Annotated in this window: 104 protein-coding genes and 4 pseudogenes (2 of these 108 cut by a window edge); 49 read left to right on the top strand and 59 right to left on the bottom strand. The window is 69.4% G+C overall.

Going from position 1 to position 115,343, the window contains the following annotated elements:
• Together E1P53_RS14070 and E1P53_RS14065 are read right to left on the bottom strand one after the other, a co-directional pair.
• Positions 1–1,394 carry the 5' portion of a hypothetical protein gene (locus E1P53_RS14070; protein ID WP_131734682.1) on the bottom strand. It extends 64 nt beyond the left edge of the window, so the window shows 1,394 of its 1,458 coding nt (coding positions 1–1,394); the start codon lies at positions 1,392–1,394; its stop codon lies off the left edge, out of view.
• Positions 1,391–2,290 (bottom strand): hypothetical protein, encoded by a 900-nt coding sequence (locus E1P53_RS14065; RefSeq protein WP_247601398.1) that lies wholly within the window; start codon positions 2,288–2,290, stop codon positions 1,391–1,393. Before E1P53_RS14065 ends, E1P53_RS14070 begins: the two co-directional genes overlap by 4 nt.
• A gap of 180 nt (positions 2,291–2,470) precedes the next feature.
• On the opposite strand from E1P53_RS14065, the gene trmB reads away from it, so the two are divergent.
• From trmB to E1P53_RS14050, 3 genes are all read left to right on the top strand, one after another.
• Positions 2,471–3,259 (top strand): tRNA (guanosine(46)-N7)-methyltransferase TrmB, encoded by a 789-nt coding sequence (gene trmB / locus E1P53_RS14060; RefSeq protein WP_040526674.1) that lies wholly within the window; start codon positions 2,471–2,473, stop codon positions 3,257–3,259.
• On the top strand, positions 3,256–3,921 hold the full coding sequence (locus tag E1P53_RS14055; protein WP_006900205.1) for an NYN domain-containing protein: 666 nt from the start codon (positions 3,256–3,258) through the stop codon (positions 3,919–3,921). Before trmB ends, E1P53_RS14055 begins: the two co-directional genes overlap by 4 nt.
• Positions 3,922–4,160: 239 nt before the next feature.
• A complete protein-coding gene (locus E1P53_RS14050; RefSeq protein ID WP_131734681.1) occupies positions 4,161–7,445 on the top strand; it encodes an MMPL family transporter in 3,285 nt (1,094 codons plus the stop codon).
• 49 nt (positions 7,446–7,494) lie between these two features.
• Here E1P53_RS14050 and E1P53_RS14045 read toward each other — a convergent pair whose 3' ends face one another.
• From E1P53_RS14045 to E1P53_RS14035, 3 genes and pseudogenes are all read right to left on the bottom strand, one after another.
• Positions 7,495–8,181: a response regulator gene (locus E1P53_RS14045; protein WP_006902362.1), complete on the bottom strand. Its 687-nt coding sequence runs from the start codon at positions 8,179–8,181 to the stop codon at positions 7,495–7,497.
• A gap of 137 nt (positions 8,182–8,318) precedes the next feature.
• Positions 8,319–9,517 (bottom strand): annotated as a pseudogene (macS, locus tag E1P53_RS14040) (MacS family sensor histidine kinase).
• 62 nt (positions 9,518–9,579) lie between these two features.
• Positions 9,580–10,887, bottom strand: coding sequence for an AI-2E family transporter (locus tag E1P53_RS14035; protein WP_131734680.1), 1,308 nt, complete (start codon positions 10,885–10,887; stop codon positions 9,580–9,582).
• 127 nt (positions 10,888–11,014) lie between these two features.
• Between E1P53_RS14035 and E1P53_RS14030 the strand changes: the two genes are divergently transcribed.
• Positions 11,015–12,235 (top strand): lysylphosphatidylglycerol synthase transmembrane domain-containing protein, encoded by a 1,221-nt coding sequence (locus E1P53_RS14030; RefSeq protein ID WP_040527532.1) that lies wholly within the window; start codon positions 11,015–11,017, stop codon positions 12,233–12,235.
• Between the two features lie 6 nt (positions 12,236–12,241).
• Positions 12,242–12,688 carry a DUF3054 domain-containing protein gene (locus tag E1P53_RS14025; RefSeq protein ID WP_131734679.1) on the top strand — a complete coding sequence of 149 codons (447 nt, stop codon included), beginning with the start codon at positions 12,242–12,244 and terminating at the stop codon, positions 12,686–12,688.
• Between the two features lie 42 nt (positions 12,689–12,730).
• On the opposite strand, the gene E1P53_RS14020 is transcribed toward E1P53_RS14025, so the two are convergent.
• Positions 12,731–14,368, bottom strand: a complete 1,638-nt coding sequence (locus E1P53_RS14020; protein WP_131734678.1) for an NTF2-like N-terminal transpeptidase domain-containing protein — start codon at positions 14,366–14,368, stop codon at positions 12,731–12,733.
• A 235-nt stretch (positions 14,369–14,603) separates the two neighbouring features.
• Between E1P53_RS14020 and E1P53_RS14015 the strand changes: the two genes are divergently transcribed.
• Positions 14,604–15,362, top strand: a complete 759-nt coding sequence (locus E1P53_RS14015; protein WP_006902354.1) for a pirin family protein — start codon at positions 14,604–14,606, stop codon at positions 15,360–15,362.
• A gap of 7 nt (positions 15,363–15,369) precedes the next feature.
• On the opposite strand, the gene E1P53_RS14010 is transcribed toward E1P53_RS14015, so the two are convergent.
• The 3 genes from E1P53_RS14010 to E1P53_RS14000 all read right to left on the bottom strand — a co-directional run bounded on the left by E1P53_RS14010 (position 15,370) and on the right by E1P53_RS14000 (position 18,443).
• Positions 15,370–16,089: a sterol desaturase family protein gene (locus E1P53_RS14010; RefSeq protein ID WP_109239670.1), complete on the bottom strand. Its 720-nt coding sequence runs from the start codon at positions 16,087–16,089 to the stop codon at positions 15,370–15,372.
• A complete protein-coding gene (locus E1P53_RS14005; protein ID WP_131734677.1) occupies positions 16,089–16,892 on the bottom strand; it encodes a FadR/GntR family transcriptional regulator in 804 nt (267 codons plus the stop codon). Before E1P53_RS14005 ends, E1P53_RS14010 begins: the two co-directional genes overlap by 1 nt.
• 90 nt (positions 16,893–16,982) lie before the next feature.
• Positions 16,983–18,443: a dihydrolipoyl dehydrogenase family protein gene (locus E1P53_RS14000; RefSeq protein ID WP_006902351.1), complete on the bottom strand. Its 1,461-nt coding sequence runs from the start codon at positions 18,441–18,443 to the stop codon at positions 16,983–16,985.
• Positions 18,444–18,557: 114 nt separating this feature from the next.
• Between E1P53_RS14000 and E1P53_RS13995 the strand changes: the two genes are divergently transcribed.
• Together E1P53_RS13995 and E1P53_RS13990 are read left to right on the top strand one after the other, a co-directional pair.
• On the top strand, positions 18,558–20,657 hold the full coding sequence (locus E1P53_RS13995; protein WP_131734676.1) for a M13 family metallopeptidase: 2,100 nt from the start codon (positions 18,558–18,560) through the stop codon (positions 20,655–20,657).
• A gap of 194 nt (positions 20,658–20,851) precedes the next feature.
• Positions 20,852–21,334: pseudogene (locus E1P53_RS13990) on the top strand (ion channel).
• A 97-nt stretch (positions 21,335–21,431) separates the two neighbouring features.
• Here the strand turns inward: E1P53_RS13990 and E1P53_RS13985 are convergent.
• Entirely contained in the window at positions 21,432–22,559 is a 1,128-nt protein-coding gene (locus tag E1P53_RS13985) for an NDMA-dependent alcohol dehydrogenase (RefSeq protein WP_131734675.1), read from the bottom strand.
• A 232-nt stretch (positions 22,560–22,791) separates the two neighbouring features.
• Between E1P53_RS13985 and E1P53_RS13980 the strand changes: the two genes are divergently transcribed.
• Both E1P53_RS13980 and E1P53_RS13975 read left to right on the top strand, forming a co-directional pair.
• Positions 22,792–24,909, top strand: coding sequence for an MMPL family transporter (locus tag E1P53_RS13980; protein ID WP_006902346.1), 2,118 nt, complete (start codon positions 22,792–22,794; stop codon positions 24,907–24,909).
• Positions 24,910–25,041: 132 nt separating this feature from the next.
• Positions 25,042–25,998 (top strand): R2-like ligand-binding oxidase, encoded by a 957-nt coding sequence (locus E1P53_RS13975; protein WP_006902345.1) that lies wholly within the window; start codon positions 25,042–25,044, stop codon positions 25,996–25,998.
• 28 nt (positions 25,999–26,026) lie between these two features.
• On the opposite strand, the gene E1P53_RS13970 is transcribed toward E1P53_RS13975, so the two are convergent.
• From E1P53_RS13970 to E1P53_RS13950, 5 genes are read right to left on the bottom strand one after another with little or no spacing between them, the layout of a single operon-like run.
• On the bottom strand, positions 26,027–26,638 hold the full coding sequence (locus E1P53_RS13970; RefSeq protein WP_131734674.1) for an ATP-binding cassette domain-containing protein: 612 nt from the start codon (positions 26,636–26,638) through the stop codon (positions 26,027–26,029).
• Positions 26,635–27,399: an ATP-binding cassette domain-containing protein gene (locus tag E1P53_RS13965; RefSeq protein WP_040527539.1), complete on the bottom strand. Its 765-nt coding sequence runs from the start codon at positions 27,397–27,399 to the stop codon at positions 26,635–26,637. The genes E1P53_RS13970 and E1P53_RS13965 overlap by 4 nt, the downstream gene beginning before the upstream one ends.
• Positions 27,396–28,250: an ABC transporter permease gene (locus E1P53_RS13960; protein WP_131734673.1), complete on the bottom strand. Its 855-nt coding sequence runs from the start codon at positions 28,248–28,250 to the stop codon at positions 27,396–27,398. The genes E1P53_RS13965 and E1P53_RS13960 overlap by 4 nt, the downstream gene beginning before the upstream one ends.
• The gene (locus E1P53_RS13955) at positions 28,247–29,317 is read right to left on the bottom strand and encodes an ABC transporter permease (protein WP_006902340.1); all 1,071 of its coding nucleotides are present in this window, start codon (positions 29,315–29,317) and stop codon (positions 28,247–28,249) included. The genes E1P53_RS13960 and E1P53_RS13955 overlap by 4 nt, the downstream gene beginning before the upstream one ends.
• Before the next feature lies 1 nt (position 29,318).
• A complete protein-coding gene (locus E1P53_RS13950) occupies positions 29,319–30,950 on the bottom strand; it encodes an ABC transporter substrate-binding protein (protein ID WP_131734672.1) in 1,632 nt (543 codons plus the stop codon).
• Positions 30,951–31,027: 77 nt separating this feature from the next.
• On the opposite strand from E1P53_RS13950, the gene E1P53_RS13945 reads away from it, so the two are divergent.
• From E1P53_RS13945 to E1P53_RS13930, 4 genes and pseudogenes are all read left to right on the top strand, one after another.
• Complete coding sequence (locus E1P53_RS13945) at positions 31,028–31,372, top strand: ArsR/SmtB family transcription factor (RefSeq protein WP_006902338.1); 345 nt, start codon at positions 31,028–31,030, stop codon at positions 31,370–31,372.
• 32 nt (positions 31,373–31,404) lie between these two features.
• Positions 31,405–32,262, top strand: a complete 858-nt coding sequence (locus E1P53_RS13940; protein ID WP_006902337.1) for an alpha/beta fold hydrolase — start codon at positions 31,405–31,407, stop codon at positions 32,260–32,262.
• A 489-nt stretch (positions 32,263–32,751) separates the two neighbouring features.
• Positions 32,752–33,426: a slipin family protein gene (locus tag E1P53_RS13935; RefSeq protein ID WP_131734671.1), complete on the top strand. Its 675-nt coding sequence runs from the start codon at positions 32,752–32,754 to the stop codon at positions 33,424–33,426.
• Positions 33,427–33,626: 200 nt separating this feature from the next.
• Positions 33,627–33,883: pseudogene (locus E1P53_RS13930) on the top strand (helix-turn-helix domain-containing protein); the annotation flags it as partial.
• A 40-nt stretch (positions 33,884–33,923) separates the two neighbouring features.
• On the opposite strand, the pseudogene E1P53_RS13925 reads toward E1P53_RS13930, so the two are convergent.
• Positions 33,924–34,505: pseudogene (locus E1P53_RS13925) on the bottom strand (integrase core domain-containing protein); the annotation flags it as partial.
• Between the two features lie 138 nt (positions 34,506–34,643).
• Positions 34,644–35,198, bottom strand: coding sequence for a helix-turn-helix domain-containing protein (locus E1P53_RS13920; RefSeq protein WP_131734670.1), 555 nt, complete (start codon positions 35,196–35,198; stop codon positions 34,644–34,646).
• 97 nt (positions 35,199–35,295) lie between these two features.
• Here E1P53_RS13920 and E1P53_RS13915 point away from each other — a divergent pair, with 97 nt between their 5' ends.
• Entirely contained in the window at positions 35,296–36,216 is a 921-nt protein-coding gene (locus E1P53_RS13915; protein ID WP_244941191.1) for an NAD(P)/FAD-dependent oxidoreductase, read from the top strand.
• Positions 36,217–36,262: 46 nt separating this feature from the next.
• On the opposite strand, the gene map is transcribed toward E1P53_RS13915, so the two are convergent.
• Entirely contained in the window at positions 36,263–37,021 is a 759-nt protein-coding gene (gene map, locus E1P53_RS13910; protein ID WP_131734669.1) for a type I methionyl aminopeptidase, read from the bottom strand.
• A gap of 38 nt (positions 37,022–37,059) precedes the next feature.
• Between map and E1P53_RS13905 the strand changes: the two genes are divergently transcribed.
• Complete coding sequence (locus E1P53_RS13905) at positions 37,060–38,238, top strand: IS3 family transposase (RefSeq protein WP_131734668.1); 1,179 nt, start codon at positions 37,060–37,062, stop codon at positions 38,236–38,238.
• A gap of 134 nt (positions 38,239–38,372) precedes the next feature.
• Here E1P53_RS13905 and E1P53_RS13900 read toward each other — a convergent pair whose 3' ends face one another.
• Complete coding sequence (locus E1P53_RS13900) at positions 38,373–39,086, bottom strand: hypothetical protein (protein WP_131734667.1); 714 nt, start codon at positions 39,084–39,086, stop codon at positions 38,373–38,375.
• Between the two features lie 111 nt (positions 39,087–39,197).
• Positions 39,198–39,518 (bottom strand): MspA family porin, encoded by a 321-nt coding sequence (locus tag E1P53_RS13895; protein WP_244941232.1) that lies wholly within the window; start codon positions 39,516–39,518, stop codon positions 39,198–39,200.
• Between the two features lie 454 nt (positions 39,519–39,972).
• Here E1P53_RS13895 and E1P53_RS13890 point away from each other — a divergent pair, with 454 nt between their 5' ends.
• Positions 39,973–40,248: a type II toxin-antitoxin system Phd/YefM family antitoxin gene (locus E1P53_RS13890; RefSeq protein WP_006901078.1), complete on the top strand. Its 276-nt coding sequence runs from the start codon at positions 39,973–39,975 to the stop codon at positions 40,246–40,248.
• Positions 40,245–40,535 (top strand): type II toxin-antitoxin system RelE family toxin, encoded by a 291-nt coding sequence (locus E1P53_RS13885; protein ID WP_109239690.1) that lies wholly within the window; start codon positions 40,245–40,247, stop codon positions 40,533–40,535. Before E1P53_RS13890 ends, E1P53_RS13885 begins: the two co-directional genes overlap by 4 nt.
• Before the next feature lie 648 nt (positions 40,536–41,183).
• On the opposite strand, the gene E1P53_RS13880 is transcribed toward E1P53_RS13885, so the two are convergent.
• A complete protein-coding gene (locus E1P53_RS13880) occupies positions 41,184–43,385 on the bottom strand; it encodes a 3-hydroxyacyl-CoA dehydrogenase NAD-binding domain-containing protein (RefSeq protein WP_006901076.1) in 2,202 nt (733 codons plus the stop codon).
• Positions 43,386–43,413: 28 nt separating this feature from the next.
• Entirely contained in the window at positions 43,414–44,625 is a 1,212-nt protein-coding gene (locus E1P53_RS13875) for an acetyl-CoA C-acetyltransferase (RefSeq protein WP_006901075.1), read from the bottom strand.
• A gap of 129 nt (positions 44,626–44,754) precedes the next feature.
• Between E1P53_RS13875 and E1P53_RS13870 the strand changes: the two genes are divergently transcribed.
• The 3 genes from E1P53_RS13870 to E1P53_RS13860 all read left to right on the top strand — a co-directional run bounded on the left by E1P53_RS13870 (position 44,755) and on the right by E1P53_RS13860 (position 47,997).
• A complete protein-coding gene (locus E1P53_RS13870) occupies positions 44,755–45,924 on the top strand; it encodes a TetR/AcrR family transcriptional regulator (RefSeq protein WP_040527045.1) in 1,170 nt (389 codons plus the stop codon).
• Positions 45,925–46,084: 160 nt separating this feature from the next.
• Positions 46,085–47,314 (top strand): acyl-CoA dehydrogenase family protein, encoded by a 1,230-nt coding sequence (locus E1P53_RS13865; protein ID WP_131734666.1) that lies wholly within the window; start codon positions 46,085–46,087, stop codon positions 47,312–47,314.
• Between the two features lie 59 nt (positions 47,315–47,373).
• Positions 47,374–47,997, top strand: coding sequence for a TetR/AcrR family transcriptional regulator (locus E1P53_RS13860; RefSeq protein WP_006901072.1), 624 nt, complete (start codon positions 47,374–47,376; stop codon positions 47,995–47,997).
• Positions 47,998–48,187: 190 nt separating this feature from the next.
• On the opposite strand, the gene E1P53_RS13855 is transcribed toward E1P53_RS13860, so the two are convergent.
• From E1P53_RS13855 to E1P53_RS13805, 11 genes are all read right to left on the bottom strand, one after another.
• A complete protein-coding gene (locus E1P53_RS13855) occupies positions 48,188–48,976 on the bottom strand; it encodes an SDR family NAD(P)-dependent oxidoreductase (protein WP_131734665.1) in 789 nt (262 codons plus the stop codon).
• Positions 48,977–48,992: 16 nt separating this feature from the next.
• A complete protein-coding gene (locus E1P53_RS13850; protein WP_131734664.1) occupies positions 48,993–50,930 on the bottom strand; it encodes an oxidoreductase in 1,938 nt (645 codons plus the stop codon).
• A 36-nt stretch (positions 50,931–50,966) separates the two neighbouring features.
• On the bottom strand, positions 50,967–52,028 hold the full coding sequence (locus E1P53_RS13845) for an ABC transporter substrate-binding protein (RefSeq protein WP_006901069.1): 1,062 nt from the start codon (positions 52,026–52,028) through the stop codon (positions 50,967–50,969).
• On the bottom strand, positions 52,025–53,056 hold the full coding sequence (locus E1P53_RS13840) for an ABC transporter substrate-binding protein (protein WP_131734663.1): 1,032 nt from the start codon (positions 53,054–53,056) through the stop codon (positions 52,025–52,027). Before E1P53_RS13840 ends, E1P53_RS13845 begins: the two co-directional genes overlap by 4 nt.
• A gap of 34 nt (positions 53,057–53,090) precedes the next feature.
• Entirely contained in the window at positions 53,091–53,855 is a 765-nt protein-coding gene (locus E1P53_RS13835) for an SDR family NAD(P)-dependent oxidoreductase (protein ID WP_131734662.1), read from the bottom strand.
• Positions 53,856–53,877: 22 nt separating this feature from the next.
• Complete coding sequence (locus tag E1P53_RS13830) at positions 53,878–55,587, bottom strand: ABC transporter permease (protein ID WP_181954851.1); 1,710 nt, start codon at positions 55,585–55,587, stop codon at positions 53,878–53,880.
• Positions 55,584–56,759, bottom strand: a complete 1,176-nt coding sequence (locus E1P53_RS13825; RefSeq protein ID WP_131734661.1) for an ABC transporter ATP-binding protein — start codon at positions 56,757–56,759, stop codon at positions 55,584–55,586. Before E1P53_RS13825 ends, E1P53_RS13830 begins: the two co-directional genes overlap by 4 nt.
• Before the next feature lies 1 nt (position 56,760).
• Positions 56,761–57,567, bottom strand: coding sequence for an SDR family NAD(P)-dependent oxidoreductase (locus E1P53_RS13820; RefSeq protein WP_006901064.1), 807 nt, complete (start codon positions 57,565–57,567; stop codon positions 56,761–56,763).
• On the bottom strand, positions 57,564–58,595 hold the full coding sequence (locus E1P53_RS13815; protein WP_006901063.1) for an ABC transporter substrate-binding protein: 1,032 nt from the start codon (positions 58,593–58,595) through the stop codon (positions 57,564–57,566). Before E1P53_RS13815 ends, E1P53_RS13820 begins: the two co-directional genes overlap by 4 nt.
• A 319-nt stretch (positions 58,596–58,914) precedes the next feature.
• Entirely contained in the window at positions 58,915–59,292 is a 378-nt protein-coding gene (locus E1P53_RS13810) for a hypothetical protein (RefSeq protein ID WP_131734660.1), read from the bottom strand.
• Positions 59,289–59,654, bottom strand: coding sequence for a nuclear transport factor 2 family protein (locus E1P53_RS13805; protein WP_131734659.1), 366 nt, complete (start codon positions 59,652–59,654; stop codon positions 59,289–59,291). Before E1P53_RS13805 ends, E1P53_RS13810 begins: the two co-directional genes overlap by 4 nt.
• 112 nt (positions 59,655–59,766) lie before the next feature.
• Between E1P53_RS13805 and E1P53_RS13800 the strand changes: the two genes are divergently transcribed.
• The 12 genes from E1P53_RS13800 (at position 59,767) to E1P53_RS13745 (ending at position 71,386) form a co-directional block, all read left to right on the top strand.
• A complete protein-coding gene (locus tag E1P53_RS13800; RefSeq protein WP_006901060.1) occupies positions 59,767–60,555 on the top strand; it encodes an enoyl-CoA hydratase/isomerase family protein in 789 nt (262 codons plus the stop codon).
• A gap of 56 nt (positions 60,556–60,611) precedes the next feature.
• Complete coding sequence (locus tag E1P53_RS13795) at positions 60,612–61,022, top strand: Zn-ribbon domain-containing OB-fold protein (RefSeq protein WP_006901059.1); 411 nt, start codon at positions 60,612–60,614, stop codon at positions 61,020–61,022.
• Positions 61,019–62,170 carry a thiolase family protein gene (locus E1P53_RS13790; protein ID WP_131734658.1) on the top strand — a complete coding sequence of 384 codons (1,152 nt, stop codon included), beginning with the start codon at positions 61,019–61,021 and terminating at the stop codon, positions 62,168–62,170. The genes E1P53_RS13795 and E1P53_RS13790 overlap by 4 nt, the downstream gene beginning before the upstream one ends.
• A gap of 28 nt (positions 62,171–62,198) precedes the next feature.
• Positions 62,199–63,404, top strand: a complete 1,206-nt coding sequence (locus E1P53_RS13785) for an acyl-CoA dehydrogenase family protein (protein ID WP_006901057.1) — start codon at positions 62,199–62,201, stop codon at positions 63,402–63,404.
• Positions 63,401–64,390: a phosphotransferase family protein gene (locus E1P53_RS13780; RefSeq protein WP_006901056.1), complete on the top strand. Its 990-nt coding sequence runs from the start codon at positions 63,401–63,403 to the stop codon at positions 64,388–64,390. Before E1P53_RS13785 ends, E1P53_RS13780 begins: the two co-directional genes overlap by 4 nt.
• A gap of 41 nt (positions 64,391–64,431) precedes the next feature.
• Entirely contained in the window at positions 64,432–65,634 is a 1,203-nt protein-coding gene (locus tag E1P53_RS13775) for an acyl-CoA dehydrogenase family protein (RefSeq protein WP_131734657.1), read from the top strand.
• Positions 65,631–66,386: an SDR family NAD(P)-dependent oxidoreductase gene (locus E1P53_RS13770; protein ID WP_131734656.1), complete on the top strand. Its 756-nt coding sequence runs from the start codon at positions 65,631–65,633 to the stop codon at positions 66,384–66,386. The genes E1P53_RS13775 and E1P53_RS13770 overlap by 4 nt, the downstream gene beginning before the upstream one ends.
• Before the next feature lie 11 nt (positions 66,387–66,397).
• A complete protein-coding gene (locus E1P53_RS13765; RefSeq protein WP_006901053.1) occupies positions 66,398–67,207 on the top strand; it encodes an SDR family NAD(P)-dependent oxidoreductase in 810 nt (269 codons plus the stop codon).
• A gap of 49 nt (positions 67,208–67,256) precedes the next feature.
• Entirely contained in the window at positions 67,257–68,756 is a 1,500-nt protein-coding gene (locus E1P53_RS13760; RefSeq protein WP_131734655.1) for a class I adenylate-forming enzyme family protein, read from the top strand.
• A gap of 24 nt (positions 68,757–68,780) precedes the next feature.
• On the top strand, positions 68,781–69,116 hold the full coding sequence (locus tag E1P53_RS13755; RefSeq protein WP_006901051.1) for an EthD domain-containing protein: 336 nt from the start codon (positions 68,781–68,783) through the stop codon (positions 69,114–69,116).
• A gap of 11 nt (positions 69,117–69,127) precedes the next feature.
• Positions 69,128–70,180: an MBL fold metallo-hydrolase gene (locus tag E1P53_RS13750; protein ID WP_131734654.1), complete on the top strand. Its 1,053-nt coding sequence runs from the start codon at positions 69,128–69,130 to the stop codon at positions 70,178–70,180.
• A gap of 156 nt (positions 70,181–70,336) precedes the next feature.
• Positions 70,337–71,386, top strand: coding sequence for an NAD(P)-dependent alcohol dehydrogenase (locus E1P53_RS13745; RefSeq protein WP_006901049.1), 1,050 nt, complete (start codon positions 70,337–70,339; stop codon positions 71,384–71,386).
• A 105-nt stretch (positions 71,387–71,491) separates the two neighbouring features.
• Here E1P53_RS13745 and E1P53_RS13740 read toward each other — a convergent pair whose 3' ends face one another.
• Positions 71,492–72,838 (bottom strand): FAD-dependent oxidoreductase, encoded by a 1,347-nt coding sequence (locus E1P53_RS13740; protein WP_006901048.1) that lies wholly within the window; start codon positions 72,836–72,838, stop codon positions 71,492–71,494.
• A gap of 154 nt (positions 72,839–72,992) precedes the next feature.
• Between E1P53_RS13740 and E1P53_RS13735 the strand changes: the two genes are divergently transcribed.
• Positions 72,993–73,949, top strand: a complete 957-nt coding sequence (locus E1P53_RS13735) for an adenylate/guanylate cyclase domain-containing protein (protein ID WP_131734653.1) — start codon at positions 72,993–72,995, stop codon at positions 73,947–73,949.
• Positions 73,950–74,063: 114 nt separating this feature from the next.
• Here E1P53_RS13735 and E1P53_RS13730 read toward each other — a convergent pair whose 3' ends face one another.
• Genes E1P53_RS13730 through E1P53_RS13715 form a run of 4 tightly spaced genes read right to left on the bottom strand, consistent with a single transcriptional unit; the run spans position 74,064 to position 77,111 of the window.
• The gene (locus E1P53_RS13730; protein ID WP_131734652.1) at positions 74,064–75,155 is read right to left on the bottom strand and encodes a sulfate/molybdate ABC transporter ATP-binding protein; all 1,092 of its coding nucleotides are present in this window, start codon (positions 75,153–75,155) and stop codon (positions 74,064–74,066) included.
• On the bottom strand, positions 75,152–75,976 hold the full coding sequence (locus tag E1P53_RS13725) for an ABC transporter permease (RefSeq protein ID WP_131734651.1): 825 nt from the start codon (positions 75,974–75,976) through the stop codon (positions 75,152–75,154). Before E1P53_RS13725 ends, E1P53_RS13730 begins: the two co-directional genes overlap by 4 nt.
• Positions 75,973–76,713, bottom strand: coding sequence for a molybdate ABC transporter substrate-binding protein (modA, locus tag E1P53_RS13720; RefSeq protein ID WP_131734650.1), 741 nt, complete (start codon positions 76,711–76,713; stop codon positions 75,973–75,975). Before modA ends, E1P53_RS13725 begins: the two co-directional genes overlap by 4 nt.
• Positions 76,710–77,111 carry a TOBE domain-containing protein gene (locus E1P53_RS13715; RefSeq protein WP_006901043.1) on the bottom strand — a complete coding sequence of 134 codons (402 nt, stop codon included), beginning with the start codon at positions 77,109–77,111 and terminating at the stop codon, positions 76,710–76,712. Before E1P53_RS13715 ends, modA begins: the two co-directional genes overlap by 4 nt.
• A gap of 258 nt (positions 77,112–77,369) precedes the next feature.
• On the opposite strand from E1P53_RS13715, the gene E1P53_RS13710 reads away from it, so the two are divergent.
• Both E1P53_RS13710 and E1P53_RS13705 read left to right on the top strand, forming a co-directional pair.
• Positions 77,370–78,392: an efflux ABC transporter ATPase subunit, DrrA-related gene (locus E1P53_RS13710; protein WP_006901042.1), complete on the top strand. Its 1,023-nt coding sequence runs from the start codon at positions 77,370–77,372 to the stop codon at positions 78,390–78,392.
• On the top strand, positions 78,392–79,237 hold the full coding sequence (locus tag E1P53_RS13705; RefSeq protein WP_131734649.1) for an ABC transporter permease: 846 nt from the start codon (positions 78,392–78,394) through the stop codon (positions 79,235–79,237). The genes E1P53_RS13710 and E1P53_RS13705 overlap by 1 nt, the downstream gene beginning before the upstream one ends.
• A gap of 88 nt (positions 79,238–79,325) precedes the next feature.
• Here the strand turns inward: E1P53_RS13705 and E1P53_RS13700 are convergent, their stop codons facing one another.
• The gene (locus E1P53_RS13700) at positions 79,326–80,489 is read right to left on the bottom strand and encodes an ROK family transcriptional regulator (RefSeq protein ID WP_040527020.1); all 1,164 of its coding nucleotides are present in this window, start codon (positions 80,487–80,489) and stop codon (positions 79,326–79,328) included.
• 673 nt (positions 80,490–81,162) lie between these two features.
• On the opposite strand from E1P53_RS13700, the gene E1P53_RS13695 reads away from it, so the two are divergent.
• Positions 81,163–82,224, top strand: a complete 1,062-nt coding sequence (locus E1P53_RS13695; protein WP_040527037.1) for a sigma-70 family RNA polymerase sigma factor — start codon at positions 81,163–81,165, stop codon at positions 82,222–82,224.
• A gap of 19 nt (positions 82,225–82,243) precedes the next feature.
• Here the strand turns inward: E1P53_RS13695 and E1P53_RS13690 are convergent, their stop codons facing one another.
• Entirely contained in the window at positions 82,244–82,657 is a 414-nt protein-coding gene (locus E1P53_RS13690) for a VOC family protein (RefSeq protein ID WP_006901038.1), read from the bottom strand.
• 138 nt (positions 82,658–82,795) lie between these two features.
• Here E1P53_RS13690 and E1P53_RS13685 point away from each other — a divergent pair, with 138 nt between their 5' ends.
• Complete coding sequence (locus E1P53_RS13685) at positions 82,796–83,503, top strand: histidine phosphatase family protein (protein ID WP_131734648.1); 708 nt, start codon at positions 82,796–82,798, stop codon at positions 83,501–83,503.
• A gap of 83 nt (positions 83,504–83,586) precedes the next feature.
• On the opposite strand, the gene E1P53_RS13680 is transcribed toward E1P53_RS13685, so the two are convergent.
• From E1P53_RS13680 to E1P53_RS13660, 5 genes are all read right to left on the bottom strand, one after another.
• Complete coding sequence (locus tag E1P53_RS13680; protein ID WP_131734647.1) at positions 83,587–84,330, bottom strand: SDR family NAD(P)-dependent oxidoreductase; 744 nt, start codon at positions 84,328–84,330, stop codon at positions 83,587–83,589.
• Positions 84,331–84,384: 54 nt separating this feature from the next.
• Positions 84,385–85,401 (bottom strand): phosphotransferase family protein, encoded by a 1,017-nt coding sequence (locus E1P53_RS13675; RefSeq protein ID WP_006901035.1) that lies wholly within the window; start codon positions 85,399–85,401, stop codon positions 84,385–84,387.
• Entirely contained in the window at positions 85,398–86,612 is a 1,215-nt protein-coding gene (locus E1P53_RS13670; RefSeq protein WP_006901034.1) for an acyl-CoA dehydrogenase family protein, read from the bottom strand. The genes E1P53_RS13675 and E1P53_RS13670 overlap by 4 nt, the downstream gene beginning before the upstream one ends.
• A gap of 193 nt (positions 86,613–86,805) precedes the next feature.
• Positions 86,806–87,453, bottom strand: coding sequence for a TetR/AcrR family transcriptional regulator (locus tag E1P53_RS13665; RefSeq protein WP_006901033.1), 648 nt, complete (start codon positions 87,451–87,453; stop codon positions 86,806–86,808).
• Positions 87,454–87,481: 28 nt separating this feature from the next.
• A complete protein-coding gene (locus E1P53_RS13660) occupies positions 87,482–88,186 on the bottom strand; it encodes a TetR/AcrR family transcriptional regulator (RefSeq protein WP_006901032.1) in 705 nt (234 codons plus the stop codon).
• Positions 88,187–88,272: 86 nt separating this feature from the next.
• On the opposite strand from E1P53_RS13660, the gene E1P53_RS13655 reads away from it, so the two are divergent.
• Positions 88,273–89,229, top strand: coding sequence for an oxygenase MpaB family protein (locus tag E1P53_RS13655; RefSeq protein ID WP_040527019.1), 957 nt, complete (start codon positions 88,273–88,275; stop codon positions 89,227–89,229).
• Between the two features lie 177 nt (positions 89,230–89,406).
• Here the strand turns inward: E1P53_RS13655 and E1P53_RS13650 are convergent, their stop codons facing one another.
• A complete protein-coding gene (locus E1P53_RS13650) occupies positions 89,407–90,771 on the bottom strand; it encodes an alpha-hydroxy-acid oxidizing protein (RefSeq protein WP_006901030.1) in 1,365 nt (454 codons plus the stop codon).
• 53 nt (positions 90,772–90,824) lie between these two features.
• Complete coding sequence (locus E1P53_RS13645; RefSeq protein WP_006901029.1) at positions 90,825–91,118, bottom strand: hypothetical protein; 294 nt, start codon at positions 91,116–91,118, stop codon at positions 90,825–90,827.
• Positions 91,119–91,265: 147 nt separating this feature from the next.
• Here E1P53_RS13645 and E1P53_RS13640 point away from each other — a divergent pair, with 147 nt between their 5' ends.
• The 5 genes from E1P53_RS13640 to E1P53_RS13620 are packed head-to-tail and all read left to right on the top strand — an operon-like array spanning position 91,266 to position 96,714.
• Complete coding sequence (locus E1P53_RS13640) at positions 91,266–92,417, top strand: polyprenyl synthetase family protein (protein WP_006901028.1); 1,152 nt, start codon at positions 91,266–91,268, stop codon at positions 92,415–92,417.
• The gene (locus E1P53_RS13635) at positions 92,414–93,148 is read left to right on the top strand and encodes a hypothetical protein (RefSeq protein ID WP_006901027.1); all 735 of its coding nucleotides are present in this window, start codon (positions 92,414–92,416) and stop codon (positions 93,146–93,148) included. The genes E1P53_RS13640 and E1P53_RS13635 overlap by 4 nt, the downstream gene beginning before the upstream one ends.
• Positions 93,145–94,107 carry a carotenoid biosynthesis protein gene (locus E1P53_RS13630; protein WP_131734646.1) on the top strand — a complete coding sequence of 321 codons (963 nt, stop codon included), beginning with the start codon at positions 93,145–93,147 and terminating at the stop codon, positions 94,105–94,107. The genes E1P53_RS13635 and E1P53_RS13630 overlap by 4 nt, the downstream gene beginning before the upstream one ends.
• Positions 94,094–95,227, top strand: a complete 1,134-nt coding sequence (locus tag E1P53_RS13625; RefSeq protein WP_131734645.1) for a glycosyltransferase family 2 protein — start codon at positions 94,094–94,096, stop codon at positions 95,225–95,227. The genes E1P53_RS13630 and E1P53_RS13625 overlap by 14 nt, the downstream gene beginning before the upstream one ends.
• A complete protein-coding gene (locus E1P53_RS13620; protein ID WP_131734644.1) occupies positions 95,224–96,714 on the top strand; it encodes a phytoene desaturase family protein in 1,491 nt (496 codons plus the stop codon). The genes E1P53_RS13625 and E1P53_RS13620 overlap by 4 nt, the downstream gene beginning before the upstream one ends.
• Positions 96,715–96,848: 134 nt before the next feature.
• Here the strand turns inward: E1P53_RS13620 and crtI are convergent, their stop codons facing one another.
• The 4 genes from crtI to E1P53_RS13600 all read right to left on the bottom strand — a co-directional run bounded on the left by crtI (position 96,849) and on the right by E1P53_RS13600 (position 100,771).
• Entirely contained in the window at positions 96,849–98,438 is a 1,590-nt protein-coding gene (gene crtI, locus E1P53_RS13615) for a phytoene desaturase family protein (protein ID WP_006901023.1), read from the bottom strand.
• Positions 98,435–99,346 (bottom strand): phytoene/squalene synthase family protein, encoded by a 912-nt coding sequence (locus E1P53_RS13610; RefSeq protein ID WP_040527018.1) that lies wholly within the window; start codon positions 99,344–99,346, stop codon positions 98,435–98,437. Before E1P53_RS13610 ends, crtI begins: the two co-directional genes overlap by 4 nt.
• A 77-nt stretch (positions 99,347–99,423) precedes the next feature.
• Entirely contained in the window at positions 99,424–100,008 is a 585-nt protein-coding gene (idi, locus tag E1P53_RS13605) for an isopentenyl-diphosphate Delta-isomerase (protein WP_006901021.1), read from the bottom strand.
• A 148-nt stretch (positions 100,009–100,156) separates the two neighbouring features.
• On the bottom strand, positions 100,157–100,771 hold the full coding sequence (locus E1P53_RS13600) for a TetR/AcrR family transcriptional regulator (RefSeq protein WP_006901020.1): 615 nt from the start codon (positions 100,769–100,771) through the stop codon (positions 100,157–100,159).
• Positions 100,772–100,865: 94 nt separating this feature from the next.
• On the opposite strand from E1P53_RS13600, the gene E1P53_RS13595 reads away from it, so the two are divergent.
• Positions 100,866–101,906: an ABC transporter permease gene (locus E1P53_RS13595; RefSeq protein WP_131734643.1), complete on the top strand. Its 1,041-nt coding sequence runs from the start codon at positions 100,866–100,868 to the stop codon at positions 101,904–101,906.
• A 48-nt stretch (positions 101,907–101,954) separates the two neighbouring features.
• Here the strand turns inward: E1P53_RS13595 and E1P53_RS13590 are convergent, their stop codons facing one another.
• From E1P53_RS13590 to E1P53_RS13580, 3 genes are all read right to left on the bottom strand, one after another.
• Positions 101,955–102,647: a CDP-alcohol phosphatidyltransferase family protein gene (locus tag E1P53_RS13590; RefSeq protein ID WP_230825029.1), complete on the bottom strand. Its 693-nt coding sequence runs from the start codon at positions 102,645–102,647 to the stop codon at positions 101,955–101,957.
• Positions 102,637–103,500 carry a YhjD/YihY/BrkB family envelope integrity protein gene (locus E1P53_RS13585; RefSeq protein WP_165484453.1) on the bottom strand — a complete coding sequence of 288 codons (864 nt, stop codon included), beginning with the start codon at positions 103,498–103,500 and terminating at the stop codon, positions 102,637–102,639. The genes E1P53_RS13590 and E1P53_RS13585 overlap by 11 nt, the downstream gene beginning before the upstream one ends.
• Before the next feature lie 116 nt (positions 103,501–103,616).
• On the bottom strand, positions 103,617–104,237 hold the full coding sequence (locus E1P53_RS13580; RefSeq protein ID WP_131734642.1) for a LysE/ArgO family amino acid transporter: 621 nt from the start codon (positions 104,235–104,237) through the stop codon (positions 103,617–103,619).
• A gap of 85 nt (positions 104,238–104,322) precedes the next feature.
• Here E1P53_RS13580 and E1P53_RS13575 point away from each other — a divergent pair, with 85 nt between their 5' ends.
• Positions 104,323–105,231: a LysR family transcriptional regulator ArgP gene (locus tag E1P53_RS13575; protein ID WP_131734641.1), complete on the top strand. Its 909-nt coding sequence runs from the start codon at positions 104,323–104,325 to the stop codon at positions 105,229–105,231.
• A 31-nt stretch (positions 105,232–105,262) separates the two neighbouring features.
• Here E1P53_RS13575 and E1P53_RS13570 read toward each other — a convergent pair whose 3' ends face one another.
• Together E1P53_RS13570 and ku are read right to left on the bottom strand one after the other, a co-directional pair.
• Positions 105,263–106,597, bottom strand: coding sequence for an MFS transporter (locus E1P53_RS13570; protein WP_040527017.1), 1,335 nt, complete (start codon positions 106,595–106,597; stop codon positions 105,263–105,265).
• Between the two features lie 67 nt (positions 106,598–106,664).
• The gene (gene ku / locus E1P53_RS13565) at positions 106,665–107,681 is read right to left on the bottom strand and encodes a non-homologous end joining protein Ku (RefSeq protein WP_446667202.1); all 1,017 of its coding nucleotides are present in this window, start codon (positions 107,679–107,681) and stop codon (positions 106,665–106,667) included.
• 96 nt (positions 107,682–107,777) lie between these two features.
• Between ku and E1P53_RS13560 the strand changes: the two genes are divergently transcribed.
• The 3 genes from E1P53_RS13560 (at position 107,778) to E1P53_RS13550 (ending at position 112,036) form a co-directional block, all read left to right on the top strand.
• The gene (locus tag E1P53_RS13560) at positions 107,778–110,273 is read left to right on the top strand and encodes an ATP-dependent DNA ligase (RefSeq protein WP_131734640.1); all 2,496 of its coding nucleotides are present in this window, start codon (positions 107,778–107,780) and stop codon (positions 110,271–110,273) included.
• 57 nt (positions 110,274–110,330) lie between these two features.
• The gene (locus E1P53_RS13555; RefSeq protein WP_131734639.1) at positions 110,331–111,095 is read left to right on the top strand and encodes a dienelactone hydrolase family protein; all 765 of its coding nucleotides are present in this window, start codon (positions 110,331–110,333) and stop codon (positions 111,093–111,095) included.
• A 203-nt stretch (positions 111,096–111,298) separates the two neighbouring features.
• On the top strand, positions 111,299–112,036 hold the full coding sequence (locus E1P53_RS13550; protein WP_131734638.1) for a metallophosphoesterase family protein: 738 nt from the start codon (positions 111,299–111,301) through the stop codon (positions 112,034–112,036).
• 27 nt (positions 112,037–112,063) lie between these two features.
• On the opposite strand, the gene E1P53_RS13545 is transcribed toward E1P53_RS13550, so the two are convergent.
• From E1P53_RS13545 to E1P53_RS13535, 3 genes are all read right to left on the bottom strand, one after another.
• On the bottom strand, positions 112,064–113,062 hold the full coding sequence (locus E1P53_RS13545; RefSeq protein WP_131735324.1) for a YdcF family protein: 999 nt from the start codon (positions 113,060–113,062) through the stop codon (positions 112,064–112,066).
• A gap of 128 nt (positions 113,063–113,190) precedes the next feature.
• Positions 113,191–113,658: a DoxX family protein gene (locus E1P53_RS13540; RefSeq protein ID WP_230825024.1), complete on the bottom strand. Its 468-nt coding sequence runs from the start codon at positions 113,656–113,658 to the stop codon at positions 113,191–113,193.
• A 163-nt stretch (positions 113,659–113,821) separates the two neighbouring features.
• A protein-coding gene (locus E1P53_RS13535) for an NAD(P)(+) transhydrogenase (Re/Si-specific) subunit beta (RefSeq protein WP_006901008.1) crosses the window boundary here: on the bottom strand, positions 113,822–115,343 show its 3' portion. It continues 11 nt past the right edge of the window; the window shows 1,522 of its 1,533 coding nt (coding positions 12–1,533); its start codon lies beyond the right edge, outside the window; the stop codon is at positions 113,822–113,824.

Here is a 115,343-nt window from a genome sequence, read left to right as displayed (position 1 = left end):
ACGAGAGCGGTCAGGTCGCGATGCACCGCCCGGGCACGCTCGGCCCGTTGCCGCTCCCGCCCGGCAACGGCGCCGCCGCGCAACCGCCGCACGGACTCGTCGATCCTGGCCACCTGCTCGTCGACGCGTCGCGCGCGGCGCTCGTACGCCCGGCCGATCTGGCCGGCGATGGCGGTCTCGGCCGCCGCGGCCCGCAGGCCGAGCTGATGGTCGAGAGCAGCGCGCGCGGCCGCGAGTTGCTCGGCGTCGCGCGCCGCCCGCCCGGCCCGGTCGAGTGCGCCGCGTCGGACGCGGATGATCCAGGCCGCCACCGCCACCCCCAACAGCAATGTGAGCGGCATGCTGATCCACTGCAGGGTCTGCACCGACGCCATCGGGGCCACGACGAGGCGCCCCACGCCCAGGCCGGTCGACGCGCCGATGACGACCAGCAGCGCGTCCTCGGCACCGGTGCGACGGCGCCTCGCCGCCCCGTCGGCGGGCAGCGGGGTCTCGGTCCACGGCGGCCGCGCCGCCGGCTCGGGGTCGAGACCGACGAGCGTGGTCGCGGAGACCTCGTCGATCCTCTCGTCGGTGGCGCGTTGCAGGCGGGTGGACAGCTCCGACCAGCGCTGCTGCAGCCATTCCCGGTGCCGGGTGCCGGGCGCGGAGTCGGCGGCGAGCGCCGACAGTTCGCGGACCCCGGCGGTCAGGTCTGCCGCCGACTGGGCGCGGGCACGTGCCAGGCCGGCCCGCAGTGCGGCGAGCCGGTCCGGCCGTCCGCGGTCGCGTCCGGCAAGCAGCTCGCGACGCCGCGCGAGCAGGTCGTCGAGACCGTCTCCGTCCGCCGCCGCGGGGGCCTCCGGGCAGAGGAGGTGTTCGACGGCGCCGATGCCCGCGGACACTCGGGCGCGTGCGTCGCGCACGGTCGCCGGGGCGTCGAGCGCCTGCCGGATCCAGGAGATCAACTCGTCGACGCCCGATTCGTCGGCGGCGCCGCCGAGCGCCGCGGCCGCCGACACCCCGAAGACGGGCAGGGTGCCGAACGGGTCGAGGCTCTTGCGGTGGGCACGCACGACGCGCGGCCACTCCCAGAACGCGTCGATGCGGCTGCACACCAACGCGACGGTCCCGACGCGGGCTCGCGCACCGTCGAGCAGACGCTTCTCCTCCTCGCCCACCGACGACGACGGGTCGACGACGATCACGGCCACGCCCGGCGCCGGCCGATCGGCGGACTCCGCGGTGTCGCGGGCACGGAAATCGAGGTCGGCGGCGAGGGAACGACACGCCTCGACGAGGGTGCGGACCCCGACACCCTCGGTCCCCAGGACCAGCACCGCGTCGCCGGACCGTACCCGCCGTGCGTCGAACCCGGTGAGGTCACGGGCCGCGTCGAGGAGGTCGGCACTCATGCGACACCTCCCGTCGCGAGCAGCCGTTCCGCCCCGTCACGGTCCAGCCCCCGGGCCGCCGCGCGTTCGAGTTCGGCACGGATCTCGTCCTCGCGCCTGCGGCGCACCAGCGCCACCCGCTCACCGATGGGACCGGCCAGATCGTGCACGCCGCTCAACGCATGCAGCGTCCGGTTGAGAGAAGCAGCGTCGGCGGCGTCGGACCCCTCCGCCAGCAGCGACAACGCCGTGTCGACGCCGAACGCGTCGATCCGTCGCAGCAGGGCCTCGCGGACGGCCCGTTCGGCCGATCCCGGGCGTCCCACGAGGAACCGGCCGGCCATCGAGGGCATCTCGGCGCCCGCGGCCGCCAGTTCCGTCAGCGCGGTGAACATCCGGTCGTCGAGGTCGGCGCAGGCGAGCAGCTGCGAGACGACGTGGACTGGGGTGCCCAGCCGCGTCGACCAGCGCCGGGCCACGGCGACCGCGGTGTCCCAGTCCGGATGGGTGTCGGCCTTGCCCAGGACGACGAGGGTGCGGTCGGCGGGAGCCGACCGCAGCAGGTCGTGGTCGGCGTGACGCGGCGGGCCCGCCAGCACGAGGACCCACAGGTCGGCGTCGGCGTCGGCCCCCGCCCCGTCCGCGGGTCCGGTCGCCGTGAGGCGCAGGCGCTCGCGCAGCGCCCGCACCATCGTGTCGCGGCCGGTTCCGGGGCGTCCGATGACGTGTGCGTGCAGCGGGCGCAGGAAGCGGCACCCGGCGGCGTCGAGGATCGGGACCAGCGGTGACGCCGGATCGACGAGACGGGCGAGTTCTCCTCGTTCGGCGGCGCCGGACAGCGCGGACGACGCGCCCGCGTCCGGCCACCCCTCGGGTGCCGGGCCGGCCGGCCTCACCACGCTGCCCCCACGACTCATGCCCTTCCCGGGCTCTGTCACCCGGCCGTTGTGCTGTCCTCGCCTGCGTGTCCCGCGGCTGGCCCGAGATTAATCGTGTTTCGCCCCACCGGCCGGTCGTCGTCCACACCCCCTGCCGACCCCGGTCGGCGGACAGAACTTTGCGGACACGATCACCCGCGACTTCGTGTGACGCCGTCCATGCGCAACGATGGAGCTGTGAACAACAGCGCTGACAGGTCGCGGCTGTACCCCCGCGTGACGAGTTTCCGTTTCCGCCGGGGCACCCTGACTGCCGGACAGCAACGCAACTGGGACAACCTCTGGCCCGTGCTCGGCCGAGACCTCCAGACCGGCGCCGAACGCATTCCCGAGCCGCAACTCGACCTCGACGCCCACTTCGGACGCACCGCCCCGAAGGTCCTCGAGATCGGCTCCGGCACGGGTGTGTCGACCGCGGCGATGGCCGCCGAGGAACCCGACGTGGACGTCCTCGCCGTTGAGGTCTACAAGCCCGGCCTCGCGCAGCTCCTCGGCCTCATCGGCCGCAACGGCCTGACCAACGTCCGCCTCATCCGCGGCGACGCGACGGTGGTGTTGCGGGAGCTCATCCCGTCGTCGAGCCTGACCGGGATCCGGCTGTTCTTCCCGGACCCGTGGCCCAAGAAGCGTCATCACAAGCGGCGTTTCGTCCAGACGGGCACACTCGAGTTGATGGCCGACCGCCTCGTCCCCGGCGGGGTGCTCCACATCGCGACCGACCACGCGGACTACGCGGAGTGGATCGCCGAGAAGCTCGCGACCCAGAACCCCGATCGTCCGCACGTCGTCCAGCTGACCCGCGAGTCCCCGATTCTGCTGGAACGCCCGACGACGAAGTTCGAGGGTCGTGCGGAGCAGGAGGGCCGGCGCGTCAACGAGTTCGTCTACACGCGACCCATCCCGCCGGCGTCCCCCTCCGGCGACGACCCCGACGGGAGCCCGTCATGACCCAGCCCACCTCGTTCGCCGAGACCATCTCCGGGCAGTCCGGCTCACGCCGCATGCTGCTGGTGTGGGACGCGCCCAACATGGACATGGGACTCGGAGCGCTGCTCGGGGGTCGCCCGACGGCGGCTCACCGCCCCCGTTTCGACGCCCTGGGGCGCTGGCTGCTGCATCGCACCGCCGATGCGTCCGCAAACGCGCCCGAGCAGGGCCAGATCGAGCCCGAGGCGACCGTCTTCACCAACATCGCCCCCGGCAGCGCCGACGTCGTGCGCCCGTGGGTCGACGCCCTGCGCAACGTCGGTTTCGCGGTGTTCGCGAAGCCCAAGCTGACCGACGACAGCGATGTCGACTCCGACATGCTCGACCACATCGAGCTCCGCAGGCACACTGTGGGTCTGGCCGGTGTGATCGTGGCGTCCGCCGACGGCCAGGCATTCCGCGAGCCGCTCCTCGAGGTTGCGGCCGACGGCGTGCCGGTCACCGTCATCGGATTCCGCGAGCACGCCAGCTGGGCGCTCACCACCGAGGGACTCGAGTTCATCGACCTCGAGGACATCCCCGGCGTGTTCCGCGAGCCGCTCCCGCGCATCGGTCTGGACTCGCTGCCCGACGACGGCGCCTGGCTCCCGCCGTTCCGGCCGCTCAGCGCGTTGTTGCGTTGACTGCGCGGACGGCGTCCGGGGCCGTGGGTCTGGTCACATCAGGGCCCGGTCACCGGGTCGCGGACCCCGACACCTCAGGGATCACTCAGGCAACGCTGTCAATATCTCTGCGAGAACTGAGAGAATCGCGACCGGTGCCGTCGGCCATCCCGACACGGTGCCGCCCGAGCGCAACGACGGCCTGACACACCGGCGAACCCGTCAGGCGCCCGACACGTCGCACACGAAAGGACATCAGCGTGTTCCGAGTCATCGGCACATTCGTGTACCGAATGCGCTTCCTCGTCATCGCGGTGATGATCGCCCTGATGGCGGGACTCGGGCTGTACGGTCTCGACCTCGGCAAGCATCTGAGTCAGAGCGGATGGTTCGACCCCACGTCGGAGTCCGACCTCGGCGCCCGCTACGCCGACAAGGCCCTCGGCCGCGACCACACGTCCGATGTCATCCTCCTGGTCACCCCGCCCGAGGGGACCCGCGTCGACGACCCCGAGTTCGGCAAGAAGGTCGAGTCCTTCGTCGAGGACCTGATCGCGACCCATCCCGACATCGTCGGCCGCAGCGACCCCGGCATGTACGACCCGTTCCTCGACCAGCAGCCGCAGGCCAAGAAGGCGCTGCAGGAGCGACTGTTCACCGAGGACGGCCGGCACGCGTTCATCTCGATCGGCGTGGCCGGCGAGGACGACACGACGGTCCTCGAGAACTACAAGACGATCGAGCCGTTCTTCTCCGACATCCCGGAGAGATTCGATCTCCCGGGCACCACCTTCGAGCTCGCCGGCCTGCAACCGGTGGCGGGCAGCATGGCCGACGGCATGGACAAGGACATCCACCGTGCCGAGGTGATCGCGCTGCCGGTGGTGGCGATCATGCTGTTCTTCGTGTTCGGCGGCGTCGTCGCCGCCTGCCTCCCGGTGCTCATCGGCGGTCTCACGATCGCCGGCTCGCTGGGCATCATGAAGTTCCTGGCGACCACCACCGAGCTGAACATCTTCGCGCAGTCGGTGGTGACGCTGATCGGTCTCGGCATCGCCATCGACTACGGCCTGTTCATCGTGTCCCGCTTCCGCGAGGAGATGGCGGAGGGTTATTCGACGCAGGCCGCGGTGCGCAGAACCGTCATGACCGCGGGTCAGACGGTCGTGTTCTCGGCGACGATCATCGTCGCCGCCCTGGCGTGTCTGCTGATCATGCCGCAGGGCTTCCTGAAGTCGGTGGCCTACGGCGCCATCAGCTCGGTGTCGCTGGCCGCGATCCTGTCGATCACCGTGCTGCCGGCGATCCTGGGCATCCTCGGCCCGCGTGTGAACATGCTGTCGATCAACACGCTCATGAACTGGACCGTGGTGCCGCTGACCCGCCGCTTCGCCGGTGACGAGCGTGCCGACAAGATCGCCGACCGCTTCAGCGGGCGGATGAAGTCCAAGAAGGAGATCGAAGAGGGCTTCTGGGGACGCCTGGCCACGTGGGTGATGAAGAACCCGGTGAAGACCGCGGTGCCCACGGTCCTGCTGCTGTTGGCGCTGATCATCCCGTTCGGCAGCATCCAGTTCGGCGGCATCAGCGAGAAGTACCTGCCGCCGGACAACCCGAACCGCGCCGCGCAGGAGAAGTTCGACGAGTACTTCCCCACCGAGCGCACCGAGGGCATCAAGCTGGTCATCGTCTACGACCAGACCAGCCAGGACGACCAGAACAAGCTCGACGCGATCGCGAAGCGGGCCGACCAGGTCCCGGGCTTCACCAACAAGTTCAGCGATCCCGACAAGGCGCAGTTCGGCTCGTACGACGAGGAGAAGTACCCGAACATCGGCGTCTACCAGGTGTCGGCGGGCCTGCAGGACCGCAACACCGCGGCCGAGGCGATCAAGCAGTTGCGCGCGATCGACACCGAGGGCCTCACGATGTACGTGACCGGCACCCCGACGCTGACGCAGGACTCGATCGACGCACTGATGAACCGGTTGCCGCTGATGGCGGTGATGCTGGTCCTCGTCACCGGCCTGCTGATGTTCCTGCAGTTCGGCTCGGTGGTCCTGCCCATCAAGGCCGCGCTGATGTCCGCGTTGGGCCTGGGTTCGACGCTGGGCATCCTGACCTGGATCTTCGTCGACGGCCACGGCTCGGGCATCGCCAACTTCACGCCGGGCCCGCTGTTCGCGGCGATCCTGGTCCTGATCATCGCGATCGTGTTCGGCCTGTCCACCGACTACGAGGTGTTCCTGCTCTCCCGCATGGTCGAGGCCAGACAGCGGGGTGCGAGCACCACCGAGGCGATCCGCAGCGGCACCGCGCACACCGGCGGCATCATCACCGCGGCGGCGGCGATCCTCGTGGTCGTGACCGGCGCGTTCGGCCTGTCCGAGATCGTGATGATGAAGTACATCGCCTACGGCATGATCGCGGCCCTCATCCTCGACGCCACGGTCATCCGCATGCTGCTCGTCCCGTCGGTGATGAAGCTGTTGGGCGACGACTGCTGGTGGGCTCCGCGTTGGATGCAGACCCTGCAACGCAAGATCGGCCTCGGCGAGACCGTCCTCGACGACGAACCCGACGAACAGCGCGATGCACGCGCCCATCGCGCGGTGAGCGCGGGCACCGTGGTCGCCGAGGCCCCGACCTCGGTGATGAAGGCCGCCCGCCCGCGCACCGCGGGTGCCGTCCCGCCGCGTCGCGGACCCGGCGGTGACCGCCCGGGCGCACCGCGTCCCGGCGTGCCGCCGACGAGCCTGCCGAGCCGCAGCGGGCCCATGACCACTGCGTCGGCGCCCGGCGCCCAGAAGCCCGGTGCCCCGACGCCGGGTGCGCCGTCGACCCGGGCACCTCGTGCTGCCGCACCGTCGGCCGACGCCCGCCCCGGTGGCGTGCCGCCGCGTCCGGCAGGCCCGGTCCCGCCCGCGCGCGCCGTACCCGGCCGCGTCGGCCCGTCGGCGCCGCCCGCGGGTTCGTCGCCCGGCGTCCCCGGCACGGCACGGCCGGGCAGCCGGCCCGCCACGCCGTACGGGCGCCGCAGCCGCCCGAAGAGCGATCGTCCCGACACCGGCGGCTGGATTCTCGGCGAGGGCGGCATCCGCCTGGGCGACACCTCGACCGGCGACAAGGACAGGGCCCGTCCGACCGGCACCACTCCCCCGCCGGCCCCTCCTGCGCCCGAACCGCCGGCTCCCGCCCCGATCCCCGCTGCGCCGGGCGGATCGCCGCTGGACCGTCGGCCGGAGCTCGACAACGACCGCCTGCGTCCACTGGCCGCGTCGGTGACCCCGGAGAACTCGACCCCGACCACGCGCGGACGGCGATCGCACGGTCCCTCGCCGTTGGATCGCGGGCTGAGCCCGGACGCCACGCCGGCGGCCTCGCCCCGGCCGGGCACCCCGGCGCCGGACGGATCGCGTTCGGGTGACGACGGGTCGTCCCGCCGCCGCCCGCGCAGCACCGACCGGCACGCGCGTTCCGAGGACTCCGACGACGCGCAGATCAGCGTGCAGGAGTTGCTGAAGCGCAGTCGCTCCGAGCAGTGAGATCCGTTCGGGGCAGCAACGATCCGCGGTCCTGACGACGCGGCGGGGCTCAGTCCGCGTCGAGCCCGTTCTCGATGACGTAGCGGGTGAGTTCCACCCGGTTGCCGAGCTGCAGCTTCCGCAAGGTCGCCTGGACGTGGTTCTCGACGGTCCGATGACTGAGGGAGAGCCGCTTCGCGATCTGCTTGGCGCTCAGTCCTTTCGCGACCAGGCGCAGCACCTCGGTCTCCCGCTCGGTGAGTTTTGGCGCGGCGGGCGAGGATTCGGGCTCCTGCGACATCCGGCGGTACTCGCCGAGGACGAGTCCGGCGAGCCCGGGGGTGAACACCGCCTGCCCGGCCGCGGTGGCGCGCACCGCGGCGACCAGTTCGTCGCGCGACGCGGACTTCACGAGGTAGCCACTCGCCCCGGCCTTCACCGCGTCGAGGACGTCGTCACGCTCTCCGGAGGCGGACAGGACGAGGATGCGGGTCTGCGGGGACACCTCCAGCACCGCCGCGGTGGCCTCGGTTCCCGAGCCGTCGGGCAGTTGCATGTCCATGAGCACGACGTCGGGCGTGACCGCGGCCGCGCGACGCCCCGCGCTGCCGACCCCGTCGGCGGTGGCGACGACCTCGAATCCCTCGTCCTCGAGATCCCGGGCCACTGCGTCGCGCCAGATCGGGTGGTCGTCGACGACCATGACGCGCAGACGTGAGTCCCTGTCCCCCTTATCCCCCTTGCCCTTGTCCCCCATGCCCGTGTCGCCCATGGTCTTGTCCGGCGCCGAGTCTCCGTGCATGCTCCCCGCCCCTCCGTCCCCGTGTCCTCGCGTTCTGCGGTCCGTGCGTCTCTCGGTCCGTGCGTCTCTCGGTCGTCTATCGGTCGGGCGGCTCAACCCCGACGACCCCCGCGCGGGACCGTGAACTCCCACTCGGTCCCGCCCCCGGGTTCGGTGTCGAGCACCGCGGTCCCGCCCAACGATTCGATTCTGCCGACAATCGAGGCGGCCACCCCGAGACGCCCCTGCGCCGCGGCCTCCGCGAGGCGCCCCTCCGGGATGCCGGAGCCGTCGTCGCGCACACTGACCACGACGTCGTCGGCGAGGTCCTCCACCAGCACATACGCCCGCGCTCCGGGACCGGCGTGGTGCCGGGTGTTGTCGAGCGCGTTGACGACGGCGGCGCGGATCTCGGACGCGATGTGGGCGGACACCATCACCGGTCCGGCGGGCGAGCTCACCGAGACCCGGTCGGCGGCCAGCGCCCGCAGCACGGCGGCGAGGTCGGTCTCGGCGGCACCGTCTGCGTCGGGGGCAGGGGCATCCACGTCGCCGGTGTCGGAGATCATCCGACGCAACTGCAGTTCCTGTTCTGCTGCGAGTGCCGCGAGTTCGGCTGTGGGCCCGCCGATCTCACGTCCGCGCCGCGTGATGAGGGCGAGGACCTGCAGCACGCCGTCGTGCACCTCGCGCGCCAGCCGTTCGCGTTCCTCGGCCCGCGCGGCGATACGGGCCGCCGCTGCGAGCTTCTCGTGGTTCCGGCGGGCCTGCAGCGCGGCCAGTCCCACGGCCATGCCGGTCACGACGATCACGATGATCGTGGCGTTGCGCCCGAAGTTGAGGTTCAGGTGGCCTTCACGAAGGTGCTCGTCCCGCCCACGATCAGGCCCGCGATGATGCCGCCGACCGGACCGGAGAGGATCGCCACCGAGACGACGGCGTTCGTCGCCCAGAGGGTGGTGGGCCACGTCTGGTTGTTCCACGCCCAATCCCGGTCGGCGACAACGGAGGTCGACAACATCAGGGCACACACCAGGATCACCTCGGTGCCCACCCAGTACCAGTTGCGCGCGAACCCGACGAAGTATCCGACGCCGCTGACGAGGGTCCACAGGGTCAGCACCCCGAACAGGGTCCAGGCGGTCGCGCGGTGGTCCAGGTCGGGGTTCACCGCGATCTGAAATCCCAGCGAATACAGGTAGGACAGCAGGCGCAGGATCTGCGCGCCGCGCCACAGCGGGGTGACCGGGTCCGCGTCGACGTCGCGGGCGAGTCGCCCGGCCTCGGTGTCGCGCGTCTGGACCGACCGGATATCGGCACCCGCGGCCGAGACCCTCGGCCCGCGGAGCAGTCGCTCCCAGCGCGACGCCACGGTCATGGGCGTGGTCGCCCCTTTCGCTCGTCGGGACCGTCGTCGGCCTCACCGGGCGCGGTGTCGCCGCCGGTCTTCTCACCCGCTTCCTTCGCAGTGGCCAGCGCCTTGGCGGCGGCGTCCGGATCAGGGGCGTCCCAGACCGGCTCGGCCGGTTCGACCACCCCGACCCCGTCGACCGAGCCGAGGACCTTCCCTCCAGTCTCCTCGGGCGGGACCGCACCGCGCAAGTGGCGGACCGCGGTGTTGAGGAACGCGATGAGGGGCACCGCCAACAGGCCGCCGATGATGCCCGCCGAGACCATGCCCGCGGTGATGGCCAGGACCACCGCGACCGGATGCAGACGCACCGAGCGGCCCAGCAGGAACGGCTGCAGCACGTGGCTCTCCAGCTGCATCACGCCGACGACGATGGCCAGCGCGATGATCGCGGCGATCCAGCCCTTCGTGATCAGTGCGACGAACACGGCCAGCGTGCCGCTCAGGAGCGCACCGACGATCGGGATGAACGCGCCCAGGAACACCAGCGCGCCCAGCGGAAGCGCGAGCGGCACCTGCAGGATCGCGAGTCCGACGCCGATGCCGCAGGCGTCGACGAAGGCGACCACCACGGTGGCCCGCACGTAGCCGACCAGCGTGCCGAAGCCCGCGATGCCGGCGCTCCACACCCGATCCCGGCTTCCGGAGGGGATCACGCCGACCGTGAAACGCCAGATCTGCGCGCCGCCGTAGAGGAAGAAGATGACCAGGAAGACGGTCAGTAGGGCGCCGGTGATGATCTCGGTGGCGGTGGTGGCCGTGGCGAGCGCACCGCTGGTGACCTTGTCCTGGTTGTTCTGCAGGAACTTCAGCAGATCGCTGCCGACGTTCTGGACCTGCGACTGGTCGAAGTCGAGCGGACCCTCGACCAGCCACTGCTTGGTCTGCTCGATGGTCTGCTCCACCTCCTCGACCAGTTGCGGGAGACCGCGCATGAACTCGCGGACCACGAAGGCCAGGACGGCGGCGATGAGGCCCAGTCCCAGGACGATGTTGAGTAGGACGGCCAGCGAGCGGGGCACCCCGCGGCGGTCCATCGCGTCGACCACCGGCACCAGCATCGCCGAGATCAGGATGGCCAGGGCGACCGGCACGAGCACCTCGTCGAACCGCAGGAACAGCCTGCCTGCGACGTAGGCGGCGGCCAGGAGCAGCAGGATGCGCCACGCCCATTCCGCGGCGGCCCGCACCTGCGGGTGGACCTTGGACCGGTCGAAGGACGCGAGATCGAGGACTTGCTGCGGCCGACCGGCCGGTTCGGCTTCTCTCACGAGAGCAACAGTAGACAGTAGGGGACGACGTTGGCAGGCATCGACCGGCGCGATTACGTGCCGCGATTCGGTCCACTGAACGGGCGCTTTTTCGGCGGGGACAGGTGGCTGCCCTAGGGTGTCACCTATGTCGGAGGATGTCGGTTCGCCAGGGCAGAAGGCGGTACGCCCGGCCTCACGTCCCCGCTTCTGGTGGGTCCGATGGATTCTCCTGGCCGTCGTGCTGGTCATCCTCGGCGTCGAGGTGGTCCTGATCTGGCCCGAGCTGAAGAAGGCCTGGCTGCGGATCGGCGACATCAAATGGCACTGGGTGCTCGCCTGCACGGTCGCCGCGATGCTCTCGATGGACAGCTTCGCCCAGGTCCAGCGCGCCCTGCTGAGGTCCGCCGGCGTGCCGGTCACCCAGTGGAAGTCGCTGTCGGTGATCCTGGCCGCGAACTCCCTGAGCCAGACGATGCCGGGCGGCCAGGTGCTCGCACCCGCCTTCACCTACCGGGAGACGCGCAAGTGGGGCGCGACGCCGGTCGTCGCGTCGTGGCAGGTGGTGATGTCCGGCCTGCTCGCCGGCGTCGGGCTCGCGGTGCTCGGTTTCGGCGGCGCCATGCTCGCCGGCGCCAAGACCAGCCCGTTCTCGGTGGTCTTCTCGGTGACCGGCTTCATTGCGGTCGCGGTCGTGCTGCAGTACCTCGCAAGCCACCCCGAGTCGCTGAAGAGCACGGGCATCCGCGTGCTCGGCTGGATCAACCAGATCCGCAACAAGCCCGACGACCACGGCACCGACAAACTCTTCGAGACGCTCGAGCAGCTGCGCGCGGTGCAGCTGACCAAGCGCGACACCTCGATCGCCTTCGGGTGGAGCCTGTTCAACTGGGTCGCCGACGTCGCCTGCCTGATGTTCGCGTGCTGGGCGGTCGACGCCCACCCGAGCATCTCCGGCCTGATGGTCGCCTACGCCGCCGGCAAGGCTGTGGGTACCGCGGTGCCGCTGCTCCCGGGCGGCATCGGCGTCGTCGACGCCGTGCTGGTGCCGGCCCTGACCAGCGCGGGGATGCCCGCGGCCGACGCCATCACCGCCGTGCTGATCTATCGCATCATCAGCTACGTGTTCGTCGCGGCCGTGGGCTGGGTCGTCATCGCGTTCATGTTTCGCAACCGCATCCGGCGTGACGACACCTTCATCGACGAGGTGGAACACGACCTCGCCGAGTCCCAGGGCGCCGAGTCCCAAGGCGCCGAGGCCCGGAGCGTCGAGTCCTCAGACGCCGGGACCGGGCATCCGCCGGACCCGTCACCGGCCGAACACGGCCGAGGGCAGGACACGGATCCACCGCCCGACCCGGTACGGTAGACGACCATGCCGAGCACCAACCCGACCGAAGCGGGCACCTCGCCGGCACGGGGGATCGCCACCGGTCCGGTGGCCGCCCTGTTCGACGCGGTCGCCATCCTGATCTTCGTGGTGATCGGGCGGGCCAGCCACGAGGAGAGTTACGCGCCGGTCGCCTTCCTGCACACCTTGTGGCCGTTTCTCGTCGGCTGCGCGGCAGGGTGGTCGATCACCTACGTCTACGCCCACGTCCGTTCGGCCGACTTCTTCGACCACGACTTCCGCCCCGACCGCGTCGTGCCGGTGGGAATCGTCATCTGGGTCTGCACGGTGGCCGTCGCGATGGTGCTGCGATTCATCCTCAGCCAGGGTGTGGCGGCCAGTTTCGTGATCGTGGCGACGGTGGTGCTCGGACTGCTGCTGCTCGGCTGGCGCGCGATCTTCGCGCTCCTCGGCCGGCGCGCCGCCGCCTGAGCCGGCCCGGGACCGGTTCGCATACCGATCCCGGGGACCCGACTACTTGATGGTGAAGTACTTCTGGGCCACCTGCAGCGCGGCGGTGCCCGACTTCTCGCCCTCGGTGTAGATGACGATGACCTTGCCGCCCTGGATGCCGACGAACCACCCCGGACCCTGCGGCCCGTTGGTCCCGACCAGCGCCTTCAGGCCGGGTGCCCGCGTGAGGTCGCTGGCGTCGCCGGTCGTCGCGGTCGCGGTCATCGCCTTGAGGATCGGGTCGACCAGCGCGGGTTCGAGAGCGCCGAGTTCCCCGCCCGTCACCTTGGTGGGGACGTTCTTGAGGACGAACGGCGGCACCGACGACGGATCGCCGGCCGCGGCGCGAGCCAGCGCGACGCCGAGCGCGCCCATGTTCGCCATCGACATGTTCGTCTGGTTCGGCCGGTACCCGATGGTGGTGATGCCGGGCTGGTCGGCGATCGGGACGCTCGCGCCCGGGACGGTGAACTGGACGCCGAGCCCGAGCTTGTCGAGCAGGGTCTCGGCCCGCTCGGGCTGCGACTCGGAGAGCCGGCCGATCGCGTCGAAGACGGGATCCAGCGTCTTGCCCACGGGGTAGGGCTTGTCGATGTCGATCTCGCGGTCGGCGGCGTAGGTGTTCTGCGCCATGCCCAGGATCGCGCCGGTCTGCGCGTCGAGCGCGAGGATGGTCGCCGGCTGCCCGACCTCGACCGCGGCGTCGCCGAGGGTCAGCTGGACACCCTGGTCCACGGTGGACAGCACGTCGGGTCCGGGCGGCCCCTGCTCGCCGGCCAGCTTCCGCGGACGGTCGCCGGGGTTGACCAGTTGGACCTGCCAGCCGGCGGTGGCGTCCCGGATGGCCTGCCAGTAGTTGGTCAGCCCGTCCTCGAGCGGCGACGACAGCCGGCGATCGGCCATCACGAGGCGCTCGGTCCGCTTGACGCTCACGCCGGTGATCTTGGCGGGGTCGCCGGCGAGGACCTGCAGGTCGGGCTCGCGCAGGGCGACCGCGACGACCGGCTTGCCGGGGTTCGCGGCGAGCTCGGCGGAGATGACGTCGGCCGTGATGAGGGGGGCGATCGGGGCGATGACTCCCGCGACGGCACGCACGGTGGCGGGGAGGTCGCGGGCTCGTGCAGGGTCGATGACGATCTCATGGATCGGCTCGAGGTGCATGAAGACCTTGCCGGAACGGCTGCGCACCGACGGCGCGGGCGTGGCGTCGGTGCGGATCTCGCGGAGGTGGCCGCCGGCGGTCAGACCGGGATGCAGGATCGCGGGATCCCAGGTGACCTTCCAGCCCGACGACAGCTTGCGGGCGGTACCCTCGCTGCTGGCCTCGAACTCGCGGTCCTTGCCCCAGGTCCACTTGGTGGTCACCTCGAAGGTGGCGGTGCCGTCGCTGTACTCGACCGGGTTGTCCACATCGACGTCGACCTGCTGCGCGGACATCGCGCGCAGCGTGGTGGTCAGGGTCTCACCCGCCTGACCGGGCGCGGTGGTGTGGTTCGCGGCGCCGCCGGCGTCCTGACGGCTCAGCGCGGTGGCGAATGCATCGATGGCGGCGGCTGCACCGGTGTTCGACGAATCGGTGAGCGCGCAGGAGCTCACGACGACGGCACAGGTGACCGCGGCACAAGCGGCGGACGTTGCTCGCTTGACCCAGATCTTCATGAACTCAATTTTCACTGTTGTAACACCCGAAATCGACTTCGCCAGCTTCCATTCGGGAATCAAGCCGGTCACGAACACATATCGGCATGTGATCCGGAACCCCACAGATCAACCTCGTGACCGACAGCGCCCCCGCGACTCGTCGGCCCGCCCCGGCTCGCGCCGCGGCTCGCCCTTCCGAATATAAGCCAAACCGGACGCGGCCCGGCCTTCTACCTCCTGCGATCATGGGGTCATGGCTTACACCGTGCTCCGGGCCGGCGACCGTTTCGTGACGACGACCGACTGGCTGACCTCGCGGCACAGCTTCTCCTTCGGAGACCACTACGACCCGGACAACACCCACTTCGGCGCGTTGCTCGCCGTCAACGACGAGATCGTCTCTCCGGGTGAGGGTTTCGATCTTCATCACCACCAGGAGAGCGAGATCGTGACCTGGGTGGCGTCGGGGACGCTCGTCCACCGGGACTCGGCGGGACACTCCGGCGTGCTGTACCCGGGCCTCGTCCAGCGGATGAGTGCGGGCACCGGCGTCGACCACTCGGAGCGCAACGACCCGTGGCCCGGCCTCCCGGGCTCGGGCACGGAACCGGTCCGCTACGTCCAGATGGTGCTGATGCCCGACCGCCATGGGCTCGCCCCGGAGCACGAGCAGGCCGATGTCTCGGACCGACTGGCCACCGGGGACCTCGTCCCCGTCGCCTCGGGGGACCCGGGCCGCGGCGCCGCCCTCTCCATCGCCAACGCGGGCGCCACGCTCTTCGCCTGCCGGCCCGGCGCCGGAACGACCGTCGCGATACCGACCGCGCGGTTCGTCCACGTGTTCGTCGTCGACGGCGAGGCCGAGATGTGCGTCGACGGCGAGACCGCGTCGCTCGGCGCCGGCGACGCGGTTCGAGCGGTCGACGCCGGAGCGCTCACCCTGTCGACGGCGTCAGGCGCCGAGGTCCTGGTGTGGGCGATGGAGACGGGCCTGGGCGGCCCCGCGGCGTAGCCCCCGCCTACTCCCCGGCGCGCGACAGCGCGTGCAGGTCCTTGGCCGTCGGCGACTTCTCGACGGTGTCGGGGTCCGGGTATGTGCCGAGTAGGCGGTCGACGGTGCCGGCGGTGGTGACGGCGAACCAGTAGTGCTCGTTGCGATAGTGATGGAACCGGTGGTTGCGCCACAGCGCCCGGTAGAACGCATGCCGCGGGCGGTAGTCGGAATGGATGAGGTAGTGCGTCCACTCGTAGACGAGTCCGATCGCGGGGAGCACCACGAGGAACGTCAGACCGCGTTCGACGCTGGTGAAGACGACCAGTCCCACGACGAGCGCGGCGGCGATCACCATGAGCAGCACCTGCCAGGGGATGAAGATCAGCGGGATGTCGCGGGGGTCGCGATGGTGTTCGCGGTGCTTGCGGGCGACCAGCGGGTCGACGACCAGCGGCCCGAGGCGCTTGGGGCGCCAGTGCAGCACGAACACGTGGATCAGCCACTCCACCAGCGGGAAGCTCGCGATCATCACGACCGGAACCAGCAGGTCGGCGAGCCCCCACCCGCCGACCAGGATCCGCGCGACCAGCGCCGACAGCAGGAAGACCCCCATGATCCAGGGCGACGGGTGCCGGGCGAACTCGGCGAGCGCGGCGCGCAACGACGCCGAGCGACGTAGCCGCATCCGTCGTTCGTCGGCCGCGACCCGGCGCCGGGCCCTGGTGTCGATCTCATCGGCGGACATCAGTCACCATCTCCCGAATCGGTACTGCCGGAACCGTTTTCGCTTCCTGTCACCCCGGCCCCGGCGGCCCCGGCCCCGTCCCGCCCGGCGTCGGCGAGTGCGCGACAGAGGTCGAGCAGCGCGGCGGTGGCAGGTTCGAGGAGTGTCCGGGCCGCGCCTTCGGCCCGCTCCGGGTCGCCGGTGCGCAGGGCGTCGACGAGTGCGCGATAGCCGTCGATGTTCCCGACCTCGGGTTCGAGCACGGCACCGAGCGCGGGCAGCGCGGGTTCGTAGGCCGCGCGCAGCGAGTTGTACATGAGCCGGAACGCGATCGAGTCGGCCGCGTCGACGACCGCGCTCCAGAACTCGAGCGCGACGACCTGCTGTCCGACGGGGTCGGGTTCGGCGGCCAGATCGTCGACGATCGAGGCCAGGAGGGCGAGGCCGTCGTCGGTGATCCGCTGTGCGGCGAGCCCGGCGACGTGAGGGCCGACCGCGGCGCGGGCCTCGACAATGGACCGCGCGACATCCGGCGCGAGCTCGCCGTTGCGGATCAGCAGACGCGGCAGCAGGTCGAGTCCGCCGGATCGCGCGACATCCCGGACCCGGGCGCCGTCACCCTGGCGGATGGTGACGAGCCCGGCGGCCGCGACCCGCTTGAGCGCCTCGCGCACCGTCGGGCGGGACACCCCGAGCATCCGGGCGAGCTCCCGCTCGCTGGGCAGCGTGTGGCCCGCAGGCAGGTCGCCCGACAGGACTCCCTCGACGATCTGCTCGAAGACGGCCTCGGGCGCGCTCTGCTGGGATATCGGCTCGAACGGCATGCCTGTGACCGTAGACACATCAGGCCAGGTGGTCAAGTGGTCAGACCAATTGACTGATCCCTGACCCGTGGCACCCCACCGCGCCGTCCGTCAGCGCAGTCGATCGAGCAGCCGCAACCACACCTCGCTCACGGTCGGATACGACGCCACGGCATGCCAGAGCCGCGACACCGGCACCTCGCCGACGATCGCGACGGTCGCCGAATGGACGAGTTCCGCGGTCTGCGCGCCGACGAAGGTCGCACCGACCAGGACGTCGCGCGCGGCGTCGACGACGAGATTCGCGTGCCCCGGACGATCGGGGTCGAGCAGGTACGAGCCGGCCACCGCGATGTCGTCGTCGACGACGCGCACGTCGAGACCGGCCTTCTCCGCGTCGGCGCGGGTCATCCCCACCGAGGCGATCTCCGGCCGGGTGAACACCACCTGCGGCACGGCGCCGTGATCGGAGCTCGCGGCGTATCGCGGGTCGTCGAGATCGCGCCCCTCGGCGCGCGCCGCGATGACGTCGCCCGCGACCCGAGCCTGGTACTTGCCCATGTGGGTGAGGGCGTTGCGCCCGTTGACGTCGCCGACCGCGTAGAGCCACGGGTGGCCGGGCACGGTCAGCCGGTCGTCGACACCCAGCGGGCCACGCGCGGGCAGCCCGAGCACGTCGAGCCCGATGTCGGTCGTCGCCGGCGCCCTGCCCGCCGCCACGAGGATCTCGTCGACGACGAGCTCGCCGGCACCGTCGCCGCCGAGCCGCACCGTCGCCGGTCCACCGTGGAGCCGGCCGTATCCCGTCGCCTCCGCGCCGGGGCGGTCCACGGACTCGATCGTCGTGTTCATCCGGATGTCGGCGCCCCGCTCGCGCAATGCCGCGGCGACCCGCTCCCCGGCGAAGGGTTCCATCCGCGGCAGCAATCGCTCTCCCCGGACCGCCATCACGAGCTCGCGCACGCCGAGATCGAGCAGCCAGGTCGCCGCCTCGCAGGCCACGACGCCCCCGCCGAGCACCAGTGACCGCTGCGGGACCTCGACGAGGTTCGTGGCATCCCGCGACGTCCACGGCAGCGCCTCGCGCAGGCCGGGTATCGGTGGGATCGACGCGGTGCTCCCGGTGGCGACGACCACCGCCTCCCGCGCGGTCAGGACGCGGTCGCCGACGGCCACCCGTTTCTCCCCCGCGATCCGGCCGTGGCCGCGGATCACCTCGATGCCCGCACCGGTCGCCCACCGGACCTGCCCCGCGTCGTCGTGGGTGGCGCCGGAGGACCCGCGGCGCCCGGTCACCGTGTCGCGCCAGCCGAGGACGGCGCCCGGGTCCGGCCCCGGCGCGGTGAGGCGATCGCGGGAGCCCGGCAGGGCGCGCGCCGCGTCGAGCGCGGCACCCGGTCCCAGGAGCGCCTTGCTGGGCATGCAGGCCCAGTACGAGCACTCGCCGCCCATCAACTCGTGTTCCACGATCGCGGCGGTCCGGTCGCTGCCCCTGATCGCGTAGTCCGCGACGTTCTCGCCGACCGGTCCGCCGCCGATCACGACGACGTCATAGGTGTCTTCTCCCGCCATGGATCCACGGTAGGGACAGTGCCGGACGGCCGTTGCGGTTTCGCGTCACACCGCCCGGCCGGCGGTTACGCCCTGATCGAACGCGGCTGACGGATCGGGGGTGACGGTGACAGGATGGAACGCGTGACTGCTTCGCACACCGACCTCAAGTCCGGCCTCGACCTCGAGTGGGTCGACGATTCCGTCCGCGTCCAGGACGACCTGTTCGCACACGTCAACGGCAAGTGGCTCGAGTCGCACGTCATCCCCGAGGACCGTTCCGTCGACGGCGCCTTCCACGTGCTGCGCGACAACTCCGAGGAGAACGTCCGCGACATCATCACCGAGTGCGCCGCGTCGAACCCGGAGAGCGGGACGGACGAACAGAAGATCGGCGACCTCTACGCCTCCTTCATGGACACCGACCACATCGAGGCGCTCGGCATCGGGCCGATCACCGGCGAGCTGGAGAAGATTGCCGCCATCGACTCGGTCGACGCACTCGCGCGCCGCATCGGACGCCTGCAGCGCCACGGCGCCGGCGGCCTCTTCGGCTACTACGTCGACACCGACGCCAGGCGGTCCGACCGCTACCTGGTGCACGTCACCCAGTCCGGGCTCGGCCTGCCCGACGAGTCGTACTACCGGGAGGACAAGCACGCCGCCACGCGTGACGCCTATGTCGCGCACGTGGAGCGCATGTTCGCCCTCGCCGGGTTCGACGACGCCGCCGCGCGCGCCGCGGTGATCCTCGACCTCGAGACCGCGATCGCCGCCCAGCACTGGGACGTCGTGCGCCGGCGCGACGCCGAGCTCACCTACAACCTGATGTCCCTCGACGAGTTCTCCTCCACCGCAGACGGTTTCCCGATCGGCGAGTGGCTGGGCGGGCTGGGCACCACCGGCGAGCCCACCTTCGCCGAGGTCGTCGTCGCGCAGCCGTCCTTCGTGTCCGGCGCGGCGTCGCTGATCGCCTCGCGTCCGCTGGAGGAGTGGAAGACCTGGTTGACGTGGCGTCTGCTGCGGTCGGCCGCCCCGTACCTGTCGTCGGCCTTCGTCGACGAGAACTTCGACTTCTACGGCCGCACGCTGACGGGCGCGGAGACCATCCGCGACCGCTGGAAGCGTGGCGTGGCGTTCGTCGAGGACGCGATGGGCTTCGCCGTCGGCAAGCTGTACGTGGCCAAGCACTTCCCGCCGGAGGCCAAGGCCCGGATGGACGAGCTGATCGCCAACCTCGTCGAGGCCTACCGCCGCAACATCTCCGAGCTGCCGTGGATGACCCCCGAGACCCGGGAGAAGGCACTGGCCAAGCTCGACAAGTTCAACCCGAAGATCGGCTACCCGGCCCACTGGCGCGATTACAGCGCGCTGACCGTCGACCGGGGCGACCTCATCGGGAACGTCGCCCGCGCCTCGTCGTTCGAGCAGGACCGCGAGTTCGGCAAGATCGGCAAGCCCGTCGACCGCGACGAGTGGTTCATGACCCCGCAGACGGTCAACGCCTACTACAACCCGGGCATGAACGAGATCGTGTTCCCGGCCGCCATCCTGCAGCCGCCGTTCTTCGACCCGGAGGCCGACGACGCGGCCAACTACGGCGGCATCGGCGCGGTCATCGGCCACGAGATCGGCCACGGTTTCGACGACCAGGGCTCCAAGTACGACGGCGACGGCAACCTCGTGAACTGGTGGACCGACGACGACCGGACCGAGTTCTCCAAGCGCACACGTAAACTCATCGAGCAGTACAACGAGTTCACCCCGACCGGGCTCGACCCCGAGCACAAGGTCAACGGCGAGTTCACCATCGGCGAGAACATCGGCGACCTGGGCGGCCTGTCGATCGCGCTGAAGGCCTACCAGATCGCCACCGAGGGCGCCGGGAGCGCAGCGAGCGGGCCCCATGACACCGGCGCCGGGAGCGCAGCGAGCGGGCCCCATGACACCGGCGCCGGGAGCGCAGCGAGCGGGCCCGATGCCGACGGAACGGAGCCGCCGGTGATCGACGGGCTCACGGGCGTGCAGCGGGTGTTCTTCAGCTGGGCGCAGATCTGGCGGACCAAGACCCGTGACGCCGAGGCGATCCGGCGCCTGTCGATCGATCCGCACTCGCCGCCGGAGTTCCGCTGCAACGGCGTCGTCCGCAACATCGACGCCTTCTACGAGGCGTTCGACGTCAAGCCGGGCGACGCGCTGTACCTCGACGAGGACCAGCGGGTCCGGATCTGGTGAACGGGACGACCGGCGCCGGCGGGTCGGCAGACGACGCCCCGGCGCCGGAGTCTCCGGCCCCCACGGCCCAGAAGACCCCCATAACACAGACCCCCACATCACAGACCCCCGCAACGCGGACCCCGGCACCACGGCCGGGTCCCGAGCGACAGCGGGATCCGCGCACCCCGCCGGCGGCGGTCGGCCGCCGGGACCTGACCGTCGCGCTGCTGCGCCCGATCGGCATCGTGATAGTGTTGCTCGCCTGCTACTTCCTGCTGCCGATCGACTAGGCGAGCAGCCTCAACACGGTCGGGCTCGTCCTCGGCGCGATCCTGCTGGGGTCGTTCTGCGTGTGGGAGGTGCGCAAGTTCACCCGCTCCGTGCATCCCGGCGCGGCCGCGATGGAGATGCTGGTGGCCCTGGCGTCGTTCTACATCGTCGCCTTCGCGACGACGTACTTCCTGTTCTCCGAATACGCCTCGGGCAGCTTCAACGAGCGGCTCACCCGGGTCGACGCACTCTACTTCTGTCTCACGGTCTTCACCACGACCGGTTTCGGCGACATCGCCGCTGTCTCGCAGGGCGCGCGGATCGCCGTGTCGCTGCAGATGGGGAGCACGCTGGTGCTGGTCGGGCTGGGGCTGAGGTTCCTCAACCTGCTGATCAACCAGCGACGCCAGGCCACCCGCGGGTGACCTGGCGTCGCCGAGAGACCACAGGGTCCGGCCCTGCTCCGGGTGTTGCACCCGGCCGGACCCCGGTGGTCATGGTCCGTCGCTCATCGGCATCTCATCAGTAGTCGTCGTCCCCGTAGACGACCATGCCGCGGATGTTGTTGCCCGCCAGCATGTCGTCGTATGCCTCGTTGATCTGGTCGAGCCGATAGGTCTTGGTGACCAGATCGTCGAGGTTCAGCTTGCCCGCGCGGTATTCGTTGAGCAGCGCGGGCACCTGCGTGCGCGGGCTCGCGCCGCCGAAGATCGCGCCCTGGACCCGCTTCTGCATGAGGGTCAGGTCAAAGAGGTTCATCTGCGCGTCCATCGCCGCGAAGTTGCCCATACCCACGACGACGACCTGGCCGCCCTTGCCGGTGAGGGCGAGCGCCGGGGCGATCATCGACCCGTCGATCTCGCCGACGGTGAGGATCGTCGTGTTGGCCATCCGCCCCCACGTGATGTCGCCGAGCGCCTCGAGCGCCTCCTCCATCGAGGAGAAGGTGTGCGTCGCGCCCATCTTCTCGGCCATCTGCAGCTTGAAGGGCACTGGATCGACGGCGATGACGTGGCGGGCACCGGCCGCCGCGGCACCCTGGACCGCGTTGACGCCGACGCCGCCGATGCCGACCACGACCACGGTGTCGCCGGCATGCGTCCCGCCGATCTCGACCGCCGAGCCCCAGCCGGTCGCGACGCCGCAGCCGAGCAGCGCCGCGGTCTGCAGCGGGATGTCGTCCTCGATCTTCACCAGCGAGGCCTGGTTGACGGTGATGTACGGAGCGAACGTCCCGAGCATGCACATCTGCACGAGGGGCAGACCGTCGTGGGTGTGCGCCCGGTGGGTGTCGTCGGCGATCGAGAGTCCGGTGAGGAGTCTGGCGCCCTCGTCGCAGATGTTCTGCTGGCCCCGCGAGCAGGGTTCGCAGGTGCCGCAGGCCGGGATGAACGCGGTGACGACGTGGTCACCCTCCTTCAGGCGGGTGACGCCCGGACCGACCTTGGTCACGACGCCCGCACCCTCGTGACCGCCGAGCACCGGCATGGGTGCGGGGCTGTCGCCGGTGCGAAGGTGATGGTCGCTGTGGCACAGACCCGAACTGACCAGCCTCACCTGGACCTCGCCGGGTACCGGATCGCCGAGTTCGAACTCCTCGATCTTCCATTCCTCACCCGGATTCCGGAGAATTGCACCCTTGGTCTTCACATGTGCTCCTTGCTCGTGCGCCCTGGAACGTGCGTCAGATATCGCCGACTACTTATGCGACGTAAGTCACATGCTGGCCCACCGACGACGTCGTTCGCAGGCGAATCACGCGATCCGTGTCACGTGATCGGCCCGATCCCATCCGCCCCGCCACGGGCGCCGAATCCGGTGCATGCGACCGTCCTCGAGCCCTTCCACGGATTCCGGTAAGACGACGTGGAACGATGACCCCATGTCGGACAAGACCGTTTCGCGTCCCCGCCCCACCCCGAAGCTGCGCTGGCTGATCCCGGCACTCCTGCTGCTGGGGTGGCTGATCATCGGCGGCGTCACCGGCCCGTTCGCCGGCAAGCTCGCGGGCATCTCGAGCAACGACAACAGCACGTTCCTCCCCGCGTCGGCGGAGTCGACGCAGGTGCAGAAGCTGCTCGCCGACTTCCAGGACACCGACGAGATCCCCGCCATCGTGATCGCCGAGCGGCCGAGCGGGATCACGCCCGGCGACCTGCAGTTCCTACAGTCCACGACCTCCGGGTTGGCCGGGACCCCCGGATTCGGGGACGCGGTCTCGCCCCCGATCCCGTCGGCCGACCGTCAGGCCGCCGAGGTCTTCGTCCCGGTGTCCTCCTCCGACGACCCGGCCGAGACCGTGGAGACCCTGCGGGACAAGCTCGCGAACGCCCCGGACGGCCTGACCGTCAAGGTCACCGGTCCGGCCGGGCAGGTGGCCGACCTGGGCGAGGCCTTCGCCGGCATCGACGGCCTGCTGCTACTCGTCGCGGGCGCGGTGGTCATCCTCATCCTGATCGTCGTCTACCGCAGCCCGATCCTGCCGTTCGTCGTCATCATCTCCGCGGTGTTCGCGCTCGGTCTCGCGTCGGGCCTGGTCTACTTCCTCACCAAGCAGGGCGTCCTCGACCTCAACGGCCAGAGCCAGGGCATCCTGTTCATCCTCGTCTTCGGCGCCGCCACCGACTACGCGTTGCTGCTGGTCTCCCGCTTCCGGGAGGAGCTGCTCACCACCGAGGACAAGTACGCGGCGATCCGGCAGGCCTGGCGCGCGACGATCGAGCCGATCGCGGCGTCGGCCGGCACCGTCATCGCCGGTGTCCTGTGTCTGCTGCTCAGTGACCTGAACTCCAACAAGAGCCTCGGTCCGATCGCGGCCATCGGCATCGTCGCCTCCTTCCTGGCGTCGATGACCTTCCTGCCGGCGGCGCTCACCCTGCTCGGCCGCACCGCGTTCTGGCCGCTGCGTCCGGCGTATGCGCCCGACACCGATCCGGACACCGGCACCGCCCATCGCCTGTGGAAGCGGATCGCCGACGTGGTCGCGTCCAAGCCGCGCGCCATCTGGGTCGGCACCCTCGTGGTGTTGCTCATCGGCGCCGCGTTCGCCCCGGCGTTCAAGGCCGACGGCATCGCGTCGAGCGACTTCTTCATGGGCACCGTGGAGTCGGTCGAGGGTGCGGAGATCCAGGCGAGGCACTTCGACGCCGGCAGCGGCACCCCGACCTACGTCATCGCCGACCAGGGCGCCGGCACCGCCGTTCTCGACGCCGTCCGCGCCACCGACGGCGTGGCGTCGGCGCAGTTCATGGAGGAGAACGGGGCGCCGATGGTGCGCGACGGCAAGGTCGCGATCTCCGCGACCCTGACCGACAACGCCGAGTCGCTGGCCGCCCAGGACACCGTCGCCGACATCCGCTCCGCGGTCCACGACATCCCGGACGCGGACGCACTGGTCGGCGGCACGAGCGCCATCGACCTCGACACCCGCGAGACCGCGATCCACGACCGGAACCTGATCATCCCGATCGTCCTGATCGTCGTGTTCGTCGTGCTGGTGGCCCTGCTGCGCAGCATCGTCGCGCCCCTGATCCTGCTGGCGTCGACGGTGCTGTCCTTCGCCACGACCCTGGGCGTGGCGGCGCTGCTGTTCAACGGCCCGTTCGGCTTCCCGGGCGCCGACCCGGTGGTCCCGCTGTTCGCATTCGTGTTCCTCGTCGCGCTGGGCATCGACTACAACATCTTCCTCATGACGCGCGTGCGGGAGGAGGCGCTGCGCAGCGGCACGCGGATCGGCATGATCCGCGGTCTCACCGCGACCGGCGGCGTCATCACCTCCGCCGGCGTCGTGCTGGCGGCGACGTTCGCGGCCCTGGCCGTGATCCCGCTGATGTTCCTGGTGCAGGTGGCCTTCCTCGTCGCCTTCGGCGTCCTCATCGACACGCTCATCGTGCGCACGTTGCTGGTCCCCGCCCTCACCCTCGACATCGGACCCAGGATCTGGTGGCCGAGTGCGCTCGCGAAGAAGGACGACGCCACCGCCGATTCGTCGGCGGCCTGATCGGCCCGGCCCTCGATCCCGTGCCATAAGTTCAGTTCCGCCAAGAGAATATTCAGCGAAGTTGATGCCCGCGCGGCGGGAAAGCGTTAGCGTCGGGTATTCCCATCTCTTCGTCGGTTGGCTGGTGATCAAATGACCCTGATCGAGCACAAGGAGTCTCACCGCGAGGACTTCTCGTCGTTGCGGCGGGGAGGTCTCAACTGGGACTCATTTCCGTTGCGTCTCTTCATCAAAGGCAACTCTCGCTTCTGGGATCCGATAGCGATCGACTTCTCGCGCGACGCCCAGGACTGGGAGGAACTCAACGACGAGCAGCGCCGCAGCGCAACGTATCTCGTCAGCCAGTTCATCGCCGGCGAGGAGGCGGTGACCCAGGACATCCAACCCTTCATGAAGGCGATGGCGGCCGAGGGACGCTTCGGCGACGAGATGTACCTGTCGCAGTTCTGTTTCGAAGAGGCCAAGCACACGCAGGTGTTCCGCATATGGATGGACACCGTGGGGCTCACCGGGGACCTGCAGTCCTTCGTCGCCGACAACCCCTACTACCGACGCCTCTTCTACGAGGAGCTGCCCGAGTCGCTCCACGCCCTCGACCACGACCCGTCGCCGCGCAACCAGATCCGTGCGAGCGTCACCTACAACCACGTGATCGAGGGCAGCCTCGCCCTCACCGGCTACCACGCCTGGCAGAAGGTCTGCTCCCGCTTCGGCATCTTCCCGGGGATGCAGACGCTGATCCGCTTCATCAGCGACGACGAGCGGCGGCACATGGCGTGGGGCACCTTCACGTGCCGTCGCCACGTCGCCGCCGACGACTCCCTGTGGGAGACCGTGGGCGAGCGGATGAACGAGCTGCTGCCGCTGGCCCTGGGCATGATCGACTGGGTCAACGAGCAGTTCGACGAGCAGCCATTCGGGCTCGACAACAACGAGTTCCTCGAGTACGCCGCCGACCGGGCCCAGCGTCGCGTCTCGGCGATCGAGTCCGCGCGCGGCCGCTCGGTCGCCGAGATCGACGTCGACTACTCGCCTGAGGTCCTCGAGGACGCCATGGGCGAGGACGACGCCGTCCGGCTGCAGACGTAGGAGCGAGACCTCCGGCGGGTCGGATCGGTCACCGCCCGTCCAGCTCCACCAGCCGGTCGCTGCGCGCTTCGACGATCCGGCGCTGGTGGCTGACCAGCACCATCCCGGCGCCGTCGTCGACGAGTTGCTGCAGCAGCGCGATCACCGCACGCGTCGAGATCGGGTCGAGCATCGCGGTCGGCTCGTCGGCGAGGACGAATCGCGACTTCTGCACCAGCAGTCGTCCCAGGCAGGCGCGCTGCAGCTGACCGTCGGACACCTGCGACGGCCGACGGTCGAGCAGCGCGGGGTCGAGGCCGACGCGATCGGCGATCGCTTCGACGTCGCAGCCGGCGCCGGCGATCGCCGCGGGTTCACCGACGATGCGCCGCAGCGTCCACCGCGGGTTGCTCACCAGCCGGGGGTGCTGGGACAGCAGGCCGATGTCACCGGGCCGATACCCGAAACCCACATACTCGACCCTGCCCGCCGCCGGTGCGGCGAGTCCGGCGAGGATGCGCAGCAGCGTGGTCTTGCCGCTCCCGGACCGGCCGACCACGCCGACGACGGTCCCGGCGTCGACGCGGATGTCCACGCCGGAGAACACCTCGGTGTCCCCGTGGCGTGCGGCGAGTCCCCGTCCGGCGAGCGCGACCCTCATGCGACCGGCTCGAAGAAGGCGCCGGTGTACTCGTCGCCGGAATCCCTGAGCGCGGCGACCGGCCCCCGGTCGACGATCCGTCCGGCCCGCATGACGGCGATCGAGTCACAACCACCGGTCAGCGCGTCGATGTCGTGGGTGATCACGAGGACGGCCACACCGCGACTCGCGGTGTCGGCGAGCAGAGCCCAGATCGACGAGCCGAGCTCGGGATCGAGAGCCGAGGTCGGTTCGTCGGCCACCAGTACGAGCGGGTCGCCGGCCAGCGCTGCGGCGATCGCGGCCCGCTGGGCCATCCCACCGGACAGCTCGTGCGGATACAGCTGCAGCGCGGCCGGGTCCAGGTGCACGGTCCGGCACAGCTCCACCGCGTCGCGTGTTCCGCCGAGCACGCCGATCACCTCCTCGAGCTGCGCTCCGATCGTCCGGACGGGGGTGAACGACGTGGCCGCCGACTGCGGCACCAGCCCGACGCTCTTCCCGCGCAGTCCCCGCCACCGCGGGTCCCGCCCGGCGATCTGCTCGCCATCCAGCTGCTCGCCGTCCAGCCACAGCCGGCCGGTTACCGCCGCCCCGGCGGGTAGCAACCCGCACAACGCGGCTGCGACCATCGATTTCCCGCACCCCGATTCCCCGATCAGCACCGACACCGCGCCGGCGGGCACGTCGAGCGTCACGTCGTCGAGGACACGCGCCCGCGGAGCACGCCGGCCCCGTCCGATCGCGATGTCGACGCTCACCCCGTCCAGCCGGGCGCTCACCACCACACCTCCCCGGCAGGCGGGGTCGACGCCCGGCGCAGCGAGGAGGCGGCGGCCGCGCATGCGAGCGCCGTGACCATCAGCGCCGCACCCGGCACGACCAGGGTCCACCACGCGCCGGTGAGCACATCGCCGCGCGCCTGTCCGAGCAGCGTCCCCAGGCTCGCCTCGTCCGGGGACAGGCCGACGCCGAGGAAGGACAGCGTCGTCTCGTGCCACACCGCGTGCGGCAGCAGCACGGTCATGGCCACCAGGACCTGCCCGCCGACGGCCGGCCCCAGGTGGCGGGTCGCGATGAAGGTGCGCGACGCCCCGGCCAGGCGCGCCGCTTCCACCCAGCCGGCGGTGCGCGCCTCGAGCAGTTCCGCCCGCACCACCCGGGCGACGGCGGGCCAGTGCGTGAGCGCGATCGACGCGATGATCGCGACCGGCTCGCCGCGCCACATCGCGGCGATGACCACCCCGACGACGAGATGCGGCAGGGCGTTGACCCCGTCCACGACGCGCATCACGACGGCGTCCACCCATCCGCCGGCCGTCACCGATGCGACGCCGACGACCACGCCGAGAACGGTCGCCAGGACCGCGCATGCGAGGGCGATCAGCAGGGAGATCCGCAGGCCCTCCGCCGTGCGGACCCCCAGGTCGTAGCCGGAGTGGTCGGTTCCCAGCAGGGTGCCCGCGCCGGGAGCCCGCAGGGCCCGGCCGAAGTCGGCGGCCTGCTCGCCCGCGAGCATCGGCCAGCCGAGCGCGACGGCCGCAACGACCACCAGCACCGCCCACGGCAGCAACCGTCCGGCCCGCCCGAAGGCCGCCCCGGTGCCGCCGGCCGCGCCGATCGTCGCGGTCACGCGCGCAGTCCGATCCGCGGGTCGATCCACACCGCCGCGGCATCCGAGACCGCCGACCCGATCAGGACCAGGACCGCCGAGCCGACCGCGAGCGGGGCGAGCAACGAGAAGTCCAGCGCCACCGCCGAATCCACGAGCGCCTCGGCGAGACCGGGCCAGCCGAACACGCTCTCCACGATCGCCGCACCGGCGACGAGTTCGGGCAGCCGCGTTCCCAGGAGGGCCAGGGTGGGCAGCACCGAGACCGGGACCACGTGCCCCCGCAGCAGCGCCCAACCGCCGATCCCGCGGGCGCGGGCACCCCGCACGGCCTCGGAGGCCGCGGCGTCGACGACGGCGGCCCGCATCGTCAGCAACAGCCACGGGATCATCGAGATGGTCAGCGCCAGACAGGGCAGCACCCCGTGGGTGAACAGCCCCGCCACGGTGTACGCGTCGCCCGGGCGCCGGGCGCCCGCTGCGGGGAGCCATCCGAGCCCCACCGCGAAGACGCTCACGAGCACCAGCGAGACGACGAACGGCGGTGTGGCGGCGAGCATCGCGGCCACACCCGTGCACACCCGGTCGAGCAGGCCGCCACGGCGCATGCCGGTGAGAGCGCCGACAACGATCGCGATCACCGTGGCGAACAGCAGCGCGAGCAACGACATCCCCAGTGTGAACGGCAGACGGTCGACGATCACGTCCGTCACCGGTCGGCTCTGCGTGGACGACCATCCGGCGTCGCCGGAGAAGACGTCGCCCCACCACCGCCACCACGCGCCGAACCAGTGACCGTCGAGACCGTAGGCCTGCGTCACCGCCTCACGCTGCGACGCCGTCGCCGACTGGTAGTCGTCGCCGAGGTGCTCGGTCAACGGGTCGAACGGCGACGCGGCCGCGACCGCGAACACCCCGAGAGAGACCAGCACGACGGTCGGGATCATCATCAGCAGCCGACGCCCCAGGAGTCCGACGACGCGTCGCCCCCGCGTGCGGCGGGGGACGCTCCCGGGATCCGACGAACAACACTGCGCTGCAACCTCTTCGCCAGGCGATTGCGTGTTCGGGGCCAGCTGCGTGGTCACGTCAGGCCTCCGGCGACCAGGACGGGAGGTTCCACCACGGCCCCCAGATCACCCCGTGCGAGTGGGGCTCGAGGATCGGCGCGTCATGCGTCCAGCCGGCACTGCGGGCGACGTAGGTGTGATGGACGAAGGCGAGGAATACCTGGGACGGCTCTGCGGAGTAGATCTGCTGGATGCGGCGATAGCGTTCGTCGTTTCGCGGTCCGGGAGCGGATTCCCGTGCGGCGTCGAGCATCTCGTCGAGTCCGGGGGCGGTGAAGTCACCGGGGTTGGAGTACGGCGAGGAGCCGGGCACCCGGGTGTGGAGGGCGTCGTAGACCTGTGAGTCGATGCTGTACGGCGTCTCGCCGCCGCCGAGCAGGGCACCGGCGGTTGCCAGCTTCGTCTCGATCTCGTCCCAGCTGGTGCCGCGGGTCAGCACCTCGACGCCGATCTTCTTCATCGCCGCGGCGAAGGCCACCGCGAGGTCGCGGCGGAGCGTGTCGCCGGCGTTGTACAGCAACGGAAACGAGGCGCGGACCCCGTTGCGGACCCGGATTCCGTCCTCACCGGGCCGCCAGCCGGCCGCGTCCAGGACGCGCTGTGCGGCATCCCGGTCGTACGGGAACTGCGCCGATTCGTCGTAGGCGTCCCCGTATGCGCGGGAGATCGGTGTGCTCGCCGGTTCCCCGTCGCCGTCGAGCACGTCTTCCAACAACGCCTTTCGGTCGATCCCCAGGTTCATCGCGCGGCGTGCCGCCGGATCGGCGGTGAAGTCGTTGCGGGCCGGCAGCGAGACGCCTCGCCAGTCGGCAGAGGCCACGTCCACGACGTCCAGGTCGTCGCGTCCCTCGAAGCCGGCGGCGAGGCGCGGCGGCAGGCTCGCCCCGTCGACCTCCCCGGTCTGCAGGAGCTGCGCCCGGCTGTTGTCATCGGGCACATGCGTGTACACGACGCGTCGCATCGCCGGCGTCCCGTCGCGATGGTCTTCGCGAGCGACGAGGATCGCCTGGTCGGGATCGAGCGAGTCCAGGCGGTACGGCCCGGTTCCGACCGGGTCGGTGTTGAGCGCCCACTGTGCGGCGGGGATCCGCTCCACGCGCTCGGCGGGGACGATACCCAGGAGCAGATACGGAGACGGGTCGGCATCGGTGGCCATGGTCACCGTGACCGATTGCGGCCCATCGGCTTTCATCTCGACGATCGGGGCGAGATAGGTGGAGACCGCCGACGCGACCGCCGGGTCGACGGCCGCACGATAGGTGGCGACCACGTCGGCGGAGTCGAACGGCGTGCCGTCGGAGAAGGTCACTCCGGTCTTGAGCGGGACCCGCCACACCCGGGGTGCGATGCGTTCCGGCCTCGACGCCGCCAGTGCCGGCACGAGGTCGGGCAAGCGCTCGTCGGAGTCGGCGCCGGGTGCCAGGAGACCCTCGTAGATCGGCGACACCCCCAGTCGGCCGTAGCCGAGCAGCGGATTGAACTCGCCCGGCGCCTGCGCCTCGGCGAGGACGATCCGATCCGTTGGCCCGCGGCCGGGGCCGGCGTCTCCCGAACAGGCGGCGAGACCGCCGAGGGCGACGGCGGCGGCGAGCGCGGCGACGAGCACCCGCCGTCCGCGGCGGTCGGACCGGCGGCCAATACGTGTCGTCACAGACACATGTTCGCGCAGACACACGTCCGCCGCCACTCCACCACCGATGCGACCGCCCGCTGGTGTATATCGAGAGGGTGGGACACGCAGAGAGGCACGCCGCGGCCGACTTCGACGCGGACTCGTGGGCTGCGCGTTTCACCCTGCTCAGCGACCCGACCCGACTGAGGATCGTGGCCGAGATGCATGCGCACCCGGGATCGACGGTGGCCGAGCTGGCCTCGGCCATCGGCATCACCGAGAACGCGGCGTCCCAGTCGATCCGCGCCCTTCGCGACCAGGGTTGGGTGCGGTCGGAGAAGGTCGGCCGCCGGGTCCACTACGAGGTCGTCGGCGACGCCATCGTGCACCGCATCCTCCACGACATCATCGGCGTCGGGCACATCACCCGAGGTCAGGGACACGATCACGCACACCCGTGACAACGGATTAGAACACGTTCTACTCTGTTCGCGTGGATGTGAGCTACGAAGCGACCAAACGGGAACTACCGACCGACCAGGGAACCCTGCGCTACCACGAGGCGGGCGACGCCGACGCGCCGCCGCTGATCCTGCTGCACGGTTCGGGCCCGGGCGTCACCGGCTGGCGGAACTACCGCGGCAACCTCGGTCACTTCGCGCAGACCCACCACTGCTACGTCCTCGAGTTCCCCGGCTTCGGCGTGAGCGACCCCGTGGAAGGGCATCCGGTCCTGACCGCGGGCGGCTCGGTCATCCGTTTCATGGACGCCCTCGGCATCGACAAGGCCGCCATGATCGGAAACTCGATGGGCGGCGTCGTCGGCGTCAACCTCGCCATCAAGAAGCCCGACCGTGTGGAGAAGCTCGTCACCATCGGCGGCGTCGGGCCGAACCTGTTCAGCCCCAGCCCGAGTGAGGGCCTGCGTCTCCTGCAGGAGTTCACCGACGCCCCCGACAAGGACAAGCTCGTCCGGTGGCTGAACTCGATGGTCTACGACCGGTCGCTGATCACCGACGAGCTCATCGAGGAGCGATGGCAGGCGGCGATCAACCCCGACGCCCAGAAGACCGCCCAGATGATGTACGGCTCCGCGGCTTTCGAGATGCAACAGAAGTTCATGGCCGCCTCCGACACCCCGCCGTACTGGGCGAGCATGCACAAGGTCGCGTGCCCGACGATGCTCACCTGGGGCCGCGACGACCGCGTGAGCCCGCCGGACATGGCGCTGGTCCCGATGCGCCTCATCCCCGACGCCGAGTTGCACATCTTCCCCAAGTGCGGGCACTGGGTGATGATCGAGGCCAAGGACGCCTTCGAGGCGGCGGTCACCTCGTTCCTCACACGCTGAGTTCCGCGCTGCGACTGCGGGTGTCGACGCCCGGCCCAACGGCAGGTGCCCGCGGGCGGGTGCGGAGACGCCGGGTCGGACGCCACGCTCCACCACCCTGCGGGGTCTCCTGATGTGCACTCGAGCATCGGGCGGGGAGACCGGCCGCCGATAATCGATTGCCCGCGGTGTCGTTCCGGTGGCATAGTTCTCGCTCGGCACGAGACAAGCAGGCCCGAGCGGGCTACCGCACGGCGTTCCTGCGCGTCGGAAACTCGTGTCTCCCAATGGTTCACACATGGTAAGGGCCACGGCCCCCAGGTTCGAGTCCTGACCGGCGCCGCTCCCGGGACACCCGGGCGCGGTCGGTCCTGCGGTCGACGCCACCGGTCCTCGTGACCGCGACGATCGACCCCACCGGCCGGGCCGCCCGCGAGCGGCGCCGCCGTGCCATGAGCCCCGGGATCACCTGACGACAGGCATTGCGGCGCAATGGGAAGGAGGATCGCGATGCTGTTCTTCACCACGATCACGGTCCTGCCGGGACACGTCGTGCTGGCCTATCGCGGTGACACGGTGACGACCCTGGAGCCGGGCCGTCACCTCGTCCGCACCCCGCATTCGGCACGGAGCATCGACATGCGTGAGCGACTCGTCCCGGTCGCGGCTCAGGAGGTGCTCACGGCCGACGCGATGTCGGTCCGTGTCTCGATGTCGTTGCGCATCCGCGTCACCGACCCGGTCGCATTCGTCGACCGGGCCGAGGACCCGGTCGCCTCGGTCTATCTGGCGGCTCAGCTCGCACTGCGCGAGACGTGCGCGTCCGTCACCGCCGACGACCTGATCCGCCGCGGCGACACGCTCGACGTCGAGGCGATCCAATCGGCGGCCGCCGATGTCGGCGCCCGCCTCGGCCTCGTCGTGCTCGGCGTCGTGATCCGCGACGTCATCCTGCCGGCCGAGGTCCGCAGCGCCGCACTCGAACTGGTCACCGCGAAGACGCGCGGCCTGGCGAAACTCGAGGCAGCCCGCGCCGAGACGGCGTCCCTGCGCGCACTCGCCAACGCAGGTCGTCTGCTCGATGCCCATCCGGCGCTCGCGCAGCTGCGCCTCGTCGAGTCGGTCCCGCACGGCGCACGCGTCGTGCTCAGCGTCGGCGGCGCCGAGGTGTCGCAGGCCGACTGAGCGCGCGCTCACGACCCTGTCCTTCCACCTTCGAAACGGATGGTGGAAGGACAGGACAGCCCCTCTGACGGCGCTCATCGAAGTTCCCCAGTGATGCTCACCTAAGTTCCCCACCCGTGTGGCTCCGCCAGCGAAGGCGGGCCTCCCGAGATGCTGATGGTCTCTGACCACGCACCAGCTCCAGGGAGGCCCGCTTTCTCATGTTGACATGGGAGGATGATGTGGAAGTACACGCACTACGCAAACGGGGGTGGTCGATCTCGGCGATCGCCCGCCATACCGGGCATGACCGCAAGACCATCCGGGCGTATCTGAACGGGGTGCGCTCACCGGGCCAACGCAAGAAGCCGGATGAGGATCCGTTCGAACCGTTCGCGCCCTACGTGTGACCGCACGCCTGGCCGAGGATCCGCATCTGTGGGCGCGCACGCTGTGCGACGAACTCGAAGAACTCGGTGTTGACGACGCTGAGGGGGACCCATTCGATGGTCCAGTCGCTATGCGGCTTGGGGTTGGTGGGTCGTGGTCCACTGTAGGGCGAACTCGGCGGGGGTGAGTCCGTGGTGGGCCGAATGGGGTCGGTTGGCGTTGTAGTCGATCCTCCAGTCTTCGATGATGACCCGGGCTTCGCGCAGGGAGTCAAAGGGCCAGGAGTTGAGCAGCTCGTCGCGCAGGCGGCCGTTGAACGATTCGATCCAGGCGTTCTGCCACGGGGAGCCGGGGTCGATGAATAGTGATCCGGTGCCGTTGAATCGGCACCAGTCGTTGACGGCGTGAGCGACGAATTCCGGTCCGTTGTCGAACCGCACGTAGCACGGTGGACCATGTATCAGGGCTAGGCGGTCGAGAACGTCAACCACGCCATCGGCGTTGATGACGCGGTCGACGTGGATCGCCAGGGCTTCGCGGGTGAACTCGTCGATCACGTTGAGCATTTTGATGGTTCGGCCGTCGGCGGTGGTGTCGAATTGGAAGTCCATCGCCCAGATCACGTTCGGCCGGATTGGGCACATCGCCCCAACCGCGGTCCCGATTCCGGTGAGCCGTTTCTTCCTGCGGCGCTGGGGAACTCGCAGCCCCGCTCACTCGGGAGGTGAGCGAGACAATGCCTGTCGCATCAGATGCGACACGACCGAACGCGCAGCGCCCTCGATCTGCAAGAGGCGTGGTGACCCGGAGGGTGGCAGTCAGGTTCAGGCGGTCTGGCACCCGAGGGCCTAATCCTGTGGGGTGGTGTGGGTGTGGATTCTGGCGCCGTCGCGATTGAAGATGCTGATCGCTTCGGCGCTGTCTGATCCTGCGGCGCTCATGCTGTGGGGGGTGCGGGTGTCGAACTCCGCGGCTTCGCCCGGCTCGAGAACGAGATCCTGGTCCCCGAGGATAAGCCGGAGCCGACCGCTCAGCACATAGATCCACTCATAACCGTCGTGCACCCGCGGTTCGGGCGCCAGCGGCCGTGGTGGGTATGTGATGCGGTAGGTCATGACCGGTGCATGTTCGGGGGCCAGGGGGACGATAACCAGACCGTCGCGGCGGATCGGCGGCCTGCGCACCCGCGGGTCGGGACGTTCGTCAGCGACCAGGTCGTCAACTCGGATACCGAGCCGTCGCGTCAACGGCACAAGCAGTTCGAGATTCGCCTGACGTTTACCCGATTCCAAACGCGAAAGCGTGCTTACCGACATGCCTGCGGCGGCTGCTAGCTCCTCCAGGGTCAGACCCTGTGATCGGCGGATCGCGCGCAGCCTCGACCCGATCCGTGCGCTCTCCATGTCCGCTTTCCCTTCTTTGCCATTACTGCAAGTTTCCTTGCTATTCTGCCAGACCTGGCCGGAGGATGCCGGTATGGCAGAAGAACTTTGGGATGCAGTGATCGTCGGCGCAGGTCCGGCGGGGTTGACCGCGGCGGTGATGCTCGGGCGCTCTCGCCGTCGTGTGCTCGTGATCGATGCGGGCAGTCCGCGCAATCGTTTCGCCGCGCACATGCACGGCGTGCTCGGCCTTGACGGGCTCCCCCCGTCCGAGTTGCGCCGGCTCGGGCGCGCCGAAGCCGAGGGCTACGGAGTGGTCTTCCATGACCGGACCGTGCGGGAGGTCACCAACGTACCCGCCGGGGTGCGCGTGACCGCGGATGATGGTTCCGCCCACCAGGCGCGTACGCTAGTCATCGCCACCGGGCTGCGGGACGACCTGCCCGCGATCGGCGGGCTGGCCGAGCGGTGGGGCAAGACGGTGCTGCACTGCCCGTACTGTCATGGGTGGGAGGTTCGCAACCAGCACCTGGGCGTGCTTGCCACCTCACCGCTCGCCCTGCACCAGGTTGAGCTCGTGCGACAGCTCAGCGACCAGGTCACCTTCTTCTCCGCAGGCGCAGGCGACCTCTCCGCCGACGACGAGAAGCGCCTGGCCGCGCGCGGCATCCGGATCGAACCGGCGCCTGTCACCGAGATTCACGGGCCCGCCCCCGCGATCTCACAGGTCGCGCTTGCGGACGGCCGCACCGCCTCCGTCGATGCGATCTTCACCGCGGGCGCCCTGCACCCGCTTGACGAGTTCGTCGCCGGGCTGGACCTCGACCGCGTCGACACTCCCGTCGGCTCGTTCCTCAGCGTCGACCGCACCGGTCAGACCAGCCACGAACGTATCTGGGCTGCCGGGAACGTCGTCGATCCTGGCGCGAACGTGGCGATGTCACTCGGGGCCGGGGCCATCACCGGTGGCGTCGTCAACGCTCGACTCGCCAAAGAGGACACAGACACCGCCCTCGCCACGCCTGCGCGGGTGTCCTGACCGCGCACGCGGGCAGCGGCGGGTGCCGGTGACGCTATCGGGGCACCTATTGCTGTGGGAGGGTGAGGATCTCGGCGCCATGGTCGGTGATCGCGATGGTGTGCTCGGTGTGGGCGGTGCGGCATCCGGTTGCGCTGCGCAGCGTCCACCCGTCATCCGGGTCGGTGATGAGCCGGTCGGTATCGGCCATCACCCACGGCTCCAAGGCCAGCAGCAGCCCGGGCCGCAGCCGGTATCCTCGGCCGGGTCGTCCCTTGTTGGACACGTGCGGGTCCTGGTGCATCGTCGATCCGATGCCGTGACCACCGAACTCGGTATTGATCAGGTAGCCGGCGCCCGACAGCACCTGCTCGATCGCGTGCGAGAGGTCCCCCAGCCGCAACCCCGGCGCGGCAACATGAATCGCGGCCACCAGCGCCCGTTCGGTGGCGTCGATCATCGCGACGTCCTGCGGGTTGCGGGTGTCGCCGACGATGAAGCTGATCGCGGCGTCCGCCGCGACCCCGTCCTTGATGACCGCGAGGTCGAGGGTGAGCAGGTCCCCATCCGCGAGGCGGTAGTCGCGTGGCATGCCGTGCAGCACGGCGTCGTTGACGGCGGTGCAGATGTAGTGCCCAAAGGGACCGCGCCCGAACGAGGGCGCATAGTCGACGTAGCATGAGGTCGCACCGGCAGCATCGATCATCTCCCGCGCCCACTGGTCAACCTGGAGCAGGTTCGTCCCGACCCGGCAGCGGGCCTTGAGGCGCTGGAGAACGTCGCCGACGATGCGGCGGGCGTGAGGAACGAACTGGTGACAACTGATCGTTAGTGCCGGGAGGCGCTGACGGGGAGGATGTCATCATGCCCGGCCCCTATCCCAGAGAGTTCCGCGAGGACGTCGTTGCGGTTGCTCGCAGCCGCGAGAGCGGCGTCACCATCAAACAGATCGCCGCCGACTTCGGTATCAGCGAAGCGACGTTGCAGAACTGGCTCCGTCAAGCCGACGTCGAAGACGGTAACCGTCCCGGCCAGACCGCCGCGGACGCCGCCGAGGCGCGGGAGTTGAAGAAGCGGATCCGGTTGCTCGAGCAGGAGAACGAGGTCCTCCGCCGTGCGGCGGCGTATCTGTCGCAGGCGAACCTGCGGCTTGGTGGCTCCCCAAAAATGACGTACCCGCTCGTATCTGAGCTCGCCGACGCGGGGATCCCCGTGACGGTGTCGTGCCGGGTTCTCAAGCTCGCCCGCCAGCCCTACTACCGGTGGCGCAACGACCCCGTCCGGGACGCGGACGTGCTCCGCGCATATCGGATCAACGCGCTGCATGATGCGCACCACGAGGACCCGACGTTCGGCTACCGATACCTCGCCGACGAGGCCCGCCGAGCGGGGTGGCGGATGAGCCGGCGGACGGCGTGGAAGCTGTGCTCGCAGGCGGGGATTCTCTCGTCCGCGCAACGCCGGCGACGCGGGAAGGGGAAGAAGGCCGGGCCGCCCGTGTTCGACGACCACGTCCAGCGCGTGTTCCGCGCCGATGCACCGAACCGGCTCTGGCTCACGGACATCACGGAGCACTGGACGAGCGAAGGCAAGCTCTACTGCTGCGCGATCAAGGACGTGTTCTCCAACCGAATCGTCGGGTACTCGATCTCAGATCGGATGACCGCGAAACTCGCCGTAGACGCCGTCCGAAATGCTGTCGCGCGCCGCGGTGAGGTCGCCGGCTGCATCCTGCACGCCGACAGGGGCAGCCAGTTCCGCAGCCGCGCGATGGCCCGCGAGTTGCGCCGCCACGACATGGTCGGATCGATGGGAAGAGTCGGCGCTGCGGGGGACAACGCGGCCATGGAGTCGTTCTGGTCACTGCTGCAAACGAACGTCCTCAACCAGCAGCGGTGGGCGACCCGGCAGGAGCTGCGACTCGCCATCGTCGTTTGGATCGAGCGGAAGTATCACCGCCAGCGCGCCCAGGACACCCTCGGCGGCTTGACGCCCATCGAGTTCGAAGCCAAGCTAGCCGAGCCGCTCACACTCGCGGCCTAAATCGAACCTGTCACCAGTTCGTTCCTCACGCCCAAGCATCCCGAGGTGTCGCTTGTGGGGCGACAGGCGAGGAGCGCGAGCCCCAAGCCGGTAAGAAGGGCCCCGATCACTAGCATCACTTGCTCGCTTCTCAGTCAGAGCCAGGTGCTGCGAACGTGCGCACCGTTGTCGACGAGGTAGGGGACGAGAACGCGGAGCGCCGAGGCAGGTGTGGGGCCGTAGTTCATGAGGGCGATCGTGACCGCGCGGGATCCGTCAGGCGGAGGGTGAATCACTACCTGCAGGCCACCCCTGACCGTGATATGCGACTGGGAGAGTTGGGCTTTGGTGATGAAGTAGTGCTTACCGACCGGCGTATGGACCCGAAGGCCGTCGTCGAGCAGAGACAAGTGCGCGCCGGATCGCAGCGCCTTACGCGCATACCAGAGAAGCAGGAATGGTGTCGCAACGCCGTCAAGGACGCCGACGATCATCAGGAATCTGTGCCACGGAGACAGTTCCGGGTAGATCTCGGCTCCGAGCAAGCCGATGCCCGGAGCCGTGGCAACGGCTGAAGGAAGGAGCAATAGATTGATGTTGACCGCCCACCTGCTACGCGGTATCCACTTCGGATTGACGGAATACACCCTCGTCGGATGACCATGTACCGCTACAGCGAGGGAGATGAGCGTTAACGTGCTGAACATCACCACAGCGCAGGCCGCACCTGTGAGGACTTGCCACGAGTGCTCCGGGGCTTCTCGGAGTGACGCGATGAGCGTGCCTACGGTCATAAGGGCGCCGACCAGAGTTCCCGCGTAAGCACCCCACGGCCACTTCTGGAGTCGCTGATACTCGTTGCCGCTCACGTGATTTTCATTTCCAGAATACTCGCGCGACAGTGTAGGCGAATAGGCTGACAGCAATGCCAGTGGCCGCAACCGCGACGAATGGCGACCCGGCCAATGCCACGGTGCCGGCTATCGCGGTGCCCGCTGCCCAGGATCCGAACCGATCTGGAAGCCGGCGCTAACGGTGCCCGCGGACACCGCCACCCGGCCAGCACCCGAGATCCGTCCTTCGCCGCGTAGCGACAGGAAGCCCTCACGAGTCCACGGTGACTGGTTGAGGGGCCGTACGCTACGCACCTTTTCCTGCGCTTTCACGGCAGTGATCCGCCATCCATCGGCGGTGTGCTTCGACACCGATCGATCGGCAAACGAGCTTGGTCCTGCATCAGCGATGGCCGCTCCAGACGTGACGCCGAACGCGACCGCAGCTGCGGCGCAACCCGCGACCATCAGGCGCTGCGCTTGTGACGCCACCCCACCCTTCATATTCAACACTGGAAACCCCCGATTCATTAGCGTGAATGGGAGGTAGTCTATCGCGGACCGAGGCTGATTGGGCAGCGTGAACAGCAGGGTGTGTCCGGCATTACACCGACTCGGCAAAGTCTTGACTGGGCTGCGTTGGCTTCGGCGCCATGTCCGGAACCTGAGCCGTTGAGTCCGTGCTGTTCGGGGTCTGAGGCTCTCATTGCGCCGGGTACGGTTCGTTGATGAGGAGTCGTGTTGCGCGGCCGATTTGAATGCGACTGTGCGACAGGCCTGTTGGTGTGCGTGTCGGTGAGGCCCGGGGGAATCAGGGTGGATTCTGGGCAGGTAAATAATGCGGTGGTTTACTTGACATAACGTACATTATCGGCCAACAGTATGGCTAGTTTCTGGCCAGTCTAGCGGCTAGACTGAAGGCATGACGACAGTGCCACTCGGCGAAGCCAAGGACAAGCTCTCCGCGCTCATCGACAGCGCCGAAACCACGCACGACATCATCACGATCACCAAACACGGCAAACCCGCCGCGGTGCTCATGTCGGCTGACGACCTCGAATCGCTGCACGAAACGATCTACTGGCTCTCACGTGCCGACATCCGCGAAGCCGTCGCGGCCGCCGACGTCGAGTACGCCGCCGGCCAAACCGTCTCCCTCGAGGACCTGCGCGCCGAACACGGCATGCCGCCGGCATGAGCGACAACCCCACTGACTCGGCCGACCCGTACCACGTCGAGGTCGCATCCCCCGCACGCCGCGACCTCGGGCGACTCCCACCCCGCATCGTCCACGCCGTCATCGAGTTCATCTCCGGACCCCTCGCCGGCAACCCGCACCGCCTCAGCAAGCCACTGCGCGACGACCTCGAAGGCCTCCACAGCGCACGCCGCGGCGACTACCGCATCCTGCTACGCATCGACGACCCCAACCACACCATCGTCATCGTCAAGATCGACCACCGCGCCCACGCCTACCGCACCTAACTGATTCCGCCACAACACATGGGACTGTCTGAATAACGGTGGGTGGGGTGCGGTTTGACGTCAGCGTAGTCGCAGAACTGCAGTACGTCGGCGGGCGGCCGGCGGTTCCCCGACCGGCCGGCGGGTTCGCCGCCCGCCGGCGAACAAGAATCGGGATGAGCCTGGCAGGCGACCCGGCGACTCTGTGGTCGGCATCGCGCGGAATCTGGCGGATGTCTCCGGACACCGAGTACCTGGTCCCTACCCGCTTCGGTTCCGCCACCAACGTATTCAAGACCACAAAGTGGCACGAAAGGAGCGAAACCCGTCTGGGCCGCCGAGGGCTTCCTCATCGATCATCGACGGGACCTCCTCATGCGTCTGGTCGACGGCACGGCCGAGACCGCTGGCGGCCCACTCTCGTCGACGGTCCTGCGGCCACTGCCGATGATCTGCTGGTCGCCCGACTCGTTACCGGCAAGGTGATCGGCTTTGGCCGACGCGGCCCCGAACCCCATCATCCGGCTCCGTAGCCGCACCCGCCGTATCCACGTCAAGTGAGCGCCCCAGCATGAGCGGGAAAGGGACGCCGCGATAGCGAAGTCCACACGCTGACCACGGAAAAGCCCCGGCCGGAACGGATTCCGGCCGGGGCCCTTCCTACGGGTCTCAGCTGACGACGAGGTTCTCGTTGGTCAGCTTGGTGACACCCTGCTCAGCCTTCTCGACCAGCGAGGCCGGCGGCTCGAAGTGCTTGCCGTACTTCGAGGCCAGCTCCTTGGCGCGAGCGACGAAGCCCGGGACACCACCCTCGTACTGGTTGATGTACTGGACGACGCCACCGGTCCACGCCGGGAAGCCGATGCCGAAGATCGAGCCGATGTTGGCATCCTCGACCGACTTGAGCACGCCCTCGTCGAAGCACTTGACGGTCTCGAGGGCCTCGGCGAAGAGCATGCGCTCCTTCATGTCCTCGAGCGGGATCTCGACGGAGCCCGACTTGAAGTGCTCGCGCAGGCCCGGCCAGAGCTGGGTGCGCTTGCCGTTCTCGTCGTAGTCGTAGAAGCCCTTGCCGTCCTTCTTGGCGGTACGGCCGTTCTCGATCATCCAGTCGACGACCGCGTTCGAGCCGTGCTGCGGGACTTCCTTGCCCTCGGCCTTGAGAGCCGCCTCGGTCTCCTTGCGGATCTTCTGCGGCAGGGTCAGGGTCAGCTCGTCCATCAGCTGCAGCGGCGCGGCCGGGTAGCCGGCTTGGGTGCCCGCGTGCTCGATGAACGCCGGCTCGACGCCCTCGCCGACGGCCGCGATGGCCTCGTTGATGAAGGTGCCGATGACGCGGCTGGTGAAGAAGCCGCGGCTGTCGTTGACGACGATCGGGGTCTTGCGGATCTGCAGGGTGAAGTCGATGACCTTGGCCAGCACCGCATCCGAGGTCTTCTCGCCGCGGATGATCTCGACCAGCGGCATCTTGTCGACCGGCGAGAAGAAGTGGATGCCGATGAAGTCCTCGGAGCGCTTGACGCCCTGGGCGAGAACGGTGATCGGCAGGGTCGAGGTGTTCGAGCCCAGGATGGCGTCGGGCTCGACGATGTCCTCGATCTCCTGGAACACCTTGTGCTTGACCTCGACCGACTCGAAGGCGGCCTCGATCACCAGGTCGACGCCCTTGAAGTCGGCGGCGTCCACGGTCGGGTGGATGCGGGCGAGGAGCGCGTCGCTCTTCTCCTTGGTGGTCTTGCCACGCGAGAGGGCCTTCTCCTCGAGCTTCTCCGAGTAGCCCTTACCGCGCTTGGCGGCTTCGAGGTCGATGTCCTTGAGGACGACCTCGATGCCCGACTTGGCACAGACGTACGCGATGGCCGCGCCCATCATGCCGGCACCGATGACGCCGACCTTCTTGGCGGTGTACTTGTCGTAGCCCTCGGGACGCGAGCCGCCACCGTTGATGTGCTGCAGGTCGAAGAAGAACGCCTTGATCATGTTCTGCGCGACCTGGCCGGTGACCAGCGAGACGAAGTAGCGGGTCTCGACGATGTCGGCGGTGTCGACGTCGACGTAGGCGCCCTCGACGGCAGCGGCCAGGATGGCGCGCGGAGCCGGCATGTTCGCACCCTTGATCTGCTTGCGCAGCAGCGCCGGCAGAGCCGGGAGGTTGGCGGCGAACGCCGGGTTGGTCGGTGCGCCACCCGGGATCTTGTAGCCCTTGACGTCGAACGGCTGCTGGGCCTCGGGGTTCTCCTTGATCCACTTCTTCGCGGCGGGGATCAGTTCCTCGACCGAACCGACGACCTCGTCGACGAGGCCGACTTCCTTGGCCTTGGTCGGGTTCATGCGCTGGCCCTGGAGCAGGACGTTCATCAGCGCGTTCTGGATGCCGAGCAGGCGCACGGTGCGGACGACGCCGCCGCCACCGGGGAGCAGGCCGAGGGTGACCTCGGGCAGGCCGATCTGGTTGCCCTTGACGTCAGCGGCGATGCGGTGGTGGGTGTGCAGCGCGATCTCGAGGCCGCCGCCGAGGGCAGCGCCGTTGATGGCCGCCACGACCGGCTTGCCCAGGGTCTCGAGACGACGCAGCACCTTCTTCATGGCGTTGGTGGTCTCGGTGATCTGGGTGGCGATCTCTTCCTTCGAGACATCCGAGCGGTCGCTCGTCATGTCCTTGAGGTCGCCGCCGGCGAAGAAGGTCTTCTTCGCCGAGGTGAGGATGACACCGGTGATGTCGTCCTTCTCCGCCTCCAGGCGGTCGACGGTCGCGGCCATCGACTCCTGGTACAGGGCGTTCATCGTGTTGGCGCCCTGGTTCGGGTCGTCCATGGTCAGGATGACGACGCCGTCGGCGTCCTTCTCCCAGTTGATCATGTTGTCACTCATGGTGTTTCAGAAAGTCTTTCTGTGAAGGTCAGAGACGCTCGATGACGGTCGCGACGCCCATGCCGCCACCGATGCAGAGGGTGATCAGGCCGTAGCGGCCGCCGGTGCGCTCGAGCTCGTCGAGGCAGGTGCCGAAGATCATCGCGCCGGTTGCACCGAGCGGGTGACCCATGGCGATGGCGCCACCGTTCCGGTTGACCTTCTCGTGCGGGATGTTGAGGTCCTTCATCCACTTCATGACGACCGAGGCGAAGGCCTCGTTCAGCTCGAACACGTCGATGTCCTCGACGGTCAGGCCGGCCTTCTTCAGCGCCAGCTCGGTGGCCGGGGTCGGGCCGGTGAGCATGATGGTGGGCTCGCTGCCGACCTCGGCGAACGAGACGATGCGGCCGCGCGGGGTCAGGCCGTTGCGCTTGCCGGCCTCCTCGCTGCCGATGAGGACCAGGCCGGCACCGTCGACGATGCCGGAGCTGTTGCCACCGGTGTGGACGTGGTTGATCTTCTCGACGCTCGGGTACTTCTGCAGCGCGACGTCGTCGAAGCCGGCCATCTCGGCGAGCGCGGCGAAGGCGGGCTTCAGCTTGCCGAGGCTCTCCACGGTGGTGCCCGGACGACGGTGCTCGTCGTGGTCGAGGATGGTCACGCCGTTGATGTCCTTGACCGGGACGACAGACTTGGCGAAGTAGCCGGCGCTCCAGGCCTTCTCGGCACGGGCCTGCGACTCGGCGGCGTAGGCGTCGACGTCCTCGCGCGAGAAGCCCTCGATGGTGGCGATCAGGTCGGCGCCGATGCCCTGCGGGACGATGTAGTGGTCGTATGCGGTGGCCGGGTCGGTGAACAGGGCACCGCCGTCGCTGCCCATCGGGACGCGCGACATCGACTCGACACCACCGGCGAGGACCAGGTCGTCGAAGCCCGAGGCGACCTTGGCGGCGGCCAGGTTGCAGGCCTCCAGGCCGGACGAGCAGAAGCGGTTGATCTGGGTGCCGGGGACGCTCTCGGGCAGGCCGCTGTTCAGGGCGGCGGTACGCGCGATGACAGCACCCTGCTCGCCGACGGGCGAGACGACACCGAGGATGACGTCGTCGACGTCGGCCGGATCCAGACCGCCATGGCGGGCGAGGACCTCGTCGATCAGACCCGAGGCCAGGTCGACCGGCTTGACGCTGTGCAGCGCGCCGCCGCGCTGCTTGCCACGAGGCGTACGAACCGCCTCGTAGATGAATGCTTGATCAGGCACGAAAGAGTTCCTTTCACACGAACCACCAGTTGGTTACATCCAGAGGCTAACGCGGAATCACCTATTTGGCTATACCCCAAGGTCAAGAGGCCTAGATATTCTTCAGATGTGCGCTATGGTCAGTTCACCATGCCTGACCGCAGAGCCACCCGCACCAAGGGCGCCGACCGCAAACGACAGCTCGTCGATGCCGCGGCGTCGCTCTTCGTCCACCGCGGGTATCCGCAGGTCTCGGTCGCCGACATCGCCCGCGCGGCCGGGGTCACCGCACCGACGGTGTACAGGCATTTCGACGACAAGCAATCGCTGCTCGCCGCCGCCGTGATGTCGGGGGTCGACCACCTCGAGGCCTGCACCGAGCGGGCGCTTCGCGGGGGCGACGACGCCCAGGCACTCATCGAAGACGTGTGCGCGCTCGCCGTCCAGCGTCCGCAGACGGCGTCGTTGTGGCGATGGACGAGCAACTATCTGACCGTCGAGCAGAACAAGCAGGTCGCGCTCCGGACCCGCGAGGTCATCGGGAAGTGGGCGTCGGCACTGCTCACCGAGCGCCCCGACCTCACCGAGCGCGAGGCCGTGCAGTTGGCCTGGGCGATCCTGAGCGTCAGCGGCAGCCTCACCGTCCACCGCACCCGGATGTCGAGCACCCGGGCCCGCGACGAGATCGAGAAGTTGATCCGCCGCCTGCTCACCCTGACCCCGTCGGCCGCACCGCCGATCGACGCCCCGCCGGTCATCAGCGGTATGTCGAGGACCCGGCGCGACGAGATCCTCGACGCCGCCGCGTCGCTGTGGGCCGAACGAGGGTACTCCGAGGTCGGGATCGACGAGATCGGTCGCGCGGTCGGCATCGCCGGCCCCAGCGTGTACAAGCATTTTCCGTCGAAGATGGCGATACTCGTGGCCATCGGACATCGCAGCGGAGCCCGCCTGGAGGCCGGCCTGATGGCCGCCCACTCGAGGTCCGAGGACCCGGCGAAGATTCTTGCCGCACTGGTCGATTCGTACGTCACCGTCATCACCAGCACGCCGGACCTGTCGGTGAGCTTCAACAACTCGTCGGTGCTCGCGGGCCAGGCGAGCGCCGCCGACCTGCTCGACATCCAGCGCCGGTACGTCGCCCGATGGATCGACCTGCTCATCCAGGTCGATGCCGACCTCAAGCGCGATCAGGGCGCGGTCGCGGTCCACGCGGCCCTGTCGATCGTCAACGACGCGGTCCGCATGCGACGCGGCATCCAGAGTCCCGAGTTCGCCGCACGGATGGCCTACTTCATGAAGGGCATCCTCGCGGTCTGACATCGCTTCCTCTCGCACCACCACGGCAGTTCGCAATTGAACTTACTTCAGTTCGACTTGTTTTGTCCAGATGCTTGACAGGGGCGACAACCTCGAACGAATATGAATTGAGTTCTGTTCAGTTACTGAGCGCATCCGTGCTCGGCAGAGGAGATCAGCGATGAGCATTCACCCCGGGACGGCCGAGACCCTGTCCGCCGCACCGCACGTCTCCCCGGACGCGGACCACCCGGCCGAGGCCGGTCGCCCCTGGTCCATCGACACCACGATCCCGCTGCTGCCCACCGAGGAGGAGAACGACCTCCGCGACGCGGTCCGTTCGCTGCTGTCGTCGGCGGGGGACATCGAGGAGGTGCGCCGGATCGTCGAAACGGAACCCGGCTACTCCCGCGGACTCTGGTCCGAACTGGCCTCGTCGATGGCGGTCACCACCATGGCGGTCCCCGAGTCCGACGGCGGCCTCGGATACGGACTGGCCTATCTCTGCACCGTCCTCGAGGAATGCGGCCGCGCACTCCGTCCGGAGCCCGTGCTGACCTCGGCCGCGGTGGGCGTCCCCGCACTCCTTCTCGGGGACGACGACCGGCTCGCCGACCTCCGCGCCGCAGCGCTCGAGGGCAGCGCCGTGGTCACCGCCACGCCCCTCTCCCCCGACACCGACCGTGTGACCGCCGCGGCGGGCTCGCCCGCAGAGTGGCGCCTGTCGGGCACGGCGACGCACGCACCGCACGGCCACATCGCCGACGTCGCCGTCGTGACGGCCACGACCGCGGACGGGCGCCGCCTGTTCGCCGTGCCCCTCTCCGAGGACGTCGTCACCCGGACCACCCCCGAATCCCTCGACCCCACACGCCCTCTCGCGACACTCCGATTCGACGCCGCGCCCGCGATCCCGCTGACCGACGAGGTCGGCACCGCCGCGGCCCTCGCCGAACTCGGGGCCCGCGCCACCATCGCCGTGGCCGCCGAGAACGTCGGCATCGCCTCCCGACTTCTGGAGATGACGCTCGAGTACACGACCTCGCGCAAGCAGTTCGGTCGTGCGATCGCTTCATACCAGGCGATCAAGCACCGGATCGCCGACATGCTCCTCGACGTCGAACGGGCCCGCTCGGCGGCCCGATATGCCGCCGGCCTGGTCGACGCGGGCGGAGACCGGGACGCCGTCGCCTTCGCCTCCTCCGTCGCGGGCGCGGTCTGCACCGAGTCGGCGATCCGGGTCTGCACCGAGACCATCCAGCTGCACGGTGGCATCGGGTTCACCTGGGAGCACCCTGCACACAGCTACTATCGGCGCGTGCTCGTCAACGAGGCGGGCTCCGGTGACGCCACCACACAGCGCGCGCGCATCGCCTCGTCGATTCTCGCCGGTGTGAACAAATCCGCATGACCTGAGTTCAAGTCATGCGACCATGGATAACGGCGAAACCGAGCAGGAGGGGATAGTCAATGCCAGTCGACTCGAAGGTTCGTGAGGACGGACCTCGATCCAAACGGTCGCGCATCCTGACCGTCGCCATCGAACAGTTCGGCAAGGTGGGCTACGAGCACACCAAGTGGGCCTCGGTCGCCGGCGAGGTGGGGATCGGCCAGACCGCGCTGTACCACTACTTCGAGTCGAAGGCGCACTGCCTGCTCACGATCATGCGCCTCGAACTCGCCGAGTCGGTCCGACGATTCGAGGCCGGCACCGCGGGCATCAGCGATCCGGAGGAGGCGCTGCGCGCGGCGATAGCAGCCTCGTTGCAGGCCGAGCCCATCGACGCGCTCCAGCGTCGAATCCTGCAGAACCACATGGACATCCTCAGCACCCCGCGGCAGTCGGAAAAGGAGGAGATCGAGCGTGTCCAGTCCCGCGAGCTGGTCGCGCAGATCGAGCACAACTGGACCGAGTTGCTGCAGCGCGGAATGGAATCAGGCGCTTTCGTTCCCGGCGACCCGGAGATGGCCGCACGGCTTGTGCTCGGCGCACTCGTGAGTGTCTGGCGATGGTACCGGCCCGACGGCCCGATCTCTCTCGAGGACCTGATCAAGACGGTCACCGAATCACTGGTCCGGATGGTCAAGGCCTGAGAGCCCCGACACCACATACACGAGAAAGCCTGAGCGGAAACCGATTCCGCTCAGGCTTTCTCGTCTGCTCGGCCTGCTCGTCTGCCCTGGCCACTCTGCATCCTCTTGCGCATCCGGGTCTCCGGCGCGTACAGCTTGGGCCCGCCCGGTTCGTCGTACCGGACGGGCCCGTTCCGTCATCGGCCAGATGTCAGACCGTGAACCTGCCGCCGTTGCTCAGGACCACCGCGCCGACGAGATTGGCCGCCCCCGGCGAGGCCAGGTACAGGATCGTGTCGGCCAGTTCCTCCGGGCTGGCGTAACCGCGGGCCGGCCCCGCCTCCATCGCCGCCCGGACGCGGGCCGGGGTCCGGGCCGCCATCCCCGTGTCGACCGGGCCCGGCGCCACCGTGTTGACCCGGATGCCGAACGGCAGAACCTCTTTCGCAACCGACTGGCTCACCGCGTGCACCGCCGCCTTGGACGCGGAGTAGTGCGGGTATCCGATGAGGGTGTCGAAGGCCGACGACGAGCCGACCGTCACGATGGCCCCGCCTCCCCGGCCCTTCATGGCGCGCACCGACTCCCGCAACACGTGGAAGGTGCCGTCGAGGTTCACCGACATCACCCGGCGCCACATCTCGTCGGTCAACCGCGAGGTGACGTCGACGGGCTCGCCCTGCTCCGCGGCCTCCAGCATCCAGGCCTTCGAGATGGGATCGTCGACACCTGCAGCGTGGACCACGACGTCGAGTCGGCCGTGTTCGGCGACGATCCCGGCGAAGGCATCGGCCACCGCCGCGGAGTCGGAGACGTCCAACTGCAGTGCCCGGGCACCCTCGACACCGGACGCGACCTTCTCGGCACCCTCTGCCGACACGTCGACGGTGTACACGACCTCGGCTCCGCGGCGAGCGAGTTCACGCACCGTCGCGGCCCCGATTCCCGATCCGCCGCCCGTGACGACCGCGATCTTGCCCTCGAACTGGGCCTCGTACATTTCTTCTCCTCTGTTCTCAGATCTCGGCACCGACGCGATAACCCTCGGCTATCGCGTGCCCGATGCGTCGTGGGGTCACGCAGTCACCGATCTGACTGATCGTGGTGTCGGACGGGTCGAACGTGAAGGTGGAGACGGGGATCCGGGGCTGATGCCAGACCACCAACGATTCGGGCAGCATCTCCGGCTCCCCACCGAAGACCGGGCGGCTCAGCAGCGTGCCGCCGGCCCCCGGCTCCAGCGTCCGCGCCACCTGCAGCGTGACCCCGGCGCCGGCGAGGCGTCGGAGCAGGGGCGGGATGCTCTCGGCCGGGATACGCGAACACAGGGAGGCGAGCGGCGTGATGAGCGTGACGCGCCAACCCTGTTGCGCGAGGGCCTCGGCCGCATTGTAGGCGGGCCAGAACCCGTCCCCGTCGTCGACGACGACCGCATCGCGCGTGTCGATCGAGGGAAGCTCGCCGAGGATCGTCTGGTCCACGGTCGCCGAGGCCTCCGGCGGCAACCATGCCGGCGGCGGCGCCGGCCGCGACCCGGTCGCCACGACGACATGGTCCGCGACGTTCGTGACCTCTCCGAAGTCGTCGTGCTCGATCGGCGCGGCGAGATTCACGTCGACCTTGAGACGCCGCATCTCGTGACCCAGGTAGTCGATGATGTCGATCAGGGTGCTGCGATGAGGCGCACGCGCGGCGGTTCGCACGGCTCCGCCTAGCTCGGGGGAGGCCTCGAACACGGTCACACGATGGCCTCGCTCGGCCGCGACGCGAGCGGCTTCGAGGCCCGCCGGCCCGCCGCCGATGACGTAGACCTCTTTGCTCTCCGGCGCCCGCACACCCAGGTTCGGGTGGCGTCCGCGGCCGACCTCGGCGTTGACCGCGCAGTGCAGATGCGGATCGAATGCCCGGCAGTCCTGGTTGATGCCCAGGCACCCGCGGATCTCCAACAACCGGCCCTCCGCCGACTTGTTCGGCAGCTCGGGATCGGCGATCAGCGCCCGCGCCATCCCGACGAGATCGGCCTGACCGCGCTTGATGATGTGCTCGGCGGTCGCCGCGTCGCGGATGCGCTGGCCGACCAGGACCGGTATGCCGGTCGCGGCGCGCACCCGCGCCGCGGACCCGACCGCCACCGCGTCCGGCTGGCTCGAATCCTTGACGTACGTCCCGCGCGTTCCGTGGGTGATGCTGAGGTAGTCGACCCCGAGGCCGGCGTAGCACTCGGCGATCCGGACGCAGTCGTCGATCGTCATGCCGCCGGGTATCTCCTCCTCGCCGCTCAGACGCACCCCGAGGAGCTTCCCGGCCGGCATCTGCGCACGCATGGCCTCCACGACCAACCGGCCGAATCGCATGCGGTTCTCGAAGCTGCCGCCGAAGGAATCCGTCCGGCGATTCGTGAGCGGTGACATGAACTGTGCGACGAGATACCCGTGCGCGGCGTGGATCTCAAGTCCGTCTGCGTCGGCGGCCATCAGGTTCCGCGCCGAGGTCGCCCAGCCCTCGACGATGTCCTCGATCTCCGCAACGGTGAGCTCGTGCGGCGGGTAGGCGTCCCGATAGGTCTTGATCGGTGACGGCGCCACCGGCGGCGAATCGGACTCGCCGCCGATGAACTCCCGTCCGAGGTGGACCAGTTGAACGATCAGGCGCGATCCGTGGCGATGCACGGCGGCGACCTTCTTCGCGGTGGCGGGTACGACCTCGTCTTGGTAGGCCTCCACGAGTTTGCGTGACCGGAGGGTCGTGGTCGGATGCACGACGGTCGCACCGCCGACGATCATCCCGACCCCTCCGGCGGCGAGTCGCTCGAAGTGATCGGTGTCGCCGGCGGTCGGCACGCCGTGCTCGACCAGGCTCGTACCGGCCGGGAGGGCCACGAGCCGGTTTCGAAGGGTGATCCCGCCGAGTTCCATCGGCGAGAACAACTCGGGGAAGGCGGTTCCGTCGGTCATCGGATCTCCTCTCAGGGCATCTGCGCGGAGGGCGGATCAGGACACGAACTTCTGATGCCACTCCTGCTGATACCGGTCGATCGACTCCGACGTGAGAGTGTCGACGTCGGGTAGCGGGATGTCCTGGGCCCGGGCCACCGCCCCGGGGATGTCCGGCAGTGCGGAGGCGTAGCCCTTGGACAATGCGATCTGTCCGTCACGCGTGACCAGGAAGTCGGCGAGCACCTGCGCCGCATTCGGATGCGGCGCCGAGGCCAGCACGTGCGAGTACCACGGCGTCCCCCAATAGGGTTGCGGCAGTTTCCAGCCCACCGGGGCACCGGATTCCTGCTCCCGCACCAGCGGCGGGACCATCGGCGTCGCCACGATCTCGCCGGAGTTGAGGGCCTGCGCGACGGCCAGCGCGCCGGGATAGATCCGGGGCCTCAACGCGGCCAGACGTTCGGTGAAGTCGTGCGCCCAGTTCTCGTCGAAGAACCGGTACTCGTCCACGACGGGGGCGAATCCTTGCGGATTGACCACCCCGATACGCCCGCGCAGGGATTCGTCGAGGAGGTCTCCCGGTCGGTCGAGACCGTCGGGCAGCGCGTGCGTGTTCCATCCGAGGGCGAAGGCGGCACCGCTGACGAGGAAGAACCGGTCGTCGATCACGCTGCGCGCCCGCTCGTAGGCCGGGGCGTCGAAGTCCGGTCCAACCGGTTCGACGGAGTACTCACCCGAGTCCGCTGCCCGCGTGATCCAGGCGAAGTCCGACGACATGTGGACGTCCGCGATCCCACGACCCGTGCGATTCTCTGCCTCCACACGCGGATTGATCTCGACATCGGTGCCGCGGGTGAACTCCAGGGTGATCCCCGGGTAGGCGGATTCGAACGCCGCCTTGAGCTTCTGGAGGTTGTCCGGGTGCTGCGTCGAATACAGGTGGACGCTGCCCTCCCGCTCGGCGGCCGCGACCACCTCGTCCCAATCGTCGGAGACGGTCACCGGCGAGGGCCGTTCGGCGCCGCAGGCCGCGGTGATGGTCAGGGCCGCCGTCGCGGCGGCCACCAGGGACAGTCGCCGCAACCGGCCGACCGCCCCTGGGAGCCGCGACCTCATCGCAGGATCTGCTCCAGTTCGGAGCGGTACTTCTGCGCACCCTGACCCGTGGTGACGTCGAGGTTCTGGTCGGCAACCTTCTGGGCGTCTGCGACCGATCCCTCGATGCCCGGCAGGACCGAGGCGTAACCGGGCGTGGTGGCCGCCTGGCCTGCCGGCGTCACCATGAAGTCCGCGAGTACCTGGGCGGCGTTGGGATGCGGCGACGAACCGAGCACCAGGCCGTACCACTTGGCACCCCAGACATGCGGTCCGGCGGTCCAGTCCACCGGGGCACCGGAGTTCTTGGCCTGCAACATCGGATCGGTCATCAGGCCGACACTCACCTCACCCGAGGCCACGGCCTGGCCGAGCGGCTGGTTGCTGGGGTAGATCCGGGGGTTCTGCGCCGCCAGCTTCTTGATGAAGTCCTCTCCGCCGTAGTACTTCTCGAGATGCGCGTAGTAGTCGAGGTAGGTCGGCGAGGTCGCCGGGTTGACGATGCCGATCTTGCCCTTCAGCGACGGATCGAGCAGATCGCGGGGATCCTTGATCCCGCCCGGAACCGCCTTGGTGTTCCAGCCCAGACCCAGGATGACGGCACCCTCGAGGAAGAACCGGTCGTCGACGATGCTCGTCGCACGGTTGTAGTCCGGGGCATCGAAGGCGGGCCCGACGACGGGGACGGCGACGTCGTTGTCCGCATTCGCCTTCATCCACGAGACGTCGGTGATGACAGCGACGTCGCCGATTCCCTTGCCGGAGCGCGATTCCGCATCGATCTTCGAGAGCAGGTCGGCGTCGACTCCGCGCACGACCTCCAGATCGATCTCGGGGTATTCCTTCTCGAACGCCTTCTCCAGGTCGGCAAGACGGGGCGCGGCCTGGGTGGAGTACAGGGTGACCTTGCCCTCCTTCTTGGCGGCCTCGACAACGTTCTCCCAGGGGCCGTCGACGGGGCCGGACGGCTCGGACCCTCCGCCGCACGCGGCGACCGTCAGGGCGAGGGTCGCCGCCGCGAGCGCGCCGACGAGTCTGCGAGTTCTCATGTGTTCCTCCGTTGATAAAAGGTGGTGGTCCGGCTCAGGCGCAGGTCCAGCCACCATCCACGTACAGCTCGGTGCCGGTGATGTAGCGGGCGTCGTCGCCGCCGAGGAAGGCGACCGCTGCCGCGACGTCCTCCGCGGTACCGAGCCGGCCCATCGGCGTGTTCGCGATCATCGCGGCGTGCCGCTCGGTTCCCTCGTAACGCTCCAGGAGCTGCTCGGTGCCGATGAAGCCCGGATGGATCGAGTTGACCCGGACACCGCGCTTGGCCCAGTACAGGGCGGCGTTCTTGGTCATGGTCCGGACCGCGCCCTTGGCGGCGGCATAGCTGAAGCTGTTCCCCAGTCCACCGACGGTTCCCAGGATCGAGCACAGGTTGACGATCGCCCCGCCCCCGGTGGACTCGATGTGTGCGCCGGCGTGTTTCATCCCGAGCCAGGTGCCGGTCTGGGACACATCGATCACGCGCTGGTAGCGGTCGAGGTCCTCGTCCACAACCGAGGCGAGGCTTCCGACCGCGCCGTTGTTGACCAACAGGTCCAGGGACGGAAAGCGCTCCGCGACAACGCCGACGACGCTCTTCCACCCGCCCTCCGACGCGATGTCGAGAGCGACCGCCAGATGCCTGTCGGGATCCGGCAACCCGTCCCGCAATTCCTCCAGCGGCGCGCCGGGGATGTCGGTCAGGACGACCGAGGCACCCTCGGCGGCCAGGCGGCGCACGATCTCGACGCCGATGCCGCCGGTGGCACCGGTCACCAGGGCGACTTTGCCCGTGAGCCGGTCCGCACCCACACTCATCTCGTACTCCTAGGGAAACGTGTCACAGATTGCTGAGGACGTTGCGCCCGCCGACCACCATCGCCGCGCCCACGCCGGCAGCGGTCACCGCGGTCATCAACAGGGCCATCGCGGCGACCTGCGGGTAGGACCCGTTCTGCCACATGTCGTAGAGCAGGGTGCCCATCACCTGGGTGGTGGACGCCCGCACCAGCAGTGACGCCGCGAACTCGTGGGTCAGCAGGATGAACATCAGGGCGACGGCGCTCAGGATCGCAGGACGCATGAGCGGCAACATGATCCGCAGGTTGGTGACCATGGGCGAGGCGCCGCTGGTCGCCGATGCCTCGAAGTAGGCATTGCCCAGCGAGAGCATCGCGGTCATCTGCATCCGCACCGCGAAGGGCAGCATCAGCACCACGTAGACGAGGACGATGACCGTGCGGGTGCCGTACAGGATGAGTGGCGGCTCGCTGTAGGTCAACAGGAAGCCCACACCGAAGATGACGGCCGGGATGCCCAGTGGCAGTGCGGTGATGAGGTCGCCGACCAGGCCGAGGACCTTGTGCCGGCGGCCGCGCACCAGGAGGTTCGCCATCGCGTAACCGATCGGGATGCAGATCGCGACGGCGCCCAGCGACGTGAGGACGCTGGTGACGATCGACTCCACCACCGCGGCGTTGGCAAAGAGCTCACGGAAGTTGTCCAGCGTGAACAGGCTCCATGTCAGCGAGCCCGACCAGTACGGCGTCAGCGACACGATCACCAGGCCCACCAGCGGGATGATCAGCGCGACCACCGCGTAGACGATGAGGGTCGCGCTGGCCCAGCGGGCGCGGCCGACGGTCGGCTTGAAGGCCTTGCCACCGTGGGTGACGAAGCGACTCTGGTTGCCCAGCAACAGCTTCTGCACCAGGACGATCGCGATGCCGAGGATCACCAGCGGCGAACCGGCGGCAGCAGCCGCGGCGAAGTCCGCCGGCGACTCCGACACCCGACGGTACATGTCGGTGGTCAGCACGTTGACGCCGTTGTTCTGGCCCAGCAGGAGGGGCCCGGTGAACTGCCCGAGACCCAGCAGGAAGGCGATACCGCCGCCGTAGATGAGCGACGGGCGCAGGAGCGGCAGCACGATCCGGAAGAAGACGCCGACGGTCGAGGAGCCGCTGGTCTGCGCCGCCTCGAGGTGCTCGGAGCTGATGTTCTCCATGCCCGCACTCACGAACAGGTAGACGAAGGACGTCAGGCCGAACCCGGTCAGGATGATGATCCACGGCACGGTGTAGACGTCGATCGGGCCGCTGTCGCTGCCACTCCACCACGGGAGCTTGCGGAGCAGCACATTGAGGTATCCGGGCCCCGGGGAGAGCAGGAACGCCCAGCCCACGATGTTGGCGACGGCCGGCATCACGATCGGCAGGATCGGGATCATCCGCAGGAAGCCCATGCCCGCGGGGAGCCGGCTGGCGGCGAACGCCAGGAGCGTGCCCAGCACCATGGCGATGACCAGTGAACCGACGGCGAGAGCGACCGTGGTCCAGATCGTCTCCGCGATGTCGAAGCGCCCGTACTCGCTTCGGTAGCCCTGGGCACCGTCCTCGAAGGCCAGTGCCTGGAGTCGCACCATCGGCAGCACGACCAGGTAGGCCAGGATCGCGAGGAGCGCGGTGTAACCGATTCGGGTACGCCATTGGGCAGGGATCGACAGCGACCTGGGGGCGGCGATCCCGGTGGCGGGAACCGTGGCCGTCATGATGCCAGCTGCGCCGGGGCGGGCGCGGTCTTGGCGACCTGCGAAACGGTGTCGATCGCCGCGTCGGGACGGTCGGGGTACACGCGAAGCGCCGACGGGTCGAAGCTCACCGTTACCTGGTCGCCGGGCGTGCTCTTCTTCAGCGTGTTCGCGTGCTCGGAGGCCGGGGCTCGGAGCAGGAGGGTGTCCTCACCGGTGCGCACGGTCACGTCGTAGTAGCGTCCGCCGTACTCGTAGTCGACCAGCTCGGCGTGGAGCACGACGTTGCCGGCCGGCGCATCTGCGGGAGAGGCGTGCAGCAGCAGGTCGTCGGGGCGCAGGCGGGCCGCCGCCTCGGTCCCGTCGTCGGGGACGCCGCGGACCACCGCGCGCGACAGATCGACCGCATCCCCCTTGGTGGTCTCCCAACCGCCGAACACGCGACGCAGTTCGATCCGGTTCGACATGCCGATGAACGCGGCGACGTACTCCGAGACCGGGTTCTCGAAGACATGTTCCGGCTCGTCGTACTGCTCGATCTTGCCGGCCTTCATGATGGCGATCCGGTCGCCGAGGGCGAACGCCTCCGACTGATCGTGCGTGACGAAGACGGCCGTGAACCCGAGCTGCTGATGCAGCTGGTGGATCTGGGAGCGAACCTGATCACGCAGGCGCGCATCGAGATTCGACAACGGCTCGTCGAAGAGAACCAGATCCGGACGTGAGACGAGGCCGCGCGCGACCGCGACGCGCTGCTGCTGGCCGCCGGACAACTGGGACGGGTAGCGATCCAGCAGTCCCTCGCAGTCGACCATCCGTGCGGCCTCCTCGATGGACCCGTCCTTGAGTGCGGCCTTCATCTTGCGGACCTTGAGCGGGTACGCGATGTTCTTGCGGACGGTCATGTGCGGCCACAGCGCGTAGGACTGGAACACCATGCCGATGTTGCGCCGGTGCGAGGGCACATTGACGCCGGTGTCGGCATCGAAGACCAACTCGTCCTTGAACGAGATCGACCCTCCCTGAGGGGTTTCCAGGCCGGCCAGACAACGCAGGGTGGTCGTCTTGCCGCAACCGCTGGGGCCGAGCAGGACGAGGAATTCGCCCTCTTCGATGGGCAGGTCCAGATCGTCGACGACGACATTGTCACCGTACTTCTTGACCAATCCGGACACTGAGAATCGAGATGTCACGTCAGTTCTCCGTGTTCTCTTCGGGGTTGTTCTTGGTGGGGGTGGTCACGCCCGCCCCGGTGCCGCCGTCGACCAGGAGGTCGACGCCGGTGATGTAGCTGCTGCGCGGTTCCGCGAGGAACACGATCACTTCGGCAACTTCTTCCGGGGCGCCCCGGCGCTGCATCGGGATGGTGCGGACGTACTTGGCGACATCGACGTGGTCGAAGTCCGGGACGGCGGTGATCTCGGTGTCGATGCTTCCGGGACACACATCGTTGACCCGAATACCCCTGTGCGCCAACTCTATCGCGGCCACTCTCGTCAGTGCGCGCACCCCGAACTTGGACGCTCCGTAGGCGCCGAGCTCGGCTGTCGCCACGACTCCGCGCAGCGACGAGATGTTGACCACCGCACCGCCGTCGACCATGCGCCGCGCGGCCGTGCGGACACCGAGGAAGGTTCCCACGAGGTTGAGGTCGACCATCCGCCGGAACCCCTCGAGCGAGGTGTCGGCGAGCGGGGCGCGGATGGCTGCGCCGGCCGAGTTGACCATCACCTGCAGCGGGTGGCCCTCGGCCTCCATCTCGTCGACGACCTTCTCCCAGGCCTGTTCGTCCCGGACGTCGAGGACCTTGAATCGTTCGGCGGCACCGTATTCCGCAGCGGCGGCCCGACCCCGCTCGACGTCGACATCGGTGGGGTACACGACGGCGCCCCGTGCGGCGAACGCGGCAGCGGTGGCGGCGCCGATGCCCTTGGCCGCGCCGGTGATCAGAACCGCGGCGCCCTCGAGATCGAGAATCCGGTTGTCCTGCGTCCCGCTCACTGGAAGTCCTCCGCCCAGCTCTGGGAGAACTCCCGCACCTTGTCCGGCGTGAGATCCGTGGTGTCCGGCGTCGCAACCTCCTGCGCACGGGCCACCGCGCCCGGGATGTCGGGGAGCACTGCGGCGTATCCGGGGTTGAGTGCGGTCTGGCCCGCGCGGGTGACCATGAAGTTCACCAGCACCTGTGCCGCATTCGGGTTCGGAGCGGCCGAGAGGGCACTGGTGTACCAGGGCGTGCCCCACGGCGACCTCGGCAGGGCCCATCCCACGGGAGCACCGGCGGCCTCCTCGGTCACAAGGGGCTGGACCGTGGGCGTCACCCAGATCTCCCCGGAGGTCAACGCCTGCGCCACACCGAGGGAGCTCGGGTACACACGCGGCGACAACGCCGCGATCTTCTTCCAGTAGTCCTCGCCGTAGGTCTTCGCGTAGTACCGGTACATGTCCACATACGACGCGATGCCGGTGGGATTGACGATGCCGATCTTGCCGCGATACGCGGGGTCGACGACGTCCTCCGGAGTCGAGAGTCCGGCCGGCACGGCATCGGCGTTCCATCCGAGGCTGTAGACCGCGGCGCTGGTGAGCGCGAACTCGTCGTCGATGACGCTCTTCTGGGGCTCGTACTCCGGGGCGTCGAGCGCGGGGCCCATGAGCGCGGTCGTGTAGGCGCCGGATTCCTCGGCCGCCTTCATCCACGCGGCGTCGGTCTGCATGAGGACGTCGGCGACACCCTTGCCGGTCCGGCTCTCGGCCTCGACCTTCGGGTTGATGTCGGCGTCGGTCCCACGGACGAATTCGAGTGTGATCTCCGGGTATTCGAACTCGAAAGCCTTCTTGAGCGCCTCGAGATTCGCCGGCTTCTGGCTGGAGTAGAGGGTCACCTTGCCCTCGCTCTTGGCAGCCGCGACCACGTCATCCCACGTACCTGCGACCGGGCCACCGGATGAGCCGGTGTCACCGCCGCACGCGGCGAGCATGGTCACGGAGGCAACCGCGGCCGAGATTGCGGCCAGCGCACGGGTCATACCTCTCATACGACATCTACCTTCCGTCTGGGGGTCCGGCGCGCCGATCGCGCGGGGTGTCCGCGGCCGCTCCGGAGAGCTCAGCGGTGGCCGGGGGAACGACCGAACTGAACTGATCTCAGTTCTGAAATTTAGCCGGGGTTCCTAGTGATGTCAATCACGAAATCGAGGCGACTTCAGTTTAGATTCCGGCGTCGATCCCGGCAGGTACAGGACCGGACGACCCGCTGAACGCGCATCGCCGTCACCCGCATATCCGCAGGTGACGGCGATGATTTCACAGATCAGGACCGTCGCGCGCCGACGACCGGGGAGACGATCAGTCGAAGGAGACCTCGGGCGTGCGGGCGATCAGCAAGCGACGCACGAGACCCTTCTCGTCGATCTGGGCGGTGGCGGTGAACGACGCCTCGAAGGCCCCGTCCCTCGTGGTGCGCCCGAGCACCATCTCGCAGCCGCCGGCGGTCACGCCGATGTCGATGTGGTGGACCAGGACGCTCTTCTCCCGCTGTTCGAGATAACCGACCAGCCCCGCGCGGTCACCGATGAACTCGGCCGACTGCCCGGCGCCCTTGGAGAACTGCACCGACATCACGAAGTCGTCGGAGATCATCCCGAGGACGCGATCCGGATCCTCGGAGTCCATGTACTCGAACCACTGGGCGAGGACGGGCGTGGCGGTGGCGGTGGTCGTCATCGATTGTCTCCTTCTACGAGTAGGGCGAAGTCCGGGCTGAAGCTGACCTGGTAGCGATCGACGAGGCCGTCGGCGCCGATGTGCATCGCCCCGACGAAGAAGCCCGTGGTGCGGACGTCCTCCTCGGTCACCGAGCCCTGCGCGAACTCGAGATCACGATCGGAAGCGAGTCGGGTGACGACGTGTTTCCGATTGACCGGCGGGCGATTTCGCAGATACTCGAGCATCTTGTCACGTCCGGATCCGCGGTTCTCCCCGGTCGGGAGGATCATCGCGAACTCGACGTCCGGCGCCAGCATCGCCACCGCCTCGTCGAGCTTCCCGGCGTCGATCGTCGCGTAGTACTTGTCGATCACAGTCATGATTTGAACCTAGTTCAGGATTCATGGCCCGTCGAGTATTGACTTCAGTTCAGGTGGCGGTTAGAACTGAAGTGAATCCAGTTCAACTCGAACACCTCGAAGGAGATTTCCCATGATCGACACCGACCACATCATCCTGGAGAAGGACGGCCCCGTCGCCCGCGTCTGGCTGAACCGCCCGCACAAGAAGAACGCGGTCACCCCGGAGCTGCTGCACCGTCTGGACGAGATCATCGTCGAGGTCGACAACGACCCCGATCTGCTCGTTCTGGTCCTGCGCGGCAAGGGAAATCAGTTCTGCTCGGGCTTCGACCTCGACATCCTGCTGAACGACTTCGTCGGCAGCACCACCGCCATGGACGTCGCCGTCCTGTCGGCCAAGGTCTGTGACCGCCTGTACTCGATGAACACCCCCTCGGTCGCCGTCCTCGAGGACTACGTCACCGCCGGCGGCTTCGAGCTGATGATCTCGTGCGACTTCGCGATCGCCGCCGACGACGCCAAGATCGGCGACTTCCACATCCGTCGCGCCCTCTTCGGCGGCGCCGGCCCGATCTACCGCCTGCCCCGCATGATCGGCATCCGCAAGACCAAGGAGCTCATGCTGACCGGCAAGCTGCTGTCCGGCAAGGAAGCCGCCGAGTGGGATCTGATCAACGCCTCGGCGCCGGCCGACCAGCTCGACCAGCTCGAGGCCGACTTCATCGCCCCGCTCATCGACAAGAGCCCGTTCACCATGAAGCTCACCAAGATGACGATCGACCGCGGCCTCGACGCCGACATCCAGTCGCTGATGGTCATGGAGCACCTGGCCGTGGGCAACGCCCTGCAGTCCGAGGACGCCAAGGAGGGTGTGAACGCCTTCCTGCAGAAGCGCGAGCCGAAGTGGGTCGGCCGCTGATCCACGGCCCACACATCCGCTGAGTGACCCTCGAGAAGAACTGAAAGGGGAGGAACATGACGGTCGACGACAGTCCCGTCCGTGACGACGTCGCGGAGGCCGCAGTGCTCCACGGATCGGAGTGCACGGTGTGCGGCACGATCGGCTTTCCCGCCGGCACGTACTGCACCCGCTGCGCAACTGCGACGGCCCGCCCGCGCGAGCTGAGCACGCACGGCGTCGTCTGGGCGTACACGGTGCAGCGCTTCGCACCCAAGTCGCCGCCGTATGTTCCTCCCCCCGAGGGTTTCTCACCATTCGCGATGGGTTACGTGGAGCTCCCCGAGGGCATCCGCATCGCAGGCATCCTCGAGGCCGACACCCTCGAGGGCCTGCAGGGTGCGCCGGCCACCCTCGTCGCGACGCAACCCGTCCCCCGATTCGTCGTGTTGCCCGAACCCACCTCCGATCAGGGAGACCGAGGATGAGCGAAGACGTATTCATCATCGGCGCCGGACTGTCGAAGTTCGGGCGCCAGAACGGGATCAGCGGACGGCAGATGGCGGTCACCGCCATCCACGCCGCGCTCGCCGACGCCGGAGTCACCTGGCCCGACGTCCAGGTGGCCTTCGGCGGCAGCGACGGCTCCGGACTCGCCGACACCCTCGTGGCCGAACTCGGTTTCACCGGAATCCCGTTCACCAACGTCAAGAACGGCTGCGCCACGGGCGGCAGCGCCCTCGTGTCCGCCGTCAACGCGGTCCGCGCGGGCGCTGCCGACATCGCGCTGGCCGTCGGCTTCGACAAGCACCCCCGCGGCGCCTTCGACCCGCTCCCCGCGGAATGGGGCCTGCCCGAGGGGTACGGCGAGGCCGGCCTCATGGTCACCACCCAGTTCTTCGGGTCCAAGATCTCGCGCTACATGAACATGTACGGGATCTCCCGCGACACGCTGGCCCAGGTCGCCGCCAAGGCCTACCGCAACGGGTCGCTCAACCCCAACGCCTGGCGGCGGGAGCCGATGCCGGCAGAGGTGATCCGCGACGCCGACATGGTCAACGACCCGCTGACCCGGTACATGTTCTGCTCTCCCGGCGAGGGCGGGGCCGCGATCGTGGTGGCGAGCGAGTCGGCCGTACGGCGACTCGGCGGCCGTCCGGTCTCCATCAAGGCGATCAGTCATCGCACCCGGCAGTTCGGCTCGTTCGAGGTCTTCGCCCCCGCGGTCCAGGGGACCGGGGAACCGGTGAGCGTCAGCACCGACGCCGCCCGCGCCGCCTTCGAGCAGGCCGGGATCGAACCGGCCGACGTCGACGTCGCACAGCTCCAGGACACCGAGAGCGGTGCGGAGATCATGCACATGGCCGAGTGCGGATTCTGCGAGCACGGCGAGCAGGAGCAGTGGATCGCCGAGGGGCGCACCGAGATCGACGGCACTCTCCCGGTCAACACCGACGGCGGATGCATCGCCAACGGCGAACCCATCGGCGCCTCCGGCCTGCGCCAGGTCCACGAGATCGTCACCCAGCTGCGCGGCGAGGCCGGCGATCGACAGGTCGACGGGTCGCCGAAGGTCGGATTCACCCATGTGTACGGTGCGCCCGGCATCAGCGCCTGCACCGTTCTCGCCGTCTGAACCCACCACTTCCACCGATCGGATCGAGATGACGACCACACTGCCGGATCTGGCGACCTTCACCGACGACGCGCACAACTGGCTCGCGAGCATGGCACCGCGGCGTACCGATGCCGTGTGGGGCGAGGGCAGCGACTCCGTCGCGGTCTTCGAGAACTGGACTCCCGAACAGGAGCGGGCCCACACCGACGCCATCTCCGCCTACGAGAAGACCAAGTTCGACGCGGGCTGGGGAGCACTCACCTGGCCGGAGGAATACGGCGGGCGCGATCTGCCGATGTCCTACGAACTCGCCTTCCGTGCCGCCGAGGAGTTCTACGAGGTCCCCAAGCGGACCGAGATGTTCTCGGTCACACAGCAACTCGTCGCCCCCACCATCGCCCAGTGGGGGACCCCGGAGCAGAAGGACCGCTTCGTCCGCGCGATGCTGCGCACCGACCTCATCGCCTGCCAGCTCTTCTCCGAGACCGAGGCCGGCTCCGACCTCGCCGCCGTGCGGACGCGGGCGGTGCGCACCGATGACGGCACCTGGCGCATCGACGGCCACAAGGTGTGGACCTCGGGCGCCCTCGTCGCCGACTTCGGCGTGGCCGTCTGCCGCACCGATCCCCAGGCCCCGAAACACAAGGGCCTCACCGTCTTCCTGGTCCCCATGGACGCCGAGGGGGTGACGGTCCGGCCGATCCGGCAGATGACCGGCGGCAGCTCCTTCAACGAGGTCTACCTCGAGGGCGTCGTCCTCGACGACTCGCTCCGGCTCGGGCCGGTCGGCCAGGGCTGGCCGGTGGCGCTGACCGTCCTGGCCGCGGAACGGCTCGACGGTGCCGGCCTGGGCCTGGCCAACGCCGACCAGGCACTGGAACTCGCACGTCACCTGGACCGTGAGCTGACCGATCTGGAGCGGGACAAGGTCGCCGACCTCGCCGCCCGCGCGGCGGTCCAGCGCATCGCGGGCATGCGGGTGGCCCAGGCCATGATCGGCGGGGTGGAACCGGGACCCGAGGCATCGATGGGCAAGCTGCTGGCCGTCGACACCATGGCGCGGACCAGCGAGCTCGTGCGCCTCCTGCTCGGTCGAGACCTCGTGGCGGACAACGGGAGCTGGGGAACCTACGCCTGGACCGAACACGTGCTGGGCGCCCCGGGCTACCGGATCGCCGGCGGCACCGACGAGATCCAGCACAACATCATCGCCGAGCGCGTCCTCGGCCTCCCGAAGGAGCCACGACTGTGACCCCCACCCTGCAGCAGCGCGTCACCGACCGTCTGCGGTCCTCACACGGCCTGACCGTCGACTCGTTCGACGTGCTTCCCGGCGGACACTCCGGCCTGACCTACCGGGTCGGCGCGCACGACGACTCCGGCTCCCGCAGCGAATGGGTCGTGAAAGCGGTTCCGGAGGGCCAGAAGTCGATCGGCCGGCACGACATGCTGCGTCAGGCGACGATCCTCACCGCACTGGCCGACACCGATGTCCCGGTCCCCCGGGTGCTCGAGGTCGACCGCGAGGAGCCCGGCTGGTTCGCCATGGAACTCGTCGCCGGCGAGTCCCTCGAACCGGTCCTCGACGACCCGGCGGTGGCCCCCGACCTCGCCGCCGCCCGTATGCTGCGGGCCGCCGAGATCCTCCCCCGCCTCCACGCGGTCGACCCGCACGCACTCCCCGGGGTCACCGGCGACGTCGCCGGACCGGTCCTGTCCCCCGCCGACGAACTCGCACGATGGGCCAGGACGCTGGGCGCGGTTCCGCCCGAACTCGTCGTCGGCGGGGCCGAACTCCTCGAGGCCCTCTCCGCCTCGGTGCCCGAGCCCATCGAGCCCTGTCTGGTCCACGGCGACTACCGACTGGGCAACATCATCTCCGACGGCGTCGAGCCGGTCGCCCTGATCGACTGGGAGATCTGGAGCATCGGCGACCCCCGCGTCGAACTCGGCTGGTTCCTGGTCTTCGCCGACGGCACCAACTTCCCGGGGGTCGGCCGCGAGGTCCCTTCCCTGCCGACCCCCGAACAGCTCGTCGACGCCTACACCGGCGGCGGTGTCGCCCTGCCTGATCTCACCTGGTTCGACGCGCTCGGCCGGCTGAAGATGGCCGCGATCATGGGCCACAACCTGCGGCGGCACCGCGAGGGACGGCATCACGATCCCGACCAGGAGAAGCTGCCCGCGACCATCGCCCGGCTGATCGAGACCGGCACCGACCTCATGGCGCGCATCTAGGCGCCGAGACACACCCACCATCCGACTCCAGGAGACACCCCGTGGACTTCGCATACTCCGACCGGACGCGCGAGCTCGCCGCCAAGCTCGAGGCGTTCATGGCCGATCACGTCCTTCCCGCCGAGAAGATCTACGACGAGCAGATCGCCGCCAACGAGAACCCTCACGAGCAGCCGCAGGTCATGCGCGACCTGCAGAAGAAGGCCCGCGAGCTCGGGCTGTGGAACCTCTTCATGACCCACGGCGACCTCGGCGCCGGACTCACCAACCTCGAGTACGCCCCGCTCGCCGAGATCGTCGGGCGCTCGATCATCGGCAACGAGGCCATCAACTGCTCGGCCCCCGACACCGGCAACATGGAGATCCTCGCCCTCTACGGCACCGAGAAGCAGAAGGAACAGTGGCTCAAGCCGCTGCTGGACTGCTCGATCCGCTCGGCGTTCGCCATGACCGAGCCCGCGGTCGCGTCGTCGGACGCCACCAACATCACCTCGACGATCCGCCGCGACGGTGATCACTATGTGCTCAACGGCCGCAAGTGGTACACCTCCGGCATCCTCGACCCGGACTGCAAGCTCATCATCTTCATGGGCAAGTCCGATCCGGATGGCCCGACCTACCGCCAGCAGAGCATGATCCTGGTGCCGCGCGACACCCCCGGCATCGAGGTCATCCGCGATCTGCCGATGTTCGGCTTCACCGACCGCCTCGGACACGGCGAGGTCCAGTTCACCGACGTCCGCGTCCCGGTGGAGAACATGCTCGGCGAGGAGGGCGACGGCTTCGCCATCGCGCAGGGCCGCCTCGGGCCGGGCCGCATGCACTACGCGATGCGCGCGGTGGGCATGGCCGAGCGAGCCCTGGACCTCATGTGCCGGCGCGCCCAGGAGCGCGTCGCCTTCGGCGGCCCGCTGGCGAGCCGCGGTGTGGTCCGGGAATGGATCGCACGCAGCCGGATCGAGATCGACCAGATCCGCCTGCTGGTCCTCTACGCGTCCTGGCTGATGGACACCCAGGGCAACGCGGCGGCGCGCTCCGAGGTCGCGGCGATCAAGGTCTCGGCCATGGAGGTCGCGCACAAGGTCGTCGACCGGGCGGTGCAGACCTTCGGCGCCGCCGGTGTCAGCAACGACACCGTCCTGGCCCGGCTCCACGCGTTGACCCGCGCCCTGCAGATCGCCGACGGACCGAACGAGGTCCACCTCCGCACCATCGCCCGACTGGAAGTGAAGAAGCACGCATGAGCACCGAACTGAACGGAAAGGTCGCCCTCGTCACCGGCGCGAGCCGAGGACTGGGCCTGGCCATCGCCCGCGGCCTCAAGGAGGCCGGTGCGACGGTGATCGTGGCCAGTCGCAAGCTCGACGCCTGCGAGAAGGCCGTCGCGTCGCTGGCCGATGTCCCGGCCGGCCAGGCCCATCCGCTGGCGCTGCACGTCGGCCGCTGGGACGATCTGGAACCGGCCGTCGACGGCATCATCGAGCGCCACGGAAGCCTCGACATCCTGGTGAACAACGCCGGGATCGCGCCTCTGGAGAAGAACCTGGTGTCGGTCTCGGAGGCGCTGTGGGACAAGACCATCGAGGTCAACGTCAAGGGGCCGTTCCGGCTCATGGCGGTCGCCGGCGACCGGATGCGCGCAGCCGGCGGCGGCTCGATCATCAACATCTCCAGCATCGGCGCGCTGCGTCCGAGTCCCGCCGAGGCCATGTACGCCGCGGCCAAGAGCGGACTCAACGCCCTCACCCAGGCCTTCGCCCAGGAGTACGCCCCGACCGTTCGCGTCAACTGCGTGATGCCCGGCAGCTTCGCGACCGACATGGCGGAGAATTGGGACGAGGAGTTCATCGGGCTGGTCACCAACCGCCTGCCCGCCGGACGACTCGGCCGGCCCGAGGAGATCGCCGGGATCGTCACCCATCTGGCGAGCGACGCCGCCGGTTACACGACCGGTGCCCTGATCCCCGTCGACGGCGGCCGGACCGCGGTCTACTGAGGAGACACACCATGACAGTCGACACCTTCGAGCAGCCGGCCGGTTCCCCGGCCGCCCTCTTCGGACTCTCCGGCAAGACCGCGATCGTGACCGGCGCATCGTCCGGTCTCGGACTGGGCTTCGCGGCGACCCTCGCGAGTGCGGGGGCCACGGTGTACGCGGCCGCCCGCCGACTCGATCGCCTGCAGGAACTCGCGGACAAGTACCCCGGTGTGGTCCCGTTCCGCTGCGACGTGACCGACGACGCCGATCGTCGGGCTCTCGTCGACGACGCCTTCGAGAAGACGGGCCGCGTCGACGTCCTGGTGAACAACGCCGGGATGGCGGGCCCGCCGCACGCCGAGCAGGAGACCCACGAGGGTTTCACCCGCATCCTCGACCTGAACCTGCTGGCCGGATTCCACCTGTCCACCTACCTCGTCACCCGCCTGACCGAGAGCGCCGACGAGACCGACCCGGTCAACGCGTCGATCATCAACATCGCGTCGGTCATCGGCCTGGTCTCGACCGCCCCGATCGGCGGCGCCTCCTACGCCGCCTCGAAGGCCGGGACCCTCGGGATGACCCGCGAACTCGCCGGCCAGTGGGGCCGGCGCGGCATCCGCGTGAACGCCGTGGTCCCCGGTTGGTTCGACACCGAGATGACCGACGGACTCTTCACCAACGAGAAGTCGGCCGGATGGGTCCGGCGCAACACCATGCTCGGACGAGGCGGTCGCGAGGGCGAGGTCGACGGCGCCGTGCTGTTCCTCGCCTCCGACGCGTCGTCCTATGTCACCGGTCAGGCGCTCGTCGTCGACGGGGGCTGGACCGCGCGATGAGCGGAGCACGTCACCCCCACCAAGTCGTAACGTCCCGGAGTGATGCGAAATGAGAAAACTGGCAACCGAGTTGCTCGATCGCGCGGCGCGCACGCCCGACGCGATCGCCGTCGTCGATCAGTACGGTGAGCACGACCTCGACACCGTCGTGTCGACGGCCCGTCGTCTCGCCGACGCCATCGCCGCCCACAGCGATGCCGCGCCCACGGTGATCGTCCAGGCCGACAACACCTGGCTGACACTGGCCGGCGCGCTCGCCACCGGCCTGCGGGGCGGCGTCGTCGCGGTGCTGAGCCCGCATGCGACCGCATCCGAGTTCGACCTCGCCATCGAGGACATCGCACCCGACGTGGTCATCGCCTCCGACGAGGTCCTCGACCACTGGGGCGCCACCGACGGCCGGTTCGGCCACCGCCTGCTCGACGGGGAGCGCACCGTCCTCGCCACGGACTCCTTCCGCCCGATCGACCGCTGGGCCGGCGGCGCGGCGATCGCCATGACCTCCGGCTCCACCGGTCGCCCCAAGTGCGTCGTGCAGTCCGAGGAGTCGATCCGCTACGCGGCCCAGTCGACCATCGACATCGTCGGACTCCGGCAGGGTGAGGCGGTGGGCGCGTTCGTCCCGCTGTCCTCGGTGGCCGCCTTCTGCTTCGGCCTCTACCTGCCCGCCTACCTCGGCGGCCGCATGGTCTGCATCGAACGGTGGTCGCCGCCGGCCGCCCTGGCGGCGATGCGCGACCACGAGGTCGCGTGGACCATGCTCGTCCCCACCATGGCGCTCCAGCTCTCCATCGCCGACGGCGCGGAGAAGAAGCTGCCGTCGCTGCGCGCCATGACGGTCGGCGGCGGTCCGATGAACGCCCGCGCCCTCGGCGAGGCCGAAGAGACCCTCGGCACCACGTTCCTGCGCGTCTTCGGGATGTCGGAGTGCCTCGGCCACACCAGCCCCGCGCTGACCGACCCGCCGGAACTGCGACTCGGCCGTGACGGAAAGCCGTTCCCCGGCACCGTCGTCCGCGCCGTCGACGCCGCCGGGGCCCCGCTCCCGCCCGGGGAGATCGGCGACGCCCAGGTGCGAGGCCCGTCGCTGTTCGTGGGCTATGCCCGCGGCGGCGTCCCCCAGCCCCCGGAGCTGACCGAGGACGGGTTCCTGCCGACCGGCGACCTCGTCGAGGTCGGCGAGGACGGATTCATCCAGGTCATGGGCCGCCAGAAGCAGATCATCATCCGCGGCGGACGCAACATCGACATCAACGAGGTCGAGAGCGCGATCGCCGGGCTGCCCGGAGTGGTCCAGGTGTGCGTCGTGCCCGTCCCCGACGACCTGCTCGGCGAGCGCGCCGCGGCCCTCGTCGTCGCGGGCGACGCAGAGGTCACGCTCGAGTCGATCACGTCCCAGCTCGACCAGGCGGGATTCCCCAAGTTCAAATGGCCGGAATACGTCTTCTCGGTCGAGGACCTGCCCCAGAACCGCGTCGGCAAGCTGTCCCGGCCGGATGCCATCTCGCTGGCCAGCCGCCTTGCCGGCCGTGTACGCGAAAACGCCTGAGAACCAACGACACGAGGAAACGACATGTTCAATCTGATGGTGCTCGCCTCCCGACCGAGCGACTGGACCCACGAGCAGTTCATCGAGTGGTGGCGTGGCCCGCACGCCGAGGTCACCTACCCGCTTCCCGGCCTCCTGCGCTGGCAGCACACCGAGATCGTGGACAGCTTCGACGAGAAGTCGGCAGGCTGGGACGGATTGTCCGTCCTGAGTTTCGAGTCGCGTGAGGCGCTCGAGGCCGCGCTGCGGAGCCCGGAGTGGCAGAAGGCGGTCGAACACGTCGGCTCGATGCGCGGGCGCCGGATGATCTGGTACGGCGATGAGAAGACGATGGTGCCGCTGACCGTGCCCACGCCGTGAAACCCCCTGCGGTGAACGACTCGACCGTGGACCCCGCGCCCGCGAACCGCTCGGCCTGGCTCGAGCCGGGATGCCACCCCGTCGCCGACGGGGTGTTCCGCATCCCGCTCGAGCTGCCCCAGGACGGTTTGCGGGCGGTGAACGTTTATGTCCTCGAAACGGATTCGGGCATCGCACTGATCGACGGCGGATGGCACCGTCCGGACACGCACGCGGCGATGGCCACCGCCCTCTCGTCGATCGGAAGACGTCCGGAGGAGATCACCGACGTCTTCGTCACGCACATCCACCGCGATCACTACACGTTCGCCGTGGAGCTGCGGCGCCGGTACGGATGCGCGATCCACCTGGGTGCCGGCGAGGCCCACGGACTGTCCGAGATCCGCCGCATCAACTGCAACGTGCCGGAGGAGTCCCTCATCCAGGCCCGCCGCTCCGGCGCCCACGAACTCGCCGACGAGGTCTACCGCGTCACCGTCGACGAACCCTTCGACGCCACCGACTGGGAGGACCCCGACACCTGGCTGCACGCCGGTCCGCTCCCTCTTGCCGGGCGGCATGTCGAGGCGGTGGACACTCCGGGGCACACAAAGGGCCACATCGTGTTCCATGATCACGACACCGGCCTGTCGTTCACCGGCGACCACATCCTGCCCACCATCACGCCGTCGATCGGCTTCGAGCTCGGCACCTGGGATCTGCCTCTCGCCAAGTTCCTGGCCTCGCTCGAGCTCGTGGCCGACGACCCCACCCCGCGCACGATCGCGCCGGCACACGGCAACGTCGGCGGTTCGGTCCGGGAGCGGGCGCGGGCACTTCTGGATCACCACGGCAGACGGTTCGACGAGATCCTCACGGTGATCGGCGAGGAGGGCGGACCGCTGTCCGGCCATCGCGTCGCCGAGCGGCTTCTCTGGACCCGCCACGACCGGCCCTTCTCCACGCTCGACACCTTCAATCAGCTGATCGCCGTCTGCGAGACGATGGCGCATCTCGACGTCCTCGTCACCGACGGCCGCCTCACGGCCCACACCGTCGACGGCGTGGATCTCTTTCGCAGATGACCGCGTGGTCACGCACGTCGTGACCACGCGGTCATCTGCGTTTCGCCACAACCGATTCGACGAGCGCCGCCGTCGCAATCCGGGCCCGGTCCGCGATACCGTTCGGTCCGGCTCGGCCGACGGCGCCCGCGCCCGGAAGAGAACAGGAGTTGACCCATGCTGGCCGTACAACTGATCGACTGGGGTCGCGCCCCGGAGGTGCGGGAGATCCCCGACCCCGAACCGACAGGCGGCGAACTCGTCATCGACGTGGACGCGGCGGGGCTGTGCCTGTCGGACCTGCACGTCATGGACACCCCCTCCGGGGTCTTCGACTACCCGCTGCCCCTGACCTTGGGCCACGAGGTGGCCGGCACGGTCAGCGCCGCAGGCCCGGACGCGGATGCCTCCTGGATCGGCAAGACCGTCGTGGTGCACGGGATCTGGTCCTGCGGGACGTGCCGAAACTGCGCCCGGGGTCGTGAGAACTACTGTCTCGCACTGGCGCGCGAACCCGGTGGCCGCAACCCGAGGATCGGGAACGGCCTGGGCCACCCGGGCGGGTTGGCCGAGCGCCTGCTGGTTCCGTCGGCCGATGTGCTGGTCCCGACCGCCGGTCTCGACCCGACGGTCGCGGCGCCGCTCGCGGACGCGGGACTGACCGCCTATCACGCCATCTCCTCGAACTCCGACCTGATCGACTCCGCGACGGTCGCCCTGGTCATCGGCGTCGGCGGCCTGGGGCACATGGCCATCCAGATCCTGCGCGCGATGGGCGTGGGTACCGTTTTCGCGGTCGACAACCGCGAGCAGGCCCGCACGCTGGCGGTCTCGCTGTCCGCCGATGCCGCGTACACGTCGGTCGACGAGGCGGCATCCGACATCCGGGCCCACGGCGGCGCCGACATCGTCCTCGACTTCGCCGGAGCGCCCGCGACGGTCGAGTCTGCCTCCACCGTCCTCGGCCCGGGTGGCCGCCTGGTGATCGTCGGCACGGCCGGCGGACGCCTGACCGTGGGCAAGGACCTCGGCCTGGCCTCCGGTTGGCAGGTCCGCGCCCCGTTCTGGGGCACCCGCGCCGACCTCGCCGAGGTCGTGGCACTGGCCGCGGCCGGCCATCTCACCGCCGAGACCGTGACATTCGACCTGTCCGAGGCGCCCTCGGCCTACGAGCGGTTGCGTCGCGGCGAGCTGCCGGGCCGGGCCGTCGTGCTGCCGAGGCGCTGACCGCCGTTCGCGCCGCGCACGCGACCGCTCCAACGGCTTCCGCACAGACGAAGAGAGCGCCCGACCGGTCGGTCGGGCGCTCTTGTCGTCGTCAGGCCTGTCGGTTCATCGCACCGACAGTGCTGCGGCCGCGGTGTCGGCGGCGGTGAGCCCGAAGGTCAGTGCCGTGCCCAGGCCACCTCCGTAGGCGCGGTACCAGAGGCCACCGGTGTCCGACCCCGCCGCGAGCAGGCCCGGGATCGGCCGGCCCGACTCGTCCAGGACGCGTGCTTGCGTGTCGATGAGGATTCCGTAGAAGGGGAACGTGACCGCGGGGACCGTCTCGATGATGTAGTAGGGCGGTTCGTCGAGCGGCAGCGGATCGAGGGTGTGCCCCGGCGAGGCCTTGCCCTCGCGGATCGCCTCGTTGTACTCGGCGATCGCGGCTGCGATGGCCTTTCCGTCGTAGCCCCATTCCTCCGGGAGGTACTCGAACTCCTCCAGCGATTCCGCCATGCCCACACGTCCACCGCGCTTGGCGGTGATCCCGAACTTGTCCGGGGCGACGGCGCCTTCGACGTACGGTGCGGTCATCCAATCCCGGTACACCCGGGCATCGGCGACCAACAGCCCGCGTGCCTCCGGCTGTTCGAGGAGCTCGATGGTGTTCAGGTGATCGCCGAGGGTCTCGTCGACGAAGCGCTTGTTCTCCAGGTTGAACAGCAGGCAGTGCTCGCTGTAGTAGAGGGCCAACTCGACGAAGTCGTCCTCACCCAGGGTGATCCCGCTGGGGATGAGGTGTCCGTAGAAGCCCGCGTTCTCCTTGCCGAAGGCCGCACCCACCTCGCGCGCGAGCCGGTGCCCGCCGCCTGCGCTGTTGGGATTCGACCGCAGTTCGATGTCCCGGGCGGCGGGATGCAGATGACGCGCGCGCAGCTCCGGGTCGGCCTGGAAGCCGCCGGTGGCGATGACGGTGAACGCCGCACGGATCTCGCGGGTCGCGCCGTCCGCCGAGGACACCACGGCACCGACGACCTCGCCGTCCTCCACGACGAGATGCTGCGTCTCGGTATTGAGCAGGAGTTCGTTGTCGTTCTCGCTCAGCTTCTTCCGGCACAGTTCGAGGTAGTGGTTGGTGTCGAAACGGTATCCCGCGCCGTAGGGCAGGATCGGTTGACGCTCGCCGACGTCCGCACCGAACTCTCGCAGCCACTCGACGGCGCCGGGGAAGTTGTCCACGAGGTGACGCCGCAAGTCGTCGTCGCCGCCCGGATTGTGCTTGTCCATGGCCTCGTGGCTCGGCATCGACCACACGTATCCGGCGTGACGCGCCGATCCGCCGATGTCGGCAGAGACCTCGACCGTGCAGACCCGGAGTCCGGCCTCGGCCGCGCGCACACCGACGGTGCAACCTGCCATGCCGGCTCCGATGATGAGCAGGTCGTATCGATTGTCGGTCACGCCAACCTCCATCCCATTTCCTGAACTGATATCAGTTTATGATTATGCGCCCCGGGTTGTGATGTCAACAACAGCGGGCGCCGGATCGGCACCGCGCATCCGCGCAACACCGCCCACGACCCCTGAACCACCACATCCACCACGGGCGTGCGGGAGACTGGACCACATGTCGGAAGACCCACAGTCGTCCGCCGAGGACGACCGGCGGCCCACTCAGGACGCGAACGCACCCCGATACACCCGCGACGAACTGATCGCCCGGCTCGAGATCGACCCCAACTTCGCCGAGAAGGCCTGGAATGCGTTCGGTTTCGCCCGGCGATCGACCGACGACAAGGTCGCCTCCGAGAACGACCTGGCCGCCCTGCGGATGTTCGCCGCGTCCTCGGAGTCGATGCCCGAGTCCACCAAGATCGCGATGGCGCGGGCGATCGGCCAGACGATGTCGCATCTGGCCGACTGGGAGGCCGACCAACTCCGTGACATCACCGCCGATCCCGAGTTCCCGTGGACCGTCGAGCAGATGTGCGCCGCGCTCGGCCAGGTCCAGCAGTTGATCTGGCGTCGCCACATCGCGATCGCGCTCGAACGCCACCGGGAGCACGCGGCCGAGGAGGAGGTCGACCTGGTCGTCGGTTTCGCCGACATCGTCGGATACACGAGCCTGTCGCGGCGCATCGACCTGCACGACCTCGAAGAGCTCCTCGGGTCCTTCGAGGACGAGACGTTCAGCGTCGTCGTCGACCACGGCGGCCGGGTCATCAAGACGCTGGGCGACGCGGTGATGTTCACCTTCGAGGACGCGCACGCCGCCGCGGAGGCCGCCATCCGGATCCACGAACTGTCCGACGGCGACAGGTTGCCCCCGCTCCGGGTCGGGCTCGCCCGGGGGCCGGTCCTCCAACGGTTCGGCGACGTCTTCGGCGAACCGGTCAACATCGCCTCGCGGCTCACCAGCTCCGCGCGCCCCGGCTCCACCCTGGTCGACGACTCGATCGCCGAGGAGATCGGGGCCGATGACCGCTTCTACCTCAAATCGATTCCCACACTTCGAGTTCGGGGGTACAAGTACCTGAAAGCGCGGGTCCTCGAACCACACAAGCGAGGCCCGCTGGCCGAGTGACCGGCAGACGTCACTTCGGTGCCGCGATCTCGATCGAGGTCGCAGTCACAAAACGACGTCTGGGAGTTCACTCCTGGGTCCGACCCCGGGCCTTCCTCGCCGGCTGCTGACCGGTCACCGTCGGGCCACCGCACTCACCCGCACCTCGCTCGCCTTGATGACGAGCACCACCCCGAGGCCCGGCACGAGCGCGAGGTCGGCCACCGCCGCCCAGGTCACCTCGGCGGCGACCATCTGTCCACCCACGTCGGTGTGCACCACCGCGTGATCGCCGCGCGGTACCACGTCGCGCACCGTCGCCCGCAGCATCGTCCGCGGACTTCCGTGCGGCTCGTGGAGGTACACGGCGACAGCGCGGGGCGAGAACGTCGCGGCCGCGGTCTCCCCGTCGGGGATTCCGCCGCCGGGTGCGTCATCGGCCACGGTTCCGACGACCCGATTCCCGCGATGGTCGACGACGCAATTCGCGTCCACGAGGGTCCCGACGAAGAGGTTGAGGCCCGCGAGCGACGCCGTGAACCGCGACCCCGGGTTGGTCAACACCTCACGTGTGGACCCCGATTCGACGATTCGCCCCCGATCCAGCACGACGATGTCCTCGGCGAGGCCGAGTGCGTCCACCGGATCGTGCGTCACCATGATCGTCGTGCGACCGTGGTCGGCCAGCAGCTCCCTCATCAACGCCCGCAGGCGACTGGCGACGTCGACATCGAGTGCCCGAAACGGCTCGTCCAACAGCAGAATCCGCGGCTGGGCGGCCATCGCCCGCGCGATCGCCACGCGCTGCGCCTGGCCACCGGACAGCTCGCCCGGCCGTCGGTCGGCGAGGTCCGCGACCTCGGCGGCCTCCAGCCAACGTGACACCCGTTCGCGCACCTGCGCCCGGGACAGCCCCTGTGCGGCCGGCGCGAAGGCCACGTTGTCAGCGACGGTGAGGTGCGGGAACAGCCGCGCGTCCTGCAGCAGCTGGACGACGCCCCGCCGGTGCGGCGGAACGAATACGCCGCGGTCGCGGAACACCTGGTCACCCAACGTGATCCGGGTCGGCTCGTCCCCGCGGACGAGCCCCGCGATGACGCGCAGCATCGTCGACTTCCCGGCGCCGTTCGGTCCGACGACGGCCGTCGTCCGCCCTGCGCCGAATCGGTGCTCGATGCGCAACGGCGGCACCGCCTGTTCGATGACGACGTCGAGGTCTGCACTCACATCGCACCCGCCTCACCGCGGCGCCGGCGACTGTGCACGCCCACCACGACGACGAGCGAGATGACGACGAGGATGAGCGACAACGGAACCGCGGCCTGCGGATCGTCGACGGCCGCCACATAGATCGCGAGCGGCGCGGTCTGGGTGACGCCCGGGGCGTTGCCGGCGAAGGTGATCGTCGCACCGAACTCTCCGAGCGCACGGGCGAAGGAGAGCACCAGTCCGGCGACAAGTGACGGGGCGACCAGCGGCAGCGTCACCTTCCACAGCGTCCTGCTCGGCCCTGCGCCGAGTGTGGCCGCCACCTCCTCATAGCGCGTGCCGATCACGCGCACCGCCCCTTCGACGCTGATCACCAGGAAGGGCAGCGCCACGAAGGTCTGTGCGAGAACGACGGCGGTGGTCGTGAAAGCGACGTCGATGCCCGCGTCGTGCAGGCGTCCGCCGATGATGCCCAGGCGCCCGAACGTGTAGAGCAGTGCCAGGCCGCCGACCACCGGCGGCAGCACCAGCGGGAGCAACACCAGTGCCCGCAGCACCCGCACGACCACGCCGTCGTGCCGCGCGAAGATGACCGCCATCGGCACACCGAGCACCAGGCACAGCACCGTGCTCGTCGCCGCCGTCGTCAGCGAGAGTCGCAGCGCGTCAAGGGAAGACGACGAGGTGACCTGGTCGACGAACGTCCCCCACGGCGTCCGGAACAGCAGCGCCAGCGGCGGGACCACGATCAACGCCACCCCGACGGCCGCGATCGCATATGCCCAGGCCGGCAGCCCCGTCGCACCACGACGGTCGAGACCCGTTCCGAGGGCGGTCACGGCGACCCGAACCCGGCGTCCCGGAGAATGCGCTGCCCGTCCGGCCCGAGGACCAGGGCGACGAATTCGCTGCCCAGCCCCGCATCCGGCGCGTCCTTCAGCGTCGCGATGGGATAGGCGTTGACGACCCCGGCGAAGACGGGATCGGTCACCGTCGACACCTTGTCCCCTGCTGCCGCCGCGTCGGTCACGTACACGACCCCGGCATCGGCCTGCCCGGTGGTCACCTTGGTCAGCACCGCTCCCACCGACTGCTCCTCCGACGCCGCGGCGACGGTGATGCCGGTGTTCTTCTCGACCACGTCCGTCGCCGCCCCGCAGGGCTGCGCGGACTGGCAGACCACCGTCGTGACGCCCGGCTTGTTCAGATCGGCGAATGAATCGATGCCCTTCGGATTCCCCGGCGCCGTCACGATCACGAGCGTGTTGGTGGCGAAGGTCCCCGGGTCGACCGCCAGCCCGCCGAGTTTCGCCATGTTCTTCTCGTCTGCACTGGCGAAGACGTCGGCAGGCGCTCCCTGCTCGATCTGGGTGGCCAGGGTCGACGAGCCGTCGAACGAGAGGCGGACGGCGACACCCTCGTGCCGCTTCTCGAACTCCTCGGCGATCGCGGTGAAGGCCCCTTTCAACGACGCCGCGGCCGAGACGTCGAGGACCGGGCCGGAGCCCGTCGAGCCGGCCGCGCACCCCGCGCCGAGCACCATGGCGGCCACCGCTGCGAACGCGTGCCGCCTCACCGCTTCTCCCGCGTCGTCTCGACGATGACGTTGGTCGACTTCACGATGGCCGTCGCCACCGATCCGGGCTCGAGCTCGAGCTCCCGGGCCGACTGCGCACTCATCAGGGACGTCACCTCGAACGGGCCGCATTGCAGCGTCACCTGCGCCATGACGCCGTCGACGATCACCTCGGTGACCAGACCGGTGAAACGGTTGCGGGCCGACCGCGCGACCGGCGCGCCGTCGTCGGGGGCGGCCGCGCGCTCGCGCGCCAGCTCGGCGAGCCGGGCGCCGTCCACGGTCGCCACCGGCCCCTCGTCGGACTGCTCGAGGACGCCGGAGGCGATCCAGCGTCGGACAGTGTCGTCGCTGACGCCGAGCAGCGTCGCCGCGTCCCTGATGCGTATCGCACTCACTCGCGGAATCATATCCGCATCTGCGGATCGTCGCGCATTGTGGACCCGCAACTGCGGATCATACGCAGGTGGTCGACTTCGAGCGGACTCGACGTTCTGGCGTGACGTGGACACCGGCCGCCGGAATTCCCCTCGCGGGAGCGATGAGTTCCGGTAGGAAAGACAGTCTGCCTTCCCGTGGGCACGCGACCGCCGACACCGCCCTGACCACCGAAAATCGTTCGCCCCTGTCAGAACCCATCGATACCGTGGAGAGTTATGAACTCAGTCACAGCCCCCACCGCCGTACCCGGCGATGTCGCGACCACCGATGTCGCGATCGAGGCCATCGACCTGGTCAAGCGCTTCGGCGATTTCACCGCCGTCGACGGTGTCAGCTTCACCGTGCCGCGGGGCACTGTGCTCGGCCTGCTCGGACCCAACGGTGCCGGTAAGACGACCACCGTCCGCATGATGACGACGCTGTCCCCGCCGACCAGCGGCACCGCCCGCATCGCCGGATACGACGTCCGCGAGCAGCCCGGGCTGGTCCGGCAGAACATGGGCCTCACGGGCCAGGCCGCCACGGTCGACGAGATCCTCACCGGTCGCGAGAACCTCCGGATGATCGGCGGGTTGTACGGCATCGGCCGCAAGGCGCTCGCGAGGCGTTCCGAGCAGCTGCTCGAACAGTTCTCGCTCACCGACGCGGGAGACAAGCAGGTCAAGTCCTACTCCGGCGGCATGCGCCGACGCCTCGACCTCGCCGTCAGCCTGATCGCGGCCCCGCCGGTGCTGTTCCTCGACGAGCCGACCACCGGCCTCGACCCGCGCAGCCGCACCGAACTGTGGGATGTCCTGCGCGACCTCGTCGCCGGCGGCACCACACTGCTGCTGACCACGCAGTACCTGGAAGAGGCAGATCAGCTCGCCGACGACATCGTCGTCATCGACAAGGGCAGGATCATCGCCCACGGCACCCCGCTACAACTCAAGGAGCAGGCGGGCGCGGCCAGCCTCGTGCTGACCGTCTCGCACGCCGAGGACCTCCCGGCGGCCGAGGCGCTGCTACGCAAGAACGGCACCGAGGTGTTCGTCGACGTCCCCGCACGACGCCTCACCGCCGCGACCGGCGGCCTGGGCGACCTCCCCCGCGTGGCCGCCTGGTTCGAGGAGAGCGGGATCTCGGTCGACGACTTCGGCCTCGCCCGCCCGAGCCTCGACGACGTGTTCCTGTCCCTGACCGGACACCGCGCCACCGACGACACCACCACCGACGACACCGACGAGGAGAAGTCCTGATGACCGCCACTGCCCAGACCGACGCGGTGGTCGACGACACCCCGCGCACCCATCCCACGACGCTCTGGCAGCAGTCGTGGATCATGGTGAAGCGCAACATGATCCACACCAAGCGGATGCCGGAGATGCTCTCCGACGTCACGATCCAGCCGATCATGTTCGTGCTGCTGTTCGCGTACGTCTTCGGTGCGTCGATCCAGACCGACAGCGGGTCCTACAAGGAGTTCCTGCTCCCCGGCATCATGGGACAGACGATCGTCTTCACCGCGTTCATCGTCGCCTCGGGCATCACCGCCGACCTGGAGAAGGGGATCATCGACCGCTTCCGCGCGTTGCCCATCCAGCGGTCGTCGGTGCTGATCGGACGCAGCATCGCGAGCCTGCTGCACAGCAGCATCGGCATCGTGGTGATGGCGGTGACCGGTCTCGCGATCGGCTGGCGCATCCGCGGGTCGTTCGCCGAGGCGGTGCTCGCCTTCGCCCTGCTGTTGCTGTTCGGGTTCGCGATGATCTGGTTCGGCATCCTCGTCGGGTCCTGGTTGCGCACCGTCGAGGCCGTGAACGGCTTCATGTTCTCGACGCTGTTCCCGATCACGTTCCTGTCGAACGCCTTCGTCCCGACCGCGCCGATGCCGACGTGGCTGCGGACCATCGCCGAGTGGAACCCGATGTCCTCACTCGTGCAGGCGATGCGCGTGCTGTGGGGCAATGGCCCCGCATTCGGCTCCGATGCCGCACTGCCGCTTCAGCATCCGGTGATCTCGACCCTCATCTGGGCGGTCGCCCTGACGCTGATCTTCGCGCCGTTCGCGATTCGCGCCTACAACAAGCGCACCGTGGACTGAGGCACTCGCGCGTCCGGGGACACCCGCCGGGCGCGGGTGGGTCTCCCCGCGCCTCGCCGGCGGTTGTGTGCGAGGGGCGGCGGCCCGCTCAGGCGGTCAGCGTGATCGCCTGCAGCGGGTCGCTGTAGATTGCGTCGAGGGAGACAGCGCCGGCCGCCTGCTGCTGCACGGTGGCACCCGAATGTGACACGCGCACATCGCGCTTCGTCGCGATCGAGGTCTCGCGCACTGCACGCGCCACGGTCGGCAGGGTCGCCGGGTAGTCGGTGAACGCCTGGCCGCCGAGGATGATGTGGTCGGGGTTGAAGATGTCGGCGATGAGTCCGACGGTACGGCCGAGCACCTGGGCGCGCTCCTCGAGGAGGGCGCGGGCAGTCGCGTCCCCGGAGCGGGCCAGAGCGTGGATGCCCTCCACGTCCTCGACCGAGAGTCCCAGTGCGCGAGCCGCTTCGACGACCCCGGTGTCGCTCACCGCAGGCTCGAGACGCCCCGTCTTCTCGGGGTCGAGCAGGGTGGTCGGGCCGGTCGGGAAGTGCCCGATCACGGGCGGGCCCGCGGTCGGGGTGTGGACGGTGCCGCCGACGCTGAAGGCGATGCCCAGCATCTCGCGGGCGTAGAAGTACAAGAAGCTCGACTGCTCGTCGTCGGGGTTGAGGACCAGCTCGGCGGCGGCCATCGCCTCGACGTGCGACGCCACCGACACCGGCAGACCCACCGCCTCGGCGATCACCCGACCGACCGGTGCGGACTCCCAGCCGAGCCGCGGATGGTCGACGAGGCCCCCCTCGGCGACCCGGCCGCCGATCGCGACGCCGACCCAGAGGACACGCTTGCCGGTCCAACGCTCGGCGAAGCGGCGGGCGCTGACGCCGATGGCGGCGAGGGTCTGCTCGGGGTTCTCGGCGACCGGGGTCGGGATCTGGATCGCGCCGACGACGCGGTGCAGCAGGTCGTGGGTGGTGATCGAGGTGACCTTGTAGCCGATGTGGATGCCCAGGGTGAGGAAGTCGGCGAGGTTGACCTCGAACGGCAGGCGCGGCCGGCCGATGGCGCCCGACGGGGCGAGGTCTGCGCGCTCCCGGATGAGACCGGCCTTCAGCAGGGCGCTGACCTGGCGGTTCACCGTGGAGATGGAGAGTCCCGTGCGCTCGGCGGCGTCATCGCGGAACAGGGGGCCGGCCAGGCGGGCGGCGCGCAGGACGAGCGCCGCCGGCTTGGTCGACAGCTCCAGGTGCGGCGTCGCGACGTGCACCCGCGGGTCCCCCTTTCCGAGTCCGCGCCGGTCGGCCGTCGCGCCGGGGACACGGCTCGGCGGAACCGGCGCGGGTACGGCCGACAACGGCGCGTTCGGGCGATTCACCTGCGGTCCACGACGGACCGGACGTGTCGCCGGCCGACGCGTGAGCGGCGTCGGTGCAGTACGCAGGTTACGGGCAGAGATGTCGGAAAGCGTGGCGGTCATGATCGTCCTCGTCGAATTGCCCCGCGCGGAAGACGGCGGGAAGGGGTGGGAATGCTCGAATCACCAGATCTGGAGCGACACCCCGTGGACGAGGCGTCGGCTCAGCGCATTCGACGACAACAACAGAGAACGCGAGCAAGCGGCAGACGGCAGCCCAGAGCGGTGGTCACGTAGGTGACCTCCGGCAGCTTGCGGTCCGTGCTCGACATGCGCATCAAGCTAGCAACGCCGACCCCGTCGCGGCAAGCCCGTTCCCCCAGGTCATACAGGACCGGGGCGGCGCGGGCACACGCGTGCACCGGCGAATCTAGGGCGGGATCAGGCAGTTCGCACCATTTGCGCTCAGCCTGATTTCAACATCCCGTCCAGCGTCTATCCGACCTGCGGCGACGCCGAAAACGGACCAAGGGCGCATTGCTCCTTCGCGGTCGATTGTGTCAGTGGGCGGCGGTAGATTGTGACCATGACCACAACAGCGGACGGGCCGATCTCCGACTCGGACTTCCTTGCCGCCGCCGAGCCCTACCGCCGCGAGATCGTGGCGCACTGCTACCGGATGACCGGCTCGCATCACGACGCCGAGGACCTGACCCAGGAGACGTTCCTGCGGGCGTGGAAGGCCTACGACAAGTTCGACCACCGGGCATCGGTCCGCACCTGGCTGCACAAGATCGCGACCAACACCTGCCTGACCGCGTTGCAGAGCTCGCAGCGCCGGCCGCTGCCCTCGGGGCTCGGCGGCGACGCCTTCGATCCCACCGACGACCTCCTGCAGAACCACGAGGTGCCGTGGCTGGAACCCTTCGCCGGGACCGTCGACGAGATCGCACCTGCCCCCGATGCCGATCCCGCCTTCGTGGTCGGCGCCCGCGAATCGATCCGCCTCGCCTTCATCGCGGCGTTGCAGCATCTGCCCGAGCGTCAGCGCGCGGTCCTGATCCTCCGCGACGTCCTGCAGTGGCGCGCCGCCGAGGTCGCCGAGACGATCGGGGTCACCACCGCGACCGTCAACAGCCTCCTCCAGCGGGCCCGTGCGCAGCTCGAGCGCGCGCGTCCGCAGGCCGACGCGGCGCGCTCCGACCCATCCGTCCTCGACGACGACGCCAAGCGCGAGCTGCTCGCGCGCTACGTGTCGGCGTTCGAACGCTACGACGTCGACGCGATCGCCGCGATGTTCACCGACAAGGCGATCTGGGAGATGCCACCGTTCACCGGTTGGTACCAGGGTCCCGACGCCATCGGCACCCTCATCAAGCGCAACTGCCCGGCCGAGAAGGCCGGCGACCAGATCATGCTGCCGACCGTCGCCAACGGGCAGCCCGCCTTCGGTCTCTACATGCGCGAGCCCGATGGCGTCCACCGCCCGTTCCAGCTCCAGGTCCTCGACATCGATCCGGCGGCGCGGAAGGTACGGCACACGGTCGCGTTCTTCAGCCGGACGATGGAGGAGGACTTCGCCCGGTTCGGTCTGCCCGCGACCCCGTACGACGCCCCGGCGCGCACCACACCCGCACCCTGGCACTGACGCCCGCCTCCGCCACCGGTCAGCGATCGGTGGTCCGGGGGATCTGGGCGGGGTCCATCCAGACGACCTCCCACGCGTGACCGTCGGGATCGCAGAAGCTGCGTGCGTACAGAAAGCCGAGGTCCTCGGTCTCCCGTAGCGGCGTGCCGTCCGCCATCGCGGCGTCCGCGATGCGGTCGACCTGCGCCCGCTCGTCCACGGCGAACGTCACGACCGACTCCCGCAGCCCCGGCCCCTCCAGCGGACCCGCCACCGCCAGACCCGCGAACCGCCGTCGATCCATCAGGACCACCATCGCGCGATCGTTGACCACCATGCACGCGGTCGAGTGGTCGCAGAACATCTCGTCGAACCGGAAGCCGAGCCTGCGGAAGAAGTCTCGGGATCGTCGGACGTCGGCAACGGGCAGATTGACGAACATCATCGATGCCACTGGCGGTCTCCATCTCCTCGGGCTGCCTCCCCGGACCGCCGGACGCATCACGCGGCGACTCCGTCCGGTGGAACGCGGTCTCCCCCATACAGACCATCCCGGTCGGACGAACTCATCGGCGTCGAATACTGTGCAGGTATGGGCGTCATCTATCTAGTGCGGCACGGTCAGGCAAATGCGTTGGCGTATGGGGTTTCCGACGACTCCGCGGACCTCCGCAACGGCCCCGGCGGGCTCACCGCGACAGGCGACACGCAGGCCGCGATCTCCGGGTCGTTCCTCGCCGGCCAGATCGAGGGTTTCACCGACGCGGTCAGCGGCGACCTCGCCCGTCAGAGCCAGACCCTGCGCGGGGTCCTGGGGGCCTTCGACGCGCGGCCGGAGGCCCGCATCGACACCGGATGGAACGAATACTCGCTGCCCGCGCTGGTCGGTCATGCGTCCCCCGAGATGTTCCGGGACGGACGCAATTACCAGCAGCAACTGGACAAGGGACTGGCGGCGTGGATCGCCGCCGGTGACCACGAGCCCGACCCCGGGCCCGACGGCGGCCCCGCGGAGAGCTATCCGCAGTTCCAGGCACGTGTCCACGACGCGGCCAAGCGCGCCGTCGAGCGTGCCGGATCGGGCCAGACCGTGCTCATCGTGTCGTCGGCGGGGACCATCACCCAGTGGATCGCCCAGTTGTGGGGCATCCCCGACGAGCAGTGGCCGGCGATGGCCCGCACGATGGTCAACGCGTCGATCACCAAACTCATCGTGGGCCGCCAGGGTGTGTCGGTGGTGTCGTTCAACGAGCACGGTCACCTCTCCGACCGCTCCGGGGGCGTCGCCACCTTCCGCTGACCGAACCGGAACTCCGACCGAGACGACAAAGGTCCACTGCCCGCCGAGGGCAGTGGACCTTCGTCGTTCAGACGCGGGTTCGGCTACGCCCGATGCAGATTCGTCCCCGGGCGGGTCAGGACGACGTTCGGCAGCACCGCATACCGCGACAACTGGGTAACCGAGTGCGCCACGACGGCGACGTCGGCGGCGGTGATCATCTCCTCCTTCGGGATGCGGTCCTTGAGCCAGTCGGTCATGTCGGTGGCCACGTATCCCGGCGCGATCGTCGTCGCGCTCACGCCGTTCTCCGACTCCTCGAGGTTGAACGTCTCGCAGAGGGAGATCAGCGCAGCCTTCGTCGCACCGTACGCGGACAGCTCCGGCTCCGGGTACACGCCCGTGATCGACGCCACCGCAATGACTTTCGCGGCACCGTGCCCCGCGGCCGTGGACCGCAGCGTCGGCAGCACCGACTGCAACAGAATGTACGGCGCACGCACGTTGACCTGGTAGAGCCGGTCGAAGCGCTTGACCGGCATCTCGGCGACCGCGCCCTTGGACCCCATGCCGGCGTTGATGACCAGCGCATCGCACCTACCGAAGGCCTCGCCGTGCGCGGCGCCGAGGGCGGTGACGGCGTCGGTGTCGGTCATGTCCGCCGGCACCACCTCGACTCGGCCCGCGCCCAGCTCACGGAGTTCGGCAGCCTTGGCCTCCAAGGCTTCCCGACCGCGCGCGCTGATGGTCAGGTCCCAGCCGTCGGCGGCGAGGCGTTCGGCGATCGCCGCGCCGATGCCGCGCGAGGCCCCGGTCACCAGCGCGGACCGGTTGGTCTGTTCACTCATTCGTGTGTCCCCCGTGGGTTGTACGTGATCCCTGAACCCAGCGACGACCGGGTCTCAGCCGACGAGCCGCAGGCCTTCGGCGATGAAGACCGCGGTCGCTTCCGCCGCGTTCTCGGCCCCGTCGCCCGAGGACGCGCCGGAGAGCGCGCGATAGGTGATCCCCTCGGCGATCACACCGAGCTTGAGGTTGGCCAACCCCAGGTAGAAGTCCCAGTCGCCGAGATCGGAACCCGTTGCGGTCGCGTACTTCTGGGCGATCTCGTCCACGGACGGATAGCGGTCGCTGGTCCAGGCCGCCGAGAAACCCAGGACTCGGTCGAACGCGCCGGTTCGGTACACGCACATCAGCGCGACATCCGTGATCGGATCGCCCAGCGTCGACATCTCCCAGTCGACGACCGCGGCGATCCGGCCCGGGTCGTTCGCGTCGACGATGGTGTTGTCGATGCGGAAGTCGCCGTGCACCACCGATTCCCGCGCTTCCTGCGGCACGCGCTCGGACAGCTTCTCGACGAGACGCTCGACGTCGGGGAGGTCGCGCGTCTTCACATGACCCCACTGCCGCGCCCACAGTTTCACCTGGCGGGCGGCGAACCCGGCGGGACGGCCGAACTCGCCGAGGCCGACGGCCTTGTAGTCCACGGCGTGGAGATCGGCGAGCGTCCGGACCAGGCCGTCGATGTTCGCCGCGACCTCCGCGTCGGAGTAGGCGGCGAGATCCTCTTCGGTCCGCACCACCCGTCCGTCGACGAATTCCACCACGGTACAGGGAGCCCCGATGATCGAGCCGTCCTCGTCGAAGGCCACTGTCGTGGCCACCGGCACCGACGTGGACTGCAGAGCGCTGGTGACCGCCCACTCCCGGCCCATGTCGTGCGCCGACGGGGTGAGGCCGCCGGTCGGGGGCCGACGGGCCACCCACCTGTTCACGCCGTCGGTGACGGTGTAGGTCAGGTTGGACTTTCCGCCGCTGATGAGGTTGATGTCGAGTTCACCGGCGGGCTCGACCCCGTTGCGGCGCAACAGTTCTTCCAGGCGCGCTGCGTCGAGCGCGTTCTCGATGGAGGTCACTTCGCCTCCGCCGCGGCTTGCGCCTTCTTCGCCCGGCCGATGGCGCGACGCGCGATCGCCCAGCGGTGCACCTCGGAGGGGCCGTCGTAGATCCGGAACGGACGCAGCTCCTGCGCCAGACGGGCGATCGGCAGGTCGGCGGACACGCCGAGGCCGCCGCACATCTGCATGCTGCGATCGGCGATCCGCGAGTATGCCTCGGCGGCAAAGGTCTTGGCGATCGAGGTCTCGTTGGAGGCATGGTTGCCCAGGTCCAGCTCGTGGCATGCCTTGAGCAGCAGTTGCCGGGAGGCGGCCAGGTCGATCTCGTTGTCGGCCACCATCTGCTGGATCATGCCGAGGTCGCCGAGCTTGCCGCCGAATCCCTCACGGCGGGAGACATAGTCGAGGGCGACGTCGTGGCAGCGCTTGGCCGCGCCGAGCCAGCGCATGACGTGCGTCATACGGGCCGGCCCCAGACGGACCTGTGCGTATCGGTAGCCCTGGTCGACCTCGCCGAGGATGTCCTCGTCGGGGACGAAGACGTCCTCGAACGTGACCTCGCAGTGGCCGCCGATCATGGCCTTGTCGATGGTGTTGATGTGCCGGCCGACGGTGATGCCAGGGGTGTCGGCGTTCGCCAGGAACATGGTGGCGCCGCCACGATCACCAGGCGAGCCGGCGGTTCGGGCCATGATGATGAAGAAGGCCGCGCCCTCGGCGCCGGTGATGAAGTGCTTGGTGCCGTTGATCTTCCAGCCGCCGTCGACGCGGACGGCCTGGGTGTTCAACGCATCGGGGTCCGCGCCCGCGCCCGGCGCCGGCTCGGTCATCGCGAAGGCCGAGCGCACCTCGCCGGAGGCGAGCGGGGCGAGGAACTTCTGCCGCTGCTCCTCGCTCGCGATGTGGTCGAGCATGTGCACGTTACCCTCGTCCGGCGCGCCGATGTGCAGGGCGACCGGGCCGAACGTCGAGTAGCCCGCGGCTTCGAAAACCGCTGCGCGGTCGGTCATGTTGAGTCCGAGCCCGCCGAACTCGACCGGGGCGTGTGGCGCGAAGATGCCCTCCGCCTTGGCCTTTGCGTTCATCTCACGACGCAGGTCGTCGCCACCGGCCGCGGTGATGTCACCGTTGTGGGCCTCTTCGATGGGCAACACGTAGTCGCGGATGAAACGTTCGGTCTTCTCGACCAGCTCGACCACCTCGGGGTCGTGGCGCAGGTCTATCGGCATCGTGACTCCTCTGACTGAACCGGCGGGGAAGTCCCCGTCGCCGACCGAGCGATCGTTCGGCATGCCATACATTGCCAGGCGATGCCACCCCGGTCAAGACCGGGAAGCGCAATTCCGTGCTGTCCCGTCGGTACCCGACCGCACTATCTGGGTCGGTACCCGACCGCACTATCTGGGTCGGTACCCGACCGCACTATCTGGGTCGGTACCCGACCAGGGCCCGGGCGAGCTGGAGATTCCGCTGGATCAACTCGTCAGGGCCGAGGAGACCGTCGAGCTTGAACCACGTCGAGACCCCCACGCACATCGTGGCCACCGCACGCGCGGCGTCCTTCGGATACGGCGTGGTGAAGTCGCCCGCCTCGACGCCGGCGAACACGATCTCGTCGACCATCCGCTGCTGGCGATCGCGATGCCCGATGTACTTCGGACGGTAATCGTCGTCGAGACTGCGGATCTCGGTGGAACCCACGAACGCCTGCTCACGGCGGTACATGTGGAATCGGAGCAAGGACTCGACCACCGCGTCGAACTGCTTGACCGGCTCCGGGCCGGCCTCGCGGATGGCCGCCTCCGAACGGGCGAGGAGATCGGTCATCGTCCGCTCCAGCAGACCCTGCAACAAGGACTGCTTCGACGGGTAGTGGTGGTACAGACCGGGCACGGACAGGTTGGCCCGCGCGGCGATCTCCCTGACCGACGTGCCGTGGTAGCCCTGTTCAGCGAAGGCCTCGAGGGCCGCGGCGAGCGGGACCGGGAGCTCGGGCTCACCGTAGTCACGCCAGGATCCAAGAGGCTGCTTCGCGGGTCGGACGTCTGTTTCGCCGGTTCCGCTGCTCATGGGACAAACATATCCTCTTGCCGCAGACCTATCCGGCATCGGCGGTGCCGTCGACTGGAGCCGACTCCAAGATGTCGGCCGGCGACACGAGAAGCGCGACGGCCAGATCGACGACTTCCGGCTTGGCGAGGTCGACGTCGCCTTCGAGCCACGCCGCCAGCAACCGGCTGAGCCCGCCGACCTGGTAATGGGCCACAGCGGCAGCACGTCCGGGGCCGACGTTGACGTCGACGAGGCTCGACGCACTCTGCCGCGTGAGGCCGGCGAACAGCGCGGTCGACTCCATGCGCTTGGCGGCGATCACCGGGCTGAGCAGCGCCTGGGAGAACAGGAGCCGACCCTTTCGACGATCCTCGTCGATGAGGTCGACGATCACCGCGACCGCGCCGGCAACCTTCTGGCGCATCGTCGCCCCCTCGGAGAAGGCGGCGAGTCCGGATGCGGCGATCTCCTCGATGACCTGGTCGTAGACGGTCTCCACGAGCTGGTCCACCGACTCGAAGCTCTCGTAGAAGTAGCGGGCGGTCAGGCCCGCGCGCCGGCAGACACCGCGAACGGTGACGGCCTCGGCGTCGTCGGCGCCGAGCAGATCCAGTGCCGCGTCGAGCAAGGCCGCGCGGCGGCGGGCGACCCGGGTGTCCCCGCCCTCGCCGCCGTACGCACGCAGCGATCCCGACGCCTCGGACGCGGCAGCATCGGCCTGGCCCTGCGGGGTCGAAGGTCCTCGTCCCATGGTTCCAATCTTGACACCCCGGTCGGTTGGGTGTGTCATAAAACGGGAAACATACGTTTCCTGAATTCGAGCAGGAGGGGTGTTCGATGGCAACGGAGCCTATCACCAGCGGAAGTTCTGCCCTGTCGCCGCAGGAATCGGCGAGCGTCACGCCGGAGGTCGAGGAGTTCCTCGCCGCCGAGAAGCCCGACACCGAGTTCCTGCCGTCGTCGGCCCGGATGTCGCGCGCCGAACTCGACGCCCTTCCCTCCGCCGAGAACCTGAACCCGCTGGGCATCGGCGTCATCGCCGGTGCCGCGAACGTGATCATGCAGCTCAGCCATCCGGCCGTCGGCTACGGCGTGTACGAGAGCCGCGTCGACTCGGGCAACCTGTTCAAGCACCCGCTCAAGCGCGGCCGCACCACCTTGAGCTACCTCGCCGTCGCCGGGCTCGGAAGCGCCAAGGACCGCAAGGCCTACCGCAAGGCGGTGGGCAAGGCGCACGCCAAGGTCCGCTCGACCGCCGACAGCCCGGTGAAGTACAACGCCTTCGACCCGGAGCTGCAGTTGTGGGTCGCCGCCTGCCTGTACCGCGGAACCGAGGACGTGCACCGCATCTTCGGCGGCATGACCGAGGTGACCGACGAGGTCTATCAGGCCGGCGCGGTGTTCGGAACCACGCTGCAGGTGCCGCGCGAGGCCTGGCCCGCCGACCGCGCGGCGTTCGAACAGTACTGGAACGACACGGTCGAGGTGCTGGAGATCGACCCGACCATCCGCGAGTACCTGCTGAGGATCGCGCGGGCGGAGTTCCTCGGCCCGGTGGTCACCAGGCTTCTCGGCTGGTACTTCTACATCCTCGCCGTCGGCTTCCTGCCGGAGGACTTCCGCCGGAAGATGGACGTGCGCCTGTCACCGTGGCAGGAACTCTTCTTCGCCAAGCACAACGCGGTGCTGGGTGCGATCATCCGGCGCTCGCCGAAGTGGATCCAGCAGTTCCCGTTCAATGTGCTGCTCGCCGACGTCCGGTGGCGCATGCGGACCGGGCGCCCGCTGGTCTGAGACCGGGCGGCCGCGGGACTCCCGCAGTCGCCGACGTACTCGCGGCTCGCCGCCGCGCACTCACCTCTTGGGAGCGGGGGTTCCCTCGGGGGCAGGTGAGTTGCCGCGGCGAGCCGCGATTTCATTTGTCTGACAACCCTTCTCGACGGGTTGCTGCGGGGCCGGCGCGCCGGCGGCTCAGATCCGCCGCAGGGCGTCCCGGTCGAGGTCGGCGACGTCGGTGTGGCCCGAGAGTCCCAGCGTCAGATCGAGTTCGGCGATGATGTCGGCGACCACGTCGCGCGCCCCCTCGGCACCGGCGATGGCCAGCCCGTACATGTGCGGGCGCCCGATGCAGGCGGCGTCGGCACCGAGGGCGAGTGCCTTGAAGACGTCCGAGCCGGTGTAGATGCCCGAGTCGATGAGAATCTTGATCCGCCCGTCGACCACCGGCGCAATGTCGGCGAGGGCGTCGATGGTGCTGATCGCGCCGTCGACCTGCCGCCCGCCGTGGTTCGACACGATGATCCCGTCGACCCCTGCGTCGACGGCGCGGCGCGCGTCGTCGGGATGCAGCACGCCCTTGAGCACGATCGGAAGTCTCGTCCGGTCGCGAAGCCCGGCGAGGTCGTCCCAGCTGAGGGATGGTCGCGAGTAGATGTCGAGAAACGTCTGCACCGCCGCGCGCGGTTGCGGCGAGGTGAGGTTCTTCCAGAAGCGCCCCGGCGCGTTCCGGGTGATCGAGATCAGCGTCGCGACGGCCCCGAGCGAGATCTCCGGCCGCTCGCCGACCGCGGTGCGGAGTCGCTCGGCGACGATCTCGACGAACCGGCGGTCTGAGGTGTACTGGGCGATCCCCTCTCCGCGCGCGAACGGCAGCGACCCGATGTTGAGGTCCTGGGGACGCCAGCCGAGCATCGTGGTGTCGAGGGTGACGACGACGGCGTCGGCGTCGACCGCCTCCGCCCGGGAGAGGAGACTGTCGACGAGGTCGTCGTCGGTGGACCAGTAGAGCTGGAACCAGCGCGGCGCACCCGGGCGAACCGCGTCCATCTCGGCGGCGACGGTCTCCATCGGGACGCTCGCCTGGTTCGAGAAGATGTAGGGCAGACCGAGTTCCGCGGCCGCGTGCCCGATCAGACGGTCGGCCTCGGGCGCCGCGAGCGACCCGGCGCCGACCGGGGCGAACAGCACCGGAGCCGGGATGCGGCGGCCGAACAACTCGACCTCGAGGTTGCGCCGCGAGACGTCGCGCAGGACGCGCGGCACAATAGCCCAGCGGTCGAGTGCGGCGCGGTTGCCGGTCATCGTGCGCCCCTCGCCGGCGCCCCCGGCGATGTAGGCCCACGCCCGCGCCGACATCGCACGCCGCGCACGTCGCTCCAGTTCAGCGAAATCGGTTGGCACACGCGGCTTCCGGCGATGAACGCCGGCGGTGTAGATGTCGTTCTGCCGCGCGCGCCCGTAGCCTCCTGGCCCTACCTGCGCGGACCCGTCAGCCCCCGGGACGACCGGTGCCCCCGCAGATCCGTTCTCCCCTGGTACCTCGTTTCCCACCGTCATGGGAGCCGATGGTACGTCGGCCCCGGCGGCGCCTGAGCCGGTTCGCCGTGGGATCAGCGGGTGGCCGCGGCGGTCGCGCCGGCGGCGACCGCCGTCACCACCGCGACCGAGGGCCACGCGCCGATCTTCTTGGCCAGCGGATGCGATCCGCCGAAGGCCGCGAGGTAGGTGCCGAGCAACCCGCCGGCCACCGCCGGGCCCTTCGTCTGCACCCATCGGCGAGTGCTCCAGGCCCCTGCCGCCGCGAGGACCACCCCGCCGAGTTCACGTCGGCCGCTGTAGCGGGCCGCGGCGAATCCACCCACCAGACCGAGCGCCACCACGGGCACCGTTGCATCCACTGCCATGGTGTCCAACCTACCGCCGGCCCGGCCCGACCCGGCGTCGACTCGCGCCGCCGGGACACACCCATCCGCTGGTGTCGTGACTCCGAAGACCGGGTAACCGTCAGGCCGACCCCCGCACGGCCGTATCCCCGCACGAAGGGCCCCGACATGACTCAGATCGCCGCGATCACCACCTCGCCCGCGCCGCGTCGCCCCGCGTCCGACGCCGCGCACCTGCGCGCGATCACCGACGAGATCACGGATGTGCCCACCGACCTGCGCCTCGTCGACGAGATGCTGTCCGCGCACTTCCGCGGGCACGCCGCCACGCTGCTGGAGGTGGGTTCCGAGCTCGCCCCCGCCGCCGAGGCGGTGGCGGCACGGCTGACCGGCGGCAAGCGTCTGCGCGCCGCGTTCTGCCTGTGGGGCGCGCGCGGCGCGGCCCGGGGCCGCCCGGTGCCCGGCGTCGTCGAGCTCGCGTCGGCGATCGAGCTGTTCCACCTCGCGGCACTCGTCCACGACGACGTCATGGACGACTCGGACACCCGCCGAGGCCTGCCCACCGTGCACCGGCTCTTCGCCGACGCGCACCTGGAGGAGAACCGTCAGGGAGATCCGGAGACCTGGGGGACGGCGGTCGCGATCCTCGTCGGCGACATGTGCCTGTCGTGGTCGGACGATCTCGCGGCCGCCGCCGTCGACGACGCGGGTCGCAGTGTCCGCGCCGCGGTCCGCCGCACCTGGACCCAGATGCGCGACGAGGCGTATGCGGGCCAGTACCTCGACATGCTGAGCCAGACCGAGGAGCAGGCAGACGCCGATCGCACCGAACGGGTGCTGCGCTACAAGAGCGCGCGGTACACCATCGGCCAGCCGCTGCGACTCGGCGGCACGCTGGCCGGCGCCGACGAGTCGTTGCTCTCCGACTACGACCGCATCGGGCTGACCGCCGGCGAGGCCTTCCAGTTGCGTGACGACGTCCTCGGCGTCTTCGGCGACGAGGCGGTGACCGGCAAACCGGCGATCGACGACATCCGCGAGGGCAAACGCACCATGCTCGTCGCGCTCGCCCAGGAGTCGGCGACGCTGCGGGAACGGAGGGTCCTCGACGACTGCCTCGGGAACCCGGATCTCGACGTCACCGGACTCGCGCGTGTCCGAGCGGTGTTCGAGTCGACCGGGGCGCTCGAACGGGTCGATCAGCGCATCGTCGAACTCGCCGAGGACGCCTTCGGGATCATCGCCGGTGCCGCCGTGGACGACGAGACCCGGCAGGCGCTCTCCGGACTGGTCGAACGCTGCGTGTGGCGACGCGCATGACCGCCGGAGCGGCACCGACCGTCGAACTGCGCGTCTGGGGAGTCGATCGGGCCCTCCCGGCGCTGCGCCGGATGGCATCCGGGCGGCGATCCCTGCGTGCCGCACCCGGATTGCGCTTCGCCAAACTGCTCGGCACGGGCACGGCGGACACGTTCACGCTGTCCGGCGCGGACCTGCGCCACTGGGCGGCGCTCACCGTCTGGGATGACGAGGGATCCGCACTCGCAGGAGCGGACTCGCCGGTCCTGCGCCGGTGGCAGGACTCGGCGACCGAGGAACTGCGGGTCGTGATGCGGCCGATCCGGTCGAAGGGCAGGTGGTCGAAGGTCGATCCGTTCGGCGCCTCCGCAGGGCCGGACGGGCCCGCCGATGCGTCCTCGAACGCGGGACGACCGGCGTCGTGGTCCGGCCCGGTGGCCGCGCTGACCCGTGCACGGCTGCGCCCGACGACGATGGCGTCGTTCTGGCGTGCCGTGCCGCCCGTCGCCGCCGAACTCGGCCGCTCCCCGGGCAACCGACTGGCGCTCGGGGTGGGCGAGCTACCGGTCGGGGTGCAGGGGACCTTCTCGGTCTGGGACTCCGCACAGCACCTCACCGACTTCGCCTACCGCTCCCCCGCGCATCTGTCCGCGGTACGGAGGACCAAACCCGCACGGTGGTACGCCGAGGAACTGTTCACCCGGTTCGCGGTCACCGACATCTCCGGCACCTATCAAGGGAAGACCGCATGAGCACGGCCACATCGAGTCCGATCACAACAGCCGATCCGACGCCGCGCGATCCGCTCACGACCTCCGCGCGCGGACCCGTCCGACGACGGACCGGGTCCCCGGAGGCGCAGGACCGGGCCGCCCGCGCACCCTGGCGGCGACACCTCCTCACCCTGACCTGGGCGCTGCTCGTCGCGACGGTCGGTGTCCAGATAGCGTTCCCCCTCACCGGCGGCGGCACCCTGCCCCTGACCGTCGCGAGCGTCACCCTCCTCGCCTCGGCATCGGTCATCCATCTCGCCGCGACCCGCGGAATCGCCTCGGCGGCAGCACTGGTCGTGGTCGCCGGCGGCGGCGGACTCGTTGCCGAGGCGATCGGCGTCGGCACCGGGTTCCCCTTCGGCACATATCTCTACACCGACTCGCTCGGCTGGAAGATCCTCGGAGTGCCGGTTCTCGTCCCGTTGGCGTGGATCATGATGGCCTGGCCCGCCCTGGCGGTGACGCGCCGTCTCCTCCGGGTGACGCGATTGTCCGCGGCGCGCGCCCGCGTCGTCACACCGTTCGTGGGCGCGTACGCCCTGACCGCGTGGGATGTCTTCCTCGACCCGCAGATGGTCGACCAGGGTCACTGGGCCTGGCGCCATCCCACACCGTCCCTGCCCGGCGTCGCCGACATCCCGCTGACCAACTTCGCCGGGTGGCTGCTCGTCTCGTTCCTCATGATCGGCGTTCTCGACCGCCTCGTCCGGGCCGACGCACAGGCCGACGACGGAGTCCCGATCGCGACCTACCTGTGGACCTACTTCTCGTCGGTGCTGGCGCACGCCGTCTTCTTCGGTCGCCCGACGGTCGCCGTCGTGGGCGCGCTGCTCATGGGGGTGGTCGCATTGCCGCTGCTGGCCTCGGTCCTGCGGCACAACCGTTCTCACAGAATCGAATCCGGCACGGTACCCGGGAGGCACCGTGCGCCTCGCTGACCTCGGCCGACGCGCGACCGCGCTGGGCACGGCGCTCTCGTTCGCCTCACTCGGCCTGACCATCGACAACGTGCTCCGGGTCCGGCGGCCCTCCCGCGGGACGGTCGCCGAGGCCGAACCGCTGTCGGTGCTGATCCCGATGCGCAACGAGGCTTCCACCGCGAGCCGCTGCCTGACCGCGGTGCTGGAGGCCGCCGACCGGTGGCCGGGGCCGGTGCGCGTACTCGTGCTCGACGACGAGTCCGACGACGGCACCGGCGCACTGGTCGCGGAGATGGCCGGGCGCGACCGGCGTATCGAGGCGATCGCGGGGTCGCCCCCGCCACCCGGGTGGCTCGGCAAGAGTTGGGCGTGCCGGCAGCTGGCCGACGCGGCTTTCCCCTACGGGGTCCTGGCCTTCCTCGACGCGGACGTCGTCCTCGAACCGCACGCGTTCACCTCCTCAGCGGCACTGCTCCGCTCGCTCGGCCTCGACCTCCTCAGCCCCTACCCGCGCCAGATCGCGAACGGCGCCGCCGAGCGGCTCCTCCAGCCCCTGCTGCAGTGGTCGTGGCTGAGCACGCTCCCCCTCGGTGTCGCCGAGAACTCCTCACGGACATCGCTGTCCGCCGCGAACGGGCAGTTCCTGCTCGTCGACGCGGTGACGTATCGGCAGGCCGGTGGCCACGAAGCCGTCCGCGACGTCGTCCTGGAGGACATCGCGCTTCTGCGCGCGGTCAAGGCCGCAGGCGGCCGAGGGATCGTCGCCGAGGGCAGCGAGGTCGCCACCTGCCGGATGTACGACGGCTGGCGCGAGGTCCGCGCCGGATACCGGAAGTCCTTGTGGTCCGCCTTCGGGTCGCCCGCGGGCACCGGGGCCGTCACCGCCGGCCTGTGCCTGACGTACGTGCTGCCTGCGCTGGCCGCACTCGCCGGATCACGCGTCGGGGCGGTGGGATACCTCGCCGGGGTCGCCTCGCGCGCGGTCTCCGCCGGGTGCACCGGCGGCCGGGCGTGGCCCGACGCGCTGGCCCACCCGATCTCGGTCCTGCTGTTCGCCGCCCTCGCCGCGGATTCCTCGCTGGCCCGACGCAACGGCGAGCTTCGATGGAAGGGGCGCGTCCTGGAGGGCGTGCGATGAGCCGGATCATCGTGATCGGGGCGGGCGTCGGCGGACTCGCCGCCGCCATGCGTCTGCAGCACGCCGGACACGACGTGACCGTGCTCGAGCAATTCGACCGCGTCGGAGGCAAACTCGGCGTCATCAAGCACGACGGGTTCGTCTTCGACACCGGGCCCTCGCTGGTCACCATGCCGCACGTCCTCACCGAGCTGTTCGACGAGACCGGTGCCCCGGTCCATGAGCGGGTGCACCTGGAGCGACTGCCCGTCGCCGCGCGCTACCGGTTCCCCGACGGCACGGTGCTCGACCTGCCCGACACCATCGACGCGATCCCCGCCGAGCTGGACCGCGCGCTCGGGCCGGGCAGCGGCGCACAGTGGACGTCCTTTCTCCGGCGCGCGGAACAGATCTGGGATGTCACCCACGGCCCGTTCCTCGAGTCACCGATGAGCGTGCGGACCATGATCGGCGGCATCGCCACACCCCGCGACGTGCGGGCCGTCGCCCCGTGGCGTTCGCTGCGCGGGCTCGGTTCGGACCATCTGCGCGACTCCCGCCTGGCGATGTTGCTCGACCGCTACGCCACCTACACCGGGTCGGACCCCCGCCGCGCCCCGGCCGCCCTCGCCTCGGTGCCGTGGGCCGAACAGGCCTGGGGCTCCTGGTATGTCCGGGGCGGCCTCGGCCGGATCGCCACCGCGATGCACGACCGGTTCGTCGAACTCGGCGGCACGGTCGAGCTCGGGGTCGAGGTGGCACGGGTGTCGACCGATCGCACCGGTCGCGTCGACGGCGTCGTCACGGCCGACGGGAGCACCCGACCGGCGGATGTCGTCGTCGCGAATGCCGATGCGCGCCAGGTGTACGACCGGCTCCTCCCCCGCCGCGCCGCGCGCCTGCCGCGCGTCCTGCTGCGCCGGTCGACGCCGTCGTTGTCCGGATTCGTCCTGCTGCTCGCACTCGACGATCCGCCCGCGGACCAGCCTCACCACCACGTGCTCTTCGCCGAGGACTACGACGAGGAGTTCGACGCCGTCTTCGGATTCAACGGGCCGCCGCGACCGGTCGCGCGTCCGACCGTCTACATCTCGGCGCCCGACGACCCGGAGATCGTCCCCGGTCCGGGCACCGGCTCCTGGTTCGTCCTCGTCAATGCTCCCCGGCACGACCCCGGGCACGGAGTCGACTGGGACGCCGAGGGTTTGGCGGAGGGCTATGCCGATCAGATCATGCAGGTGATGGCCGACCGCGGTCTCGACGTGCGCGATCGGGTCCGGCACCGGATCATCGTGAGTCCGGCCGACCTCGAACGCCGGACCATGACGCCCGGCGGATCGATCTACGGATCGTCGTCGAACGGTCCGCGCGCCGCGTTCCTGCGGCCGAAGAACACCTCGCCGGTGCCCGGCCTGTACCTGGTGGGCGGATCGTCGCATCCGGGCGGCGGCCTGCCGTTGGTGATGCTGTCGGCGAAGATCGTGGCGGGGCTGATCGGCGAGGGCTGAGGGCACCCCCAGCGATCCCCTCGACCCAGGACGCGCAAGGACGCGCGCCGATTGCCATGGCGGACAACGCACATGACGAAGGCCCGGCGAGATCATCGCCGGGCCTTCGTCACATGTCCCTCCGGAGGGCGTCGTCACCGCGTCGGCGTCGGTCCCACCGAGTGATCTCCCTTGAGCCGCTTGCGGATCAGCTCCGCACTGATCAGACACATCGGCAGGCCGATGCCCGGCCGTGTGCTCGACCCCGCGTAGTACAGGCCCTCGACCTTGCGCGACCGGTTGGTCGGGCGGAAGAAGGCGCTCTGCCGCAACGTGTGTGCGGGACCGAGCGCTCCGCCGCACCACGAGTTCACGGTGTCGACGAAGTCCGCCGGGCCGACGGTCCGTCGCACGACGATGCGCTCGGCGAGATCGGGCACGCCGGCCCAGCCGGCGATCATCGCGATGGCACGGTCGGCGATCTTCTCGACGTCCGGGTCCCCGGCTCCGTCGACGCCACCGTGTCCGAGGCCCGGGTCCGCGGGCACCGGCACCAGGATGAAGATGTTCTCGTGGCCGGCAGGCGCCACCGAGTCATCGGTGGCCGACGGCTTGCAGACGTACAGCGACGCGGGATCTGGTATCCGCGTGGGACTTTCGAAGATCGCGTCGAAGTTGGTCTTCCAGTCCTCGGTGAAGAACAGCGAGTGGTGGGTGAGCTCCGGGAGTTCCCCTTGCACGCCGAGGTAGGCCAGCACGGCACCGGGCCCGGAGGTCGCGCGCTCCCAGTAGCGCTGCGGGAAGGTCTGCAGGCCCTCCGGGAGGAGCTTCGTCTCGAGGTGATGGAGGTCGGCCGCGCCGACGACGACGTCGGCCGGCAGGTCGCGGGTCGAACCGTCGGCGGTCTGCACCCGCACTCCGACGACCTCGGCCCGGCGCCGGCGGAACCTGCCCGCCGACGGGCGGGTGAGGACGGCGCTCGCGGCGGTGGAGGTGTGGATGCGCACGCCTCGTTCGCGGGCGACGCGTTCGAGCGCGTCGACGAGGGTCGTGAAGCCGCCGTTGGGGTATTTCACCCCGTCGGCGAGGTCCATCCAGCTCATGAGGTGGTACATGGCCGGGGTCCGTTCCGGCGACGATCCCAGGAACACCGCCGGGTAGCCGAGGACCTGCTGCAGTCGCCGGTCTCGGAACCGGTCGTCGATGTAGGACTCGAGCGTCCGCACCAACAACGACACCAGGGTGCCCGAGTTGCGTAGCACCGTCGGGCTGAGGAAGGCCCGCGGCGTCTCGAAACTCGTGTACAGGAAGCGATCCACCGCCAGGTCGTAGGCCTTCTTGCCGGTCTCCAGGTACTCGTCGAGTGCCGCCCCGGCGCCCGGCTCGATCGACTCGAACAGGTCGTGGTTGCGCTTCTGGTCGCTGTGGACGTCGATCGGCTCCTCGTCGGAGCCCTTCTCGCCGAAGAAGACCCGATACCCGGGGTCCAACCGGACGAGGTCGAGTTGTTCCGCGGTGGAGGTGCCGAGCATCTCGAAGTAGTGGTCGAAGACCTCGGGCATCAGCCACCACGACGGCCCGGTGTCGAAGCGGAAGCCCTCGTTCGTCCACAGCCCCGCGCGACCGCCGAGTTCGTCGTTCTTCTCGACGATCTCGACGTCGTGGCCGTCGTGTGCGAGCAGCGCCGCGGTGGCCAGTCCGGCGACGCCGCCGCCGATGACGACGACGTGTTTGCGGCCGGTCATGCGTTCACTCCTCGTGCCGTGCGGGGGATGCCCCGCCGGGCGACGGCGGCGGCCGCGATTCTCGCCTTGCCCGCGTTGGGAACCCGCACGCGGCGGATTCGCGCCTCGGCGGCCGACGACTGCCGCAGACGTTCGGTCAGCTCGGCGAACAGGTCGTGGGCCGCGCACACCGCGACACGACAGCTCATCGGCAGTTCCGGGATCACGGCCGCGGCGGCGGTGAGGTCCAGGTCGATGTCGTCGAGCCACAACGACCAGGCCGCCTCGTCCGGATCGTCGGGGTCGAGGCCGACGAGGTATCGCCGGCCCAGTCCGTCGCTGTCGTCGCCGAAGTCGCGCAGGAAGTTGATCTTCTGGAAGGCCGCTCCGAGGCGACGGGCCCCCGGGGCCAGGTGTTCGTACCGGGCGTCGGCCTTGGGTTCGCCGGCGAGGAACGCGCGCAGGCACATCAGGCCGACCACCTCAGCTGAGCCGTAGATGTAGGCCGCGAGCGACTCGAAGTCGTGCCGGACCTGGGTGAGGTCGGACCGCATCGAGTCGAAGAACGGGGTGACCAGGTCCAGGTCGATGCCGACCCGCCTGGCGGTGCGGGCGAAGGCGTGCACCACCAGGTTGCTGCTCGACCCGGAGGCCATGGCGGCATAGGTCTGTTCCTCGAGCTGGTCGAGTTCGTTGCGGCGGTCGACCGAACCCTGGTCGGGGCGGGGTGCGTCGACGATCTCGTCGGCGACCCGCACCAGCGCGTAGATGTTGCGCACGTCGCGTCGCAGCGACGGGGCGAGAAGACGGGAGGCGAGCCCGAACGAGGTCGAGTAGGAGCGGATCACGAGTGCGGCGCTCGCCTCGGCGACCTCGTCGTAGCGGCGGTGTGGCGGGACCACTTCGGTATGACCTGGGAGATGCATCATCCGAATGCTCCTGAACTTCGATGGATGAGAGGACCTCGGCGATGGCCACCTCGTCGATGAGGGCGCCGGCCTGGATGTCATGTATTCGACGCCCGGGCGGTTCCCGGATGGGTCCCGCCGGCCGCCACCGCCGCGGCGCCGTGCGGCTGGGGTCCAGGGAGCCGCCGGACCTGATCGGCGAACCACGGGCTCACGGCCCACGGAGTGCGCTCGACCAGCGACCACACGTCGGCAACCGGCGCCCACGCGTACTCGGCGACCTCGTCCGGGTTCGGTTCGAGCTCGCCGACGGGCCGCGCGACGAAGACCGGGCAGATCTCGTTCTCCACGATCCCGCTCGCGTCGACCGCGCGATACCGGAAGTCGGGCAGCACGCAGCGGACGTCGGCCACGTCGATCCCCAGTTCGCGACGGGCATAGCGGTGCACGGCGTCGACGACGGACTCTCCCGGACGCGGATGCCCGCAGAAGGAGTTGGTCCACACGCCCGGCCAACTGCGCTTGGACAGCGCGCGACGGGTCATCAGGATGCGGTCGTCGTCGACGAGGTGACAGGAGAAGGCGAAGTGCAGCGGGGTGTCGACCCCGTGTACGCCCTCGCGGTCGGCGGTGCCACAGGGGCGCCCGTCGGCGTCGGCGAGAACCACCGAGTCGTTGGTCATTCGTTCCTCATCACGGTCGAGGTCGAGCAGGTGTCTCCCATTGTTCGTCACCGGCACCGCGACCGGATGGGACGGCCGGGGCGACCGGGCAGGGCAGGAGGTCCTGGTTCGACGGGGCTCGACTCGATGGTAGGCGTGTCGGGGCGAATCAGCCCTCGTCGCCCAGACCCGCAGCCTGCAGCAACCGGCACCAGACCCCCAGGTAGGCGTCGACGTCGACGTCTCCGACGAGGGACTGCTGCACGACGAAGCCCTGCATCACCGACACCATGAGGACGGCGAGCGACGCCGGGTCCCCCGGCAACTCGTGACCGGCGTCGCGCCAACGCGCCAGGACGCCCGCGAACACCGAGCGGAGCCCGCGGATGATCTCCTGGACGATCTCGCGCAGGTCCGGGTTGTTGGCGGCCTCGCCCCAGATGGTCATCACCATCCGGAAGCCGTCGGTCAGCGGCGCGATCTCGGTCATGGCCCGCGAGGCGAGGAGGCGGACCACCTGCTGCGGCGACAGGGGTCCGTGCTGCTGGTCGGCGAACTCCTCGAAACCCGCTTCGTAGGCGCTGAACACCGACTTCGCGACGGCGGCGACCAACTCCTCCTTCGACGAGTAGTACGAGTACACCGCGCCGGCGCTCAACCCGGATTCGCGGATGACATCGGCCATCGACGCCCGGTGGAAACCCTTCTCGGCGAAGCACCGGCGCGCCGCGTCGAGTATCTGCAGGCTTCGCTCGAGCTTGCGTTCCTCGCTGATCTTCGGCACCCGAGCAGTATAAAACGAAGATTCGTTCTTGATTTCTCTTCCCGCCCGGCGCACACTCAGAAAAACGAGAGTTCGTTCTTTTAGGGGTGTCATCATGGGTACCTACACCGAGAACACCGCCCGCACGCAACGCCGGACGGATCCTCCCGGGCCGAGCGAGACGTCCCGACGCCCCTCCTGGCGGGATGCGATCGGGATGATCGTCGCGATTCCCCTCGTGGTCACCGCCCTCGCCGCGATGTTCGTCTCGCTCGCCGTCGATCCCGAACCCCACGAGGTGCCGCTCGGACTCGTCGCGCCGCCGCCCGCGGCCCAGAACATCGAGGCCGCGTTGTCTGCGCGCGCCGGTGACGACGCCTTCGACCTGCGCGCCTACCCCGACGCCGCCGCGGCGCGATCCGCGATCGAGCGCCGCGAGGTGCTCGGAGCGCTCGCTGTCGATCCCGGCGGGGTCACCGTGCTGACGGCCGAGGCCGCCTCGCCGGTTCTGGCGCAGGTCATCGCCGGCGTCGGCGCCGGGATCGGATCGGCCCAGAACATTCCCGTGGCCACCGAGTCGGTCGTCGCACCGCCGGAGAGCGATGCCCGCGGCACCGGCTTCGCCGCGGGTCTGTTGCCGTTGCTCATCGCCGGGATGGCCCTGGGCGCGGCGGCCGCGCTCGCGCTGGCCGGCCGAATCCGGATGCAGGCCGCCGTGGTGCTGCTGGGTCCGATCGTCGCGGGCCTCGGGTTCGCGGGCGTGTGGTCGTGGCTCGGCGTCGTCGACGAACGCTTCGTGCCGGTGGCCCTTGCCCTCTCGCTGATGATCGGGGCCATCTCCTGGTTCATCGCCGGCGCCGGGGCCCTGTTGGGCGCCCCGGGTGTCGGGATCGGGGCGGTCCTGATGGTCCTGATCTCCAACCCGCTCTCGGGTCTGGCGTCCTCGCCGTATCTGCTGCCGTCCCCGTGGGGCGCGATCGGCCAGTGGCTGCCCCCGGGTGCGGGCGGCACCCTCACTCGGACGATCGCGTTCTTCCCCGATGCCCCGGTCGCGAGTGCGGTCTGGATTCTCCTGGGCTGGGTCGCCGTCGGCGCCCTGCTCCTCGGTCTCGCCGCGCTACGACAGCGCCGGGCGCCGGCGTCGGCCCCGGCCTGACCCGCCGCCCGGCGAGCAGGTCCGTCGTCGGACTGCGGGCCGGCCGGTTCATGCCGGACGGTCCCGCGTCTGACGGGCGACCGCGACCAGCAGCTGGATCAGCCCCGTCGCCGCCAGAAGCACCCCGATCCCGGCGATCACCGTGAGCCAGGTCCGCGTCGCGTCGTCGGACAGGCCCCACCACCACGCGGCGGCGGCCCACACCGACGCGATGACCGCGAGGATCACCCGGGACGGACGTTCCCAGACGGTGACGGTTCCCGGCCCGGTCATGCCCGCGGCCTGCGCGGTGGACCGGGTGCCCTCGAGGAGGAGGGTGAGCACGGCCAGTCCGACGCCGAGCCACGTCGGCGCACCGGCCATGACGACGATCCCGGCGAGGAACAGGTCCGAGCATCGGTCGGCCATCGTGTCGAGGACCCGGCCCCACTGGGTCGCCGAACCGGTCTGCGCGGCGAGGGCGCCGTCGACCCCGTCGAGCAACGCGGCGATCAGGACGATGAGCGCGGCCACCGGGAACCAGCCCCGGCCGGCGAAGGTCACGGCGAAGGCGACCGCGGTGACCACGGCCCCGACGACGGTGATCGTGTTCGCGGTGACACCGAGTCGGACGAGGGGTCGCGCACAGGCGTGACTGGCGAGGACCCAGTTCCGGACCCAGAACGACTGCCGGGGATCTATGCCGCCGTGCAACCGCGACCAGGCGTCGAGCACCTCCTCGCGACGGGCCTCACCCGACACGATCACCTCCGGCGGACCGCGCGAGAGCCTGTCCGACGGCCCACCCGACGATGACCAGCACGTGCAGAACGTACAGCCAGAGTCCGGCCGCCACCACCCCGCCGATGACGCGGAGACCCCCGTACGGGATGCCGACGTCGATCGGCAGCGACAGGAACAACAGGAATCCCTGCGCGAACCCGGCGATGAACGACGCCGTGCCCAGCGCGGTGACGGCCGCGATCGGCCACGACGGCCCGGCCGGGGTCACCTTCCGGTAGACCCAGGTCAGCGGGACGGTGACGGTGAGCCAGACCGTCACGAAGCCGATCACCACGCGGGCGGCCAGGTCGGCGAGGCCGCCGTCGCCGCCCCCGTCGGGAGCGAGAGTGGTCATCGACGATCCGACGATCACCGCCACCGCGGCCAGCGGCGGCACGAACAGGACCAGCACCAGGACCGACAAGCGCGACCGCCAGCCGGTGAACCGGTCTTTGCCGGGGTGCATGCCCAGGCAGGCGCGACGAAGTCCCTCGCCGTAGAACGACGCCGGGAAGAGCAGCACCAGCGCGCCGACGACGCTGAGCCCGACGCCGATCGACACCGCCTCGGAGAAGGCGTCCCGCCCGCCCATGTCGGGCGGGATCAGCACCGCCAGGTCGTTCCACTCGCTCTCGGCCGCGGCCCGTCCCCGCAGCCAGGTCGTCGACCAGATCGCGAGGAGCACCCACGGGACGACGGCGATCGCCGCGTAGTAGGTCAGGGTGGCCGCCGCCGCGGCGAGGTCGCCGCGCGCCAGGATCTCCCGGGTGTCGGTCAGGAGTCGGCGCGCGGCGTGCAGGGCCCGCCCTGTCGCGGGGGCCGTCCCCGTCACTGCGGGCGACACGGAAGCGGCGGAATCGGTGCTCACGCCGCCTGAGTACCCGAAACAGGCTGGTCCAGTCGTCGTTTATGGGACCAGGCGCGCCGACGACGTGCCCCGGCGACGATTCACACCGAGGCGAACAGCGCGATGGCCATCCCGATCATGATCGCCGCGACCACGGCGTCGAGAACCTTCCAGGCGCGCGGACTGGCGAAGAACCGTGAGAGCCGCCGGGCCCCTCCGCCGAGGGCGCCGAACCACAGCACACTGGCCGTGCAGGCCCCGATCGCAAAGGCCCACTTGCCGTTTCCGTGTCCGTTCGCGATGGCCCCGAGAGTCAGGACGGTGTCGAGATAGACGTGCGGATTCAGCCAGGTGAGGGCGAGCGCGGTGCCGACCGCCACCCAGCGCCCGACCGAGGTCGCCTCGTCGGCGTTGGCGGCGATGGCCTCGTCGCTGCGCAGGCAGCGTCTGGCCGCGAGGAGCCCGAGGACCAGGACGTACAGACCGCCGGCGATCTTCACGACGGTGATCACCTGAGGGAGGGCGGCGACGATCGCACCGAGCCCGGCGACCCCGGCGATGATCAGGACGATGTCGGAGATCGCGCAGACGGCCACGATCGTCCCGGTGTGCCGTCGCGCAACGCCCTGCCGCAGGACGAAGGCGTTCTGGGGGCCGATGGCGACGATCAGGCCGGCACCGGTGAGGAGGCCGGCGAGCGCGGGGACGAGGTAACTGGTCACCCGGACGACGCTAGGGATCGCCCGTTCATCAGTACAGCGAATGTTTCTGATGAATCATTAGCTGTACTTCATCTAGCCTGGTGGCGTGGACATCACCCAGGAGGGATTGCGCACGCTGGCAGCAGTGCTCAGAGAGGGGACGTTCGACGCCGCGGCAGCCTCCCTGCACATCACGCCGTCCGCGGTGAGCCAGCGGATCAAGGCGCTCGAGGCCGCGGTGGGCCGGGTGGTGCTGCGCCGGACCAAGCCGGTCTCCGCGACGCCCGACGGCGAGGTGCTCGTCCGGCTGGCGCGCCAGTGGGAACTCCTGCTCGCCGAGACACGCGCGGCCCTGGTCGGCGAGCCCGCCGACGCCGCCGTCCCGGTCACCGCGCAGCCGCGGGTCCACCTGCCGATCGCATCGAACGCGGATTCTCTCGCCACCTGGCTGCTGCCTGTGCTCGCCCGTTTCCACCGGGAGCATCCGGTGGCCGTCGAAGTTCTCCGCGACGACGAGACGCGCAGCAGCGCCCTGCTGCGTTCGGGCGATGCACTCGCCGCGGTCACCTCCGAGCCGCTCGCGGTGCGCGGGTGTGCGTTGCACTCGCTGGGCAGCATGCGCTACCTGCCCGTGGCGACCCCGGAGTTCATCGACACCTGGTTGCGCGACGGCCCGGACGCCGACGTCCTGGCACGGGCTCCGATGGTCCAGTTCGATCGCAACGACCACCTCCAGCGCGACATGGTCGCGGCACTGGCCGGCCGGGCCGTCGACCCGCCCGCCGCATACATCCCCGCGTCGACCGAGTACCACCGCGCGGTGACCCTCGGGATCGGCTGGGGCGCCGTCCCCGACGTGCAGATCCAGAAGGCGCTCGACGACGGTCGCGTCCGGATGATCGCCGATCACCACCTGGACGTGCCGCTCTACTGGCAGTACAGGAAGCTGAGTTCCCCTCTGCTGCAGCACCTCACCGAGCTGGTGATCGCCGGTGCCGCCGCAGTGCTCCGATGACCCGCACCCGTGGGATCGCGGTCGAGCGGACTCAGTCGCCCACGGGCTGAAGCGCCGGCGCGGCGTCGTCGGCGAGCGGGTGGTCGATCTCGTCGCGCCACATGCGGGCCGCGGCGTAGAACGCCCACGCGATCGGCACCGGCAGCAGCCCGGCCAGGACGAAGGTCGCGGTCAGGCCGATCGCCGACGAGACCGGCGCCGCGATGGCCATCGACACCGGCATCAGCGCGATCGACACGAAGAAGTCCAGGCTCGCGATCCGGCCGAGCAGCGCCGGCGGCACGCGACGCTGCAGGAGCGTCCCCCACAGGACCATCGGACCGTCGAACAGGACGCCCATGGCGAAGCCGGCGGCGACGAACATCCACGTCGAGTCGGCGACGCCCATCAGCACCAGCGGCACGCTGGAGAACCCCCACAGCCCGAACATGACCGTCAGGTATCGCCGCGGCATCGGCAGCGAGGCGAAGACCAGCGACGCGGTGGCCGCCCCCGCGCCGAACCCGGCGAGCACCCACGCGTGCTGGGAGGCGCCGCCGTCGACGCGCTCCCGCAGGGCGAACGGCACGAGCACCTCGATGGGACCCATCGTCGCCAGCACCAGGACGCAGGCGAAGAACAGCGTCCCCCACAGCCACGGGGTGCGGATCATGTAGACGAAGCCCTCCGCGAGGTCGACGACGACGCCCCCGACGCCTCCGCGCCCGACGCGCACCTCCTCCGATTCCGGGTGGTCGGACTCCCCCAGCCGGCGTGAGGTCACCGGGGCCATCGCCAGGTAGCAGACGCCTGACGCGATGGACGCGACCGCGGCCAGCACCACCGCCTGGCCCGGGGCGCTGGCGGCGATGACCGCGCCGGCGATCATCGGTCCCACAGCCTGGAAGACGACAGGACGGAAGAATCCCTCGATCCCGTTGGCGGCCTGCAGTTCCGATGCCGAGACGACACCCGGCAGCAGGGCCGAGTAGGCCGGGTAGTACATGCCCATGGTGACGCCGGCGAGCAACGAGGCCACCACGACCATCCAGAGGTCGACCACGCCGAACACCGACGCAAGTCCCACCGCGCCGAAGGCCGCCATCTTGGTGACCTCGAGCCCGATCATGATGTGGCGTTGCGAGATCCGGTCGGCCAGAACGCCGCCGGCGAGGGTCGACACGAGCATGCCGACCGCCGCGACGCCGGTGGCGAGCGAGACCTGTCCCGGTCCGCCGCCGAGGGCGATGACCTGCCAGATCACTGCGACCGTCCATATCCCGTCGCCGAACATCGCCAGGATCAACCCGGATGCCAACAGCCGATACTGCCGTCGCGCCAAGGGCATGAGGGCGCGCGGCAACCGGGTGTCGACGCTGGTGTTCACCCTTCGAGCTTGCCCGATCCGCGCGATGCCGGGCCAGCGAATATCCGCGGCCGGGCCCCGGGGGAGATCAGCTCGCCTTGCGCGAGGACTTCTTCGCGGGGGCATTCTTCGCCGTCGACTTCGATCCCGACGAACTCGACCCGGTCTTCTTCGCGGTCGACTTCGTGGTCGCGGTCTTCTTGGCCGTCGTCTTCTTGGCGGCTGTCTTGGTGGCGGCCTTCTTGGCGGGAGCCTTCTTCTCCGCCTTCTTGGCGGGCGCCTTCTTCTCCGAGTCCTCGTCCCCGGACTCGTCGTCGGAGGACGCCGTTCCGCGATCCTTCACCGAAGCGCGCAGCGCGGCAAGCAGATCCGCGACCTCGGAATCCTCGTCCTCCGACTTCTCCTCGTCGGACTCGGGGAATGCCTCGCCGCCCTCGGCCTTCGCCTCGATGAGCTTGGCCAGTTCGTTCTGGTAGGTGTCCTCGAATTCCGAGGGATCGAAGTCGGCGGCCATCGACTCGATGAGAGACGCCGCCATCTTCAGTTCCTGGTCGCGGATCTCGACGTCGTCATCGAGGAAGCCGAAGTCGGGTTTGCGGATTTCGTCCGGCCACAACAGGGTTTGCAGCGTGATCACTCCGTCGACCACCCGCAGGGCCGCGATACGCGTGCGGTTGCGCAGGGTGAACAGAGCGATGGCCAGGCGGTCGGTCTCCTCCAGCGCCCGGGCGAGGAGGACATAGGCCTTCGGCGACTTCGACGACGGTTCGAGGTAGTAGGGCTTGTCGAAGTAGATCGGGTCGACCTGTTCGGCCGGGACGAACTCCAGGATCGAGATCTCCGGGCTCTTCTGCGACGGCAGGGTTGCGAGATCGTCCTTGGTGAGGATCACCGTCTCGCCCGAATCCGTCTCGTAGGCATTGGCGATGTCGGAGTAGTCGATCTCCTTGTCGGTACCCTCACGCACGCGCCGATATCGGATGCGGGTCCCGTCGGAGGAGTCCACCTGATACGACTTGCGATCGTGGCTCTCCGTCGCGGAGTAGACCTTGACCGGCACGTTGACCAGGCCAAAGCTCAGGTCGCCCTTCCATATCGAGCGCATGTCCGCCATTGTGCCAGGTGTCACGCGGCGGTGTCGTCGTCTGCGCACGATCGCCATGACCCGCCGGTACGGACCGACCATGTGGACAATGGAGGGATGGCAGGCGGCGAGATCCTGGAGGTCGACGGCCGCCGGATCTCGATCACCAATCTCTCCAAGGTGCTCTATCCGGCGACCGGGACCCGCAAATTCGAGGTCATCGACTACTACTCGCGTATCGCCGATGTCATGTTGCCGCACCTGCGCGACCGGATCGTGACCCGGAAGCGGTGGCCGAACGGCGTCGAATCCACCCCGTTCTTCGAGAAGGACCTGCCCGACAGCGCACCCGAGTGGGTGAAGCGCTTCGGGATCCAGCACAGCGAGCGCGTCATCGAGTACGTCCTCGCCGAGGACCGGGCGACGCTCGTGTGGCTGGCCCAGATGGCGGCGCTGGAGATCCACGTTCCCCAGTGGCGACTCCCGCTCGGCCCCGGCGGGCAGCGGATGGCCAACCGCATCGTCTTCGACCTCGACCCGGGTCCCCGCGTCCCCCTCCACGAGACCGCCCAGGTCGCACTCCAGATCCGCGACTGGCTGGCCGGCACCACCACTTATCCCGTCACCAGCGGCGGCAAGGGCATCCACATCTACGCGCGCCTGCCCAAGCCGGTGAGTTCCGAGGCCGCCCGCAAGGTCGCCCGGGAGGTGGCCAACGAATTCGCCCGCCAGCACAGCGATTTCATCACCGCCAACATGTCGAAGAAGATCCGGGACGACAAGGTCTTCATCGACTGGAGTCAGAACAACGCGTCGAAGACCACGCTCTCCCCCTACTCCCTGCGCGGCCGCGAGAAGCCCTGGGTCGCCGCGCCCCGCACGTGGGAGGAGATCGCGGATCCCGAACTGTCCCAACTGTTGTTCACCGAGGTGCTCGAGCGGATCGACGAGATCGGCGATCTCCTGGAAGGACTCGACGACCCGTACGACGAGGACGCAGTCGAGCACGACGCGGCCGACTCGCGCGAGACGGAGGTCACCAATGCCGCGCCCGACGACGACGTCGGCGAGGTGGCGGAGGCGTTGCGGGAGAACATCACCGACGACGCACCGGATTCGTCGCCGAAGAACGCGCAGGACTCCGACGGGGGGACCGGCCAGGTCATCGACCTGAGCGAGTACGTCCGCAAGCGCAACCGTGCGAAGACGCCGGAACCGTTCGGCGACGAGAACCACCGCGCGCGCCGGCGGGAGGTCGCCGAACCCGACGACGCCGACGGCGAGACGGGCCCCCACGCACCGATCTTCGTGATCCAGGAGCACCACGCGCGCCGGCTGCACTACGACTTCCGGCTCGAGCACGACGGCGTGCTGGTCTCGTGGGCGATCCCCAAGAACCTGCCCACCGACCCGGACCAGAACCGCCTGGCCGTCCAGACCGAGGACCACCCGATGGACTACGCCGACTTCGAGGGCGACATCCCGGCGGGCGAGTACGGCGGCGGGCACGTGTCCATCTGGGACAAGGGCACCTACGAGCTCGAGAAGTGGCGCGAGAAGGAGGTCATCGTCCGGCTGCACGGCGAACGCGTGCAGGGCCGGTACGCGCTGATCCGCACGGGCGAGAAGAACTGGCTGGCCCACCTCATGACCGACGAGCCGCGCCCGATCCTGCCCGACAGTCTCACCAGCCCGCGCCCGATGTTGGCCACCGACGAGCCGATCGGCGAACTCGACGACAAGGACTGGGCCTTCGAGGGCAAGTGGGACGGCTACCGCCTCCTCGTCCGCAAGGTCGGCGAGGAATTCCGGCTCACGTCGCGCTCGGGTGTCGACATGACCGCAGACTTCCCCGAGTTCGCCGAGATCGTCGACGCGCTCGGCCTCATGGATGTGGTGCTCGACGGCGAGGCGGTCGCGATCGACTCGTCGGGCCGCACCAACTTCACGCTCTTCACCTCGCGCAAACACACCACCGAGCCCTACAGCCTCCGACTCCACCTGTTCGACATCCTCTACCTCAACGGGACGTCGCTGCTGCGCAAGCCGTGGTCGGTGAGACGCAAGCTGCTCGAGGAGCTCGCGCCCGCGTTCCGCCACACCGCCCATGTCGACGTCCCGCCATTGCTGCCGACACCGGCGAGCGCGGCGATCGAGTACAGCCGCGAGCACAACCTCGAAGGCGTCGTGGCCAAGCGCCGCGACTCGACCTACCAGCAGGGGCGTCGCTCCACGAAGTGGCTCAAACACAAGAACTGGAGCGACATCGAGGTCGTCGTCGGCGGATACCGGCCCGGGCGCGGCAACCGCGCGAACACCATCGGCTCCCTGCTGCTCGGCCTGCCGGAGGAGACCGGGCTGCGATATGTGGGCCGCGTCGGCACCGGTTTCACCGAGGCCCAGCTCCGCGCGCTCGCCGAGGAACTCGAACCGTTGAAGATCTCGCGGTCGCCGTTCCTCGACAAGCTCGACCGCCCCATCGCCTCGAACGCGGTGTGGGTGCTGCCGAAGATCGTCGGCGAGGTCCGGTTCATGGACTGGACGATGGACGGTCACCTCCGGCACCCCAGCTGGCGCGGAATCCGCCGCGACAAGCTGCCCGGCGACCTCTGAACGGCGACGACGACCCCAGGCGCCCATGACGATACGCAATCCCCCGAGAGGCATGAGATGACCGGCGAGACCATCACCATCACCGCACCCGACGGCGACACCGAGATGTACGTCGCCCGCCCCGACCCGTCCGACGGCACGCCGCTGCCCGGGGTCCTGTTCCTCACCGACCTGATCGGCCTGCGGCCCCGGACCCGCGCGATGGCCGATCGCATCGCGTCGTGGGGGTACGTCGTCGCGGTGCCGCACCTGTTCTATCGCCACGGCACCGCCGACGAGTGGGTCCCGCCGGCCGAGGATCTGGCCGACCCGGACTCGCTCGGGGCGTTCTTCGCCTCGGCGCTGCCGAAGGCGCGATCGCTGACGCGCGAACGTGCCCGCGCCGACCTCGAGTTCTACGTCGACGCGCTGCGCGCACTTCCGGGCGTCGCGGGCGGGCCGATCGGGGTGACCGGCTACTGCATGGGCGGCCGGTTCGCGCTCGACGTCGCCGCGGCCCGCCCCCACGACGTCGCGGCGGTGGGCATGTTCCACACCGGCGGTCTGGTCACCGACTCGCCGGACAGCCCGCACCTGCACCTCGTCGGGATCGACGCCTTCGTGCTGGCCATCCACGCCGACAACGACCGCTCGCTGCCGCCCGAGGCGATCGCGCAGTTCGAGCACGCCCTGACCTCGACGGGCGTCACGCACTCGACGACGGTCCATCCGGGCGCCGCGCACGGCTACACGATGTCCGACATCCCCGCCTATCACCACGAGGCGTGCGAGCATCACTTCGCCGAGCTCGAGTCCCTGTTCCGCCGCACGCTGCATCCCTGACAGGGGCCGGAGGCGTCGGGACCCGCGCCTCGACGACCAGGCCGCGACACCTGGATGCCGCCCCGGATCGGAAGCGGTAGGCGGGCTGAAACACAATGTCGGGACCGACGTGTGTTACGACTCCCCGCGGCCCGGCAATGCACGTTTCACCGGGCCCGAGGACTAGCCTCGTGAGAGTCAGTGACCGTGACAGGAGCCTTTTCGTGTTCGTCGTCGCCCACATCAGCGACCTGCATTTCAACGGGACGCGGTTCAACCGGAACCGCATCCAGTCGACGTTGAGTTATGTCAACGCTCGCGCGGCCGGCATCGACGTCCTCCTGATCACCGGCGACCTCGCCGACGAGGGCACTCCGAGCGAGTACCAGGAAGCCTACGGCGTCCTCGAGAGTCCGTTGCCGATGCTCATCACCGCCGGCAACCACGACGTCCGCGAGCCGTTGAGTTCGACCCTGCTGGGTGCCGAGACCTCCGGACCGATCAACCAGGCCCGCAAGGTCGGCGACGTCCTGTTCCTGGTGGTCGACAGTTCGATCCCCGGCCGCAACGACGGCCACATCGACGACGAGACACTCGCCTGGATGTCGGAACGCCTCGCCGCGGAGGATCCGCAGACCCCCGTCTTCGTCGCGTTCCATCACCCGCCGGTGGATCTGCACATGCCGTTCATGGACTCGATCCGGCAGACGGGCGAGGAACGCCTCGTCCCCCTGGTCGAGACGCATCCGAACATCGTCGCGTTCTTGTGCGGGCATGCGCACACCCCGGCGGTGACCCGGTTCGCCGACCGCCCCCTCTGCGTCGCACCGGGTGTGGCGTCGACGCTGAACCTGCCCTTCGAGGGCCGCGACGTGATCAACCGCGGGCAGCCGCCGGGCATCGCCTTCCATGTCTACGACCAGGGACGCCTCGTCACCCACTTCCGCTCGGTGATGTTCTAGCCGAAGGCCTTCGCCTCGCGTCGCGCGTCAGCCCGCGCCCGATCCGATCGCCGACGACCCTGCGTCGAGCAGCTTCCGCAGCACCTCCCCGCCGATCTCGCCGAGCAATCCGGTGCCCGCGTCGGGCAGCTTCCCCGGCAGGCCGGGTTCGCGCGTCGCGGGGATACGCGCCGCACGCGTCGCCTCGAGCCGGATCCCGGTCTGCCGGTCCTTGCTCAGCGGGGCGAGGTACTTGTCGAGTTCGGTGGCGGTGGTGACGGCCCCGACGACGCGCAGGCCGGTTGCCCCGAAATCGGCGGCGCCGCGCCGGAGGTGACTCGGCGAGGTCACCAGGACGATGTCGCGGATCCCTCTCGCACGCAGGATCTCCGAGGTGTTCTGCGCGTTGGCGACGGTGGAGGTCGACTTGTCCTCGGTGATGATGCGGGAGGCGTCGATGCCGTTGTCGACCAACCACGTTCGCATCGCGGCCGCCTCGGTGACCCCGTTCTTGGGAACGCCCCCGGTCACGACGACCGGTGCCGTCGGGGTGAACTCTGCCTGCGCCCGGCCGGCAGAGACCCGGTTCACCAGCTCGGGAGGCATCCTCCCGTCGGCGTTGAGCCCATGTCCGAGGATGACGATCGCAGAACGCCCCGTGACCGGCTTCGGGTTCGTGTCGGGAACGAGCCCGGCGGCGGTCGCGACGCCGGCGATCACGTTGCGGGCGGTGGTCGCGAGCCGCGAGTCGAGCACACCGAGGCGTCCTAGAGCCGCGCTGCGCGCCGCCGCGTCCTCCGCCTGGTCGGCCCAGATCGCCTGCAGCGCGAGGGCGTCGGTGTCCGTCGGCGCCAGCGTCAGCGCCTGTCGCAGGGCGGCGAGTCCGCCGGCGACGTCGCCGGCGGCGAATCTCGACTGGGCTTCGTTGTACAGCCCCGCCGGGTCGACCGCACTCGCCGTCGTCACCACACGCGAGCTCTCCGCGGGAAGGCAACCGACGGCCACACCACCGAGAGCTGCCGCCGCGATCGTCGCGACGGCCACCATCCTCCGTTTCACTCTGGCAACATCAGACACTCAGGAAACACTAGGATTCTCACGCAACGACCCCGCACCCGTCCGATCCCAAGTCGGTAACGGGCGCGGGGCGTCGAGCAGGAAGACGTCGCCGCAGGTCAGCGGCTCAGCCCCGCGACCTTCAGCAACTCCGGCCGCCGGAGCACCAGGCCGATCCACATCAACACGCCGAGGTAGACGGCGAACAGGATGGAGCTGAACAACGGCGCCTCGATGCGCATGTTCGCGGTGACGGCGCCGCCCAGATATGCGGTGATCCCGAGCGCCCCGAGCACCGCGGTCCGCGGGATCGCGTAGACGACCAGACAGGTCAGCAGCACGACCCCCATGACGACGGCCTGGTAACCGGGAAAGCCCAGTTCCGCGGTGCCGTCGACGACCGCCTGCGGACGCGTCAGCTTCCCGACCACGTCGAAGGCGAGAAAGGCGCCGACGAGGACGCTGATGACGATGCCCGCGATACGGCGCAGGTTCCGTCCGCCGGTCGCGGGCGAGTCCCCGCCGACCGTGGGTGCGGTGGCGTCGGGTTCGGTGGCGCCGGATTCGGTGCGGTTCTCCAGGGTCATGATCGTTGTCCTCCTGTCACGAGTGGCGAGTGTGTCGTGCAGGGGTAGACCCCACTCGTGCCCGGAAGTCATCGGCGGGGAGAGAACCCGGCAAGAACGAAAGACCCCGGCGCCCCCGCGATTCGCGGGACCACCGGGGTCTTCTCGTCGGCCTGGTGTGCCGTTACAGCGCCTTGAGCTCCTCGATGACGCTGTCGACGCTCTGCTTGGCGTCACCGAACAGCATCGACGTGCCCTCCGCGTAGAACAGCGGGTTCTCGATGCCGGCGTAGCCGGAGCTCATCGACCGCTTGAGCACGATCACCGAGCGGGCCTCGTCGACGTTGAGGATCGGCATGCCGTGGATGGGGCTGCTCGGATCGTTGCGCGCCGCCGGGTTGGTGACGTCGTTGGCGCCGATGACGATCGCGACATCGGTGCGGGCGAACTCGCCGTTGATGTCGTCCATCTCCTTCATGGCGTCGTAGGCGACGTCGGCCTCGGCCAGCAGCACGTTCATGTGACCGGGCATACGGCCGGCCACCGGGTGGATCGCGTACTTGACCTCGACGCCCTTGGCCTCGAGCAGGCTCGCCATCTCCTTGACCGCATGCTGGGCCTGTGCGACGGCCAGACCGTAACCGGGCACCACGATGACCTGATTCGCGTAGGCCATCTGGATGGCGGCGTCGGCGGCCGAGGTCGCCTTGACCGTGCCCCCGGTGCCGCCCGGGCCACCCGCGGCAGCGGCGTCGCCGCCGCCGAAGGAGCCGAACACGATCGCCGGGATCGAGCGGTTCATGGCCTTGGCCATCAGGTTGGTCAGGATCGAGCCCGACGCGCCGACGATCATGCCGGCGACGATGAGCGCGGTGTTGTCCAGCGCGATACCGGCGGCCGCCGCGGACAGGCCGGTCATGGCGTTGAGCAGCGAGATGACGACGGGCATGTCGGCGCCGCCGATCGGGAACACGACGAACAGACCCATCACGCCCGCTGCGACGAGGACGCCGACCATCCACCACACGCTGGCGCCGCCGCCGTCGGTGGCCTGGACACCGAGGTAGATCGCCAGGCCCAGGGCCACGGCCAGCAGCACGATGTTGGCGAACTGGAACAGCTTCGCGTTCGACACGAAGGCCTTCTCCAGGCCCTTCGGCATGATCTCCTGCAGCTTGGCGAACGCCACCAGCGAGCCCCAGAACGAGATCGAACCGATGATCGCGGCGATCAGCGAGCCGATCACCAGCGGCGACGCGGGCTCGGTGTTGTGGAAGACCGAGTACCCGGAGGTCTCGATGAACTCCGCCCACGCGATCAGCGCGACGGTGCCGCCGCCCACGCCGTTGAACAGCGCGACCAGCTGCGGCATCGCCGTCATCTTGGTCTTCAGGGCCGGCGGGATACCCAGCACCACACCGAGCGCCAGGCCGACGACGATGAGGATCCAGTTGATCGTCGGGACGCCGACGGTCGAATGGCCGTCATCGCCGACCGCGCCGGAGTTCCAGATGTAGAGCAGCGTCGCCGCCACCGCCAGGCCCATGCCTGTCGCGGCGATCCAGTTGCCGCGCACCGCGGTCTTCGGGCCGGTCAGGCCCATCAGGCCGTAGATGAACAGCGAGAACGAGATGATGTAGAGCGCGGTGACCACATACCCGACGCCTTCGCTGGGGGTGTGTGCGTCTGCCGCCAACAGCAGTTGC

Source organism: Gordonia paraffinivorans (assembly GCF_900683595.1).
Taxonomy (GTDB): domain Bacteria; phylum Actinomycetota; class Actinomycetes; order Mycobacteriales; family Mycobacteriaceae; genus Gordonia; species Gordonia paraffinivorans.
Note: the sequence above shows the minus strand (reverse complement) of the source record. Positions and strands in the feature narration are given on the sequence as shown.

Coding starts and splice junctions, on each gene's coding strand:
- trmB (WP_040526674.1), top strand. CDS start 2,471: ATGCGCAACGATGGAGCTGTGAACAACAGCGCTGACAGGTCGCGGCTG.
- E1P53_RS13845 (WP_006901069.1), bottom strand. CDS start 52,028: ATGAGGTCGCGGCTCCCAGGGGCGGTCGGCCGGTTGCGGCGACTGTCC.
- E1P53_RS13805 (WP_131734659.1), bottom strand. CDS start 59,654: ATGACTGTGATCGACAAGTACTACGCGACGATCGACGCCGGGAAGCTC.
- ku (WP_446667202.1), bottom strand. CDS start 107,681: ATGCGCTCGATATGGAAGGGCGACCTGAGCTTTGGCCTGGTCAACGTG.
- E1P53_RS13665 (WP_006901033.1), bottom strand. CDS start 87,453: ATGAGCAGCGGAACCGGCGAAACAGACGTCCGACCCGCGAAGCAGCCT.
- E1P53_RS13975 (WP_006902345.1), top strand. CDS start 25,042: ATGACCCTGATCGAGCACAAGGAGTCTCACCGCGAGGACTTCTCGTCG.
- E1P53_RS13815 (WP_006901063.1), bottom strand. CDS start 58,595: ATGACCCGTGCGCTGGCCGCAATCTCGGCCGCGGTTGCCTCCGTGACC.
- E1P53_RS13735 (WP_131734653.1), top strand. CDS start 72,993: ATGTCGGAAGACCCACAGTCGTCCGCCGAGGACGACCGGCGGCCCACT.
- E1P53_RS13545 (WP_131735324.1), bottom strand. CDS start 113,062: ATGGTGGCCGTCGCGACGATCGCGGCGGCAGCTCTCGGTGGTGTGGCC.
- E1P53_RS13760 (WP_131734655.1), top strand. CDS start 67,257: ATGAGAAAACTGGCAACCGAGTTGCTCGATCGCGCGGCGCGCACGCCC.
- E1P53_RS13595 (WP_131734643.1), top strand. CDS start 100,866: ATGGGTACCTACACCGAGAACACCGCCCGCACGCAACGCCGGACGGAT.
- E1P53_RS13885 (WP_109239690.1), top strand. CDS start 40,245: ATGAGCGACAACCCCACTGACTCGGCCGACCCGTACCACGTCGAGGTC.
- E1P53_RS13680 (WP_131734647.1), bottom strand. CDS start 84,330: ATGAGTGAACAGACCAACCGGTCCGCGCTGGTGACCGGGGCCTCGCGC.
- E1P53_RS13670 (WP_006901034.1), bottom strand. CDS start 86,612: ATGCCGATAGACCTGCGCCACGACCCCGAGGTGGTCGAGCTGGTCGAG.
- E1P53_RS13935 (WP_131734671.1), top strand. CDS start 32,752: ATGCTGTTCTTCACCACGATCACGGTCCTGCCGGGACACGTCGTGCTG.
- E1P53_RS13995 (WP_131734676.1), top strand. CDS start 18,558: ATGGAACGCGTGACTGCTTCGCACACCGACCTCAAGTCCGGCCTCGAC.
- E1P53_RS13970 (WP_131734674.1), bottom strand. CDS start 26,638: ATGAGGGTCGCGCTCGCCGGACGGGGACTCGCCGCACGCCACGGGGAC.
- E1P53_RS13635 (WP_006901027.1), top strand. CDS start 92,414: ATGACCGCCGGAGCGGCACCGACCGTCGAACTGCGCGTCTGGGGAGTC.
- E1P53_RS13755 (WP_006901051.1), top strand. CDS start 68,781: ATGTTCAATCTGATGGTGCTCGCCTCCCGACCGAGCGACTGGACCCAC.
- E1P53_RS13860 (WP_006901072.1), top strand. CDS start 47,374: ATGCCAGTCGACTCGAAGGTTCGTGAGGACGGACCTCGATCCAAACGG.
- E1P53_RS13770 (WP_131734656.1), top strand. CDS start 65,631: ATGAGCACCGAACTGAACGGAAAGGTCGCCCTCGTCACCGGCGCGAGC.
- E1P53_RS13640 (WP_006901028.1), top strand. CDS start 91,266: ATGACTCAGATCGCCGCGATCACCACCTCGCCCGCGCCGCGTCGCCCC.
- crtI (WP_006901023.1), bottom strand. CDS start 98,438: ATGACCGGCCGCAAACACGTCGTCGTCATCGGCGGCGGCGTCGCCGGA.
- E1P53_RS13655 (WP_040527019.1), top strand. CDS start 88,273: ATGGCAACGGAGCCTATCACCAGCGGAAGTTCTGCCCTGTCGCCGCAG.
- E1P53_RS13840 (WP_131734663.1), bottom strand. CDS start 53,056: ATGAGAACTCGCAGACTCGTCGGCGCGCTCGCGGCGGCGACCCTCGCC.
- E1P53_RS13880 (WP_006901076.1), bottom strand. CDS start 43,385: ATGAGTGACAACATGATCAACTGGGAGAAGGACGCCGACGGCGTCGTC.
- E1P53_RS13745 (WP_006901049.1), top strand. CDS start 70,337: ATGCTGGCCGTACAACTGATCGACTGGGGTCGCGCCCCGGAGGTGCGG.
- E1P53_RS13785 (WP_006901057.1), top strand. CDS start 62,199: ATGACGACCACACTGCCGGATCTGGCGACCTTCACCGACGACGCGCAC.
- E1P53_RS13830 (WP_181954851.1), bottom strand. CDS start 55,587: ATGACGGCCACGGTTCCCGCCACCGGGATCGCCGCCCCCAGGTCGCTG.
- E1P53_RS13865 (WP_131734666.1), top strand. CDS start 46,085: ATGAGCATTCACCCCGGGACGGCCGAGACCCTGTCCGCCGCACCGCAC.
- E1P53_RS13800 (WP_006901060.1), top strand. CDS start 59,767: ATGATCGACACCGACCACATCATCCTGGAGAAGGACGGCCCCGTCGCC.
- E1P53_RS13795 (WP_006901059.1), top strand. CDS start 60,612: ATGACGGTCGACGACAGTCCCGTCCGTGACGACGTCGCGGAGGCCGCA.
- E1P53_RS13790 (WP_131734658.1), top strand. CDS start 61,019: ATGAGCGAAGACGTATTCATCATCGGCGCCGGACTGTCGAAGTTCGGG.
- E1P53_RS13660 (WP_006901032.1), bottom strand. CDS start 88,186: ATGGGACGAGGACCTTCGACCCCGCAGGGCCAGGCCGATGCTGCCGCG.
- E1P53_RS13980 (WP_006902346.1), top strand. CDS start 22,792: ATGTCGGACAAGACCGTTTCGCGTCCCCGCCCCACCCCGAAGCTGCGC.
- E1P53_RS13905 (WP_131734668.1), top strand. CDS start 37,060: ATGCCCGGCCCCTATCCCAGAGAGTTCCGCGAGGACGTCGTTGCGGTT.
- E1P53_RS13810 (WP_131734660.1), bottom strand. CDS start 59,292: ATGACGACCACCGCCACCGCCACGCCCGTCCTCGCCCAGTGGTTCGAG.
- E1P53_RS13695 (WP_040527037.1), top strand. CDS start 81,163: ATGACCACAACAGCGGACGGGCCGATCTCCGACTCGGACTTCCTTGCC.
- E1P53_RS14005 (WP_131734677.1), bottom strand. CDS start 16,892: ATGCCGTTCGAGCCGATATCCCAGCAGAGCGCGCCCGAGGCCGTCTTC.
- E1P53_RS13560 (WP_131734640.1), top strand. CDS start 107,778: ATGGCAGGCGGCGAGATCCTGGAGGTCGACGGCCGCCGGATCTCGATC.
- E1P53_RS13610 (WP_040527018.1), bottom strand. CDS start 99,346: ATGATGCATCTCCCAGGTCATACCGAAGTGGTCCCGCCACACCGCCGC.
- E1P53_RS13555 (WP_131734639.1), top strand. CDS start 110,331: ATGACCGGCGAGACCATCACCATCACCGCACCCGACGGCGACACCGAG.
- E1P53_RS13620 (WP_131734644.1), top strand. CDS start 95,224: ATGAGCCGGATCATCGTGATCGGGGCGGGCGTCGGCGGACTCGCCGCC.
- E1P53_RS13870 (WP_040527045.1), top strand. CDS start 44,755: ATGCCTGACCGCAGAGCCACCCGCACCAAGGGCGCCGACCGCAAACGA.
- E1P53_RS13630 (WP_131734646.1), top strand. CDS start 93,145: ATGAGCACGGCCACATCGAGTCCGATCACAACAGCCGATCCGACGCCG.
- E1P53_RS14055 (WP_006900205.1), top strand. CDS start 3,256: ATGACCCAGCCCACCTCGTTCGCCGAGACCATCTCCGGGCAGTCCGGC.
- E1P53_RS13890 (WP_006901078.1), top strand. CDS start 39,973: ATGACGACAGTGCCACTCGGCGAAGCCAAGGACAAGCTCTCCGCGCTC.
- E1P53_RS13855 (WP_131734665.1), bottom strand. CDS start 48,976: ATGTACGAGGCCCAGTTCGAGGGCAAGATCGCGGTCGTCACGGGCGGC.
- idi (WP_006901021.1), bottom strand. CDS start 100,008: ATGACCAACGACTCGGTGGTTCTCGCCGACGCCGACGGGCGCCCCTGT.
- E1P53_RS14045 (WP_006902362.1), bottom strand. CDS start 8,181: ATGGGGGACAAGGGCAAGGGGGATAAGGGGGACAGGGACTCACGTCTG.
- E1P53_RS13920 (WP_131734670.1), bottom strand. CDS start 35,198: ATGGAGAGCGCACGGATCGGGTCGAGGCTGCGCGCGATCCGCCGATCA.
- E1P53_RS13685 (WP_131734648.1), top strand. CDS start 82,796: ATGGGCGTCATCTATCTAGTGCGGCACGGTCAGGCAAATGCGTTGGCG.
- E1P53_RS14025 (WP_131734679.1), top strand. CDS start 12,242: ATGCCGAGCACCAACCCGACCGAAGCGGGCACCTCGCCGGCACGGGGG.
- E1P53_RS13710 (WP_006901042.1), top strand. CDS start 77,370: ATGAACTCAGTCACAGCCCCCACCGCCGTACCCGGCGATGTCGCGACC.
- E1P53_RS14065 (WP_247601398.1), bottom strand. CDS start 2,290: ATGAGTCGTGGGGGCAGCGTGGTGAGGCCGGCCGGCCCGGCACCCGAG.
- E1P53_RS14015 (WP_006902354.1), top strand. CDS start 14,604: ATGGCTTACACCGTGCTCCGGGCCGGCGACCGTTTCGTGACGACGACC.
- E1P53_RS14020 (WP_131734678.1), bottom strand. CDS start 14,368: ATGAAGATCTGGGTCAAGCGAGCAACGTCCGCCGCTTGTGCCGCGGTC.
- E1P53_RS14000 (WP_006902351.1), bottom strand. CDS start 18,443: ATGGCGGGAGAAGACACCTATGACGTCGTCGTGATCGGCGGCGGACCG.
- E1P53_RS14010 (WP_109239670.1), bottom strand. CDS start 16,089: ATGTCCGCCGATGAGATCGACACCAGGGCCCGGCGCCGGGTCGCGGCC.
- E1P53_RS13765 (WP_006901053.1), top strand. CDS start 66,398: ATGACAGTCGACACCTTCGAGCAGCCGGCCGGTTCCCCGGCCGCCCTC.
- E1P53_RS13645 (WP_006901029.1), bottom strand. CDS start 91,118: ATGGCAGTGGATGCAACGGTGCCCGTGGTGGCGCTCGGTCTGGTGGGT.
- E1P53_RS13740 (WP_006901048.1), bottom strand. CDS start 72,838: ATGGAGGTTGGCGTGACCGACAATCGATACGACCTGCTCATCATCGGA.
- E1P53_RS13895 (WP_244941232.1), bottom strand. CDS start 39,518: ATGGTCGCGGGTTGCGCCGCAGCTGCGGTCGCGTTCGGCGTCACGTCT.
- E1P53_RS13650 (WP_006901030.1), bottom strand. CDS start 90,771: ATGACGGTGGGAAACGAGGTACCAGGGGAGAACGGATCTGCGGGGGCA.
- E1P53_RS13540 (WP_230825024.1), bottom strand. CDS start 113,658: ATGACCCTGGAGAACCGCACCGAATCCGGCGCCACCGAACCCGACGCC.
- E1P53_RS13705 (WP_131734649.1), top strand. CDS start 78,392: ATGACCGCCACTGCCCAGACCGACGCGGTGGTCGACGACACCCCGCGC.
- E1P53_RS14030 (WP_040527532.1), top strand. CDS start 11,015: ATGTCGGAGGATGTCGGTTCGCCAGGGCAGAAGGCGGTACGCCCGGCC.
- E1P53_RS13835 (WP_131734662.1), bottom strand. CDS start 53,855: ATGAGTGTGGGTGCGGACCGGCTCACGGGCAAAGTCGCCCTGGTGACC.
- E1P53_RS13850 (WP_131734664.1), bottom strand. CDS start 50,930: ATGACCGACGGAACCGCCTTCCCCGAGTTGTTCTCGCCGATGGAACTC.